Raw genomic sequence first — 115,343 nt, 5'->3', positions numbered from 1 at the left:
GCATCCTTTTGGATCAACCAGAAGAAATTACCTTCCGAAGTCTTGCCGTATGAAGTTAATCGGAACAGGCAGTATCATTTTTGTTTGGCCGCATCGATGTTGGCCGAAGAAGAAATGAAGAAGCTCAATAAGAAATAGGGAGGGGGTGAAAGATATGGCTACGGCCAGTAGAATAACCGTACCTATTGAAGCAAGGGATCTCGTATCTGGTACGCTGCGTCGTATGCAGAGCGGGCTTAGAAATACGCAAGACGATGTTGGTGGTCTTCGCCGTGCTGCAGATCGTATGGGCAGTGAGTTTTCATCGTCCATACATCGTGCAGGGGAGTCAGCGCGTGATCTTGGAGCCCAGGTCGGACGAGCTGCAGACGAAACAAGGCAGCTCGGTCGTGCTGTTGTCGGGGACTTATTCCGACGGGCACGTTCCAGCGCCGAGAACTTCCGTCGTTCCGTATCTCGTGCAGATGCTGAGGTGAGGGGTGTATCTGATGCCCACGTAAGACTACATGCCGACGATCAAATCAGTCCGCTGGTCGATAACATTTTTGCCAAAATATCCGGGCTTGCTGCTCTCGGTGGCGGTTTGGTGTTAGGTGGCGGGAGGTCGGATGCAGTGTTTGGTGGTGTAGGAGATTATTATAAGGAATCTTCACGGCTTGCCCCATACTTATCATCTCAACAGCGTTCTGAAGTTTTGGCCACAAACGACCAGTTAGTTGCCCAAGGGCTTATCTCTGATAGAGCCACAGGAGCTGCTGAACTTACTACCCTTACACCTATGGTTCAGGACAAATCGAAGGTGAGCGAAGCTTTCGCGGCTACAACGAAATTACAAGCAGTCATCCCCGATTCCGGATCTGAGGAAATGCAGAGAGCAGTCACCCAAACAGCTAAAAACTTTAAAGAATCCTATTCGCAAGTTGCTGACAGCATAGTGCATGCTTACATGTCAGTAGGCGATCCCCAAAAAGACCTAGCGGACACGTTTTGGGAATATAGCCCCTACTTCGCAAGTAGCGGCACAAGCTCAGCTCAAATGAGTATTTTTCTAAGTCAAACGGTCAAAGAAGGGGCCTTCAATTTCGACAAGCCGGGCGATTTTTTCAAAGAGGTTTTTGGGGTTAAGGCTCTTAATGCTGACGACATGGCTGATTACTTTGGTGCTCGGGGATCAGGGAAGAAAGATGCTGCACGACAAGCTGAAGCTTTCACTGCAGACATCAATTCCGGGGATAAACAGAGAGCCCAAGGTGCTATAGCCGCCTTGCTCGCTGATATGGCCAGCCAAGACAGTAATGAATTGAAACAGTCATTGACCAAGCTGGGGTCAGCAACGGGTGAAGATAATGCAGACTCAATCTTGAAGACGTATGGCGTTGCCTTTGAGAAAGCTCCCGATATGACGGGTACAACGGATCGAATGGTTGCCCAACAACAAGCGGCAAACCCTATGACAGAGTTCATTCAAACACAAAATCAGATGAAGACTCAACTACAGGATATTGGCGGCACAATCATGCAAGCTTCATTGCCTGCAATGCAAGAGTTCAACTCTCTTTTAGTGGAAAACAAGGCTCAAATCGAAGCTTTAGGGTCTGGTATCGCATCAAGTATCGGAAAGGCAATAAATCTTTATAAAGAGTACGATACTTTTTTTAATAACTTAATGGCTGGCTTGGCCGGGGTCTTGGCTATCAAAGGCACTGCGAGTATGGTGAAGGGAACTAAGAATCTTTATGGCGATGTAACTAGCGCCGGAAAATGGGCATGGAACAAAATTCCCGGTACTCGTAAGTTTGGCGGTGGTGGATCTACCCCGATCGGCGGCGCTGATCTCGTATCCAGCATGAACGTGAATGCGACTCGTGTTTACGTTAATGGCAGCATGGGTGGCAACGGCGGGGGAAACAGCAAAAACAGACGTAAGAATAGAAGAAATGGCGGTTCAGGTGGGACAAAATCGAAATCCAACAGTTCGAGCAAAAATACAACCAGAACGGATATTGTGAGTGATAAGAAGTCAAAGCCGCAAACGTCAACCAAGTCGAAAGTTAAAGACGTTTCTGTTAAGACGCCCAAAATGCCTAAAATTAATCTAAAGCTTGGGCCGGATGGCTTGTTGTCAACGGGTGTAAAAGGTGTCGGTGGCGCAGCTAAAGGTGTCATGAAAGGCCTTGGTGTGCTTGGCACAATTGCTAATGTTGGTTTCTCGGCTTTTGACATGTATGACACAGCAAAAGAACAAGGTTGGAAAGAAGCGATTTCCACCAAGGGTGGTTCGACGGTTGGTAGCTTAGCCGGTGGCACCATCGGTGGTCTAGTTGGCTCGTTGGTAGGTCCTCTTGGTACAGCTGCAGGTGCTGCAGTTGGTAGTTGGGCAGGTGAGAAGCTTGGTTCATGGGCAGATTCAAGTGGGATTACTCGTGATATTGTGGATGGTGTTTCAAACCTTACTGATTCAATAAAAGGGTGGATGGGGTTTGGTCCTAAAGAAGAACCGAAATCCGTTCCTGTAACGCCTCAGTTGCCAAAAGAATCATTTATAAGCACCACAGCTTCAACGACCAAGGAAGGCGAACAGAAGATCAAGGAAACGATGGAAAGCGTCATATCCAATGTGCAGAAAAGTGGCCTTAAGCAAGGCCTTACAGATGCAATGAACGAGAGCGGCGTCACTCAAGCCGCAGATCATATTAAGGATAAGCTTGTTGGCATGTTCAAAGGATCGGAGTCCAAGGAAGCTGAGAGTAACGTAAAAGCCGTTGGGTCAGCAGCCAAGGAAACCGAACAGAAAGCCAAGGATCTTGGAGTTACAACGAAAAACAGCACAAGGGACATTATCAGCGGCAACGGCCAAGCTGCATTAAGCTTTAGCGGTGTGAGCTCATCTGCCAAAAGCGCGATCGATCTGACCCGTCAGCATCTTATGTCATTCTCTACTGTATCCAGTCAAGGAAGCAGTTGGGGAAGTAACCTGATTAGCATGATGGCTGCGGGTATGCAAAGTAAATTCCCGACCCTGACCAGCATTGTGTCAAAGGCTGCAGGTGTTATTAAGGATTACCTTGGTTTTAGCTCTCCGACCAAGGAAGGACCTGCCAGTAAGTCGGACCGATGGGCGGGGAATTTCGTTTCCATGTTCTCGGATGGATTACGGCCGGACTCTATTAAAGATCGAATGATTGTGATTGCTGGGACGATGCAGGACGGTGTGAATGGCATTGAAGGTCCGAACCTGTCAGGAAGTAACATTCCTGTCCGGACGACGGCATTGGCGGCACAAACCGCCACAGGAAATAAGTCGGTAACGATCGGCAATGTCACAATTGATCTCGGAGGGATTGCAGCAGGCATTACGGATTTCCAATCCTTTGCCAAAGCCCTGACAAGTCCTGCAGGCCGCGCATTGATCCGAGATGTGGCTGGTGAAGAAATATACAAAGCATTGGAGACAGGAGGGTAAAGCATGTTGGCAATGTCTCAGGGGGCCATTCGGCTGACCTTCCCGATCACTCCGGCCGAGGTACAAATTACAACCGGAAATGATGTGGATACATTTAACAACATCATAGGTCAAGAGCGAACAGGGAAACCCACTGCCAAGCTGCAGCGGGTTTCTTTTTCGACCATTTTGCCGCGCGAATGGCGTGAGTTGTGGGAGACGGACAAGAAACAGACTGTCACCTACAAACGGCCAGAAACGACGTGGCAGCTACTTGAGAAGTGGAAGCCCAAGCCGGTAGTGTTGAATTTTGAGGAATTGTTTTCCCAGACTATGTTGATCGAGAACATGGAGATTGTTTATAAAGACGGCCAAGGTAATATTCATATCACTATGTCACTGGTTGAACATAAGCCTGTGAAAATCATTTCTTACAGCAATACCAAGCAACTCCTGAAGCCTGGCGTAATAATAACGAAGTCGTCCAAGAGCCGGCCCAATACAACGGCCAAGTCCAGTAAAAAGGACAAGAAGAAGACGACCAAAAAGAAGAAAAAGGCCAAGGATAAAAAGAAGAGTACAGCAGCGGCAAAGGATGTTGCAAATAATGCGACGGGTGCATTTGATTACACAGGTCGCAAAAGCAAGATTGCGGCAGCCAACAACAAAGTGAAGTAAGGAGGGGGACCATGGATAAATTTGCAGTCATATACGGTAAACAGGATGCCAGGTCTGCCATGGCTCCTGCTATAACGGACATTTCTTGGTCATCGCAACGGGATGAAATCGCGCGAAGTTTGACGGTTCGGCTGCGTGACATTCCCACGGTTAGTGTGGCCGGTATGCTGATGTGCTTTTCCCACAGTATCGGCAAGGCACTCCTGCATCACAAGAACCAATTCTTTCATGGTCCGATCATAGACTATGAAAAAGATGAATTTACAGGTGCATGGGAGATTAAAGCCCGCGAAATTGGTTGGTACCTTGCCAAGAACAAAGGGACTCGGCCGTATTTGAAAGGTGAAGCAGGGGCTGAGTTGCAGAAGTACATTCAGACGACAGGTGTTGACTTCCGTTGCCCAAAACTTGGCTTTACCCTGGATGAACGATATGGGACGATGGCGCATTCAGAGGTCATTTTGGATGTGTTGCAAAAGGCATATGAGCGTAGCGGCTACAGGTACCATGTGGATGCTATCCGGACGGAGAAACATTTTTACCTGCAGGTTGTGAGGGAAGGCACCAATGAAAAGGTGCCTATTTTTGTGCCTGAACAAATGGAGGCCAGCAGCGCAGGCTACAACATCGAGGACACATACACGGTGGTTACCGCGCAGAAATACAAGGATGACAAGCTGTCAGCGTCAGTTACTAAAACGGACGCCAGCGCCTTGAAGACGTTTGGCCGCATGGAAGAGATCATTGAAGTAGAGGAAGATGAAAACCCTACGACGGTTGCAACGCAGAGGGTGAAGGCGATGGCCAAACCCAAACAGATCAAAAAGATCACCGTCCGTCATGAAGACCATACATTGGCTGGTTTACGGGCTGGCTGGCTAGTACTGATCAAGACGACTGTCGTTACCAAATGGATTGTGGAAAGCGTAGATACAAGCTGGAGCAAAGGCATATTTACAGTCAAGATGGTTTTGGAGCGGAGGGAAGCGTAATGATGGGTGATGCAATGAATCTTTTAAAACAGAAGGTAGCGGGTCACATCGATGCTCGGGATACCGAACGCGCTACCCTGCTGAGCTGGCCAAATGCCAAAATCGAGGTGGATGGCGATCCGTATCCATATGAATCGGGAAGGATTGTTATCGCAGATTACCTGCAGGAGCGTGAAATTGACGTAACGTTTGATGTGACAGAACCGGACCCCATGACGATGAAAGGTAAATTAATCATCCCCAGCCCTCTGCAGGTTGGTGATCGACTCCTGGTATCACGTATGACAGGCCAACGCTATTACGTTTTGGGGAAGGAGCGGTAACGTATGGATGAGGACGAAACGTTATTTCCTGAAATGGAACTAGAAGAAGTGGACGTTACCGATCTGGTGGACAACATTCCTTCTGCAACCAAATGGACATACAAGATGGATTACCGCAACCGCAGGGCTGTCCTGGATGAATCAGGGCGTGCAGTCCGGACAACCAGTTATGAGGAATTTCTTGTTGAAACCGCCATGAAGATCCTTTGCACCGAGCGATTCCAATATGTTGTATATGGTGCTGACATCGGCGTTGAAAAATCGGAGTGGCCAGGATGGGAAGACACTGAAATTATCCGCGACATCGAAGAAGCGTTGACGGCTCACCCGGAGATTGAGCAAGCCGAGGTAACGTCAATGACGCGTGTTGATCGGGGGATGGATCTCACTATCCAGATTTCTGGTCTTGTAGGTGTGGCTGAATTGAATGAGGTGATCGATACATGAGCTTAACGATTAATGATTTGCCTAAGTTCCCTGTTGTACCTGTGCTTGAGGAAACCCCGGACATGATTTATCAACGATGGGTTAACCGGGCAATTACGATGGCCAACGAAAGAGGGCTGCCACCGCCTCCTGTGGGCGAGGGTGAATACTTTTATGATCTTTGGTACCCCATTGCCCAGGAGCTGGCCGAACAACAAGAATTGTGGGGATATGGCGTGCTGCAGTCAACACCGATTTGGGCCGATGACGAATTTTTGGATGCACATGGTTGGGCAGATGGTATGGTCCGGAAAGATGGTGAATCCAACGATGATTACCGCCTGCGGATTCTTGATCGAGCTTTTGTTGAAGAAGGCAACGGCCGTCGTAAAGATTATGAAATTTGGGCCAAAGAGATCCAGGGCGTAGGCGGCGCGGTGGCCGTGGAAAAGGAGCGTCATGACAATTCTATTGATCTGTATCTGACTGACATGGCCGGACAACCGATTACGGCAGAGTTTGCCGAGAAAGTCAAAGCATTGATGTGGGAGGATTACCGTATAGCTGGTCACGATCTGGCCGTGTATCCTGCTCCGATCTTCTTGGTCTCCGTTAAAGCCAAGTTGGAAACATCGGAAGACCTGCAGCAATTGGCCGAACTGATACGTCAGCGGGTAATCGCATATGCTAACGGCCGCAGCAAGCTGTTGTACAACTATATTGCCGCTCTCTTGCTCGTGCCAGGCGTGGAGAACTACAGTGACTTTGCGCTTAATGATGATGTTCAGGACATTGATGTTCCACCTGTATCGTTCCTGCAGGTTGAGGTGATGCTGCTATGATTCCCGTTCGGTACCGGGAAGTGTTACCACCATACTGGTATGAAAATGAGGTAGCAGGCTGGCACTTTGGCGTAATGGAAGAAGAGATTGATCTGCGGGCAAAGAAGATGGACGAATTAGTGGAACAGTTTTTACTTCAGCGGGCAACTTGGGGGTTGGATCTGTGGGAATGGATCTACTTCAGGACAGTACAGGTAGGTTCATTGTCAAACCGTCGAGAAGCGATCCGCAGAAAACGGTTAGCGAAGAAGCCATTCAAATTGCCTATTCTTCGACAGATCGGATTGCAATACGGTAAGCTCCTGCAGGTGAGAGAGGAATTTATAGCAAAGGAGATCCACTTTGAATATGACGGCAGCTCCCCCATTAATGTGGCGGGGCTATTTGATGATTTTGAGTACATCCGGCCTGTTCATATTAACCGAGCTGTCCCTGTGGCCAAAACAACTACACCCGCCATCATACTGAGTGGCAAGGGTTATTCGCACTCCGTTGATTTCCCTATCTGCGGATTTGAGATGCCCCAAGAACTGGGGACAAGCGGCGTCTTGGCTACTCAGAATATTACAATGGCTGCCACTACAGCATACTCCAGGATCGACAGTCCGATAACAGGATTCGAAATACCCATGCAAGGAGGGACGCCATAATGGCAGATGTTATTCAACCGCTTATGTTGGACTATGCAGTAACTGATGCGGACTCGCATTTTGATCATGCACTGGTAAACGTCAGTGGAGAATTGGTGAAATACCCAATCCATAATACCGTTATATCGGGTCGGACGATCCGAAAGTACGTGTTTTTAAGCGATACAGCCGTAATTGGAAAGCAGATCCTTGGGGCTTCCTTGATGGATAACCAGGGAAGAACACTCGCTAACCAGGCGTTGAATGTTGTTAAGAACGATCTGGGCTTTCTGATCGGATTCGAATTCACGATTAAGCTGGAGGTGAAGGCAATTGTATAACAAACAAACGTGGTTGGACGAGATCCCCGATATGACAAAGCCCATTTATGATGCTTCGGGAAAGCAGAAGACAGATCCCCAAACAGGCCGACCTCTTTTTGAACTGGTTCAAGCCGGAACTCGAATCACTTCAAGCCGCCTTAACACTATGGAAGGTGGTATTGAAGCAGCCCATACATTGGTCGAACAATTAGCCAAGGAATTGGGTGGTAACTTTGCTGTGCCTGTTGATGGAACAATGGGGCTTCTTTGTAGCGCCCAAGGTCTTAAAGCGACATGGACAGCTGGGATAGCTTACGTAAATGGCGGCCGTTATCAGGTAGCTGCAGGTGAAATGCTGCTGAATCCAACTCAAGGTCAATACTTGTACGTGGACATCGATGGAGCTGTCAAAAAGACGACTTCTCAAGCAACAGCCAAAAAGGGATTAACGATTTTCTATGTGGCAACTGATACGAGCGGGGTCATTTCAACTACGGATCACCGCGTAAACATTAGCCTGGAAGAGATCTTGAAGCGATTGGAGAACGTTCAGATTCCCGACGCGTCTTTGACTGAAAAAGGAAAGGTGCAACTATCTGATTCAATTAACGATACTTCAAAAGACAAAGCAGCCACACCAAGTGCGATTAAGCAAGCATATGATTTGGCTAACGAGAAACAAAGCACTATTAAGCTCGCTAATAACTTTGCAGCACCTGATGCTGCCATTACGTTATATCCAGAAGGGATTTCCGTTTTCTACGTTGGTGGAGGTACGGGAGGTCAGGGGGGGGCGTGGCAAATTGCGACAGGAGCAACAGAGGCATTTGGTTACGTTGAAACAGTAAGAATTGGCACGGGCGGCTACCAGATGTATACAGAGATGTACTCTGGCACAGATACGAAAAACCGTACTAGCAACAAACAATACAAACGCAACAAGCGTGATTCTAACTCAGGCTGGCAACCCTTTGAACGTGTGCTTGACGCTGACGATTTGGCAAGCGTTCAGTCATATGTTGATGATCTATCATGGCAAAAGTTCAAACTAACGGAAGACTTGGGATATACGAAATGGCTGAATACACCCGACATGAATACACTTTTGGATGCTGGACAATTTTATTCGTATGATACTACTAACGGCCCCGTGACAGGCAATGTGGGGAATTATATCGAAATATTCAGGAGCGCTACAAACATGGCTATGCAAAGGGTAACAACCGTTAACACGGGCCAAATATTTTTCAGGTATAAAACATCAACCACGGTGTGGTCGGCTTGGGCGCAAATATATCCCGCAAAAAAAAGTGCATGGGGGGCGTTGTAGGTGGCGACAACTTTCAAGAGGTTGTTCGGTGGTAGTGTTCCAACCGCGAATTCTACAGTGAATTTGTACACCGTTCCCACGAACTATAAAACTATAATTAAATCGTTCATCATTTCAAATGGCTCCGCTTCTGGCATCAATGTTATCGTTCGTGTCGCAAACACTGAAATCCTGTTTAACTACATCCTGAAGGCGAAAGACACAATAGTTATCCCTGTGATGGATCAGTGTCTAATTGCTGGCAATGCAATAACGATATATGTTTCCGGCGCATCGAACACAAACGTAATAAGTTGTTACATTTCCGGCATCGAAGCACTGACAACTGACCCTGAATACTCAGGTGTAACAAGGATGGGGCTTGGAATCATTCCGTCTTCATCGTCCACTATTGTTAGTTCATGGTCAAAAGAAAGAATTGTTAAAGGGATTATCCTGTGCAATACGAATAGTTCGGACACGGAGGTTACAATGGAAGTTGGAGGGGTGAGGATATTACAAGGATTTTCGATAAAAGGTTACGACACCATCCTTATACCTACAACTGATTTGTTAATCCCGGCCTCGGAGGTTATAACCGCTGCTGGTTACGGGATCAATTATTACATCACGGGCAAGGAGTTGGGATGACATGCCTAGTATTGATAATTTCTCGTTGAGTAGATTCTCAATTGGAGGCGGCTCCCCCGAGTCGGTGCTTATAAACGGGGAGGGAATGACCAGCGGTAACACAACCGTTCAAACGAATTTCACAGGTTTTAAGGGCACCATGATGACGATTGAAGCCAATAAGAAATTATTATCTATGAGTAATAAAAGTGTAGCAGATTCGTCATCCACTTATGTTGGCGGACTTTACGGAATGGGAGTAGCTTTTGCGTTACAGGACATCGCCGGGAACGTATGGCAATTGACGTCATCCACCACACAATATCTACATTTAATGAGTTTGTCACTGGACTTGATAACAGGGTCTGGGTATTACTTGTATAAGGTAAGCACATTGTCCAATAACCCAACCTCATCCAATGTAAGCGCGGGTGCAATCAACAATAAACCACCCGGGTTTAACGCCAGCAATTCATATCTTTTGTTTGGGGTCATGGTCGTTATACCGCCCACGTCAACAACAACGATAAACTATTCCGGTGTCTTCATGACGATGAAACAACTGTGATGAACATACAGAAAAATAGAGAACTGAGTCTTGGAGGAGGGAATGCCAACAATTGAATATGTAGACGTAGCACGTCCGAAAGCGGAGCGTGTTTTTTGTGCCAACATATAGAGATAGGGAAGGGGGTGACAACACAATGCAAACAGGTATGAGGATTATATATGATCAAGACGGGGAGATTGTACTTTATTTCATGCCAAGTGACGGTTGGCCACGGAAAGAAATCACGAAATTAGAGCACATTGATTTAGAATATGATGAGATCGATCTTAACATCTATTATATTGAGAAGGTCGATCCAGAAACCAAAAAGCCAATCATTAAAAGGATTCGTCCCGAATTAACTCCAGAAGAGAAAATGAGGGAATTGGAAGATCAAATTTTATTATTAGCCAATGAAAATACAGGAGGGATTTTGTAATGGTAAACGAAGTAGTGGTGCGTATTGCGGCGGAAAGAATTTTGACTAAGGGACTCAATCCAAAGACTAGTCAAGTGTACTTGCTTGATGACATCACCAATACCGATTATCGCCAAGCTGTGGAAGATTACATTTTAAAACAAACTGAAGGGATTTAACAAGCGTACCCAAGTGGTGCGCTATTTTTATGCCCTCTGGAGTGGTCAGGGGGCTTTTTCATATTAAATAAATGGGGGATAGGAAGTTGGAGAACGTGGGGAAATGGGCTTTGGCCGTGGGTAGCTGGTTAGTGTCTTATTTATTTGGGGGTTGGTCTGGAGTGTTGGGCGTATTGCTGGTGTTTGTAGTTATGGATTATTTAACAGGGGTCGCTGCTGGTTGGATGTCCGGGGAACTTAGAAGCAAAATCGGAATGTTCGGAATTGCCCGTAAGGTCTTTATTTTTGCCATGGTTGCGGTCGGCCACTTGGTGGATGGCATCCTTGGTGATGGCCACTTATTCAGGGATACGGTGGCGTTTTTCTATATTGCTAATGAATTGCTGTCCATTACTGAAAATGGCGGGGAAATGGGTGCGCCTATCCCGTCTGTGATCAAGCAAGCAATTGAGGTATTGAAGGGCAAGGGCGGCAACGACAACGATAAAGGAGCTGGTACAGGTGCAAGCACGTAAGCAAGGAAACGTTCAAGGCATCGACGTTTCCCGATACCAGGGTAATATCGACTGGCAGAAGGTTAAAGCCGATAAGCGGGAATTTGTGTTCATTAAGGCAACTGAAGGCCAAACGTACACCGATCCTAATTTTGTATCTAATGTTAAATGTGCGTTGTCGGCTGGTTTGCTGGTTGGAACGTACCATTTCCTGCGGGCTATATCGGCAGCTGCAGCAAAGTCGGAAGCCGCGCATTATGCAAAATCCCTCGAGGCGGTTGGCGGGGCAAAAGCCCTGCAGCTCCCGCCTGTGATGGACTACGAGAACAATCCGAACGGGATCAGCAAGGCACAGATCAACATTGTGGCCAAAGCATTTCTGACGGAGCTGGAACGGCTGACAGGTGTCAAACCGATCATTTACACGGGCAATTCATTTGCTGGCAATTTTGATACAAGCTTGTCGGGATCTTTGGATCGCACGTTACAGTAATACGAAGGTTCCAGATGATCAGCCTGCATGGAAGAACTGGACAATTTGGCAGTATAGCGATGCAGGCAAGGTTCCAGGCATTACGGGCAACGTGGATCTGAATGAATTCAACGGCAACCTGACTGAATTAAAGAAGCGCTATGGAAAGGAGCAAGACATGAGTAATCCTTTTGACGGGTACCGGATCACAAGCCCGTTTGGTATGCGCACGCACCCGGTCAGTGGGCTGCAGTAGTTTCACCGGGGAATCGACCTGGTTGTTAACCCGAGTGATGGCCCGATCTATGCGTTTGTGGATGGTGAGGTCATGCATGCAAAAATGGGCGTGTCCGGATCCGGCTTCGGAAATTATGGAATCGTCGTGACTATTAAAGATGATAAAGGTTATTTGCACATTTACGCCCATCTTTCAGCTACAGGCGTAAAAGTTGGCCAACAAGTAAAGCGTGGCCAGTTGATCGGCAAGCAAGGCAACACAGGTATTAGCAGCGGCTCGCATTTGCATTATGAGGTGCGTAAAGCAGCCAGCCCGCAATATGGTTATACGGCCACGGAAGCGGGAGTTGTCGAGCCAACTCAATACTTAATAAGTTATTACGGGCAGACGCCTGTTAAGGAGGATAAGCCAGTGACACAAGAACGTGACATTAATGTTGTGAGCCCATGGGCAGCAGAGACATGGGCAGAGGTTACGGCTAATGGTTACTACGATGGCACACGTCCAGGAGCAGTTATTACACGGGAGGAATCCGCAATCGTGACAAATAGGCTCAGGAAAAATATCCTGAAGCTGATTGCAGGGATTAACGGTAATGTTTCTGATCTGTATGATCGATTGAAGATGATTGAAGCGGAAGGATGAATATGGTAATGTATTCGTAAATCCTATAGAATCGGTAAAAAGGACTCCACTGCATACCACTGGTGGTATTATCCCCACTTGGTAGACAGTGAAAAAAGAGGACATGTTACAATGAACTCAAACACTGGATACCGGAGGGGATTTTTGTTATGTCAGCAAAGAAAGGCCAAACCTTTAATCGATATAGCGAAGAAACGAAGAAAGAGGCCGTTCGTCTGCGAGTGGAAGAAGATTGGGCGTACAGTCAGATTATGGAGAAGTTTGGGATTAAGAGCGAGAGCCAGATTATTACATGGGTTCGTAAAAACCTAAACGGAGAGAGTTTTGAGGATTACCGGGGACGTTGGACGAAGAAGCATTTTAGTAGTGCAGAAGAAGAAAATGCTTATTTGAAAGCGCAGGTAGAATATCTAAAAAAGCTCAATCCGAATTTGCAAGGAGAGGGAAGCTGGATTTCGAAGCCCGGTGCCAGTCCGTTCGAGAAATAAGCAAGTCGGTACCCGTGGTTTGGCTGTGTAAAATGGCTGAAATTTCACGTGCAGGTTACTACAAATGGAAGAAAAACGCTGCCTTCAGAGAGAAACGAGCAGATCGGGACGCGGATCTAAAAGCACATATTTTAGGCATTCACCGGCTTCGTCCTTATTTTGGCTATAAACGTATGCGAACCGCGTTAGGAAAGGAAGGCCTCGTGGTGAATCATAAAAAGGTACGCCGCTTAATGAGAGAACTTCAGATTCGTTCCGTGATTCGCAAGGAACGTCCATTTGCTGGCCGGAAACCGTCAGTTCTGTTCCGTAATGTCTTAAATCGAGAATTCTCGGCGGCAGCTCCTCTGCAGAAGCTCGTGACGGATATTACGTATGTCCGGATTGGACATGATTTTGCTTATCTCTCAGTCGTGATGGATCTGTACAACAACGAAATTTTAGCCTGGGAACTCTCCGAGCGAAATGACTTAAAACTCGTTACGGACACGGTGAAGAAACTGAAGTGTGGACCTTCCTTGCTCCATTCAGACCAAGGGTTTCAGTATACAACACAGAGTTATGCCAAGTTGCTTGAAGAGAAGAAGCTCACAGGAAGCCACTCTCGGCGTGGGAACTGCTATGACAATGCTTGTATTGAATCGTTCTTCTCCCACTTAAAGACGGAGAAGTTGTACCTGGAAAAACCTCAAAATCTGGAGCAAGCAAGGAGCCAAATTACGGAGTATATTTCGTTTTACAACAAGGAACGTTTCCAAAACAAACTTGGCGACCTCTCCCCGATTGAATTCCGGGAAAAAGTCGCCGCTTAATAAAATTTCTCTTTTTTATTGTCTACTTGACGGGGCTATGACCACTGGTGGGGTTCTTTTTTGATTTTACCCACCAAAATCGTCTCAAAAACACACCATTCCCCGGTGTCATTGTTCTATATTTTGCTTTATTATTAGTTTGCCTATAAAAAAGTAAAAAAATTCATTAAGGAAAGGTAAGGGTAATTAGTTATCAGATGTAAGTTGTTTTCAAGTTCATCTTTAGAAAGGATCTGGTCTATATGTAGATTGTATATATATGAATAATCTATATGTTGTATTCCATTTTTTGAGTTCACGAAATAGTCAATTAAATCGCCTATTTCAGTTTACTTTTGATGTACAAAAGATATAATGAAGGTACAAATAGTATACAAATGCAGTACAAATGCAGTACAAATAGGATACAAATGCGATACAAATGATGTATATATAGGATATAAATGTGGCACATAAAGCAAAGGAATTTACATATAATATCAAAGGCAGAAAGGAGGTCAACAACATGGCGACGAGTAGTATTATGAAAAGTATTACAATCGACAGTAAGAAAAACAGCCAAAAGTTGATTTCTGCACTTGAAAATGCAGATAAAAAGGGAAGTGTGGAGGTCTCTTTTTCGAAGCAACATAGAGAAATTAGAGGTAAAATGATTAGGGAGATATTTAAAGACCTTTGATCAAAGGTTACATTGAAATTCCTTTGCTAGATTTGATCAAAGAACTTGGCGATAGCTCAGCAAACAAAATTATATCTGGTTTTTCATGTCCAATGAACAAGGATGTCGAGTATTTCCTTAAGTCTCGTGCGGTGGAATTTGCTAAACAAGGGATAACTCAAACTCATTTAGTTTTCATGCAATATAAAGGTGAACTAAGATTGATTGGTTATTATTCACTTGCAAACAAGTTTATATCAGTAAAAGACAGTAATTTATCTAACAGTCTAAGGAAAAGAATTGCAAAGTTCGGTACGCGTGATTCGTCTAACAAGGGTTACGTTATGCCGGCTCCTTTGATTGCACAGTTAGGAAAAAATTTTACTGATGGTCTGGACAAACAGATATCTGGTGATGAGTTACTGAAGATGGCACTCGATAATATTGCCAAGCTTCAACAAATTGCCGGAGGTAGAATTGTTTATCTCGAATGCGAAGACATTGAAGATTTGAAAAATTTTTATTCTCGAAACGGATTTATTGAATTCTCCAAACGGGAAAAGGATTCAGAAGATGCGGATAGAATTAAAGGACAATATTTGTTGCAATTATTAAAAGTGGTAAAATAATAGGTAAAAGCCTTCCATCAGGAAGGCTTTTTTTGTTTGTATAGCTTAATGACGCAACGCGTTCGTTTGTATATTCGCGCAGAATGAGGATGAAACTTTGGCCCCAATAAACGTCTGACAATCCGGACCGCTTGATAGTATTTATCTGCCCCAGGCACATAAATGTATGTGATATCTCCCGCGCTGTTGTATCTCCAAGGTAATTGCATTCCCCAATCCAACCCTTCTGTTACTTTCTAAAGTTTTTGATCGACAGTATTAAAGCAACGACTGAGATGATTAGACCACTTATTGCGATGGACCAAATTACAATACTCATCCTAAGCCCTCCTAGTGGAAATTTAATTGCTGTTTATGTTAAGATTGGGGTGAGCAGGCGCTGTGTTAGCCGCCTACTCGGGAACTTTTAACGTTTGCGTGGTCCGCGGCGTTTGGTTCCTTTTTTCTTTTTCTTGCTCTTAGCGGCGGTATTTAGCATATTGCCGATGGCCGTCGTCATATTTGCGATCGCTGTTAGGAGCAAGACCCAATCTAATGTTTTCATTGCTGTTGTTCACCTCCTTACATATATAATTATACAACGAATATCGTTGAATATCAACGAATATAGTTGAATTATTCATCGCAATATTATATATTTAAATTGAGGTGAGACTATAAATGTTGAAGTTGAAGCTGGCTGAACTCATTGACGAACGTGGATTGAATACACGGCAACTGAGTAAAATGACGGGAATTCGCTGGAATACGATTGCTGATATGGCCGAAAATAAATCTAAAGCTTGGTCACCTGAAAACCTCGATAAAATCATGGTGGCATTGGAACTTGATGATATATCCGAATTGATTGAATATAAAAAGGAACAGCGGGAGTAATTCGCTGTTCCTTTTTGATTAGTGTTTAAAAATCAAAAAAAGAAGAAATATTTTGAATTTTATCAACGTATATCTATATTTTAACAAATAGTGGTTGATAGATTGTTATAATTGATATATTATACAATTTGTAACATAAATATGATTTGGGAGGAATAAAATTGAACAAAAAGGTAAAAATGTTGTCTGCTGCTCTATGTACTGCGTTGGCTATTACGTCCTTGGCTCCGGTTGCATTTGCATCCTCAGCTACCCCGTCTCCGTCCATTGAACTGCCTAAAGGTGAATTTAACCTTAACAAAAAGACAATTGTTTTAGGAGAAGATGAATTTTCTAAGAAAGTCTTAAACTCTATTGAATCAATGACGCCATACATAAACAAAGGATCAGATAATTTATATCATATTGATCCTGCTGCACAAGGAATTGTTGAGCAAGATGTGTATAATCATTTTGCTACCGGAGTTCAAAACTTAAATGCTGCAGTCAACAGTGAAGTGTCCACCAGTAATGGTCAGGTTGTAACTCCTTTTACATTTGCTAATTCTTACTGGTGGGGAGTTGCAATCACTTTTAATAATCAAGAAACAAATGACATGATTTATGCACTACAGCAAACTGCGCAAGTAGCAGTGCTTCTCGCGGCTATAGCAGGGTTTATTCCGGGAGGTCAGATAGGGGCCGTGGTAGCTTTAATTGAGGGTGCTGGTTTTAGCATGATAGCTAATTCCATGTCACATAATAATGCTGGCAAAGGAGTAACTTTGAATTTGCATTGGTTGCCTATAACGTACTATGAGGTGACAACAAATAAAGGATAAAGTAGAATATTAAAAGAGAGGAGGGATATCTTGGGGACTTCTTATGCAATTATACTACTCTTTCTTTTAATTCCTGCTGTTCTACTGGTCACTATCGTGAGTTTGATATTTAGAAGAAACAGAATCAGAAAAGGTTATGTTCTAACAGGAATTTCGGCCGCAGCTATTATCATGTTAGCTATTAATTCACTTGTGACTGGTTCCGTAAATCAAAACAGTATTACTGTTATGCTTTTGTTAACTTTAGCGGTAGTACTATCATACCAAATCAACAATAAACGAAGAAGAAATCATTAAAGTAGAGTCCCATCGGTTTATAACGATGGGGCTTTTTTCTTGTTGAATATCGAACGTACATTCGCATATAATATTAAAAAAAGCAAACGGACGTTCTGTTTATTGGAGGGAAGAGCATGCCAGTAAAATATTTGGGTTGGTTGGTGGAAATCATTTATTCGGACCAAAGCGGAAAGATCACTAAGCGTCGTATACAAGTTAAGAGCATTCGGTCTGGGCTTATTAAAGCAGATGATTTGTTATCTGGCCAACCGCGAACATTTAAGGAGTCCGGTTTACTGGCATGCTATCTGATCAGGACGACAGCACAGGGGGCTTAAACATGTTGACGGATTATGAACGGAAGGTACTGAGGATCTTGTACAACTACAGTAGTGGGCGACGACGGCTGCCTACAATCCATGAATTGACTGTTAAAACGGGTAAGGGGGATAAAGTAGTTATGGCCGCCTTAGAGACCCTTATTACAACTGAATACATACACTGGGAGGATAAGTCTAACACGGCTAATATTGTGATCCTGGAAGGCTGGGAACGAGAGTCGGAAAAGCTTAAGCTTCCCAAGGCACCGATAACGGCGCTGCCAAACGATTTAAGCTATTGGACCCAATACTGAGGAGGGCGTAAACTATTGCTAGCAAATTGACGGCGAACGGCGTATACGAGGGATCTCGGATTATCCTTCCGGAAAATCGTGAAGCGTTTTTAAAGGATCAGAAGGAACAAGAGAGACGGGGGAAGCCGGTTCTGGACGAACAGGAAATACTGTTGATCGAGGCAGCGATTTTTGAATCGTACCAGGAATGGAAATCTATCACAGTGACTGTATTTAACCCGTTTGATGACGAGGAGCTGCGGGGCGTTGTGACATCGATCGATAAGCCAAACAGGAGAATCAAACTTGTACGGGGAGAAGAGGACTACAGTTGGCCAAGAATAGAAGAGATTATTAAAGCAAGCATATAAAAACAAGTAAGGCCTTGGTCATGCCTTTTTTCACAAATTAAAGACAATAAAGGAGCCTACTACTCCATTTTTTTGGTACTGAGGTTCCTTTATTTTGTTTATGGAGTTATTGTTATGAATAGCACAAATAATACAAGGGGCGTGATTTTATTAACTGGACAGTATTTGTAGGCTTAGGTTTATATATTTACATTGTTATATTAGTGAGTTTCCGGTTGATAAAAAAAGAGACAACAAAACACCATATACAGAACATAGCATTCTTAATACTCTCTATTATTTGCATAAACGCGATAGATTCAGTAAATATATTTAGACCGATAATTATGCTGGTTACGTTTGTGATTTTAATTATATATGTATCTATTTTAATTATAAAAAATATTAAGAATAGACCGGATTAATGGATCGGCCTCTTTTGTTATTTGAAAAAATCTTCCCCAGTAGTCACAAATGTTGGTTTTCTTCTTTGGCACGTGAGATCCGAGAGTATTGTTGCTGTCGGATGAAAAATTAAGTACTAAATGGGACACGATGCCCCTCGCCTCCATTAGAGTCAAGAAACCATCAACCAGTTGTTCTGGTTGGGGTTTTTCAGTTTATGATATAGTTATAAAGATGGAAGCACTCAAGATGCTTAAAAATCGCGAACAGCTCCAGGAAATTTTTAAAAAGAAAATCAACATGCACGGAAACGCGAATACAACTTACCATCGAGTATAACTTATACATATGTTAGTATAATCAAAAGTGAAAAAGGGGTGTGAAATGGTATACATTTCAGGACTGAACCTTATTCTACTGTCTTTTGGAGCTCTAGTATTATTTATAGGAATTAGTTATTTGATACTTAAAAGAATGCCTAGTACAAAATGGATTTTGTTATTTGTCATGATCCTTTACTGTGTAATTAATTTTTGGTATTACTTACGGGGTAGTGCAAATTTGGTTACATTATTAAGCACCATTGCATTAGGCTGTACTCTTACATTTCGAACGTTTAATAAGGCAAGAAAGGTATGATTAAAAAGAACTTGTCGTCTTAACGAATGACGGGTTCTATTTTTGTTTCCATAAGTAGACAAGAGAATCAGCAACCATCAAATTAAGCACCGAATGGGGGATGCCACCTCGCCTCCATCCGAGACAGCAAAGAAGACCCGTTGGGGTCTCTTTTGCTTTGTCTATGAAGTTAAGAAGCACCCGCTCCAGTGAAAGAAGCCCCCGAGCACGGCATTGCAATCTACGCAAAGATTTCATCGTCAATGGCAGTGAATCTACTAAATTAACTTTAATTATTGAACAGGGGCTCCGTACGAAGCAAATAGTTACCCCTTACCTCCGCCGTCCAATTGGCAAAGACCTCTCTCCATTGAACACTGTTAAAGAAATCGTCTACGGATTGGTTGTCGGAATCCCAGTCAACAAATATGTTGAGAGGTGTGATTCCTCCAGCCCAAATGCCATTACTGACGTCCGTGCCCTTCTCCCTCACTAATAAGATTGGAATGCCGAATTGAAAGGCCATGGCAGGCTCAATTTGAGAAAAGGTAGATCCTTCCCAGAACGGAGTGGTCGTTGGAGGCTCCCCCACATTGGATTCAAGAATTTGAACAAAAAATCTTCGGAAGTTGATTGCGAGTAATCCATAGCTTGAAAAAACCAGGCGTCGTATATTCGTCAGAATGTTTTCCGGGTATTGTTCACTAACGGGCAATGTGCGGGGAAAGAGTAGTGCATCTTCAATTTCCCTAATCAGACGGTTCAAAAATTGCTCTTGCAAGTCATTTACCGTGTTGGTTGTACTCAGAAATATAGGAATACGAAAAGCGCGATCCACACAGGCATCGATAGCCGATGATGTGCCCTTTTCATTATTATGGATGGGCTTATTCGGATTTGAGGCGGAGGTTCTTAAATGGCCACGGACGGGTGGAAGCTCCGTTACCATGCTTACGGGAGAAAGTTTTTTCATGGGGAATTGCTGAGTCTTAGTCTTATTTTTTGGATTACTCAATGTTCACATCTCCAATGCAAGAATCTGGGTTATATTTAGCCCCAGTCTATGCACATTAGCCCATTTGTGTGACGTGATACTCATGAAGGGGGAGGATCTACACTTTACCCATCAGCTGCTTGCTGTAATATTTTGAAATTTTACTTCGTACTAGGATGTAATTTATAATAATAAGTTAATATAAACTGCGTCAGGAGGATACAATGGACTTTATCAAAAATCAACTAGACGGAACGGGCATGAGTGAACAAACCATTGGATATCTTTCGAATATGATCATGGTGGTATTTATAGCTGTGGTCTCCATACTGGCCAATTTTATAGCCAAAAAAATCGTATTGAAGATTATTATTCAAATCGTCAACAACAACCGGTACACGTGGGATAAAATCATTGTGGAGAAAAAAGTGTTTCACAAGCTTTCGCATCTCGTTCCGGCGATTATCATCTATTATTCAGCGTATATCTTCCCGTCCTATCAAGCTTTAATTGAAAAAGCAGCTCTCACTTATATGATCGTCATAACCATTACGGTATTAAATGCACTGCTCAACGTCTTTGATACCATATATCGTTCCTATGAAGTCTCCAAGATTAGACCGATTAAGGGATACATTCAGGTGGCCAAGATCGTGCTTTTCATCATTGGGGGCATTATCGTCATCTCAAGTCTCATTGGTCAGAATCCGTTGATTATTCTCAGTGGACTTGGCGCTTTATCAGCTGTTCTGATGCTCGTCTTCAAGGATTCCATATTGGGACTGGTTGCAGGCGTGCAATTATCATCGAATGACATGGTACGTGTTGGTGATTGGATTGAAATGCCCAAGTATAATGCCGACGGCGACGTCATCGATATTACGTTAAACACGGTAAAGGTTATGAATTTTGATAAAACGATCACGATGATTCCAAGCTACGCGCTCATCTCGGATTCGTTCAAAAACTGGAGAGGCATGCAAGTCTCCGGTGGCAGAAGGATTAAGCGAAGCGTCTATATTGATACGAGCAGCATAAGCTTCTGCACTAAGGAAATGATTGGGGAATTTCAGAAGATCCACTATCTTACGGATTATCTTGAGACCAAATTAAATGAAATTAACGAATACAACATGGAACATAACATTAATACGGAAAGCATTGTGAATGGTAGACAGCTTACGAATGTGGGTGTATTCAGGGAATATATCCATCAATATCTGAGGAATCATCCGAAAATTCATAAGGATATGACGTTGATCGTAAGACAATTAGCGCCGGGAGATAACGGACTACCACTTGAAATTTATGCATTCAGCAATGATATCGCCTGGGGTGTGTATGAATCGGTCCAAGCGGATATCTTTGACCACATCTTCGCCGTTGCGCCGACATTTGGCCTTCGTGCCTTCCAGAATCCAACGGGACACGATATCGTGCAATTAAAAGAAAGCCCGCAATATTCGAGAGGATATTGAGATAGGTATTTACCTGATTTAATATGAAATGAGCAGAGGAAGCACCGTAAAGGTGCTTTTTTTGTTTAAAAAGTGACATATATACTATTTACAAATCTGGAAATAATTAATAGTATATTTATATGGGCATGATTTCCAGATTTTGTTTTACCCTATCATTTTGAAGCTATATAAATTGAACTAAACATTTACACGAGAACGGAGAGGACAGAAATAACATGAAGAAGCGGAGCGTTCGCCTTTATCCCCGGATTTTACCCTTTGAAAAAGGGAATCCACAAAAATCTGGGGATAACAGCGATCGGAAGGTTATTCTGTCATCGGAGTGGCAAGTGTAAATTATTTTTTAGTTCAATTTATATAGAAATACAATGTCCCGCTTGGAAGATTGGAAAATTTAATGGAGGTGAATCTCATGGCACGTGTATTAGTTGTAATGATGCCTGCAGAAGGGCATATCAATCCGACGCTCGGAATAATCAAGGAACTGGTGGAGAACGGCGATGAAGTTGTCTACTGTTGTACGGAACAATACCGGACGAAGATTGAAGCGTTAGGCGCACAATTTAAAGCATACTCCTTCAACGAGGCAACCCTGCTCAACAACCCGGATATGAAGCCATTTGAAATCAAGCACCCTTACCAATTTTTATATATGGTTTTGAAAAAAATTGTTCAACGATTTATTCCGGATGTCCTGAATCTGATCGAAAATGAAACCTATGATTATTTAATTTTTGACTCCTTAATAGGCTGGGGAGGACAAATTTTAGGCGAAAAGCTGGGTATACCAGTGGTATGCTCAACCACGACCTTTGTTTTTGTGGAGCCTCTCGGATTCGGTAATCAACTGAAGGATGACGATGAGGAGGTTAAGGAGCTATATAACGGCATCATCGAGATGTCCCAGCAATTAGCGTCCCAGTTCAATGTGGCTGTGCCTTCTCTGGCGGATCTTTCAGGTCATCCCGGACAACTAAAGCTGGTCTATACCAGCCGATATTTTCAACCGATGGGGGACAAGCTGGATGACAGCTATGTGTTTACCGGCCCATCTATTTTACCCCGTAAGGATGCACCAGCCTTTGCAAAGGAATCTCTGCATGCCCTCTATAAACAGGCGGTATATATTTCGATGGGGACCATTTTAAACAAGGATCTTGAATTCTATAAGCTGTGCTTTACGGCTTTTCGGGATTTGCCTGTGCAGTTTATATTGTCTTCGGGAAAGGATACGGATTTGGAGCCCATTGCGGATCTCATTCCTGATAATTTCATGATCAGACCCTATCTCCCACAATTGGAGGTTTTGCAGGACGTAGATGCTTTTCTGACACATGCAGGCATGAACAGTACAAGCGAAGCTTTGTATTACAATGTACCGTTGGTTATGCTCCCGTTAACCTCGGATCAGCCGCGTGTAGCAGGCCGGGTGCAGGAGCTCGGAGCAGGAGTCATTGTGGATAAAAACAACCTTACACCCGACGTGCTGAGAACCGCGGTATTAGAGGTGCTCGGCAATGCCTCCTACAAGGAACATGCTGAGGTTATTGGGAAAACGTTACGCGATGCTGGCGGGTACAAGCAGGCTGCTATGGCCATTCAGAACTTTATGGGCAAGCGGTCGTTATCGGCCACGACCATCTCTTCGCTTGAATAAAGAGGCAACTTGCCTCTATTAAAATTAGACGAGAAAGCCACTCCCCCGTTTAACGGGTTGGTGGCTTTCATTTGATTCATCCGCGTATGGAGGGGTAGAATAAACGAGAGGGCATTCACTTTATCCATATCGTTTAGTATACCTTTCGCAAAGGAGAGTTTTGAGATGAATCATACAATCCCGGAATATACGTTGAATGATGGCTTGAAAGTTCCTGCCATTGGGTTTGGTACCTATAGCTTAAAAGGAGAAGAAGGTGTCAAATCTATAGCATCCGCGATGGATGCAGGTTACCGACTTATTGACACAGCATATAACTATGAGAACGAGGCACTGTCGGAAAAGCCATTAAGCAGAGCTCCGTTTCCAGAGAAGACCTGCTGATCTCATCCAAACTGCCAGGGCGTTACCATGCCTTTGAAAAAGCGATTGTAGCTATCCAAGAATCTCTATACAGAGCAGATCTGGATTATTATGATCTATATCTGATTCACTGGCCGAATCCGAAGAAGGATATGTATGTGGAAGCGTGGCAGGCACTCATTGAGGCGAAGAAACGCGGATATATCCGTTCCATCGGAGTAAGCAATTTCCTTCCGGAACATAATGACCGCCTGATTAAGGAGACGGGAGTAGCGCCAAGTTTGAATCAGATTGAGCTGCATCCATTCTTTGACCAAGCGGATCAGCGGAAGAAGGATTCACAGCATGGTATTGTGAACGAATCATGGAGTCCCATTGGGCGTGGCAATGATGCCGTACAAGATATCGTAAAAGATGAAAAGATCCTTCGGATTGCCGAAGCTCATGGCAAAACGGCTACTCAGGTTATTTTGCGCTGGCATACCCAGCTTGGTTCAATTCCGATCCCTAAAGCGGGTTCTCTTCAACATCAGCAAGAAAATATCAATATTTTCGATTTCGAGCTGAACGAGAAGGAGATGGAAGTCATCTCTTCTTATCATCGTAAGGATGGACGGTTGTGGAATCAGGACCCGAGTGAATACGAAGAATTTTAAAAGGCTTATCATAAAAAAGTTCGATTCACCTTACGGTGAGTTGAATGGGTATAAAATAAATATGGCCTCCTATTCTACAAAGATGTAGATAGGGGGCTTTTTGTTGTATTCAAAGAGGTGAATGCACTTGAGCAGGAGTTTATGGGCGATGTTATTGAAATAGCTAGTAGTACTTTGAATTTTCATATTTGCAGAATAAGTACTAAACTACTCCACCAATTTCTCAGACCTCTGCGCCATATCCTGTAGAACTCGAGCCACCCGACTTTTTCTGCCTTTTGCTTTTCTCTGTATTCTTGCGAGAGATTTTTTATACGCTTCCACATCTGTTTGAAGCGCGAAGTGTTTGGCAGCAATCCGTAATGTTTTCTTTAACAATCGTGCGGAAGAACGTGTTGTTCTGGACCGGAAGCCTCTGCGCAAGATTCGCAGCGTGTTTTTGTAGGTTTCGAGGTCAGCTGATGGTGGTACAACGCAGAATAAATTGAGTGCGGAATCATTGAATCCATAGGTTTCGAGCATGATTTTCAGATTCTCTGTATTGAGCACTTCCCCTCGGAAATAAGTGGGATGTTCCTGGTGATAACCCACGACCTCTTTCATACAGTAGAAGGGCACTTTCAAACGATGCAGCCTGTAGCCCAGATCCCAGTCTTCAAGCCCATAGAGTACGAACCGTTCATTGAAACCTCCAACTCGATTCAGAAGACTTCGGCGGATGGATACACACCGAGTGACAAGCAGCATCCATGGAGCCACATCGGTGCTGGCAAATTGCTTGATGACAGCAGGCGGTATTTTGGTTGGGAAAGTCACTTTGGACAATGTATCTGTCTGATGAATGATATCTTCCGGTGTGACCAGTGGGACGATTTCATTCGCTGCATCAAATTCAGGACGCCATAAGTTTGAAGGGGTAAGGATCGAACGGCAATGATCTTTTTCCGATGGCGAGAAGTCTGGATAGTAGTGGGTATAGGCATCGGCAAAGGAATGTGGAAAACCCGAAACGACGGCTCTGGGATTTTTGCGATGATATTGACGCACTGTTCGGATAAATTCGGGTAACGCCAGAAAGTCAGCATCACAGAAGATAACATACAGACCTTTGGCATGCTGAAGCCCCAAATTCCGAATCGCTGACCTGCCACGTTGCTCCGTTTGGGATACGTAGGTTAAAGGATATGAAGTCTGGAATGTCTGGATCTGTCCTTTCGTTCCATCAGTGGAACCGTCATCAGCTACGATGACTTCAAATAGATGCTTAGGATAGGTTTGTGTCTCGAGGGCTGCCAGTGTAAGCAATAACTGATGGGCCCGATTATAGGTTGGGATAATGACGCTGTAGCGGATCGCCATTCCTGTTTCCTCCTTCACGTTGTTGGACACTCCTTATGAAAAAATCGAACACGTTCAAGTAAGAAGTGATATTAGTTTATTCCATATATGTGGCAGCGACTGGTCAAACACCTTATGATTTTGGAAACGGGCTTGATCGATCTCCTTTATTGCTTACCATTCAATCTGGAAATATGATCTTGATCTCTTGCATTCATGTGCAAATCCTGCGCTGCACAAGGAAATATCAAATTTTGGATATGTCGGCAAGAATGGAGGATAGCCATTATTAGCGGGCAAGCGGTAACTTTATGGGGAGCAATAACAGGGCTGCCTATCAACGATACGAATTCAATGGGGGGACGTGAAGCAATGAAACGGTCATGGAGAAAAAGACTGGCAATTGGAATCTGCCTGATGATGAGTATTACTGCTCTTGCAGGCTGCTCGGGAGGCAACGGAAGTGCAGGTGAAGCAGAAGGAGATGGACCTACACCCATTTCAATCTGGATGTCGATGAATACGAATGCGTCCATCACACTCAAGAGCATGAATGAAATCACGGCAATCAAGGAATGGGAAAAGAAAACCAATACCAAAATCGAATTCCAGCATCCCGCGGTGGGTGCCGAGACCGAACAGTTCAACGTCATGATTGCCTCGAATCAGCTGCCTGATGCCATGTTTGTCAATGGAGATTACGCCAAACTGTTCAATGATGGTATCATCATTCGACTTAACGAACTCATTGATGAATACGCTCCCAATTTGAAAAAGATCCTGGAGGAGAATCCCGAGGTAGCCAAACAGTTAAAAGCCGACAACGGAGATATCTATGCGATACCGCATCTGCGTCTGGGGGAATACAAAACCTTCGGCGGTACGTTCATACGTCAGGATTGGCTGGATGATCTGAAGCTGGAGAAACCGGAAACGATTGAGGAGTGGGAGACAGTACTCAAGGCCTTCAAGGAGAAAAAAGGCGTAGCAGCGCCCCTGTTGTTTGGTGCACCACCCAAAATGACCACGATGGGACCAGCCGCACCGACGTATCTGGAGGCTTACGGCATCACTAATAATACGTTCATGAAAGATGGCAAGGTGGTCTATGGACCAATCGAGCCGGAATATAAGGAATTTCTAACGATGTTCCATCGCTGGTATCAGGAGGGATTGATTGATCCCGATTTTGCTACCAATGACCAGAAAACATATGACGCCAAAATTTTGAGCAGTCAAGCGGGTGCGTTTTTCACCTATATCGGTGGAGGTGTAGGCCGCTACCTGCCCGCTCTGCAGGAAACGGATCCGAACGCCAATCTGACAGCCGTGCAGTATCCGGTGCTGCACAAAGGAGATGAGCCGATGTTTACCGGACGTTCCTGGGAGTGGAGCAGTAGCGGCGTTGTGATCACCAATAGCAACAAACACCCGGAAGAAACGGTCAAAGCACTTGATTATTTCTTCAGTGAAGAAGGACATATGCTGAAAAATTTCGGTGTGGAGGGCCTCACCTATACGATGAAGGACGGTTACCCGACGTATACCGATGAGATTTTGAAAAATCCGGACGGTCTGTCGGTTGCTCAGGCCATGGCCAAACATTTTATTGCGAACTATCCCTTCGTAGGGGAGGATGATGATCGGTACAATGAGCAGTATTATCAGCTCCAGCAGCAGAAGGATGCGGCGGTTCTGTTCTCCAAATACAGTGAGAATACGCTGAAGGTAGGCCTTCCTCCTACCAGTCTGACGACTGAAGAATCTACGGAGTACAGCAAAATCATGAGTGATATTGGAACTTATCGGGATGAGATGTTCGTCAAATTCGTCATTGGGGTTGAGCCGATTGAGAACTTTGACAAGTTTGTCGATCAGATCAACAAGTTTAACGTGAAACGGGCTATTGAAATTCAGCAAGCGGCCCTGGACCGGTATAACGCCAGATAAGGAAGAGATGTCCACGGGTGGTAAAGCTTTTTTACGGCTTTACCCCCGTGGACGCCCTCTTTGGAATGAAAAAGGAAGGGGATGAAGGAGTTGTCGCACAAGCTTTCCTTGTTATGGCTCAATTACAAAAAGAATAAAGCCATCTATTGGATGGCTCTTCCCGTCGTTTTATATTTTCTGGTCTTCAAATACCTGCCGATGTACGGGGCCATCATTGCGTTCAAGGACTACTCGGTGGGCAAAGGTATATGGGGCAGTGATTGGGTCGGATTTCAGCATTTTCGGGATTTCTTCCAGAGCTATTATTTCTGGCGAATTCTGAAGAATACCCTTTTGCTAAGTTTTTATCAGCTGTTGTTCGGTTTCCCGGCTCCCATTCTTCTTGCTCTTCTGCTTAATGAGCTCAGGCATGAGATCTTCAAACGCACGGTGCAAACGATCTCGTACATTCCCCATTTTATTTCCATTGTCGTCATCTGCGGTATGATTGTTGATTTTTCGTCCCGAGATGGACTGTTTAATACCATTATTGGTTATTTTGGCGGTCAGAGCAGCGCACTTCTTAGCGATCCGGCCAATTTTCGTACCATATATACCGCCTCATCGATCTGGCAGGAGCTTGGTTTTTCCAGCATCATTTATTTGGCTGCACTTAGCGGCATTAACCCCGAGCTCTATGATGCTGCCAACGTGGACGGAGCGAGTCGGCTTCGCCAGGTGTGGCATATCACGCTGCCCGGCATCATTCCGATGATTATGATTCTCCTTATACTCCGCATTGGTGGACTGATGGAGATTGGGTTCGAGAAAATTATTCTGCTCTATAATCCGAACGTGTATGATACGGCAGATGTAATCTCGACGTTTGTTTATCGCAAAGGGATAAGTGAAAGTGCCGAATTCAGCTATACGACCGCGGTGGGTCTCTTCCAGTCGGTCATTAACTTTACGCTGCTAATCGGTGCCAATCGCCTGTCCAAGGTGATATCCAATACCAAGCTGTTCTAGCCAAGAACGAGGTGAAGGGAGGGATTTCTTTGCGAATGAAAAGATCCATTGGAGAGCGGCTGTTTGGTGGTGCGAACGCAATGTTGATGACAGGTCTGATTATCATAACCTTGTATCCACTGCTGCATGTGTTAAATGCGTCGCTTAGCGACTCAAGTCAGCTCATGGCCCATAGAGGTCTGCTGCTTTTTCCCAAAGGCATTACGATGGACAGCTACAAGCTGGTACTGAGCAACCCTAACATTCTGTCCGGATACCGGAACACGATATTTATTGTGGTGGTGGGCACGGCGCTGAATCTGCTGTTTACCATTCTGGGGGCGTATACGTTGTCCCGCAAAAGCTTCATGCTCCGCAATCCGATCATGCTGGCGATTGTATTTACGATGTTTTTTAACGGCGGAATCATCCCGTCCTATCTGTTGATCAATAACACGCTCCATATGGGGAACAGCCTGTGGGCTCTAATTATACCGGGTTTGATCAGCAGCTATAATCTGATTATTATGCGGACTTCCTTTGCGGAAATCTCGGAAAGTCTGCTAGAGTCGGCCCGTATAGACGGGGCAGGGGAGATGCTTATTCTCTGGCGGATTGTCGTACCATTGTCGATGCCCGTCATTGCGGTGATGATTCTCTTTTACGGCGTTGGTCACTGGAATTCATGGTTTAGCGCGATCCTGTACATTCGGGACCGGAACCTGTTCCCACTTCAACTGGTGTTAAGGGAGATTCTGATTCAGAACAGTACGGACTCGATGACGACAGGAGCGACCGCTATGGACAAAGAGGCCATCGGGGAAAGTGTGAAATACGCAACGGTCATGGTAGCCACCCTGCCTATATTGTTCATCTATCCATTTCTGCAGAAATACTTTGTTAAAGGTGTTATGATCGGAGCAATCAAAGAATAGAGTTGCTTTAGGCCATGCCATACCCAATAACACAGTGTGAGGAGGAGACGCATGAAGAGGAAAAGCATCCTGTTGTCCTGGGGCATTTCTTACATGGTCATTCTGCTCATTCCCATTGTGATCGGTGCTGCTGTTTTTGCCGAGTCTCGCATGCTGCTTGAGGAAGAAGTTAATCGTTCCAACATGGTGCTGTTATCTCAGGTGCAGGAAACCATTGATAACCAGATTGGCGATATTGGCAGCATCAGCAATCAATTAATGGCTGACTCCCAACTCATGAGCTTCATTAATCACGCGTCTGAACAGGATGCCCGCTGGAGGTTCATGGGGATTGATCTGATCAAAAACCTGAAATCCACACGCGTCGGAAACGGCTTGATTAGTGAACTGTATATTTATATCAAACAGTCCGATATCGCGTTATCCTCTTCTTCACTTATTCAAAAAAAGTATCTATATGACATATTCTATCAGGGCACGAATGTTTCCGAGGAAGCGTGGACCCGGCTTATGCATGATTCCAGCAAGAGCATGTACCGAAAGATGGAGGTTCGGAGTGAGGACCGACGAATTGAGGACACGCTGGTCTATATTCAGCCGTTTCCGATTCAGAATGGCGCTGGCAGCCCTGCGACCTTCGTCGTTAACCTGGACCCCAATCGGTTCCAGCAAGCCATTGATAATGTAAGTTTGGAAAAAGAGAGCACCGTGTTCATTCTGGATCACGACGGTCAAACGTTATTTTCTACCGGATCACTTGAAACCCCTTACATAAAGGGGGAGGATCTTAACCTTTTTGAGGATGCTGAGAAAAGAACGGAAACCATCGATTGGAACGGAGAATCCGTGACCATATCGCAGATTTCTTCCAAGATTCAGGACTGGAAGTATGTATCCATCATACCTACCCGAATCTATGCCAAGAAGCTGACGGTCATCCGCGATATTACGCTTGGAGGCGTTATCGCAGGACTTATCCTTGGCGGTGTGGCAGCCTGGTGGTTCACCAGACGGAATTACCGTCCGCTGGGACGGATCATGAACATTATCTCGGATAAGGTCAAATGGAAACTGGAGCAGCCGGACAATGAATATGGTATTTTGCAATCTGTTCTGATCCAAGCCTGGGAAGAACAGGATCAATTTGCGAACAGGCTTAAGGATCAGCAAAGCGTTATACGAAGCAGTCTGCTCTCCAAGTTGATGAAGGGAAGGGTACAAGTAGGTGTGGAGTTTGCTTCTACCTTGGAACGCTCTGGCATTCGGTTCGAGACAAATTCATTTGCCGTATTGCTCCTGCACATTGAGGATGTTGAAGGACTGTTCCGTTCCAGAGTTCGTGAGCAGGACCGGGAGGAGAAGCATCAATTTGTGCACCTGATCCTGACCAATGTGCTGGAGGAGATGATTGGCTCAATCGGTCATGTATACTCTGTCGACATTGATGGAAGAATCGCGTTCCTGATTAATATTCGGGAGTGTGAGGAGGATACGGAGGATACCAGTCATCGGTTAATTCATGCAGTCGAAGAAGCCCAGCGTTTCATTGGCTCCCGATTCTGTGTGTACTTTTCTGTTGGCGTCAGCCATGTTCATCACCGTATGGCGGAGATCGCGGATTGTTTCCGGGAATCGGAAGAAGCGCTGGAATACAGGCTGATTCTGGGGATCGGTCAGATTATTGATCCGAGCCGGATTCGTCGGCCCAAGGAGGAGCTGTATTACCCTCTTGATCTGGAGAGACAGCTCATCAATTATATCGCTACAGGGAATTATGCCCGTTCCACGGAAGTGATGAACGAAATTCGCATGACCAATTTTGCCGGAGAGCCCTTGTCGGTTGAACTGGCTCGCTGTCTGATGTTTGAGTTGATTGGTACCTTTCTGAAAGCTACCGAACAGATCAAGACGGACGACCAGAACGAGATGACGCAGCGCAACGATCTGATCCGGCAATTGTATGCATGTGAGACCTTTGAGGAGATTGAGGTCGAATTGCTTCGGATACTGGAGACGGTATGCCAGACAGTGCACGAGCGCAAGCGGTCCCGCAGTGAGGAATTGAAGGATCAACTATTGGAATTTATCCATGAGAGTTATGCGGATGTCAATTTGGGTTTGACCCATTTATCCGAGCGGTTTCGTTTCCATCCGACCTATGTCTCCAAGTACTTCAAGGAACAGACCGGAGTCAACGTGATTGATTACATCAACCATTATCGAATTGAGCAATCCAAGAAAATTTTACAGGCAGAGGAACTGACGATCCAGGACGTATCCGAGCGGGTGGGTTTCCTGAACAGCAATTCGTTCATTCGTGTATTTAAGAAATATGAGGGAATTACACCCGGCCAGTATAAGCAAAATAGCAGACTTGTCCAGCAAGAGAATTGAAGAATATGACTTGCCTAGAGGAGGAACGGTTCCATGTGGAAAAAAGCTATTGAAGATGCATTGAATGTCACCCAGCGCAACATAGATCGATTCGAGGGGCGCTTTCCCCATGTTAGTAACGGGGATGAGCATTATGTGCTTAACGATAATACGGAGTGGACGGCAGGATTTTGGTCAGGCATTCTGTGGTTATGCACGGAGTATACCCAGGACCCGAGGTTCCGTGAGGCAGCCGTAAATAGCGTCGATAACTTCCGTCGGCGAATGGATCAGAAAATCATATTTGATCATCATGATATTGGCTTTCTCTATTCGTTGTCTTCCAAGGCACAATGGATTGTGGAGCATGACGCCGCAGCAAAAAAACTCACGCTGGAAGCTGCGGATATGCTGATGAAACGTTGGCGGGAGGAAGCTGGACTGATCCAGGCTTGGGGACGCAAAGGCGATGTGAATAACGGAGGGCGAATTATTATCGATTGCCTGCTCAATCTTCCGCTGCTGTTCTGGGCGTATGAGCAGACGAATAATGAGGAGTATCGCCGCGTTGCCGAGCTGCATGCGCTGAAAAGCCGCCGTTTCCTCGTTCGAGGGGATGACTCAAGCTATCATACCTTTTATTTTGATCAGGCTACCGGAGAGGCTATTCGAGGCGGTACGCATCAGGGTTACCATGACGGCTCTACCTGGACACGCGGACAGGCATGGGGGATTTATGGTTTTGCACTCTGCAGCCGCTATCTGCAAAGTGCCGAGATGCTGGAGACAGCGAAGCGTCTCGCCCGTTATTTTATTGCCCATCTTCCGGAGGATGAAGTAGCGTACTGGGATTTTGATGCCCCGCAGACACCTAATACGAAAAGGGACAGCTCTGCATCCGCTATTGTTGCCTGCGGTCTGTTGGAAATTGCCGGGCAGCTTGATGAAGCTGATCCTGAGAGGGAGGCTTTTCGGAATGCAGCGGAATCGTCCATGAAATCCTTAATGAATCATTATTCCACGCAGGGCTCGGATACAGCGGAGGGTTTGCTGAAGCATGGCTCATACTCCGTAAGAGGTGGAGATTCACCTGACGATTACACGATCTGGGGCGATTACTTTTATCTTGAGGCGCTGATGCGTCTGGAACGAGGCATCCCTGGCTATTGGTACGATAGATAGGGTGAAGACTGTTGTTTTGGTATACCCCTATATCGTAGGTTGATGAGGATACAGACGTTTGCCGCTGTTCCTCCAGAAGTTGCATCATCCAGTGCTGAATGGTCGTCGTCTGCGAAGTGGCATAGGCGTTTAATTTCACTTACCACGACACGACTTATACACAAAACGAAAAACGACCGTTCCCCCGATAGAAGCAGGGGAAACGGTCGTAACTCTAACATAGCTCTTTTTGTTTCTTTAAACTTGCGTTTTTGGTGCAAGCTCAATGGCGGAACGGATGGCGGCCAGCATACTTTTATCATCAGCGATGTTTTTGCCTGCGATGTCAAAAGCTGTTCCATGGTCTACAGAAGTACGGATAATGCCGCCTTTGAGACCCACCGTAATGTTCACACCTTCTTCAATGCCCATGACCTTAATTGGGGCATGTCCCTGATCGTGATAACAAGCAACAACGATATCGAAATCACCACGGCCAGCGCGGAAGAATAACGTGTCCGCCGGAAGTGGACCAACCACGTTAATGCCTTCCTTCTGTGCACGTTCGATGCCGGGCTGCAGCTTTTCTTCCTCTTCACCATTACCGAACAATCCGTTTTCGCCCGCATGCGGGTTAATACCGCATACTGCAACGCGTGGATTCTCAAAGCCGGCTTTTTTCAATGTATCATGAGCCAGTTTAACCACAGTGTATGTTCTTTCCGGGTTGATGCTCGCAATGGCATCAATCAGACCCATATGCGTCGTAAGGTGAATCACTCGCAGATTGGGTGTAGTCAGCATCATGGAGAAATCCTCGGTATCGGTCAGATCAGCCAAAATTTCGGTGTGACCTGGATACAAGTGCCCACCCAGATGCAGGGCTTCTTTGTTCAGAGGCGCCGTGCAGATGGAGTGAATCTGCTGTTTTTTGGCCAGATCAATGGCTTTCGCCAGAAACTGAAATGCTGCATCTCCCGCAACGGCAGATACTTTTCCATATTCCAGATCTGCAGAAATGAGATTCAGATCAATGACGTCCACAGTACCGAATGCATACTTGGCTTCGGATGGCTCATGAATGGCATTGACCTTCAGGCTCGATCCGATGACAGGCAGGACACGCTCCAATATTTTCGCATCGCCAATGACGAGTGGATTGCAGTTGTTGTAGACCTCCTGATGGCCCAATGCTTTCATAATGATCTCGGGTCCAATGCCTGCTGCATCGCCCATTGTAATTCCAACGGTTGGTTTCATACGGTAACTCCTCCTTTTAATTTTTCAATCGCATGGATGAAGACGTCGGGCTTGCCGAATCCGCCTGCTTTGGTAATTACGTGCAGATCCTCAATTCCAATAAATTTTGATATCGGTACACCAATTTCAAGCTCATCGAGTAGTTCGAAGCCGCTGATATTCCACTTCATACAGATTTGTTTAGCCGTATCTCCGCCGGTCATGGATACACCTTTGAAATACCCATTCTCCAACAGCTTGGCACAGATCTCACCTATGGCCCGTACAATTTCATTGCTGACCTCGGTGTGATTAAGCCCTCTGACTTCACCCGTTGCACGTGCTAATTCAATATCGACCTGTTCCGCGGTTGAATAGAGGACAACGTCATTGCCTTCCACGGCTTTGGCCTTCACTTCCTCATACACACGATCGATTTCTTGCTCACGATCTGCTGAACCGGATACGGCTTTGAAGGAGTGAAAAGCGATTGCTGATATGTTGGTTTTTTGTAGCAATTGCTTGAGCTGCTCACGGGAGTTTTTGTTCACGCTCCCTACAACGGTGAGTATGGGGCCCGGATTCGCCGGAATGGTCAATTCCATGGACTGGGCTCCCAAGCCGTAATGAGTGGGAAGGTAGTTGGCAATTCCCGCTGATCCTGCCCAGGCAAATGAATAATTCAACTCATTGGTGATACTCAGAACCTGCTCCAAATGCTGCTCGTCTGTCGAGTCGACGAGGATATAGGGAATGTCGTTTGCCTTAAAGTTTTCCAACTGCGTCTTCACATGATCTTTACCCGCTTCAAGATCACTCACCTTAATCTCGCCCACTTGATACTTAGTCTGGAGTTTGAGCAGATCCGGAAGATACGATAAGGTCACAGGTGTCTTTGGATCATTCGCAATCTCTGTATCAGCCAGTGGAACGCCGTTCAGATAATGCGTGCCGTTAAGAATGGTGCGATTGTTCTTGGGATAGCCCGGGGCGATCATCATAAAATCGGGCTTGACCACATCGTACAAAGCGTCAATCTCGATCCCGATGTTTCCGCGCATGGTCGAATCCATTTTTTTGAAAATGGTGCCAAATCCGTTCCTCAACAGCAGTTCGGCTGCTTGGCGTACCCGCTGATACGCATCCTCCGGTGTGATGGAACGGCTATCAGTATCGAAGACGACCGCATCGTAATGACGAATGTTATCTTCATCCATGTTGAAAAGTACGCTTGTCTTTAATCCATGACGGGCAAGCTGCACCCCGCTGTCATTGGCGCCGGTCAAATCATCTGCAATAATGGCTAATTTCATGCAGTCATCCCTCCTTGGAAAGCAAAATTAAATATAAGTCCGGTCAGCTAAGTTTAATGTATTTATGTGGACGGTCTTTGATTGTATTTCTCGACGCCGCCTGATTTCTCCAGCCTTTTGGAGAGGAACCCGATGAATATCGGAAGCAGGATGGCAGTCGTCACAACACTTGCAGCAATCTGTACCGTAGCGATCTCGGCAATCGGGGCAAAAGAAGCGTTTGCAGCTACGATGGCAGCAGGCGTACCTACAGCGTTACCGGCTGTGGAACCTTCAGAAGCACCAACGATCGGGTTCCAACCAATAGCTCTGAACAGAAGGAAACCAACGCCACCAGTGATCAATACAGTCAGTACACCCAACAAGATACCGCTGAGTCCGCCTTGAATGATCGACGAGAAGTTAATTCCCATACCCAGTGAAAAGGCGAAGAAAGGAACGAGCTTGTCACTGCCTTTATGCAGCCATTCAGCCAAGTTTCGATCCAGATTACCGATAATAACGCCGACGATAAGCGGAAGCAGTACAGCTACAAAGGACATCGGGGAGAACATGCCGTTGGCAAAGCCCATCGCACCGAAAATGGAAAGAGCAACCATGGTGAGGAACGGCCCGTCGCTGAGCGCGAGGAACGGATAAGCCGCTTTGTCATCTTCTTTGCCGTATTGTCCGGCCAATGCGATGTACAATCCACCATTGGAATTCGTCATGGCGGCGATAATTGCAAGCGGTGCCAAACCAAGGAATAATCCATTGGAGTCCGCAAAGAATATGGCGATCAAACCTAATATTGCACCAACTGCCCACTTGAACACAAGCAATGTAACGCCTTTACCAACCGAAGAACCTGCTGTCTTGAACGTGATTTGCGTACCGGCAATTAACAGGAACAGGGCGATCAACGTACTTGAACTGTTTACGAACAGGGCTTCCGTGAAACCTCCGATTCGCAAAGCATTCGGAAAGAATGTGTTAATGGTTGCACCGAGCAACAGGGGAACAACCATCATACCGCCAGGAATACGATCTAATGTTGCTTTAATGTTCATAGTAGTGGCTCCTTATGAAGTAATCGTTTTTATAAAGCGTTTGCAGGGATTATGTTATCCCATATTGTTTATTTTAGCAACACTTAATTATTGTAAATTTAACTTAATTATTAAAGTGTTTAATAATGCAACACACATAGTCGTAAAAAAAGCGTAAACCTAAAGTTATTCTTTAAGTTTACGCCATAACGTGGCACGGTTAATCCCCAAGCGGTCGGCCGCCTTGGATTGATTATTGTTTTCTTCATGCAGAACGAATTGAATAATCTCTTTTTCGATCTCTTTCAGCGTACCACTTAGCTTCATCGTATTCGATGAGGGTTGTTCACCAAGCAGATGTGACAAGGTCTCGGCTGAGATCACGTAATCCTGTTCATTCAGTGCAGCCTGTTTGATTAGATGCCTCAACTGGTTCACTGTCATATGCGGGACTTGATCTCTGATTAGTTGCAGCGCGTCCTCTTTCATTTTGACCGCAACCGTTCCATACTTCTGATAATAATCGCTGAGGAAATGCTGGATCAGTGGAGCAAGATCCTCTTGCCTGTCCACAAGGCTTGGCATAATGATTGTATTCAGCTCGATATCCAGTGTTGGATTTGGATGAAGTCCCTGTTCGCCCAGGATGAATACCCCAATCTGCCTCTGTAGACAAGCCTGAATGAATGAGGTCAGTTCCTCTTCCGATGGGCCTTTTTCCAAGTGATTTATTTCCACGTTGCGGACCTTGGAAAGTGGGATTTTGTGCAAATGGCCTGGAGGAACCTGGGCAAGATCGATTTGGAGCATCAGCCCACCGCTGGAATACATCTGATGAATATGTTTTACCAGAAAAGATTTACCCGAATCCGCTTCACCTAGCAGATAGATAGGTTCATGGTTCTCGTAAAGAGCGCGGATGTTCTTCAATACCGCCTGCATCGCAGGGGATTCGGCAACAATCGGTTCCATGGATATATCGGTATACGCCGTTATGCCAAATTGTGCAAATGCATAAGGCTGTCCTTTTTCAAGGGAGTAGACTTTATAGCTTTTGTTACTTAACGTCGTTTCATAGGCCGTCACCGTAAGTTGGTAATCATCCACGATGAATACATTTTGAACTTGGGACTGGTGGAAATCCAGGTTGGTATTAGTAAGATAAATATGATTATCACTGAGCGGATTCTGCTCAAAATCAGTCAAATTCTCGAATACAACCTCGTTCTGGTCGTCTAAAATTATAAGATTTGGATGTTCCTTGGTAACCAGGTTATTCAAGATGATCGATACCGCATGATTTTTGCTCAAATAACGATATATTAACTGTGCATCTTCAAGGGCTCTAAGGATCGATTCCTTACCGGATTGGATCAATAGACCTTCCATTCCATAGGTTTTGGCCGTATTCACGGTGATGACATCGCCAACAATCTGACGGTATCCTGACGCCTTCAGCTCCAGCAGCAGCCTTGCCACTTCCTCCGAGCTGTGTATGGTATATACCTTTAAAGGCAGTTCCATTAGATCGATAATGGACTGTGCTCCTGAAGTAATATTGGCAAAGCCGACAATAGCGGTTTGGCCGTTGAACTGGCTTGCCAGCGTCAACGAACGAATCATGTCATATCCGGACAGCTGCACATCAATGACGGGAATGGTCACGGCTTCCTTGATTAGCTGAGCCGTTCCCCCGCGGCTAATCATAATCTCAGCCCCGTTTCGTTCAGCCTGGGCCGCCAGCTCCGCGCCTTTCATCAGGTCGCCCACCTCATATTGTATGGCTAACTGGGGAAATAGTGGAATGCATTCTTCTATAATAGTAGTCATCGATTCGTAAGGAGCGATAATATGAACTCGTGTACGCATAATTTTCCTGCCTTTTATAAAAATCATTCATGTTCCTTCTGGTACATCAGACCAGAGGACTTTCCTTATTATAGCCAACTTGCAGAGGAATGGCATCCCTGGTTCGTGGAAGGGCAGTAAGTATACAACTATGAACACATGCTATAATAATTGGAAATGGAACAGAATGTTGGGGGAATGTAATGAAAATTATACTTAAACGAATGGGTTATGGTGCCTCGGTTTTATTGGGTATCCTACTTTTGTTCATAGCGATTAGTTTCACGAATCATACAATTAAAACAAAGAAAGAATCGGCTATACTATCACCTCCAGGTGTAATGGTTGATGTTAACAATCACCAAATGCATGTCTATACGGAAGGTTCCGGAGAACGTACATTGGTCTTTATGTCAGGTGGGGGGACCTCTTCGCCTGTGTTGGATTTCAAGGCGCTCTATTCCAGATTGTCGGATCAATACAAGATTGCTGTTGTTGAGAAGGCAGGCTACGGATTCAGTGAAACGGCAAAGGTCTCACGTGATATCGATACGATGTTGGAAGAAACCAGAACAGCTCTCACGTTAGCGGGAGAGATACCGCCCTATGTGTTATTTCCGCATTCTATGTCGGGCATAGAAGCACTATATTGGGCACAAATGTATCCAAATGAAATTGAGGCTATCATTGGTCTTGATCCTGCTATTCCAGAAGTTTATGAAGAGTATCCTCTACCTTCAGCAGGTATGATGAGCCTTACAGGTCTGGGGGCTCGTGTCGGAATAACTCGTTTTTTCCCAGCCATCGTTAATTCGTCCGCCGCAATTGAAGAGAAGCGGTTGTCCTCCCAAGAGGAGGCAGTCTATAAAGCATTATTTTATAAGAAAACACAAACACTGAACATGAATGAAGAAGTTAAAATGATTAAAAATAATGCAGCCCAAGTTTTAGAACGAGGTATTCCGGATGTACCTATGTATTTTTTTATATCTAATGGAGAGGAATTACCTGTCGAGAACTGGAAAAATTACTTAGTGAATTATGTTGAGACTGTGAAGAATGGGCGCTATCTGTTATTACATAACGGTCACTACGTTCATGATGCTGATCCTGATCTAATTGCCGAAGAAAGTATCAAATTTATAGAAGAACTGTGAATGGACGAAAAGGAATACAATGATTTCAGAAGAGGTTTTAGTTAATGAGGCGGCGCCATAAGTGCTCGCCTTTTCTTTTATTGCTCTACTTTTAATGATAATGACTTAAACTGACAATCGTTAAAAGTGAAACGTACCTTACAAATTTCATGTATTATAGGGTAAATGTAAACTATTCGAAGGAGGAACTTGTTGTGGGAATCTTATCGAGGTTTAGGGACGTGATGAAAGCGAATGTCAACCATGTGCTGGCTCGTGCGGAAGATCCGGAGAAGACCGTGAATGAATATATACGGAGCTTGAGCAGTGATCTGGGTCAGGTGAAGGCAGAGACGGCTGCGGTTCTCTCGGATGAGAGCAGGGCGAAGAGGGCTTTGGACGAATGCACCGCAGAGATTAAGAAACTACAGCGATACGCAGAGAAATCCGCGGAGTCTGGTGATGAAGACAAGGCACGTGGTTTTCTCGAAAAGAAGGCAGAGCAGGCTGAGAAACGGAATGAATTACAAGCTGCCTATGACCGGGCTTCTGCCAAAGCCAAAATGATGAAGCATATGCATGAGAAGCTGGTTGCAGATATGGGGCAATTGGAATCACGGCATGCGGAGCTGAAGGGCAGGATGGCGGCTGCCCAAGCGCAACAACAGGCCAATGAACGGAACGCCTCGGCTTCCAATGCGAACGCTGCTTTGAAGGCTATGGAAGACAAAGCGAATCAGGCGCTTAACGAAGCTGAGGCTTTGGCTGAACTGCGTGCTGGGGCAAACGAAGATGATCTGGATGTGTTAATTGCACAGTTAGAGCAACAAATGAATGCCAAAGCGGGTAATAATGCACAGGTGACGCCGAGTCCAGAGGAAGAGTTTGCAGCAATACAGAAGAAATTGGAAGATAAATAAAGACATATATATAGTGTCATACATTTCGTTAAACATTGAGGTGAGCAAATGCCGGTAATCGAATACAAATGTCCCAACTGCGGCAGTGGAATGCTTTTTGATAGTGCAACTGGAGCATTATCCTGCCCCAGCTGCGGACGACAGGATAATATCGAACAGCTCCCCGATCCGCTGAAGAAACAAGTGTTCACGGAGAATGAGGTCAAGGAGTATCACTGTAACAGCTGCGGCGCGGATATTGTGACTGAGCCGGAGACAAGTGCTACGACATGCAGCTTCTGTGGAGCTGCCGTGGTTCTGAGTGATCGACTGACGGGAGATCTGGCACCGGCCATGGTCATACCCTTTTCAATCAGTAAGGATGAAGCTAAGCAGGCGTTCAAAAAGTGGTGCAGAAACGGCTTGCTAACACCTAGCGGATTCATGACGGCTGACCGGGTCAAGAGCATTACCGGGATATACGTGCCTTTCTGGTTATATGAGTTACATAACAAAATCGAAGTTCATGGCCGTGGCACAAAAATCAGGACTTACACGCAGGGTGACTACCATTACACGGAAACGCAGCATTTCGATATTTACCGGAGAATCCGGCTTAATTATGTGAATCTGCCCATTGATGCTTCGGAAAAAATGAAAGATGAACTGATGGATAAGCTGGAACCTTTTCCGTATAACCAGTTAAAGCTTTTCAAAACCCCGTATCTCGCCGGGTATATTGCTGAAAAATATAGTTATACCGATGAGGAACTATACCCGCGTGCCAAGGAAAAAACGAGCTCTTATATCGATTCGTATATTGCTTCAACGGTTTCGGGCTATAGCAGTGTGAGCTACACGGACAAACAGATTGATACCACGTTAAAGAATGCAGACTATGTGCTGCTCCCGGTATGGATGGTTTATTATGACTACAACCGTTCGCAGTATACTTTCGCCATGAATGGTCAGACAGGTAAAGTGGTGGGAAAACCGCCCATTAGTAAAGCTAAAGTTGCCGGATGGTTCGCAGGAATTTCAGCCGTTTCTTTGTTGTCATTGAAACTGGTCTCCTGGATGATGGGAGGTGGATTCCTGTGAGAAAAAGAAAACATCTGGCATGGATGGCGACGCTCATTTTATTGGTGATTACTCTCGTTTCTCCATTGATTCCAATGTCAGTGGCATCGGCAGCAGACAGCAAAAACCTGATTTACGATGAAGCTAGTCTGTTGAATGAGCAAGAGAAAAGTGAACTGAATGCACTAGCGAATGAGTATGGAGCCGAAAGGCAGACGGACTTCGTTATTCTGACAACGAATAATACGGAGAATCAGGATGTACAGCTGCTTACCGAGGATTTCTATGATGAGCATGCTCTTGGTTACGATAAAACACACGGGAACGCGGTCATTCTGACGATGGACATGAATAATCGGGAAGTATATTTAGCTGGATTCTATAAAGCCGAAGATTATTTGGACAATGGTCGGCTGCAATCAATACGAAGCAAGATTACCCCAGAATTGTCGAATGGAGATTACAAACTCGCTTTCGAGAAGTATATTAAACTTTCCTACGAATATATGGGGTATGAACCTGGTGTGAATCCGAACAATATTTTATTTAACGGCTGGTTTCAACTAGGAGTATCTGTAGTTATCGGAGGCGTTGTTGTTGGGATTATGACTTACCGTTCTGGCGGACGTGTGACAGTGAACCGGGCGACCTACGAGGATTCAAGTACTTCAAGCGTAATCGATCGTCAGGATCGGTATATTCGTACTACCGTAACCAAACGCAAAATTGAGAAGAACAACAATAATGGTGGCGGCGGAGGCGGCGGAGGTACTAGCCGAGGCGGTCATTCGCACAGTGGTAGTAGAGGATCTTTCTAGCGGAAAAACAACAATTTAGATTATATCACGATGCTGCAAAATGCTTACTATAGAAGGGATGGGAACAAGTATGGGATTTTTCAAAAATCAATTTTCGAATGTGGTGGAATGGGAAGAGTTCAGAGATGATATGATTTTCTGGAAGTGGAGTAACCGTGAGATCAAGAAAGGAAGTAAACTGATTATCCGTTCGGGACAGGATGCGATCTTTCTGAATAACGGTAAGGTGGAAGGGATTTTCGAGGACGAAGGATCGTTTAATATCGATTCCGAAATTATTCCGTTCCTGTCTACTTTAAAAGGATTCAAGTTCGGATTTAACAGTGGCATGCGGGTCGAAGTGCTGTTTGTGAATACGAAGGAGTTTACGGTTCGGTGGGGTACGCAAAGTCCGGTATTGATTCCGACTCCTCAACTTCCAGGCGGGATGCCGATTCGTGCGAATGGTACGTTTAATTTTAAAGTGAGCGACTATGTCACACTGATCGATAAAATCGCGGGTATTAAGCAAAGTTATCTGGTCGAGGATGTCAAAATTCGAATTACGTCTGTATTGGATCAGCTGTTGATGAAGTGGATTAGTCGTGAGGGCAAGGACATGTTCAACCTGCAGGCGAATGCTTCAGATATTGCGAAAGGCATTCAGGAAGATCTGGATATGCAAATGATGGATATCGGAATCGGAATCACAGGCTTCCAAGTGATGAGCTTCAATTATCCGCAGGAAATCCAGGATATGATTACGAAGACGGCTTCACATGAAATGATCGGTAATTTGCAAAAGTATCAGCAGGTTAGCATGACTGACGGCATCTCATCCGGTAAAGTTAAGGGCGGCGGCGCTGCTTCGGATATGGCGGGCATGATGATGGGCATGAACATGGCGAATGAAATGATGAAGAACATGAATCAGAATCAAAACAATAATGCTAACCCATCTCAGAATCAGAATTCGGATCAAAAGTCTACGGCAAATCAAAACAGCGATGCAGGTGCACCATCTTCGTCCGGGGATAACAAAAAGCCGAACTTCTGTCCGAACTGTGGCGCAAAGAATGAAGGAGCCAATTTCTGTCCAAACTGTGGTCAGAAGTTGGGTTAATACATCTAAATAAGGGTTTACTCAAAGATGCAGGGTGCATACTGTAGAGTAGGCCCTTTTTTGCATTCTATTTTAAACGGGATAAAATGGTTGACAATTCATCGCAAATCATTTATCTTTAAATTAAGATATTTAATTTGAATATAAATTACATCCAAGACTAACCGATTGCAAATATCTTAAATTCACTTTAGGAGGAGAGATCCAGATGATGATCCCAACATTGACCAGAATTAATGAACTTTCAAGAAAAGCCAAAGGTGCAGGATTAACGGAGATGGAGAAAGTGGAACAAACTCGTCTGCGTCAGGAATATCTGCAAACCTTTCGTGGTTCGATCAATGATATTCTGCTGAATGCAACCATCTATGATCCGAACGGCGACGACGTTACTCCGGATAAACTGAAACAGAAACAAACCCAACAAAATAATAACTGACTCAGTTTGATCTAATATCTTAATTTAAAGATAATATAATTGACTAAATATAAATAAGCGCCTATCAGACTATCATCAAATAACCATTCCCATTCAAAAATGTTCGTTAAACCAAGGAGGAAATGATAATGACAATTCAAACAGCAGGTATTCACCATATTACAGCTTTCGCGGGCGACCCGCAGACCAATGTCGACTTTTATGCTGGAGTTCTGGGACTTCGTCTTGTGAAAAAAACGATCAACTTCGATGCACCAGACGTGTACCATCTGTACTTTGGAGATGAGAACGGCAGTCCGGGCACCATCATTACATTCTTTCCATCAGCGGGATCACCGCGAGGCAAAATTGGTGGCGGTCAGGTCGGTATTACATCATATGTGATTCCGCCTGGGACTATTGGCTTCTGGCAGGATCGGCTGGAGCAGTATAACATTGAGGTAACCAAAACAAATCGGTTTAACGAAGAGCTGCTGCAATTCGAAGACAGCGAAGGCTTGCGTCTTGAGCTTGTTGAACGTGAGGAGGGTGCAGCCAGCACCTGGGTGCATGAAGGCATTCCAGCGGATAAAGCCATCAAAGGATTTGGAGGTGCAGTACTGTTCAGCGTCAATCCGCAGAGAACGATGGATGCGCTGGCTAAAATACTGGGATTCACCAAAGTGGATGAGGACGAGGAATATGTACGTTTCCGGTCCAACGGTGATATCGGCAATGTCGTTGATGTTCCTGTCACTCGGACGGCTCTGGGTATGGGTGGAGCAGGTACGGTCCATCATATCGCGTGGCGTGCCAAAGATTTTGCAGAGCATGAACAATGGAGAGAAGCTGTGCAACAGTATGGCTATCAACCAACCCCGGTTCGGGACCGTCAATATTTTAACGCAATCTATTTCAGAGAAGCAGGCGGAATCCTGTTCGAAATTGCTACCGATCCTCCTGGATTCGCGAAAGATGAACCTGCGGAGTCGCTTGGACAGAAACTCATGCTGCCCGAATGGTTTGAGCCATACCGTGCCCAAATCGAAGGCAATTTGCAGCCCATTCAAGTAAGAAACCTGGAACCTGTGACATCTGTAGTGGAGCATTGATCACATTCATATAAGTTCAACTAAAGGAGCATTGAAGGATGATGGAGAAAAAGGTTACCTGGCTCGAGCTGTTCTATGATTTGCTCTTTGTAGCAGCGGTCTCCAAAGCGGGTCATGTCCTGCTGCATGCCGAACACGGCGTGATTTCGTTTGAATATTTGATGAAATTTGTATTGATTTTCATTCCTGTCTGGTGGGCATGGGTCGGTCAGACTCTATTTATTAACCGTTATGGTCAGGATATCTTCATCCATCGCGTATTTCTCATCCTTCAGCTCCTTTCCGTTCTGGTGATGACGGCGAGCCTTTCGGTTGATTTTGACCAGTATTATCTCCCCTTCTTTGCGGGTTATATTGGTTCGAGGGCACTGACAGCCATTCAATATTTGTTGATTCATAATTCCAAAAGCGAACATCAGCAAAAGGCTGCCCGTTATCTAGGCTTATGCTTCATCATCGGCATACTGATCTCAACAGGTTCCCTGTTCTTCGATTCATGGCTGCGATATGCGATTTTGTACGTGGGAATTGCTGTGGATATTATCCTTCCACTGATTGGACGCAAAAATCTGGTGAAGGTGCCGATACACACCCATCATTTATTGGAACGTTTCGCTCTGTTTACACTCATCCTGCTCGGTGAATCGGTCGTCAGTATCATTGCCGTGCTGCAAATGGATCACTGGGATGTACAATCTGTTTTGTTTGCCGCGTTTACATCCATATTCGTGATTGCGATGTGGTGGCAGTATTTTGATAACGTTGAGAAGAAAGTCAGTAAGGAGATTCAGACCGCCGGGCAAGCCATTATCTATGGTCATCTGTTCATCTATATATCCATGAGCATGATCGCCGCTTCCATTCAACTTTTGTATCTGGATAAACTCAATTACGGTTTCATGTTGGCTTTTGTATTCGGGTCGGTTCTGTTGTATTTTATGTCCACTTCCCTGGTGTTCCACCGATACAGACATGCTCATCTGCGGCTCCGTCCGCGTCACTTGGTGCTTATGCTGGGAATAATGGCCGCGTTTATCGCTGTGGATCTGGTCTATCGGGTACCTAACTATGCAATTGTGGGAGAGAACATGGTGTTCTTCCTTGTCTATGCCAAATTAACGACCTGATGCGCGGGCCGAGCCAGAAAGAAAAGTCACGAACGGTTACGTTCGTGGCTTTTTAAGTTGGATAATTACAAAATCAGGCCTACTGTGAGAAAAAACGTTTAACCTGATTTATTTTCTACTATAGAATCTGTTAATATGAGACTAGATACAAGTGAATCTACCAGATTAACGATATCTTTATTTTTATAAAATGAACCAAAGAAGAGTTACACGATAACGGAGAGGACGGAAATAACCTGGAGAAGCGAAGCGTTCACCTTTATCACCGGATTTCAACCTTTAAAAAAAGGTATTAAGGAAATCTGGGGGTAACATTGATCGGAAGGTTGTTCTGTCATCGGAGTGGCCCAAGTGTGAGTTTCATAAATTCATTTTATATACATAGCGATTCGTGGGGATGGAGATGACAAACAGGAGGGAAATCATTGAGCACACATCAAATCGGAGTTCCATTGGAAGGGTTTGCAGAGTTTAGCCGCACGGTTGCCGCTGAAGGCGCAGTGCTTTTGAAAAACGAAGGACAAGCTCTTCCGATTCAAAAAGACGAAAACGTTTCAGTATTTGGACGGATTCAAGTCAACTATTATCGCAGTGGAACAGGTTCGGGCGGCAGCGTTCATGTGGCGTATACAACCAATTTGCTCGACGGTCTGCGTAGCAAAAAAGGTCTTACGGTCAATGAAGAATTGGCAGCTGTCTATGAAAAATGGATTGAGGAAAACCCGTTCGATGATGGTGGGAAAGTATGGGCGGCAGAGCCTTGGAATCAGCAAGAAATGCCTTTGACCGATGAATTGGTATCCCAAGCCAGAAGTAAATCCAGCAAAGCAATTGTGGTCATTGGACGTACAGCAGGCGAAGATCAGGATAACGTGGATGCACCAGGCAGCTATCGGTTGACGGAAGATGAGAAAGCGATGCTGAAGCAGGTCACGAACCATTTTGAACAAACGATTGTGGTACTGAATGTATCGAACATCATGGACATGAGCTGGTTGAATGATGAAAGCTACGTTCATCCGATCCAAAGTGTCATTTACTCGTGGCATGGCGGTATGGAAGGTGGTAATGCGATAGCTGATGTACTTGCAGGGGACGTTACACCAAGCGGGAAATTAACGGATACGATCGCATATTCTATCGAAGATTATCCATCAACAAGCAATTACGGCAACGAGTTCAAGAACCTATATCAGGAAGATATCTACGTAGGCTACCGTTATTTCGAAACGTTTCGACCTGAAAAAGTACAATTTGAATTCGGATATGGCTTGTCCTATACCACGTTCACAACCAAGGCTGAAGACGCAAAATGGATCTCCCAAGATGGAGAAAACAGCATTAAGGTGAATGTAACCGTAACCAATACGGGCACAACCTATGCCGGTAAAGAAGTGGTGCAGATCTATTATGAAGCCCCACAAGGTCAATTGGGGAAACCTGCGAAAGCCCTGGTAGCATTCGGCAAAACCAATCTGCTTCAGCCGGGTGAGTCTCAGCGCCTGACTGTGAGCTTCCCTGTAGATTCCATGGCTTCCTATGATGATGCTGGTGTAACAGGACATGCATCGGCATATGTACTTGAGGCAGGAACATATCGTTTGTACGTGGGAACCAGTGTCAAAAATGTGGAACACGTCAGCATTGATGGGCAAGATGGGTACGTCGTAGAAACGATTCAACTCGTAGAACAGCTTCAGGAGGCCATGGCACCGACTGAAAGTTTTACGAGAATGAAGCCGGGTATTCGCAAAGAAGATGGGTCTTACGAGCTGATCTTTGCAGATGTACCAACGCGCCAGATATCCATGGCTGAACGGATTGAACAAAGCCTGCCGCAAACGCTGGAGCAAACCGGCAATCAGGGCTACAAGCTGAGAGATGTGAAGGATGGCAAAGTCAGCCTGGAAGCTTTTATTGCCCAACTGAGTGATCAGGATCTGGCAGCTATCGTGCGAGGCGAAGGTATGAGCAGCCCACTCGTTACATCGGGCACAGCTTCCGCATTTGGCGGCGTGAGTGACAGTCTGTTTAATTACGGAATCCCTGTTGCATGTACTGCAGATGGCCCATCCGGTATTCGTATGGATAGCGGGGAGAAGGCTACACAGGTTTCTATTGGAACTTTGCTGGCAGCAACATGGAATGCAGAACTCGTTGAAGACCTGTATGTGATGGAAGGCCAGGAATTGCTGAGAAATCAGGTGGATGCACTGCTCGGGCCTGGATTGAATATTCGTCGGAGTCCGATGAATGGACGTAACTTTGAGTATTTTTCAGAAGATCCGCTAATTTCTGGTGTATTTGCTGCTGCTTGCACGAAAGGAATCATGAAGGGTGGCTCTAATGCTACGCTGAAACATTTCGCATGCAACAATCAGGAGAAGCATCGCAGTAAAGTGGATGCCATAGTATCCGAACGCGCCTTGCGTGAGATCTATCTGAAAGGGTTCGAAATTGCCGTCAAAGAAGGCGGTGCGAATTCAATCATGACTTCCTACAATCCGATTAATGGACATTGGGCGGCCTCCAACTACGATCTGAACACGACCATTCTTCGTGGAGAGTGGGGCTTCCAAGGTATCGTGATGACTGACTGGTGGGCTATTATGAACGACGGTGTTGATGGTGGACCAGCAGATCGGAAAAACACCAATTGGATGGTTCGCGCGCAAAACGATCTGTACATGGTTGTACCTAACTATGGTGCGGAAATTAATGGCTGGGATGACAACACAATCGAATCTCTGGAAAATGGGACGTTGACACGCGGAGAGCTTCAGCGCTCAGCCATGAATATTTGTGAATTTATCATGAATGCACCTGTCTTCTCCAGAAAACATGAGATTGTAGAGAATGTCGCTTCATTCCAAGCGAATGCATCACTTTCCACAGAACAGGCACAAGTACTGGCTGACAATGCACAGGTCAAACCAGCTGTGGGCGAATCTGTCTACATGAAAGTGGATGAAGCAGGTCAATACCGGATTATTGTACAGATCATGTCTCCTGAGCCGGAACTGGCTCAAAGCGCATGTAATGTCATTCTCAATGATCAATTGATGACGACCATTCAAACCAACGGTACTGAGGGTAAATGGATCAGACAGAAACTTGTCAAAGTGGAGTTGGAAGCAGGCGTATACGAATTGAAGCTGGACTTCACTAAACCGGGTCTGCAGATCGACTGGATCGAATTCAAACAAGTGTAACGCAGGATCGTCTGATCTGTTGTAACTGAACATGACGACTGTTATGATTGTGTTATGAGATCCGGAATTTCTGAACAATCTGGTCAGGAGTGTTGCGAAGGATGAGAAGGTATAATTTTTGGAGCCCCATTCTGCTGATTGCGGTTGCGCTAATTGTCAGAGGCCTGGTTACCAACCTTGGCGTTCTGTTCGGCATGTCGCATGATGCAGCAAGTAATATCGCAATTGTTGCCATGTTGATTGCTGCACTGATTATGTTTAACCGAATGACAAAGGCAAAGCGAAAATGAACATATAATATTCGATATGGATCAAGAGAGAGGCACCCGTAGGGTGTCTTTTTTGTGTATTGACGTTTCATTCATAACGTCTTAGACTGTTTATGAATAAAACAATAACATTATTATGATAACAAAAATAACAAGTGACCCATTCCAATGGCTCACCCATCATTTTCCGAAAGGAGACCCATTCATGATGATTATGGCGGCATGGTTTGCAGGCAAGCATGAAAAGGCAATGGATGTGGCGAGCAGGGTGTTGGGACGGCGGCAAGGGTCGTGGACCGTTCCGCTGAGATGGGCAGAGTATTCATGGAATAGGGATCGAATTGCATTCAGGAAGCTGACTTTCAACGACAGATGAACATATTAAGGACCGCTGGAGATGCTTTGCTCTGCCGGTCCTTTATGGCATTTGTCGGAGAGCGGGCAGAGAACCGGCATGAGAGGAGAAAAAAATCCAGTGAATACCACCGATTGGGTGAAGGCGGCAGCGCAGGTCGTGCCATCAGAACGCCAGCTGAAATGGCAGGAGATGGAGTTCTATGCATTTATTCATTTTACTGTGAATACGTTTACAGATCAGGAGTGGGGAACGGGGAATGAAGATCCCGCTATCTTTAACCCTTCTCATCTGAGTGCCCGGCAATGGGTTCAGGCGTGCAAGTCCGCCGGTATGACAGGATTAATTCTCACATGCAAGCACCACGATGGGTTTTGTTTATGGCCAAGCCAATATACGGATCATACGGTAGCCGCCAGCCCTTGGCGAAATGGTGCGGGTGATCTAGTGAAAGAGGTTGCCGATGCCTGCCGGGAAGATGGGTTGAAGTTCGGCATCTATCTGTCTCCCTGGGATCGTCACGAAGCATCCTACGGAGATTCGGAGCGATACAACGAGTTTTTCAAAAATCAGTTGCGTGAGCTGTTAACCCAATATGGTGAAATTTTCTGTGTGTGGTTCGACGGCGCATGCGGAGAGGGGCCGAATGGGAAAAGGCAGGTCTACGATTGGGATTCCTATTATGCACTGATTCGGGAGCTGCAGCCAGAGGCTGTAATCTCGGTATGTGGGCCGGATGTTCGCTGGTGCGGTAATGAGGCTGGTCATACCCGGGCTTCGGAATGGAGCGTTGTACCTGCCTACTTGCAGGATAACGAGAAGATTCAGGAGCAATCCCAGCAGGTGGATGATGGCGAGTTTGCCAGCAGAATTAATACACAGGATGCAGATTTGGGGAGTCGGAATGTGATCCGGCAGCATGAGGGCAAGCTCATCTGGTATCCAGCAGAAGTGAATACGTCCATCCGTCCGGGTTGGTTCTATCATGCCAGGGAGGATGATCAGGTCAAATCGCTGGAGGAACTGCTTGGCATCTATGATGGAGCGGTTGGCGGCAACGCCAATTTTCTACTTAATCTTCCTCCAGATCGACGCGGCCTGATTCACGATCAGGATGCTAAGCGGCTGCAGCAGCTCGGAGACACTTTACGAGGCACTTATCGGCAAAGTCTGGCTGTAGGCGCACAAATGCGGGCATCGGAGACAATGGATGAAGAACATGCGGCTTCTCAGGTATTGTGTGAGGAACCGGATACGTTCTGGTGTCCACCTGAAGGGACAGAGCAGGCTTGGCTGGAAGTGGAGCTGCCGGAAGAAAGATTGTTCAACCGTGTCGTTCTCATGGAACATAACCGTTCGGGCCAGCGAATTGAGCGTTTTACGCTGGAGGCAAAGGGAGAGCGTGGTGATTGGCAGGTGCTTTATTCCGGCACGGTTGTTGGTCACAAACGAATCTGTCATTTCGATTCCTTCACCGCCAAAACCATTCGTCTGACCATACATGAATCCAGATGGTACCCAACGTTGTCCTCACTGGGTGTATTTCTGAACAAACAGGAGGTTGGGCTCAAAGGCAGTTCTGACATATGAAGAATTCCCCTTTTTCTAAGATGCCAAGCCGTAACATTTGTAGATTAGCCGATTTTGGATTCATCCCATGGAAAATAGAGTAGCAAACGATTATTGGGAATTGTATGATCTTATGGAAAAAGGTATAGGTAAGGTAGAGCCACACACCAGCAGGAGAGGATGAGAAGATATGAAAGTAGGACTCAGCACATACAGTCTGCAACAAGCACTCGATGCCAAAGAACTGACTGTCCCCGACGCCATCCGTTACATCGCTGATCAGGGCGGAGAACATGTGGAGATTGTTCCGATAGGGTACAGCCTGATCGACCAGCCGGAATTAATTGACCAGATTCGAGAGACTGCACGAGAAGTGGGAATCGATATTTCCAATTACGCAATAGGTGCCAATTTCGTTACAGGAGAGGGCCCGGATGCGCTTGAAAATGAGATCGCTGCTGTCCTGAAGCATGTGGATGTCGCTGCCGCACTTGGCGTTACGAGAATGCGTCATGATGTTGCATTTCGTCCTGCACAGGAAGGAACGGTCGCCCAGTTTGAGGCGGACTTGCCTGTTCTGGTAAAGGCATGTCAGCGAATTGCCGACTACGCAGCGAGTCACGGTATTACGACAAGTGTGGAGAATCACGGTTACTATGTGCAGTCCAGTGAGCGAGTCCGGCGGCTGGTGCATGAGACGGCGCGAGAAAACTTTAAGACAACGCTTGATATCGGAAACTTCCTGTGTGTGGATGAAGACCCGGTTAGCGCTGTAAAAAACAACATTCCTTATGCATCCATGGTGCACGCCAAAGATTTCTATCGGAGACCCTCTTACCGTAATCCCGGAGAGGGTTGGTTCCAGACCGCACACGGCAATTACCTGCGCGGAGCGATTGTGGGCCACGGGGACATCGACATGCCGGAAGTATTCCGTGTGTTGAAGCAATCCGGTTATGACGGATACATCTCTGTTGAATTTGAAGGCATGGAAAATTGCAAAACAGCATCCCGCATTGCAATGGATAACGTCCGCCGCTTCTGGGAGGAAGCATAAGCAGCGACTGCACTACTATATTAGTGGAATCAATTTTTATATGTAGGGGGCTGAAAGAACATAGGGGAAGTTTGGAACTGTAGGAGCGGTAGCGCCCGCCTTTGTCTGCGGATTTCAACCGCTGAGAGCGGTGGATACAAGAAATCTGAAGACAACAGCGGCCGAAAGTCCAAACATTCACCGTAGTTACGTTAAGCCGATTATCATATGTTTTGAATCAACTGATATGACCATCATTCAACAGATTATGGAGGGAAAAATTCATGTCCAAACTTAAAATTGCCGTTATCGGTGCAGGATCAATATCCGATTTTCATTTGCAAGCGTATGACAGTAATCCCGAAGTTGAAATATACGCCATATGCGACCTGAATGAAGCGCGTGCCCAGGAAGCCGCGAAAAAATATAACGCTACTCATGTATTCACAGATTATAAGGAACTCCTGGCATTGCCCGAAATTCATTCGGTAAGCATCTGTACCTGGAATGATACACATGCCGAGATCAGCATTGCTGCTCTGGATGCGGGTAAAAATGTACTCTGCGAAAAGCCGCTCTGTCAGACGGTAGAAGATGCGTTAGAGGTGGAGAAGGCCGTTCACCGCAGTGGAAAACTGCTTCAAGTTGGCTTTGTACGCCGTTATAGCGACAATGCGCAGATCCTGAAGAAGTTCATTGATGAAGGCGAGCTGGGAGAGATCTATTATGCCAAGGCATCCTGTCTGCGGCGTCTGAGCAATCCAGGAGGCTGGTTTGCAGATGTTGATCGTTCTGGCGGCGGCCCGTTGATCGATATTGGTGTGCATATTATTGATATCTCCTGGTACTTGATGGGTAAACCGAAGGTCAAAACCGTCTCCGCCAATGTCTCCAATCGATTGGGTAATCGTGCCAATATCCGTAATCTGTCGTTCTACCAGGCGGCAGACTATGATGCGAACAAAAACACTGTAGAGGATATGGCCAATGCGTTGATTCGTTTCGAGAACGGGGCAAGCCTGCTGGTAGATGTAAGCTTCACATTGCACGCGAAACAGGATGAAACTTTGGTCAGACTCTATGGCGATAAAGGTGGGGCTGAACTGGAACCGGAAATTTCACTGATTGGCGAGAAATTCGATACCATTTTGAATATGACGCCACAGGTAGATTTCAAATCCCTTGATTTCGCAGGTTCTTTCCGTAACGAAGTGAATCATTTTATCGACAGTACGCAAGGGCGCAAAGAGACGCTTAGCCCCGTTGAGGATGGCGTTGAAATTATGAAAATTCTCTGTGCCATCTACGAGTCAGCACGTGAAGGACGCGAAATTTCACTGTAGACAGGGTGTTGTAATACGAAAGTCGCAACGCCATTCGAAGTAGTGATGTCTAACAAGTCTTTACTTGTTGAACTAACCATTGTTCCAAAACGAAGTTCAGAATCTATCTGAAGAATGCACTGCAATCGAAGTGATAGGGCTTATATTTCTCTACATGTTGAACTGAGCGTTTAAGCCAAAACGGAGAGTGCAGAACCAATCTGAAGATTGCACTGCAATCGAAACGACTGGGCTTAATACGTCCTTCTTAGTTGAACAAAACATTTACACGATAACGGAGAGGGCAGAACAAATCTGGAGAAGCGGAGCGCTCGCCTTTATCCCCGGATTTCCACCATTTAAAAGTGAAATCAAAGAAATCCGGGGATAACAGCGATCGGAAGATTGTTTTGACCGCGCAGTGACCTGTGTAAAGCTACTTTTTCAACGTGTGATATCCAATCCGAAGGAGATGAACGGGATGAGCGAAACCAAAGATACGGTGCTGGAACAGGAAGAACAGATCGTCGAAGCCGGGGTGCACAACTTTAGCAAGGAAGAGGAATGGGTGAAGCCGGAAGACCCATTGCTGAATGAACGGCTGGAGTGGTTCAAGGATCAGAAGCTGGGGTTGATGATGCACTGGGGTCCATATTCCCAGCTTGGACTTGTGGAGTCCTGGGCGCTCAGTGACGAAGATGGCGATTGGTCGCGCAATGACATCGACTGGACTGACGACATGGAGCATTTCAAGCAGGAATACTTTGATCTCAACAAAACCTTCAATCCAATTCGCTTTCAGCCTGAGGAATGGGCACAGATGGCTGCTGATAACGGGTTCAAATATTTCCTCTTCACCACCAAGCATCACGATGGTTTTTGCATGTGGGATACACATACAACCGATTATCGCATCACGGGCAAGGATACCCCTTTTCACACCCATAAGTATGCGGATATTTGCCGAGCGCTTTTTGATGCTTTTCGTGCCAAGGGACTCGGCATCTCGGCTTATTTCTCCAAAGCGGACTGGCATACGCCATATTACTGGACACCTGGCATGGAGCGGGGAAGCCATATGTGGCGTGGGCCATCCTATGATCCGAAAGCGTATCCATGGCTCTGGGAAAAGTTCGTGGAGTTCACACATGAGCAAATTATGGAGCTGCTGACCAACTACGGACGAATCGAATGTCTGTGGCTGGATGCGGGCTGGGTGCGCGAAGGACGCCACGGTCAGGATATCCGTCTGGGCGAGGTGGTGGAGCGGGCACGTCGGACAACCCAGCCGTGGCTCTTGGCAGCAGATCGCACGGTAGGTGGACCATATGAGAATATTGTAACTCCGGAACAGACCATTCCAGAGCACCCAATGAATATTCCTTGGGAGAGCTGTATCACGGTGGGCAATTCCTTTGCGTTTGGATATGATGATCAGTATAAATCAGCAAGACAACTGGCGCATATTCTGCTTGAGGTAGTATCCAAGGGTGGTAACCTAGCACTGAATGTGGGACCGCAACCGGACGGACGTCTCCCGAAAGGCGCAGTCCGAAGCATTAAAGCCCTCGGAGAGTGGATCGGTACGCATGGGGAGGGCATCTATGGCACGCGGATTTGCGGACCATACTTCACAGGAGAGTGGGCCTTCACACGTAAGGAAGATCTGAACGTATCGTATGCCTTCCGTCTGTACAGAAACGAAAACGAGGCAGTAGAATCACAAGTGACCATTCCATATGTGGAAAAGGTGGAGCGAATTGAACTCGTTGGCACAGATGATGTGCTGTCATTCCAACGGACAGAAGATGGACTTGTTGTAGAGTTGCCGCAGGCAGCAGTTACGGAAGCAGCACCTATCACACTGACGTTCAGATTGTTCACAAAAGAATAAATCTACAACTCCAAGCCCGAGGGACTTTTACAGTCCTTCGGGCTTTTTTTGTTTAGGGATTTTTGCAATATACATATGATAAAGGGCGATTTCCCTTGTACGACAAGGGTTTTGGGAATAAGGAGAGGTGGGGGAAAATTGCAAATTGATAAAAGAACGCCGCTCAAGGTACTATCAATTCAAGAAAGCGTTACCTGACATTATTCTTCACACGGTTGGCGCCAATACAGAAAAAAGAACCAAACAAAAGGATGTTTAAGGGATGTAAATGTAATGTATTATTACACTTAAGGTGTAGAAGGAGTGACGCGAATGAGTCGAGCTACGGAAAGCATACCTGCACCGGTGGAGCTCCAGCAAGGAAGGAATTACGCAGAACCCAAGCGACAGCATCCATTTATCAGGAGCCTCAAAAAGCATTGGGAGCTCTATCTCCTGGTGCTGCCTCCCGTATTGTATCTGTTGATCTTCAAGTACATTCCGATGGTTGGTGTACAGATCGCCTTCAAAGACTTCAGTGTTGTCAAAGGAATCTGGGGCAGCCCATGGGTTGGGCTAAAACACTTTGAAGCCTTTTTCGAATCCCCGAATTTCTGGCTGCTGATCAAAAATACAATTGGCATCAGCTTCTACTCGTTACTCGCCGGGTTTCCCATTCCGATCCTGCTTGCGCTGGCACTGAATGAAATCCGTACGGGTTACTTTAAAAAGACCGTCCAGATGGTCACGTACGCTCCGCATTTTATCTCCACAGTTGTCATGGTATCCATTATCATTCTGATGCTGTCACCTCATGTGGGTGTTGTAGACAAGCTATTTACTTTCCTGGGCTTCCCGATGACCAACTTTATGGGTATTCCCGAATACTTCAAATCTATCTATGTCTGGTCGGGCGTGTGGCAGGGCATGGGCTATTCATCGATTATTTATATCGCGGCACTCGCTGGCGTTGATCCATCCCTCTATGAGGCAGCAAAGATGGACGGTGCTTCAAGGCTTCGGAAAATTTGGCATATCGATCTTCCAACGCTCGTACCGGTCACCGTCATCATGCTGATTCTGAGTTTGGGCAGCATTATGGGCGTGGGCTTTGAAAAAATATATCTGATGCAGAATCCGCTCAACACGAGCGCTTCGGAAGTCATCTCCACGTATGTGTACAAGGTCGGTCTGATCGGGGCCAACTTCAGCTTCTCCTCGGCGGTAGGATTGTTCAACTCCGTTATCAACCTAATCCTGCTCGTTATCGTCAACGGCATTTCCCGCAAAGTATCCCAGAACAGCTTGTGGTAAAGGAGGAGATCATCTATGTTCAACCTGATGAATCGTAACCGGATCAAGGACCCGCTTGGTGACCGCATCTTCATGACATTCAACTATATCTTTCTGTTCGCCATACTGCTAACGGTGTTTTACCCACTCTTGTATATCATCAGTTCTTCGTTCAGCTCCTCCCGTGCCGTTACATCCGGTCAGGTGTGGCTGTTCCCGGTAGACTTTAACATCAAGGCCTATATCTCCATTTTCAAAAGCCAGCAGCTCATGCTCGGGTTCTACAATACGATTATCTATACCGTTGTAGGTACGTTTATCAACGTGGCGCTGACCGTCATGCTCGCTTATCCGTTATCGCGCAAGTCGTTTTATGGACGGGGGGCCATCATTATTTTCATGATGATCACGATGTTCTTTGACGGCGGTCTGATTCCAACCTATCTCTTGATGAAGGACCTCCATCTGCTGGATACACGCTGGGCGATGTGGCTGCCAGGGGCGCTCGCAGTGTTCCAGGTCATCGTAGCGAGAACCTTCTTCCAGTCTTCCATCCCGGAAGAGCTGGGGGAGGCGGCAGAAATGGACGGATGCCGAGATATCCGGTATTTGATCAGTGTGGTTCTTCCGTTATCTAAGCCGATTCTGGCGGTCATGACCCTGATGTATGCGGTGGGCCACTGGAATGCGTACTTTGATGCCTTGATCTATCTGCGTTCCGAAAAGTTGTTCCCACTGCAATATGTGCTCCGCAATCTGCTGATTCTGAACGCCGCCGACCCGGCGATGTTGGCCAATACGAGCCAGCAGCTGCGGGATCAGGGGTTCGAGCAGGTACTGAAATACGCACTAATCGTAGTCGCCAGTATTCCGATTCTCATCATGTATCCATTTGTGCAGAAGCATTTTGTCAAAGGGGTCATGGTGGGCTCGCTCAAAGGATGATTTCTACAATTTACTCCCGCTAAGCCGTTTGAAAGGAGGTGGGGGAACACTCCGGCTTCCGGGATCGGGTTTAACACGAGTGCGTAAACAGATGGTTATGCCGTTTTCAACAAAAAGGAGGAGTCAGATTGAAAAAATCTTGGATTTCGATGTTGTTTCTGGTCTTTGCTTCGATGGCTTTGTTGTCCGCATGCGGTTCATCCGCAGAGACGGGTACAGGGAGCGACGGTAGCGGGGAGAGCGGTGGCCCGGTAACGATGACCTTCTTTGCCCCACAAGGTAAAGCATCCATGGAAGAAAATGAGTTCACCCAATTTATCGAAGACAAATTCGATGTAACTCTGAAATGGGATTTGGCCCCGACGGACGCCTTGCAAGACCGCAGACAGTTACTGCTGGCGAGTGGAGATTATCCCGAAGTGTTCCTCCATGGCAAGTTCACCACCTCAGACCTGCAAACCTACGGAAAACAGGGCGTGTTCCTCCCGCTGCAGGATCTGATCAAGGAGTACGGTCCGAATCTCACCAAGATTATGGAGGAGAAGCCGTACTTTAAAGAAGCGATTACTGCACCTGACGGGAACATCTACGCTCTGCCAATTTTCAATGAATGTTATCACTGTACGTATGCTCAGAAATATTGGATTAACACCGAATGGCTCGACAATCTGGGTCTGAAAATGCCGACCACGACCGATGAACTCTACACGGTACTGAAGGCATTCAAAGAGCAGGACCCGAATGGCAATGGCAAAGCCGATGAGATTCCGCTCACGGGTGCACCGAACAAATATGTATGGAATGGCAATATCGATGCCTATCTCATGAACAGTTTTATCTATAATGACAACGATAAATATCTGATCGTGAAGGATGGGAAGGTTGATTTTGCAGCGAACAAGGAAGAGTGGAAAAAAGGGCTGGAGTACATGCACAAGCTGTACGCAGAAGGCCTGATTGATCCGGCTTCCTTCACGCAGAACGATCAGGCGATCGGGCAGCTGGGTAACAAGGAAGGCGATGAAGTGGTCGGCTCTATAACGACAGCGCTGGTCAGCTATCTCGTGAACACGTATGACAAGGATATTACCCGCCACCAGCACTGGGACATCGTACCTCCGCTGAAAGGGCCGGATGGCGTGCAGACGACAGGCGCTACACAGAGCGTAGGTGAGTTTGAGTTTGCCATCACGAACAAAGCGACCGAAGCGCAGCAGATTGCTGCCATCAAGATTGTAGATTACATGTTCAGTGAAGAAGGTGCCCTGTACGCAGAGTACGGTCCAACGGAGGGGAAAGGCTGGAAGAAGGCGGATGCAGATGAGAAAAACATCAATGGCGAGCCGGCCAAATACAGCTACTATAACCTGCCTGAGCGTGACCCGAACGTTGTAGTCAACGAGAGTTGGTCACAGATCGGAGCACATGACTTGTCCAATACGTTCCGCAATCTGTTTGCAGAAGGTCAGAACCCGTTGGAAGCCGAGGGTTACGGTACACGCCTGGCACAAGCAACCAATGTATATGAACCTTATGCACCCAAAGAAGTCTATCCTGCGAATGTATTTATCCGTCCTGAAGATACAGAAACTGCTGCGCAGCTCACGACGGCCGTCAAGGATTACGTGATGACCAATATGGCTCAATTTATTATCGGCAGCAAGAGCATTGATAAGGAATGGGACGCGTACGTGAAAGGCTTTGATGGTCTGGGACTCAGCAATTACCTTGAGATTTACCAGCGTGCGATTGAGAAGAATCAATAAAGGTTGATGGATTCATGAATGAGGCTGTCCCGATGTCACCACAGGAATCGGGGCGGTCTTCTCCTTTTGACAACCCCACTTCATCCGATATAATTTACTGAATATTTATGGAAAATTAGCGACCAGATTGGCGTGGTTGTCATCATGCACATAAACAGTGTGGGGGGCCTCGGAGATGAACAACAGTTGGTTTAGACGTTTGCTGCTATCGTATTTGCCTGTTTTTTTTATCGTAACCACAATTCTGTTTATTATCTTCTTCCAGGTATTTAATGAGCAGAACCGGAGAGAAGCACTCAAGGCCAATGAATTTCTGGCATCACAGGTAACGCAATATCTGGACAATTCACTGCGCTCCATCGACTTCAAAGTGCTGCGTGATATTTTGACCAACCCCAACCTGAAAAATTATTATTCGGTAACCGGAAGCGAGGATGTGTATGCCGGAATTCAAGCGGTTCAGGTTATTGATGAATTGAAAATAGAGTATCCGCTGATTGATTCCATATATTTGGTGAGATACAACGACGATACGGTGTTCAGCAACGGCAAGGCGGTACCCATTGAGGAATTCCCAGACGCGCCATTTATTAAGGACAGCCGTGCTGCGGCGACGCAAAAGTGGGTGGGGGCGAGATCTTTTAAGGCATTCCCGACCGAGGAAGGCAAACAGGTCATTACACTCATTCGCGGCGTCGGAAACGGCACGGGTCTTGTAGTTGTTAACGTCAATCTGCCAGCCTTGCAGAAGTCCATTATGCAGATGTACGACCCTGAGTTCACCTTCGTGAATATCTTCAATCGCTCGGGCGGCAATCTGTGGGATGGTGGAAAGCAGGATGGCGCTAGGGCAGAATCTCCCCAAATGGCGTCAGGTGAAGTCTTCTCCGAATTTACTTCCAGCTACAGCGGCTGGAAGGTACAGACCGGACTGAATAATGGCAAGATCGTCAAATTCGCCCTGAAATTTTACAATATTTGGTTTGTTTTTGCCGTTGCTGTTGTTCTGTTTGGTGTGGTGTGGGTGATCTATGTGACACGGAGAAATTACAAGCCCATCCAGCAAATCGTCACGTTAATTGAGACGGTGGCTTCACAGAAACAGCCGGGGATGAGTCAACCAAAAGATAACGAGTTCCGTTTTATCCAGACCACGCTGGAGCAAATGATTGATCAAACCAAGCAATATCAGGAGGAGCATGAAGAAAACCTGATTTTGCAGAAGAAATATTTCTTTCAGGAGCTGCTGGAGGGTACACGAGACTTCACTGGCAATGAGCTTACAGCGGAGATGAACAGGTTCAAGCTCCCGCAGTTGGAGGATCGATGGGCTGTAATTGTGGTGGAGATCGATCAGTATTCCCGATTTAAGGAGGAGTATCACAATCAGGATCAATCCCTCCTGAAATTCGTGTTATCCAGCATTCTGCAGGAGAGTGCAAGGCACGAAGGGACCGAAGTATGGGCAGAGTGGATATCGGATCAGCGGCTGTATGCAGTACTCTGGTTGCCCGAGATGGAAAAGGGTGAGGAAACCGAGCAGAGACTGCTCTCCGGTTATCTGGACAGGGTTGGGCAGTATTTGAACTTCACCGTAACTATCGGGATTGGTAGAGTGGCAGTCGATGTTCGTGGCCTGAGAGCTTCGTTGAAGGAGGCTGTGCATGCCCTGGAGTACAAGGCTGTGCTCGGCATGAACCGAATCATATCATGCGGGGAGGTACCGAACTCGACTAATGATGTTTATGAGTTCCTGAAGACGATCTCCTTGCTGGTGCAGGCGATGCGATTGTCGGACAATGTCTGGGAGAAGCACTTTGACCGCTTGTTCGAACAAATCCGTGAATCCGTGCTCTCCCGCCAGGAGATTATGAATACGGTCCAGCTGCTGTTTCAGCATTATAATCGGGAGTTCGCGGAACTTCCGCGGGAATATCAGGAGCAATGGGCAGCCGTATTTACACCGCTCCTCCCCAGATTGGAAGGATGGGAGACGTTAGATGATTTGCGAACGCTGTGCTGGGAAGGCTTCCGGGATCTGTCGGAGCAGATGCAGACACTTCATTGTTCCAGAAAACACCGATCTCATATTCTTGAAATTCGCAAGTATATTGAACAGAACTATAACAATCCCGAGCTGTCGCTGAATTATCTAAGTGATTTATTTGATATCAATCCGAAATATTTAAGCAAGCTGTTCAAGGACGAAATTGGTGAGAAGTTCGTGGATCTTCTGATTAGTCACCGCATAGAGAAGGCCAAACAGCTTATGCTGGAGACCGACAAGGCCATCCAGGAGATCAGTGAGGAAGTCGGATACACGAACTATAACTCCTTCAATCGGGCGTTCAAGAATGTGGTGGGTGTAGCACCTAGCGACTACCGAAAAGCCATGTGAGCCCATGTTCCAAACCAAGCCGAACTCATAAGGAGAATGTGCATATGAACTATAAAGATGCTTCGCTTCCCGTTCAGGAACGAGTACAAGATCTTCTCGGTCGGATGACAACGGAGGAGAAGATAGGACAGCTGATTCAGCCCATGGGGTGGAAGACTTATGTTAAGGAAGCAGATGGTACGGTTCGGGTTACGGATGAGTTTAAAAAGGACATCGCAGAGGGCGGGATTGGGTCGTTGTATGGCGCCCTTCGTGCTGATCCCTGGACGGAAGTGACGCTGGAGACAGGCCTGACCCCTAGGCAGGGGGCTGTTGCCACCAATGAAATTCAGCGGTATGCCTTGGGGAACTCCCGGCTGGGGATCCCCATTTTGTTCGGGGAGGAGTGTTCTCACGGTCATATGGCGATTGGAGCGACCGTATTCCCGGTGCCGCTTGCTGTAGGAAGTACCTGGAACGTGGAATTGTACCGCAAGATGTGCGAAGCGATTGCTCTGGAGACTCGAAGCCAGGGGGGAGCGGCAACGTATTCTCCTGTGCTGGATGTGGTGCGGGACCCGAGATGGGGGCGGACAGAGGAATGTTTTGCCGAAGATCCATACCTGATCGGTGAAATGGCGGTAGAAGCGATGAAAGGCCTGCAGGGTGAACGACTGGATACCGACCGGACAATTGTGGCGACACTCAAACATTTTGCAGCTTATGGCAGTTCAGAGGGTGGACGCAATGCGGCCCCTGTTCATATGGGATTACGTGAGTTGCATGAAGTGGACCTATTGCCCTTCAAGAAAGCCGTGGAAGCAGGTGCATGCTCCGTCATGACGGCATACAACGAAATTGACGGTGTACCCTGTACATCGAGCTCGTATCTGTTAAATGATCTCCTGCGCGAGCAATGGGGATTTGACGGATTCGTCATCACCGATTTTGGTGCGATTCAGATGCTGGTCAGTGGACACAACACGGCGGAGAACGGGGAGCAGGCCGTTGCGCAGTCGCTTATGGCAGGTGTGGACATGGAGATGTCCGGATACATGTACCGGAAGCATCTGGCGCAGGCGCTGGAGCAAGGAATAATTGAAGAGCAGGATCTGGATACAGCAGTAAGGCGAGTGCTGGAGATGAAGTTCAGACTGGGTTTATTTGAACAGCCCTTCGTTGATCCTGACTTTGCAGAGCAGGTGATTGGATGTGAGGACCATATTCAGCTGGCGAGGAAAGTCGCGCAAGAGGGAATTATTTTACTTAAAAATGATGCGAACATCCTTCCACTCAGTAATACAGGTACGAAGCTGGCCGTTATTGGACCGAATGCAAACCATGTCTACAACCAGCTTGGTGATTACACCTCGCCACAGCCGAGAGAACAGATTGTTACGGTGTTGGACGGGATTCGCCGTAAGCTTGGGACGGATACGGAGCAAGTGTTATACGCGCCCGGATGCCGCATCAAAGGCGATTCCAGAGAGGGCTTTGCACAAGCGCTTGCCTCTGCTGAACAAGCTGACATCATCGTTATGGTGATGGGTGGGTCAAGTAGTCGTGATTTTGGCGAAGGCACCATTGATCTGCGGACGGGTGCATCCGTTGTCACGGATGATCCCTGGAACGATATGGAGTGCGGTGAGGGCATAGACCGATCGTCTCTGAGCTTAATGGGTGTTCAACTGGAGCTGGTGCAGGAAGTACATAAGCTGGGGAAACCGATTATTGTCGTATATATTAACGGCCGACCCATTGCTGAACCTTGGATTGATGAGCATGCCCATGCCATTCTGGAAGCGTGGTACCCAGGGCAGGAGGGGGGAAACGCCATAGCAGATATTTTGTTCGGTGATGTGAATCCATCCGGTCGTCTTACCGTCTCTATTCCCAAACATGTGGGGCAGCTTCCGATCTATTACAATGCCAAACGCACCCGAGGCAAGCGATATCTGGAGACCGATCTTGTGCCGCAGTATCCGTTCGGTTTTGGGCTGAGCTATACGGAATTTAAGTACGAGAATGTACGGGTTGTGCCGGAAGTGATCGGGCCAGAAGATGAAGCAGAGGTACAGGTGGAGGTTACGAATACGGGACCGGTTGCGGGTAATGAGGTAGTTCAGCTGTATGTTACGGATGTATCGGCTTCGGTCACCCGAGCTGAAATTTCGCTGAAGGGGTTTCGCAAAATCCGTCTGGAGCCGGGACAGACTCGAACGGTTACTTTTCCTGTACAAAAAGAACATCTGGCGCTGATCGACTCCCGTCTTCAGCCTGTTGTGGAGCCGGGTGAATTCAGACTGATGGTGGGCAGCAGCTCCAGAGACTGGACTGCTTGCAGTTTACACATCCAGAAGGTGGGGGTGGAGGTATGATTCGAATTCAGAGATTCATTCAGGATCTGGCTCAGCAGCAATGGATGGATACCATAGAGCTTCCGCAGTGGCAGATGCAGAAGGCCAGGTATATACAGCCCGGAGAATACGAGTATGAACAGGAGAATGCGGCTGTCCAAAGTCTGAATCCGCTCGATAGCAACCATGGAACGACATATTTTCTAAGCAAAACCATAGAGATTCCAGGCAATTGGGAGGATCATGCGATTGGATTGATTTTTGAAGCTGGGGGTGAGGGGCTGCTGATGGTGAATGGCATGCCCTATCACGGACTGGACCGAAATCATTGGTATGTGCCGTTACCCAGGAGCCGGGTGGGAACTACGCCTTTATTGGAGATTGAGCTGTATGATCCTATACCGGAACCGCATGACCCGCTAAACCGACAAGCGGTGATTCAGCCGCCGATCCGTGGTATCCGAACTGCTTTGGTATATGTGAATCAACCGCTCCAGAGCTTGATGTACAGCATTACTGTACTTGCGGAGTCGCTGAAGGCATTGCCTGAGAAAGACTTGAAGCGGACCCATCTTGTCCGGGACATTCATCAGGTGATGGATGAGATGTACAACGAGCCGAATCGCTGGGTGGAGGCGGCATGGGTGCAGAATTTCGAAAATTCGCTGGCACATTCTGTGCAGAAGGAGGACCCGGAAGAATACCGGAATGGGTTCATGCATCTGGTTGGGCAGTCACATATCGATATTGCCTGGCTGTGGCCTGTACGTGAGACAGTCCGCAAATCCAGCCGTACCTTCTCCACGATGTGTACCTTGATGGATGAGTACCCGGAGTTTGTATATTCGCAGAGCCAGCCGCAGCTGTATGCGTTTGTGAAAGAGCATTACCCGGAATTGTATGAGCAGGTCAAAGCCCGGGTTGCCGAAGGTCGCTGGGAGCTGGTTGGCGGCATGTGGGTGGAGCCGGATCTGAACATTCCGAGCGGTGAGTCCTTGGTAAGACAGATGTTGTACGGGCAGAACTTCTATCAGGAGGAGTTTGGCAAGCGTTCAAGCATTGAGTGGCTCCCCGATACCTTCGGGTACTGTGCTTCGTTGCCGCAGTTGCTGAAGTTGGCGGGTATTCCCTATTTTATGACCACCAAGCTTAATTGGAATGATACCAATGCTTTTCCATATGATCTATTTGATTGGGTAGGCATTGATGGCACCTCGGTGCTTGCGTATCTGAATCATGGAGTGAACGAACATACCCGGCCCAAAGATATGGATGAGCATTGGCAATCGTATAAGCAGAAGCATGTTCACCCCGAACAAATGCTGCTTTACGGTCATGGTGATGGTGGGGGCGGGGTCACGAATGAAATGGTGGAGTTCGGAGCGCGATCCCATCTCATGGTTGGGCAGCCCATCAGCAAGTTCAGTACAGCGGGAGCATTTTTCGAAGAAATATCCAACCATAATCCCCCTTTGCCGAAATGGCATGGAGACCTGTATCTGGAACTTCACCGGGGAACGTATACTACCCATGCGCGGAATAAACGGAGCAATCGGAAGGCCGAAGTACTGTACCGTGAAGCGGAGATCTGGGAGCAGTTTGCCGGATCTTCTGAAGCAGCACAGGTGAAGAATAAGCTCGATGAAGGCTGGAAGCTGATCATGCTCAATCAGTTCCATGATATTATCCCGGGTACATCTATCCCCGAAGCTTATGTCACCTCCGCGGAGGAGTATACGAAGGTATTTGCCCTGGGAACATCGGCGATGGAAAGCGCCCTCAGTACCCTTGTGGAGCGTATTGCGACAGATAGCTTGGATGGCCTGGCTTACGTTATTTTTAATAGTCTGGGCTGGGAGCGCGGAGAAGTCGTGACCATTACAGGCGACGTGAGTCTGACTGGTCTCGCTGCTTTTGATCATCAGGGTAATCATCTAGCAGGTGACCTAGAGCAAAATGGAGATGTGCTGACCCTGTCAGTTTATGTTCCATCCATTCCTGCCTTTGGGTATACCACGATATGGCTGCGCCAGGCATCGGATGCCGATCTTTCTGTATGGAAACAGGAGGAATCTTTCCCTTCCGTCTGGGAAACAGATTTCTACACGCTTGAATTTAACGGTGTGGGAGAAATCACGAGATGGTATGACAAGTCCATCCAGCGGGAGTGGCTGAAGCCGGGAGATAAAGCGAATGAGCTGCAGTTCTTCCATGACAAACCTACGTATTGGGATGCGTGGGATATTGACCCGAGGTTCGAATCTCAACGGGCAGGGGCGGTACAGCTGATCTCCGGACAGGTCGTGCAGCGTGGGGCAACGCAGGATGTCCTTCGTTTCCACTGGAAGCTGAACAACTCGGAAATTCATCAGGATATGATCCTGTATCGTCATCAGCGACGTGTGGATTTCAAGACAAAGGTAAACTGGGTTGAGAACCATAAGTTGCTCAAAGTCGCATTTCCGGTGGATTTGGTGTCAGCCAAAGCAACCTACGAAATCCCGTTTGGTGCGCTGGAGCGGCCAACCCATAACAACACCAGCTGGGAGCAGGCACAGTTTGAAGTGTGCGGGCACCGTTGGGCAGACGTCTCCGAAGGCAATAGCGGTGTAAGCCTGCTGAACGATTGCAAGTATGGGTACGACATCAAGGATCAGACGATTCGTCTGTCCCTGCTCCGTGCTCCGAAATGGCCGGATGAACATGCCGATCAGGGGGAGCATGAATTCACCTACTCGCTCCTGCCCCATCAAGGCGATTGGCGGGAAGCGGGTGTGGTACGCCGTGCAATGGAGCTGAACCATCCGGCCCAGGCTGTGGCAGCAGGTAGACATACAGGCACATTAACGGCAGAGCATTCCTGGGTTCACTTTCGCAGCGAGCACGTCATTCTGGATACAGTCAAAGCTTCAGAAGACGGCACGGGGACGATATTGCGTTTCTATGAATCATCCGGCGGCAGAGAGACAATTGAGCTTCAGTGGTCTGACGCGCGGATACAAACGTCAGTGGTCAATCTGCTGGAGGACGAAATCCGGCCATTGGCTTGTCGTGAAGGGAAGTTCGAACTGACGTTCAAGCCTTATGAGATTCAATCCGTAAAAATCGGTTCACCGGAAAAAACGTAAGGTGCCAGATAAGAATCTTTTACAAGAAGAGGAGTGGACCGTGAATAGGGCGAAAGTGTAGTAGAGCATTCCATCATGAATTCACATCAGGACGATAAAATACCAATTCAGCAGGAGGGTATAATATGAAATTAACGAACAAGATCGGCGTCATCGTGGACAGCTTTAACGTAGGCGTAAGAGAAGGGCTGAACAAAGCGAAAGACGTTGGAGCGGAGGGTGTACAGATCTATGCGGTCAAGGGAGAGATGGACCCCGAAAATCTGTCGCCTGCCTCTCGCAAGGAGTTAAGAAGTTATATCGATTCTCTTGGGCTTGAAATTTCTGCGCTGGTTGGCGATTTGGGTGGACACGGGTTTCAGGTCAAGGAAGATAATCCGTGGAAAGTAGAGAAGTCCAAGCGCATCGTGGATCTTGCTCTTGATCTGGGTACGAATATCGTCACAACACATATCGGTATTGTTCCGCATGATCCTTCATCCGAAGTGTATGCCACGCTGCATGCGGCTTGTGAAGAGCTGGGTCAATATGCGAAAAGTGCAGGTGCGTACTTTGCTATTGAGACAGGGCCGGAAACAGCCGCAGATTTAAAAGGATTCCTGGATACATTGTCGACCAATGGGGTATCGGTGAATTTTGACCCAGCAAATATGGTTATGGTTACGGGGGATGACCCGGCTCGCGGTGTCCATCTGTTGAAGGATTATATTGTCCACACCCATGTGAAAGATGGGGTGCGTCTCAAGGAAGTCGATCCGAGAGATGTGTATGGTGCAGTAGGTTACGCGCCCATGGATCATGAGAAGATTGCCGAAATGGTTTCTTCCGGGACGTTCTTCCGTGAAGTGCCGCTGGGCGAGGGCAGTGTGGATTTTGATGGATACTTTGCGGCCCTTCAGGAGATTGGTTACACAGGGTATCTGACGATTGAACGTGAAGTAGGCGATCAGCCGGAGCTGGACATTCGCAAAGCAGTTGAATTCATCAAACAATACCGGTAGGGAGCTGAGCAGATGAAAGTGGGCCTGAGTACGTATAGCTTGTTGAATGATTTGAATTCGGGTGAAATGACGGTTCTGGATATGATCGACTGGATTGCAGCAAATGGTGGTGAGCATATGGAGATGGTTCCGTATGGCTACACCGTGGAAGATAATTATGAGCTGGCTGATGCCATCCGGGAGCGAGCTGCTTCTGCAGGTATTGAGTTGTCCAACTATTCGATGCCTGCAAATTTTGTGCAGGAGACGGAAGAAGCTTTTGAGGAAGAAATGGCTCGGGTCAAAAGACATGTCGATGTTGTACACCGGATGGGTGTGAAGCATATGCGTCATGACGTCACGGCGTTTACGTTGCCAAAGGAGAAAATGACCATTGCCTGGTTCGAAGAAAATCTCCCGCTGATGGTGAAGGGAAGCCAGATCATTGCGGATTATGCTGCGCAGTTTGGCATTACGACAACTATCGAAAATCACGGCTTCAGCGTGCAGGCGAGCGATCGTGTGCAGCGTGTGCTGCATGCCGTGGATCGTCCGAACTTCAAAACAACACTCGACATTGGCAATTTCATGTGTGTGGATGAAAACCCGATTATTGGGGTCATGAAAAATCTGCCGTACGCTTCTCTGGTCCATTTCAAAGACTTCTATTTCCGTTCTTATGATGAGCATCCGGGCGAAGGGGAGTGGTTTACCACTGCCAATGGTAATTTCCTGCGTGGAGCCATCGTTGGGCATGGGGACATCCCCATTCGCAAAATTGTGAAGCTGATCAAAGACTCCGGCTATGACGGCAACATCACGGTTGAGTTCGAAGGCATGGAGGAGTGCAAGTCAGCATCCAAAATCGCCATGAACAACCTGCGCCGATTCTGGAAAGAGGCTTAGCAGATTTTACAAAAAAAGGGTTCCGAAGGGGTCCAAGAAAGGAATTCTGCACTAACATAAATTGGTTCTCCATAAGGATTCAGTTACGATCATCACAAGTATGGTATAATGGATCTATTCAGCCTGGAGAACGACTGGCTATGGATAGGAGAGATCACTGATCTATGCAGGTATTCGAGGACTGGAACCAGAAAGTGAAGAGAACGTTTAATGCTACGAATCCCGAGGTTGTATTGACGGTATCTGAAGCAGGGAGTTTGTTGGGTCTGACCAAAGATCAGATGAAACTTTATGTAGACAAGAATAAACTAACTAAGGTCCCGATCATGAGAAGTGTTCACCGATACCTCTTGTTGAAAAGTGAAATAGATAGCATCGTAAAAACGCGCTAACCTCATAGGATCGACCACAGCCATTTGACCGACAGGAATCGGGAGAGTGGTCTTTTTTTTGGATAAAATAAGGCTTTCGGATAATCCTACCTATGAGCTAGTTACCCGTACTCTTGTCAACGGACAGCCTGTTCGTATATACTCATGTCGCAAGCGGCATTAGTGGTTTAATTATATGATATCGAGGAGATGAAGAACGCATGGCGATCAGCTTGAATGTGTATCTTGTAACGGATGGCAATGGACGTGAAGCAGTAGATTTTTATAAAAAAGCATTTGGAGCCGAAGTGTTAGCTCTCCAGACATTTGGCGATGGTCCATCCGATCCGGATCACCCCGTACCACCAGAAGCCAAAGACCGTATCATGCATGCTTCTTTGCAAATTGGCAGCTCTGTGCTGATGCTGTCTGATACATTTCCTGGCATGCCGTATGTAGTGGGTAACCATGTTAATGTCACAGTGAATACGGATACCGCGGAGGAAGCCAAAGAAATCTTTAATCAGCTGCAAGATGGCGGCGAAGTGAAAATGCCGATACAGGAAACATTTTGGAGTCCAGCCTACGGTATGGTAACCGACAAATTCGGAGTCCATTTCCAGATTAGCTGTGTTGCAGCCAACCATCAGTAAATTGTGATTTAGCGTTTCTCTGATATAGAACAAAAAATTCCAGGACATGAGTTACATGGTCTGGAATTTTTGTTTTTTGACTCCTGCAAGGAGTGTATTTACCGTGTTCCACTTGAAAACTAGACCTCTTTCTGAAGCTTGGAGGGGTTGTTGATTTTATAAGGAACAGGGTTCCTGGTCAGCTTTTTCTTGATAATTTTGGCTTCAAACGTAAGCACATCACCAACCTCAAGCTCCTGTTTCTTCATGGTAGCACTGTGGCTGGACCAGGCTTCGCCAATGTCAACGACTTCAGGCTCCGTGATTGTTACGGCTTCATAGATGATGATTTCGTCATCATTGTCGGAGAAGTGGTTCGGCACGGTCGTAAATTCTTTCACAACGGCGGACATTTTCACTTTACCCTCCGGCAGCTCAATCTTGACTGATTTGGCTTTGCCTGCGGTTTTGGCCTTAGGTTTGGCTGCACTGCTAGTTGCATTTGCAGGTCCAACGTACTCTTCCACCAGACCCTCAGGGTCGCCTTTTAGAGCAGAAGAGTTATCATCGTCATCCGTGTCCACATCCGATTCGAAATCCATTGCATTCATACCAGATGGAATCTCATCCAAATTAGACGGATCATCTGGCTCTTGAACGGTATCAGAGCTGGAGATATGATCTGGTTGGGTTGCAGCGACCGGTTCCCCGGGCTTAACTGTTCCCGCTCCAATTGAACTTTTCACATTATAGCTGGACGCCTGCATTTCTTTCAGGTACGACGGATGAATGCAGTGTTTCTGCTCATTGTCCAGTTGGATGACGGCTGCCATATGATCGACAAAACCAACGATGGTACAAGGCATATTCAGTCCATTTCCTTTATAATAGAACGTTTTGACCTTGGTTGCTTTCTCCGAAAGCAAACCCCACTCCTGGCACTTCTCAATCAGCTCGTCCTCGTTCTCCAAAGCGTTATAATACTGCGGTTCGATCATAAAAGCATATGCCATAACGAATTTCCGCCTTTCCAATCATTTCTTCATTCATCGTTGCCAAATTACAATCAGTGTATCACAAAAGCGTACCCTTAGATGAAGAATATAAAAGCGCCTGAATGGGCGCCTATGATATAATTTCCGGTAGACAACTGGTGGGAATGCTCTAAAGAAAGGGATAAACAAAAAACCACCGTTAAACAGGTTGACTCCTGCGGTGGGATTGGTTTTACATCGTAACAGACGTGCGCAGTAAGAGGGGTTTTATCTTACCTCGCCTTGTTGTCTATTCTTAGGTTACCATAGCCATTTTATACAGGCAAATGAGTGATTGCTTCTGTATTAAAATTAATATTTTTTATGAATATCTTTAGGGAGGATGATCTCCATGGATAAAAAAGTGAATTCTCAAACGCTTTGGCTTGGGGTGGGTATTGCCATTGGTACGAGTATTGGTGTGGCTGCAAATCAGGTCGCCCTGGGTATTACCTTTGGTGTGGCATTGGGCGTCGTGGTTGGATCTGTCGTTAGCAAACGTGCTGGCTCGGGACTGGATGATATGCTGAGTGAATATGTCAAGGAGTTGCATAAGCAAGAGGAATGGGAAGAATTGCTTGTGCGGTCGCAGGATCATCCGGTGCTGCTGCTGAAACACAGTACAACCTGTCCAATCAGTGCAAGAGCATACAGGGAGTTTATGGCGTTTGTGGGTTCGAATGCATCCAATCCTGCACAAAAAATGGAATACTGGATCGTCAAAGTTATTGAAAGCCGCACGCTTTCCCGCCGCATCGCTGAAGATACCGAGGTTCACCATGAATCGCCTCAAGTTTTGCTGCTGGACAGCGGCAAGGTGATCCAACATACATCACACGGGAAAATCACCCGAAAAAGATTGCTGCAATGGGCCCAGAATCCGTTTGGATGAAGGGCGCTCCAATATACATGTTAGCATCCATAGACCTGTTCCCTTCAGCTATTAGCTGAGGTGAGCGGGTCTTTTTTACGCTTTTTTTACACCCTGGCGGGTATTTCTTTACCCCCTTTTTACAGCGTTTCGTATTACGATTTCATATGTAGAAGGTTGCAAGAACGGTAGAGAGAGGGAGGAGAACACATGGTGAATGATGCCATGATAATCGGGCTGGTTGTGCTGTTGTTTGTGGTGTTCTGGGGATTTGTGAAGTTTTGTGAGAAAGCTTAGGGCAAGAGAGGGGAGGAGCCATATGATTGTCATCGGGATGATTGTGCTCGCGCTGGTGATCTATCTCGGTTACGTGCTGGTGAGGCCGGAGAAATTCTGATGGTCGCCTTATGCACGAATCCAGAAGCACTCGGATCGTCGATTTTTAGGGAGGAAATGCGGATATGAGTAGTGGTTTATTACAAGTAGCGGTGACGCTGCTGATCATCATACTGCTGGTGAAGCCAGTGGGGAGTTATCTGGTGAAGGTGTTTGACGGCAAGCGAACAGGGCTGGATCGGATATTTGGCGGACCTGAGCGATTGTTGTATCGATTGATGGGGGTGAAGGAGAACGAGTCGATGGGTTGGAAAAAGTACCTTTCGGCCGTGCTCCTCTCCAACTTCGTCATGCTGTTGTTGATGTTTCTGGTGCTGCGGCTGCAACAATATTTGCCACTCAACCCGGATGGCATCGCCAATATGCCTGCGGCGCAGGCATTCAACACGGCTGCTTCGTTCATGACCAACACGAACTGGCAGTCGTACACCGGCGAGAATGCCCTGTCGTATCTGTCACAGATGCTGGCAGTGACGTTTCCGATGTTCACCTCGGCGGCGACCGGCTTCGCGGTGGCAATTGCATTCATTCGCGGGCTGGTCGGCCGCCGGGATGGACTGGGTAATTTTTACGTCGACATGGTACGGTCAATCACGAGAATCTTTTTGCCGCTGAGCTTCATTGTGGCGTTGTTCCTGGTATTCCAGGGTGTGCCGCAGACACTGGCGGGAGCGGTGAACGCAACCACGCTGGAGGGGGCTCAGCAAACGATTAGTCGCGGGCTGGTCGCTTCGCTGGAGTCGATCAAGCACCTAGGTACCAATGGTGGAGGCTGGTTCGGAACGAATGCAGCGCATCCATTTGAGAATCCAACGGCGTTGTCGAACCTGGTGCATATCGTCTGCATGATGCTGCTGCCAACCTCGCTGGTGTATGCCTTCGGCATCATGGTGAACAACCGGAAGCAGGGCTGGGCTCTGTTTGCGGCCATGAGTTTTCTTTTCCTCATCATGCTGACTACGGTATTCGTTTCGGAATATCGCGGTGTGCCTGCGCTGGAGGCGGTGGGCATTCAAGGCAATATGGAAGGTAAAGAGGTCAGGTTCGGGATATCCGAATCGGCGCTCTTCACGGCAGTCACAACAGCAGCTACAACCGGGTCAGTGAACAATATGCATGAGTCGCTCACTCCGCTCGGCGGGATGGTGGCATTGGCTGAAATGATGCTCAACAACGTATTCGGCGGCAAAGGAGTAGGTTTGCTCAACGGATTGCTCTATGTCATTCTGGCTGTATTTATCTGCGGGCTGATGGTTGGGCGAACCCCTGAATTTCTGGGCAAAAAAATCGAGGGCAAAGAAGTGAAACTCGCGTCCATTGCGCTGCTCATTCACCCTTTGATTATTCTCGGTCCAACTGCGCTGGCGCTCATGCGCCCGGAAGCTGTAGCTTCGATTTCGAACTCAGGCATGCATGGCCTGACCGAGGTGCTTTATGCTTTTGCATCCGGGGCTGCCAATAATGGATCGGCGTTTGCCGGACTGAATGCCAACACAGACTTTTACAACATCGCCATTGGTGTGGTGATGCTGCTCGGAAGATACATTTCCATGATCGCAATGCTTGCTATTGCCGGATCACTGGCCACCAAACGAGTGGTTCCCGTAACAACGGGTACACTACGCACACATACGCCTCTTTTTGCAGGCATTCTGGTGATGATGATTGTGGTGGTCGGTGCGTTGACGTTCTTCCCATCGCTGGCACTTGGACCGATTGCAGAGCATTTGGCGATGATCCGTTGATGGAGAGTACGGCAATCCGTTATGGGGATATGAGTGAGGACGTAGAGTGTGGAGGTGGATTAACGCAATGAATGCTATAGAACGAAAGAAGGAGCAGTCGGTGGAAGGAACAGGCATGGGCATGATTAGCCCTCAGGGTAAGGGAACGCGAGGTACAGGTACAGATCAAGGTACTCCCAAAAGAACTAAAACTTTAAGTCGTGAGATACTGCTTCAGGCGTCCCTGGATGCTTTCAAAAAGCTAAACCCGGTCGTCATGATCAAAAATCCGGTGATGTTTATCGTTGAAGTAGGTACACTCATCACGTTGTTGTTGTGTATTAATCCGGACCTGTTTGTTGCATCCGAGGCAGGGCGAGGGTACAACATCGCTGTGTTTCTCATCCTGTTATTCACGTTGCTGTTTGCCAACTTTGCTGAAGCACTGGCAGAGGGGCGGGGCAAAGCTCAGGCAGACACACTGCGCAAGACGAAATCGGACACAACGGCGAATCTGGTACAGAAAGACGGAACCCTCAAGCAAGTGTCTTCGACCCAGTTGAAAAAAGGAGATCTCGTCCGTGTAGAAGCGGGAGAGCTGATTCCCACGGACGGCGAGATCATTGAAGGGCTGGCCTCCATCGACGAGTCCGCCATTACCGGGGAATCTGCCCCTGTGATCAAGGAGGCAGGTGGTGACTTCTCCTCCGTTACAGGTGGTACACGAGTCACTTCCGACTATATTGTCATGCGTGTACAGACCGATCCGGGGGAGTCGTTCCTCGACCGGATGATCTCACTTGTTGAAGGTGCACAGCGCCAGAAAACACCGAATGAAATTGCGCTGACTACACTGCTTGCCGTATTGACCCTGATTTTCCTGATTGTCATATTGACGATGGTTCCGATGGCAAGCTACCTGGGCATCCGGCTTGATCTGGCGACACTAATCGCGTTGCTTGTCTGTCTGATTCCGACAACGATCGGCGGGCTGTTATCCGCTATTGGGATCGCAGGCATGGACCGCGTAACACAGTTCAACGTCCTCGCCATGTCGGGGAAAGCGGTGGAAGCGGCTGGCGATATTGATACGCTGATTCTGGACAAAACCGGAACGATCACGTACGGAAACCGCATGGCGGCTGAGTTTATCCCTGTTCAGGGGGTGTCAGCACAGGAGATGACCCGGGCTGCGCTGCAAGCTTCCGTAGTGGATGAGACACCAGAGGGGCGCTCGGTCGTTGAGTTGGCTGGCAAGCAGGGCGAGAACTGGGCGGAGACGGAATATGCAGATGCAGAGCATGTGAGCTTCACCGCAGAGACCCGTATGTCGGGTCTGAATCTAAGCGGTGGGAAGCAGATTCGCAAAGGTGCGGTGGATGCGATCAAACGCCATATTTCCTCCCGTGGAGGACGGATACCTGGCGATTTGGATGATATAGCCAACCGAATTGCAAAGGCTGGGGGTACACCGCTTGCTGTTGCAATGGACGACCAGATTTATGGTGTAATCTATCTGAAAGATACGGTGAAGCCAGGTCTGAAGGAGAAGTTCGCCGAGATGCGAGCTATGGGTATCAAGACGATTATGTGTACGGGCGATAACCCACTGACGGCGGCAACTATTGCGTTGGAAGCGGGTGTGGATGATTTTATTGCCGAAGCGAAACCGGAAGACAAGATTACTGCGATCAAAAAAGAGCAGCAGGAAGGCAAGCTCGTCGCCATGACGGGCGACGGGACCAATGATGCTCCTGCTCTGGCACAGGCCGATGTTGGCCTGGCGATGAATTCAGGCACCATGGCAGCCAAGGAAGCGGCCAACATGATTGATCTGGATTCCGACCCGACCAAGCTGCTGTCGGTCGTCTCCATTGGCAAGCAGCTGCTTATTACCCGCGGCGCGCTGACAACTTTTTCGATATCGAATGATATTGCCAAGTATTTCGCCATCATTCCGGCCATGTTTATTTTGGCTATGCCGCAGCTCCAGGCATTGAATATTATGAATCTCGCTTCACCACAGTCCGCAATTCTGTCTGCATTGATCTTCAACGCCATCATTATCCCGCTGCTCATTCCTATCGCTATGCGGGGTGTGAAATATCGAGCCATGTCCGCGGAGCGGCTGCTTGGACGGAACGTGTTCATCTATGGCGTAGGCGGCGTGATCGTGCCGTTCATCGGAATCAAGCTGATCGATCTGGTGCTGTCGGGACTTCATCTGGTGTAAATGGTACAACTAATAATGAAATCAGGATGTGATTCATATGAAACAGGTACTGCCCGCCATCCGGTTGTCTGTCGTGCTTATGCTGATTTGCGGTATCATTTACCCGTTGGTTACAACCGGAGTGGCACAACTGCTTTTCCCCAATCATGCCAACGGCAGTCTGATCACAGCGCACGGAAAAACCATCGGTTCGTCGCTGCTGGCGCAGGAAGTAAAATCGCCGGGGCTGTTCCAGCCCCGGGCTTCGAGCGCCAGTTATGATGGAGCAGCTTCAGCAGGCTCCAATCGCGCCGTAGCGTCTGAGGTGTATATCCTTGAGATGAAGGAAAAGGTGGCTCTGGTCCAACAGGAGAACCCGGGCTTGCGGCACATCCCTGCGGATCTCGTGACGGGTTCGGGTTCGGGTCTGGACCCGGATCTGTCACCTGAAGCGGCAAAAGCACAGATTCCTCGTATTAGTCAGGCAACAGGCCTTAGCGAGCAGCAGCTTGCCAAGATCGTGGAGGAACATACACAAGGGCGACAGCTGGGCATCTTTGGTGAGCCGCGTGTGAATGTGACCGCACTGAATCTGGTATTGAAGGCAGAGCTGAAGTAACGAAGCGGCGTATTTGAAAGAAATTTATTTTACGGTCCGTCAGCAGAAGGGATACGTTGTTCGGGCTCCATTTGCTTGGAAATGTGTTAATCACATATAAGATATAGTCTGCGATGTATGTTGTATGAAAAACCATATCTGGCCTTCTTCCGAGTTTCGGAAGGGGCTTTCTCCATGTTGTGTAACAGTTATGGATAGGGGGAGTGGGCGGGATGGAGGACAGCTTCAAGCGCAAGTCTCCGGAAGACATTTTGAAGATGATTACGAAGCTGCAGCAGGGAACCTTGAAAATTTACATTGGTCCAGTAAGTGGCTCAGGCAAAACATATCATATGCTGAGGGAAGGAAACACATTGCGCCAGCAGGGTATTGATGTCGTCATCTGCGCCGTGTCGACTATGCGCAGACCGGAGACGGTGGAGCAGCTGGGTGAGTTGGAACGGATTCCAAGCATTCACTGGTCCCGTGGGAAAGACGGCATGGAGATGAAGGACCTGAATCTGGATGCCCTGCTGGCGCGTAATCCGGAGGTGGTGCTCGTTGACGGGTTGGCCCATCGAAACCGGAGAGGGGCACGTCACGCAACCCGGCTGGAGGATATACAGTATTTGCTGCGGCATAACATCAGCGTCATTACAACGGTGAACGTGTATGAGCTGGAGGGATATACGGAGCTTGCACGTCAGCTTACGGGTATCGCCGCGGAACATACCGTGCCTGCGGATACCCTTGAACTGGCCGATGAGGTGAAGCTGATCGACGTGACGCCGGAAACGGTATTGAGCCGACTTGCTGAGGGGCATCTTAGGGGACATGAAGGAGAAGCGGTGTTTCGACAGGGGAATTTGGGTATTTTACGTGAGCTGGCTCTCCGGCTTGTCGCGGAAGGGGTTAACGAATCGCTGCGTGAGCACCGGGAAGAGATGGGCATTACTGTTACGACTGGCATCATGGAACGTATTCTGGTATCCACTCAATATCACTGGAACGGGTCGATCTACATTCGGCGCGGACAACAGATTGCGAAGAGGCTGAACGGGGATTTGCAAGCCGTGACCTTCCGCAATATGAAGCAGCCGTTAACCAAGGAGGCTATTGTTTTCCGTCGCAGCATGATCAAACTGGTGGAGAAGTTTGGTGGTCGATTCGAGGAATTACCTGTCGTACATCGCCGGAAAATACCATCAACGTTGGCACAATATGCGGTGCAGCATCAGATTACCCGAATCGTAATGGGACATTCACGCCACACCCGCTGGCAGGAGCTGTGGCAAGGATCATTCGTTAACTCCCTGCTGCGCAGGATGCGGGGCGTCGATCTTTTCCTGTTGGCCGATAGAGCACAGCAGGAGGGAGAGCGTGTGCTCCCTGCCCGTTTGTCCGAAATGGAGACACCGACCTATCGCAGGTTAAGCGAGCAGGAAATGAAAGAACAGATCGGCCAGATTCGGCGTGGTAAGTTCAAAGTATATATCGGTGCTGCCCCAGGCGTAGGGAAAACCTATATGATGCTCCGGGAAGGCAATGATCTGCTTCGTAAAGGCATCGACGTGCAGATTGGTCTGTTGGAGACGCATAATCGGGCGGAGACGGTGGAGCAGATTGGTCAGTTGTCTGTAATTCCACGGGAGCAGCGGACGTATCAGGAGGTCCAATTGGAGGAGATGGATACAGAGGCGATTCTCCGTCTGTGTCCCGAAGTGGTGCTGGTGGATGAACTTGCACATACCAATATTCCAGGTAGCATGCGGCAAAAACGGTACGAAGATGTGCTTCTTCTGTTGGAGGCGGGTATTTCCGTCATCACTACCGTTAATGTGCAGCATCTGGAAAGTTTGAACGATGCAGTGGAACATATTACGGGGATTCGGGTCCGAGAGACGGTGCCGGATCAGATTTTGCAAATGGCGGATGAGGTTCAGCTCATTGATGTAGCCCCGCAGGCCTTGCGGCAGCGCATGCGGGAGGGTAAAATCTATGCAGCAGCCAAGGTGAATCAAGCACTGGAGCATTTCTTTCGCATTGGCAATCTGATTGCCTTGCGGGAACTTGCCCTGCGGGAACTGGCGGATGATGTGGATGAACGTCTGGAATCTCAGGAGCCCAAAAGCGCGCTGCGCGGTCCCTGGCGCAGACAGGAAGCAGTCTTTGTCTGCGTAAGCTGTGATGAACATGCCGATCGGCTGATCCGGCGTGGATTTCGTACCGCCTATCGACTGAAGGCGGTCTGGCATGTGCACCATGTTTATGTAGGCAAGGTTATGAGTGACGAGGTAAGGTGTCAATTGGAGGAGCTGGAACAGCTCACGGTCCGATTGGGCGGGAAATTTTACATTCATCACTGTCTGAGACTGAGAGATGTGCCTGGTATTTTGGCAGGTAAAGCTTCTGAAGAAAAAGCAACGCAGCTTGTAGTGGGTCAGGCAAAACGTGTCTGGTGGTTGAATGGCTACCGTGGAAAAGGATCGGTTGTCAGCAGGCTGGTGCGGCTATCGAGGCGTATAGATGTATTGATTGTTGCAGATTACGATTATGATCAGAGCGGGATGTGAAATGTACTGTGTCTGAACGAACCAAAGGGGAAGCGGTTTGGTTGAAGCTGAAGCGTGTCCCCAAATATATATGGGTAACCCTCGGCATCGCCTTGTTAACTATGTTGCTTCATACGATCGGTATGAGGGAGGATCTGGTTAACGTGGGGCTGATTTATCTTTTCCCCGTATTGGTCAGTGCCGTTTACTGGGGATTGGGACCGGCCATATACGCAGCGAGTCTTAGCGTTGTTGCCTTTGACTTCTTTTTTGTACCCCCGTATCTGAGCTTTACAGTTGAAGATTTACGATATATTTTCTCTTTTATCGTGTATTTGGCGGTTGCGGTATTAACCGCAAGTTTGGCAGGGCGACTGCGGCAGCAACTGGAGATGGTGAAGCAGCGTGAGAATACGACAAATTCGCTGTATGCTTTGAGCCGTCAGATGACGGCTGTTACAGATTTGGATACACTGCTGAACAATATTGCGAGGCAAGTCTCTCTAACACTTGGGGCTCCGGCGGCACTATATCTTCCTAATTCTGACGGGGAGCTCGCGGTTACCTCATCTTCGGGCGAACCGGATTTCGCAGGCTGGGGCAAAAGTGAGTCTGAGGCTGCCATTGCCAAGTGGGTATACATCCATGGAGAAGTAGCTGGACGCGGATCTTCCAGTCTGCGAGAATCTTCCGGGCTGTATGTGCCGCTGCGTACAGAAGACCAGATTCACGGGGTGCTTGCCGTGAATCTGGAATCCAGTGATCTTTATGAGCAGCGGGAGGAACTGCGTTTGCTGGAAGCCTGTGGCGGGCTGGCGGCGAGCGCCATCGCTCGTGTTAAGCTGGCGGAGGAAGCGAGGCTGGCGCAAATGACCGCTGAATCGGAGCGAATTCGTACCGCTCTGCTGGATTCAGTATCCCATGAACTGCGAACACCGCTTACCGCCATCATTGGTTCAGCCACAGGCCTGTTGGAGAATGATTCCCTTTTTACCGCGGAGGACCGAAAGGAACTTACAGCCAATATTCGGGATGGAGCGCTGCGGATGAACAGGCTGGTGACCAACTTGCTTGGCATGGTGAAGCTGGAAAGTGGTATGCTGCAGCTGCGCAGGAAATGGTGTGATGTGGGTGACATGATCGGTATTGTACTGGGGCAGGTTCAGCAATTTATTCAGCACCGCCGCATCCGTGTAGATTTGCCGGATCAACCGCCATTTATATCTGGAGACGAGGTATTGCTGGAGCAGGTCCTGGTTAACGTCATCAGCAATGCCATTAAATATTCTCCGGTCGACAGTGAAATCGTCATTACGGTAAAGGCAGATGAGTCGCTTGGACGAATGACCATTGTGGTGGCTGATGCGGGCGTCGGGATCCCGGAAGCAGATCGAGAGCGGGTGTTTGAGAAGTTTTATCGTTCCGAATCGTCACGGCATGTGACAGGTACAGGACTGGGACTCGCCATCTGCAGAGGAATTGTCGAGGTTCATGGAGGTACGATTACCGCAGAGCCGAATCCGGGAGGCGGGACACGGGTGTGCATTTGTTTGCCTACCGAAGAACCCGAGGCATCATTCCCGTATATGGGACAAGGAGAGGAAGAATGACATGACGGCACCACAAGGCGCACGCATATTGATTGTGGATGATGAACCACAGATCCGCAAACTGCTGAAGGTTACGCTTCAGGCGCACAACTTTGAGATTCATGAATGTGCAGACGGAGAAGAGGCGGTCGTCCAGGCGAGCATTGTGCATCCCGATCTGATCGTGCTTGATCTGGGCTTGCCCGGCATGTCCGGAATGGACGTACTTCAGCGTATTCGGGAGTGGTCTCAGGTACCGGTCATTGTGCTGACAGCAAAAGAACGCGAAGAGGATAAAATCGCTGCACTGGACGGCGGGGCAGATGATTATGTTACCAAACCGTTCGGCATGGGCGAGCTGGTTGCCCGGATTCGGGTTGCTCTTCGCCATGTGGCGAAAACAACGGATGAGCCTGTACTGCGCTTTGGTCCGCTCACGATTGATTTGGCCCAGAGGCAGGTGGATCTGGAGGGATCACTCGTCAAGTTAACTCCAACCGAGTATGAAATGCTGAAAGTACTCGCTTCCAACGCAGGCAAAATTATTACCCAACGGCAGCTGCTGCAACAAGTGTGGGGTGGGCATCACCATGAGTCAGACAGCCATTACTTACGGGTGTACGTCGGTCATCTGCGTAAAAAATTGCAGGAAGATCCCACGCGGCCTCGATTTATCCAGACTGAGCCGGGAATCGGCTATCGTTTCCTGCTTCAGGATGAGGTTGGAAAATAAAATGAAAACTCCTGAAAGCGCCGACTCCCTCTCTAATGAGAGGAAATCGGCGCTTTTCAAGTGCGAAACCATGAATTTCTTATGATGTGTACTTCGGCAGCCAGTCTCCGTGAGCTTCGATCAGTTCATCGCACAGCGCGACGATATCATCCATAGACAGTTCGGCAGCAGTATGCGGATCGAGCATGGCAGCATGATAAATATGTTCCTTTTTACCCGTGATGGCAGCTTCAATCGTCAGCAATTGGGTATTGATATTGGTCCGGTTCAGTGCAGCCAGTTGTGGAGGCAGGTCACCGATATACGTTGGGCTGATACCGGAGCCGTCAACCAGACAAGGCACCTCAACACATGCTTCACGAGGCAGGTTGGTGATTAACCCGTTATTCATGACATTACCGCCGATTTTGTAAGGACGATCTGTCTCCATGGCTTCCATAATATGCGAAGCGTACTCCCGGCTGCGCGTATGTTCAATATTTTCGCTGGATAACAGCTTTTCACGCATTTCCTTCCAGCCTTCAATCTGATTCACGCAGCGGCGCGGATATTCATCCAGCGGAATGTTGAAGCGTTCGATCAGCTCGGGGTAGTTCCGTTTGATAAAATAAGGATGGTACTCGGCATTGTGCTCGGAAGACTCGGTAACATAGTATCCAAAGCGCTGCATCAGCTCAAAACGTACCATGTCATCATGCTGCTCTTTCTGCTTTTCCTTCGCCAGACGTTTAATCTCTGGATACAGATCCTGACCATCCCGAGTGACTTCCAGCAGCCAGGCCATATGGTTGATACCCGCAACTTTTGCGACTACACCCGTCTGATCGATCCCCAGTGCATCAAACAGATGCGGTACACACACCTGTACACTGTGACACAGACCTACGGTTTTGATTCCGCCGTGCACATTCATGACATTGGTCAGTACCGCCATTGGGTTGGTATAGTTCAGGAACCACGCATCAGGGCACACCTCCTGCATATCCCGGGCAAAATCGAGCATTACCGGAATCGTCCGCAGATTCCGGAAAATGCCGCCAATCCCCAGCGTGTCGGCAATGGTCTGACGCAATCCATACTTCTTCGGAATTTCAAAGTCCGTAATTGTACATGGATCATATCCACCCACCTGAATAGCATTGATTACATATTTGGCTCCGCGCAGCGCTTCCTTGCGGTCGGTATAGGCTTTGATGGCACAGCCGCTTCCGAGCGAACGGGCCATACTTGTAAGCAAACGCTCTGAATCGCTAAGACGCTCGGCATCAATATCAAACAACGCCAGCTCAAAATCCTGCAGTGCTTCAGTCATCATGACGTCACCCAATACATTTTTGACAAAAACGGTGCTTCCCGCACCGAGAAACGTAATTTTGTTCATCTCAAGTTCAGCCTCCCTGAATAAATGGTGTACCTCCAATATAGGAGAATCAGGCCTGTATAACTATGGCTCAACCTCTCTGAAACATGGCATAATCCCATTTTTGGGTTCGTTTACAGCTGATAATTTACACATTTACCTGTTATAATTTTAGTTGAGGGATTGTTGCGGTAATGAACATAAGGGGTGAGAAATGTGAGACTGGTCGAAACGAACGTGGTTCCTATGGATTTTACGCAGATGGAATTGGTATTGTTATTTTTCGGTTGGCAGGCATGTGATCCGTCGCATTATTGGGGGCCTGGCGTCCGGGATTCCTACATTGTTCATTACATTCACGAAGGCAAAGGCACTGTGTTTATGGCGGATCGGCAATACGAGTTGACACAGGGTCAGGGTTTCATCATTTTTCCGGATACCCTTATCCATTATGAGGCGGATGAGAAGCAACCTTGGACATATTCCTGGTTTGGCTTCAGAGGGGTGCATGCCAAGACATTCATGCAGCGGGCACAGTTAAGTTCCGAACATCCTATATTTGATGCCAGGGATTTAGACATATTTGATCGGTTGTATGCGGAGATGGTTCAGGCATCCACACGTACCGGGGGAGATGTGTTCAACCAAAGCTTGTTATACCGCTTGATTGCAGAGCTGATTGCATCTTCTCCGGCAGGGGAGCAGGTGCAGCGGCCTCTGTCTACCAAGGAGGAATACATCAGACAGGCCGTTCAGTTTATGGAGATCAGGTATAGTCAGAGAACTTCAATCCTTGATATTGCCAGAGCTGTAGGTCTGGACCGTACATATCTGTCAGGACTTTTCAAGGAGAGGTATGGCAAGTCATTACAGGCTTTCTTTCTCGAATACCGGATGAACCGTGCAGCTGAACTGCTGCAGCACTCGTCGTTGTCGGTTAGCGAAGTGGCTCACTCGGTGGGTTATACAGATCCATTGCTGTTTTCCAAGATGTTCAAGCGAGTGAACGGTGTGTCTCCGAAAGAATCGAGAAGCATGGAGCAGGGAGAATAGCTTCATTCTGTTGTAGGTTTGGAAAGAGTGGGGAGTTAAATTCAAAAGGATTGCTGCAAAGTCATGTTCATGACTTATGAAGCAATCCTTTTGTTGATGATTAATGTGGCACTTGGGATTGGAAGTCGTTCCGGCTGGACTGATCTGCATGGTAAAAGACCACGAATCCGAAGATTTATAGCATTATGCTTTAAGGTGAAAAGACAGAATCGCATTATCATGAAAAAATCAGGCAATCGGCGTGCCGTTGGGTAATGTCTGGTCTGGCGTTAACAAAACAACGTCACCTTCACCAGGCACGCCGCCAAGCACCAGCACTTCCGATACAAAACCAGCAATTCGGCGCGGCGGAAAATTGACTACGGCAATAACCTGCTTGCCGATCATCATATCGGGGGTATAATGTTTTGTAATTTGGGCGCTTGAACGTTTGAGGCCGAGTGGGCCAAAGTCGATAGTCATTTTGATGGCAGGGATTCGAGCCTTAGGAAAAGGTTCGGCTTCCACCACTGTACCAACGCGGATATCATGCTGTATAAACTCTTCAAAAGTAGCCATGTGGTGATGTCTCCTTTCAGCTATAGAGTCCATTATAAAATAGAAATACCCAAAAAATCCAGATTGCGCAAAATCGCAATCTGGATTTCAGTGGTCATGCTGTAGGATCTCTCTGTCATTCACTCAAACGTGATGAATGCAGGGCAAGTAATGCATCAGCATGTTTAATTAAGCGCCATTCCACTGTTCACCAGTCAGATATTTCTCAGTCAGAATGGATAACATTTGAATACCGACCTCATTATGTCCACCTTCGGGAATGATGATGTCTGCATACTTTTTGGAAGGCTCGATAAAAGCATCGTGCATCGGTTTGACGGTTTCGAGATATTGTTTATATACGGATTGAATCGTACGGCCACGTTCTTCCATATCCCGCAGAACTCTGCGCAGAATACGCACATCAGAATCCGTATCGACAAATACCTTAATATCCAGAAGAGCGCGGAGATGCTCATCGATCAGAACATGCAGTCCTTCCACAATAATGATATGGTTTGGTGCCAGTTCAACCGTTTCATCCGCGGCACGATTATCTATGGTGAAGTCATATACGGGAGCATATGCCGTTTGGCCTTGTTTTAACAGGGTGAGATGCTCAATCAACAGATCATTATCGAATGCAAACGGATGATCGTAATTGGTGAGTCGACGTTGCTCAGGGGTGAGCTGCGACTGGTCTTTGTAATAGTTGTCCTGGGATATAAAAGTTACTTTGCCCGATCCAAGACGGTCAATGACGGAACGAGCTACCGTCGTTTTACCGGAGCCGGTTCCTCCGGCGATACCAATAATGAGCATGGTTGTTCCATAAACCTCCCTAGAGTGGCAGCATGATCATGGATAAAGCGTACCAGAAATCATTCATTCATGGGCTTTATCCACATGTCTGTCTGTGAATACACAATTCCTTCATTGTATCATAGCAGACTGCTTTTTTCATCATAATGAATTGACCATGTTTTGCCTACCAGGGGAGGTGTGCGCTTGATGCAATCAATTAATGCTTATATTTGTGTAGTGGGTCGTGTTTTAACCTCCATGAGGTCATTAGGAGTTGTCCGGCGGCCCATTTTGTGAACAAATTCAAGGTGACATACCCAAGTACACTTCCTGCAGTATTGGCAATTAGATCATTGATATCAGTGCTGCGGCCGTTGCCCAGGGTAACTCGGATCAGGAGCTGCAGCATTTCGATGAGAAGACTTAGAGTTAATCCTGCTATTGCAGCGGTTCGTACGGAATGAGCCCAAGGTTTTAATAAAGGAAGCATGAACCCCAGTGGAATAAACAGCAGGATGTTTAATGCGAAACTCGGTGCATCCGCAGTCAGAAGAGGAATCCACTGAAGGGTCTTATACCATGGAGTCTGATTGGCATATATTCCGATGTTAATGTCGATGGGGAAGAATACAAAATGCATAACTCCAAAAAGGTAAACGATAAAAGCGATGACTAAAATATATTGTCTGGCTGTGTACCTGATTTTGTATACCCTGGTGTAGAACACCAGGGCAATCAGGACCAGAAAGAATAATGGACCGAGTATGCTTAGAGATGTAATCGTATATTGAACGGACATGTAATGACTCCTTCAAAAGGATATGATTTATTACTGATTCAAGTTGACCCTAATGTCCATTCCCTTGATGAATTGATGGTCTTTGATCACTTCCGTGAAATCATCCTTAATCTCAAAAGGCTTCACGATTAAGTACTTCAGATGCTTGGATGTTGTGGCATAAATTCGCTCGGATCTCAACTGGTTTCCCTCATACAAGCCCTCACCGCTAAGGGCTGTCAATTGCCGGCCCTGATCATCGAAAATGGCAAATCCGATATGGCGCAACTGCTCTTCATCTTGCGCGGTAAGTGTGCTTTTGTTGTTTAAGGAAATGATTGTAGATATGCGTGTTGTAATAGGTGTAACTTTGGCTTCCGTAACGGCAGCAGTATACAGACTGTTCGAGATTGTAGTGTCAGGCTGAACATACTGGATATCGTCCGTTGATTTGGTAAAAGGAATATTTAGCTTGAACTCATGATCAATTCCTTGCAGTGTTAACTTAATTTCGGCGTCAAATTGATCCGGGAAGGCCGAATTTTGCTCGGAGGGGATGACTTGTTCGAAGAGCAGCGTGTTTGGCTGCGTTTCTCCTATGGAACTGTAGAACAGACCCGTATCCTGACGTGCCCCGTTTACATTGAAAAAGACGTTATCAATCCCATTGCTTAGCTTCACAATATCTTTGCCGTTGTCATATTCGCCTTGATTCAGATTGGGCGCAGTGAATTGAACCAAAAACGCTGCTCGTGTACCGTCATATACCGTTTCCAGCACTTCAAGCTTCACATCCTGGTAGGCGACCTTGCTATTTACCATAGTGGTCAGACCTTCGTTTCCTGCGGTTTTCAGTCCCATATCGGCTTCAATCGAACTGAAGAGGCTGCCCACCAGTGGAATATTGCGTAAGGAGTCCGCCATGGCTGGTGATACAAAGCCGGATGCGAATACAGTCACGCCTAATACCCCGGCTGCGATGGTAGCAGCTGCGGTACGACGCAATCCCTTTTGAAGTCGACTGGGGTGCTTAGCATGTTCAGTTTTCAAGGTGTGAGATGACTCAGACAGTGACTCCAGTGTAGCATCGATTCGATTACGTACGAGTTCAGACATGACGGGACGCTCCTTCGCTTGTTCCTTTAATTTCTGATCCATATTAAACGGGTTTGACATACAATTTTACCTCCCGAAAGTTTTTGAATTTATGGTACAGTTCCTGCCTTGCCCGGGTGAGTCTCATTTTCACGGCACTTTCGGATATGCCCAGTGCATCTGCAACTTGACGCAGGGACAAGTCCTCAAAATAGTGCAGTACAATGACGATTCGTTTCGATTCTTCTAGCCGGTCAACTGCTTCTCTCATATCCACTTCATCGTAGGGACTGGAATGTTCCTTCTGCTGTGAGGGCACCTCCGCATAGGAGGTGGAGAGCGAACGGCGGGATAACATGGTATTACATTCATTAATAAGGATGCGGAACATCCAGGTTCTGAAAAACTGGGGTTCACGAAGGGTGTGCATTGATTTATAAGCTTTCAGGATAGTCTCCTGAATGGCATCAGCCACATCCTCCTCTTTTCGCAGCATGGATTTTGCGGTATTGTATAGGGAATTTTCAATCTCTCTTATGAGCCTGATAAAGGCATCGCGATCTCCCTGTATGGCTTGGTTTATGAGATCGGTTGGATCCATGGAAAACAGCTCCTTTCATTAGGGGACTATCAAGACAGCCCTTGGTTGGTTTTACATAGATTAGACTTTCGAATGCTGTATATGGTCACAATTACTTTTCATCTTGAAAAAAGCTTCAGTATATATGACGAGTAGAATTGAACTCTTCCCTTCAGGTCGTAAGAAGGGCGGATTCTCCTTATATTGGTCAATTGACTTTTTGGAAGATAGGCATATAATGATAGATATATTCATAACACGGACTGTTACTGGGCGAACCAGGCATGACCGAATTCGATTATTTAACTGTAATCGCTTTCGGTCTTTTTTTATTTTGTCGGGGGGTGAGAACAATGAAGGTTATTAAGAAAGTGAATAATAATGTGGCTATTGCCATGAATGATAACAATGAAGAAGTATTCGTGGTGGGCAAAGGGGTAGGGTTTCTAAAAACGCCATATGAGCTGACGGAGACGGATTTGGTGGAGAAAATCTTTGTGGCTCCCAAAAATATTCGTATGTATGACTTGTTAAATAGCATTCCGATCGAGGATATTTATTTGGCTGAGGAAGTGATTAAGCTCGGCAGTCAGATTTTGAATAAAACATTTAACCCGAATCTGCTTCTCACCCTGTCCGACCACATCAGCTTTGCATTGACCCGAACGCGGGAAGGCATTAGCATCAAAAATCCACTGGAGTGGGAAGTAAGGACATTGTATCCCGATGAGACCCGGGTGGGAGAGGCAGCGCTCAAGCTGATTCATGAACAAACGGGTGTAACCTTGCCAGCCGCAGAAACGACACTATTGGCACTTCACTTTGTCAACGCACAGGTCGGTTCGGGAGAGATGACGGACACGACTAAAGTTACTACCGTAACGGGTGAGATTCTATCTGTGATCAAGTATGCGCTTAAAATTGATTTTCAGGAAGATTCCATTCATTTTATGAGGTTTGCGACACATATACGGTACTTCATTATGCGGCAAATGAGCGGCAAGTCGCTCAAGGACGAGAATGAATCCCTGTTCCTGATGGTGAAGGAGAAGTTTCCGAAGGAATTGGCGTGTGTTGAGAAAATTGCGGATTTCCTGAAAAACAATTATGGCTGGACCTGTTCCGATGATGAAAAATTATATCTGATTCTTCATATACAACGACTCATATCCAACTAAACAATCGAATATTACACAATGGACTGTTACTGATTCGATCAGGCATGACCAAGCGTAGGGAATGACGATTCCCCGGCTTGGTCATTTTTTATATATAAATTAAATCATCTTATCTTTCTGTACAAAGGAGAAGGGTCATGAACAACAAAGACTTGGCTAAAAACATACTTGAACTTGTTGGTGGCGAGCAAAATATTTCGGGTCTGACACACTGTGCAACCCGGTTGAGATTTGTATTAAAAGATGATGCCAAAGCGGATTTGAAGACGCTCGATCAGCTTGAGGGAGTGCTGAGGGCACAGAATTCCGGCGGACAGGTACAGGTCGTTATTGGCGCAAAGGTAGACGCAGTCTATAACGAAGTGAAAGGACTAACTTCAGACCGGCTTGGCGGATCGGAAGAATCTCCAAACAATAACGGATCGATGAAGAAACGTAACCCGGTCAATGTGGTGCTGGAGACCATCGCAGGCATATTCACTCCTGTACTCCCGGCTCTCGTTGGCTGTGGGATGATCAAATGTGTGGCTACAGTAATCGCTGCATTGGGATGGCTTGAAGGCTCGGGATTCTTGGTGATCGTCAACATGATTGGCGATCTGATCTTCTATTTCCTGCCTTTCTTCTTGGCAGTCAGCGCGGCTCATAAGTTCAAAACCAATCCTTATCTCGCGGTGGCGCTTGCAGCCGGACTGATGCATCCAACCATTCTGAATGCAGCAGCCCAGATCGCCGATACAGGCGTAGACACCATTGATTTCCTTGGAATGCCAATCCTGCTGATGAAGTATTCATCCTCGGTCATTCCAATTATACTGGCCGTTTGGATCATGAGCTATGTGTACCGATTTGTTGATCAGTTCATACCTAAGTTTTTACGGGTTTTACTTACCCCGATGGTGGTTCTATTTATCATGATTCCGCTCGAACTCATTATACTTGGACCCATCGGTTCCTATATCGGTGATTGGCTTACCCAGGGAATTAACTATCTGTTCTCCACAGCAGGCATCCTTGCCGGTCTGATTCTCGGCTTTTTCAAACCGATTATGGTTATGCTCGGTATGCATTATGCGCTCATGCCTATTCAGGTACAACAAGTGGCAAGCTTGGGTTCAACTGTGCTGCTGCCTGCTGCACTGGCGGCGAACTTGGCTCAAGCGGGAGCGGCATTCGGTGTGTTTGTACTGACGAAAAGTAAAACGATGAAGTCCGCCGCCGGTTCAAGCGGATTTACTGCATTGTTTGGAATTACTGAACCAGCCATCTACGGGGTCACATTGAGATATAAACGGCCATTCTTTGCGGGCTGTGCAGCAGCAGGACTAGTCGGTGGATTTTACAGTATGGTTCACGCCAGTGCTACGGCAATTTCACTGCCCGGCATCCTGGCCTTGGGGACGTACACAGCTGACCGTTACATGTATGTGGTGATTGGCTCTGTTGCCGCAATCGTACTCGGCTTTGTATTTACCCTGATGGCAGGTATTAAGGAAGATGCGGATGGAACAAAAACGAAGCAGCAGGCAACAGGTGCAATGGATAGCATTCAGACTGCTGTTGCAACGGGAACGAATGCAGAACAAGCTTCCCCTCAGACATCTGTATCTTCTTCGGACATGCTGATTGTCAGTCCAATGACTGGGGAGATCAAACCGATCTCTGAGGTTGAGGATCAGGCTTTCGCCCAGGAGCTAATGGGTAAAGGCATTGCCATTGTTCCAACGGAAGGCAAAGTATACGCTCCTTTTGACGGGATAGTTGAAGCATTATACCGTACCAAACACGCCATTGGGCTCAAGGCAGCAAACGGTGTGGAAATCCTGATTCATATTGGCGTGGACACCGTTAGTCTGAAAGGGAAATATTTTAATGCCCATATTGAACAGGGACAGGCCATCCAGGCAGGGGATTTATTGGTGGAGTTTGATCCGGAAGGCATCACTTCAGCTGGTTATAACACGATCACATCCATTGTGGTAACGAATATGCAGCAGTTTGGAGACGTTTTGACAACTGCAACCAGTGGCTCAATTCGAGAAAGTGAAGCATTGATCAAGCTGATTCCGTGATGGGCGAGTACTACAGCATTTCTTATCCAACATAAATAAAGGCAGGTCCAATAACAGGAGGAAACTAAAATGACGAATTCCAATTTTCCGAAAGATTTTTTATGGGGTGGGGCGCTTTCTGCCTGTCAGGCTGAAGGAGCTTACAACGTAGATGGTAAGAGCCTGACCATCCCGGAAGTGATGAAGTTTAACGAGAAGAACGATCGCAAGGTGACCAAGCAGATCCGAATCAATCGGGAGATGATCGAGGAGGCGAAGAATGATCCTGATACCGTAAAATATCCGAAGCGCCGGGGTATCGACTTTTACCATACGTTTAGAGAGGACATTGCGCTATTCGCTGAAATGGGCTTCAAGGTATTTCGCTATTCCATCTCATGGGCCAGAGTATTTCCGAACGGGGATGACGCGGCTCCAAACGAGAAGGCACTTCAGTTCTATGACCAAGTGATTGATGAGTGTCTGAAGCATGGCATGGAGCCCCTGATCACGATCAGTCACTTTGATATGCCAATCGTGCTGATTGACAAGTTTGGTGGATGGTACAACCGCAAGCTGATTGATTTGTATGTTAATTACTGTGACGTATTGTTTAATCGGTACAAAGGGAAAGTGAAGTATTGGGTCACATTTAACGAGATCAATATGAGCGTAAAAGCAGGAGCCAAGACGCTGGGCATTATCGAATATGACAAGCCGAATTTTGAGGAAATGCTGTTCCAAGGTCTTCATCACCAATTTGTGGCTGCATCCAGAGCAACCAAGATGGCCCACGAGATCGATCCGGATAATAAAATCGGAAGTATGGTGGCCTATTTCACAACGTATCCATATACGTGCAAACCGGAGGATGCGCTCCAAATGCAGCAGGATGATCAGATGAAAAACCAGTTCTTCCTGGATGTATTGAATCAGGGCGAGTATCCGTATTACGGCAAGACCTATTTCAAAAATAAAGGCATTACCATCAACATCGAAGACGGTGATCTCGATAGCATTCGGGCGTACACCGCTGATTTCGTTGGTATGTCCTATTACAATTCCATGATCTCCAGCAGTGATACGGAGCAGCTTGAATTAACAGCCGGGAACGTACACAGCGTCTACAAAAACCCGCATTTACCTGCAAACGAATGGGGATGGCAGATCGATCCGGTTGGACTGCGGTATACGCTTAATCTGGTCTATGACCGCTACAAAAAGCCTGTATTTATTCTTGAAAACAGTTCGGGCTTCTACGACAACCTGAATGAGGACGGAACTGTCAACGACCCTTATCGGATTGACTTTCTGAGCAAGCACATTGAACAGATGGGGCTGGCGATTGCCGATGGCGTAGAAGTTCTGGGATACACGATGTGGGGACCGATCGACATGATCAGTTCGGGTACATCTGAGATGAGCAAACGTTACGGGTTCATCTATGTCGATCAGGATGATTACGGCAATGGTTCAATGAAAAGATATCGTAAAGACTCGTTTTACTGGTATCAGAATGTGATCAAAACTAACGGAGAGCAGCTGTAAGCCAAGATGAATATTCTGGGGCGTGTCAAAAGAATTCCCGGCGGCTTGCTCATTGTCCCCATGCTGCTCGCCGCTGTCATCAACACTCTGTTTCCGTCTTTCTTTCAGATTGGAGATCCAACGACGGCGCTGTTCACTTCAAAAGGAACGATGGTGCTCATTGGCATGATCCTGCTGGTTTCCGGAACACAACTGAACCTGTCCCAGCTCCTGACGACCCTGAAGAGAGCAGGTGTGCTCTGCATTTCCCGTATAATCATCAGCTGCGTATTCGGCTCGGCGTTTGTACACTTTTTTGGCATAGATGGGATTGGTGGTGTCTCTGCGGTTGCGTTCATTGCCGTTCTGACCAGTTGCAATCCGGGACTATATCTTGCTTTAATGAACTCCTATGGGGATGATGTGGATCGTGCTGCATTTGGCATTTTGAATCTGATTGCCGTTCCGGTCATTCCGATCATGATATTGAATTCAGCAAGTGGTGTCGGCATTGATTATCTCAGTGTTCTTGCTACGCTGGTGCCTTTTCTAATTGGTATTCTGTTGGGTAATCTGGACAGCAATATTCAGAAGATGTTCGCTCCGGGAACATTGATCCTGCTTCCCTTTCTTGGTACAAGCTTCGGTTCCAACATTAATTTGCGCATTGCATTTCAGTCGAGCTTATCCGGTCTGCTGGTAACTGCACTCTTCCTGGTCATTTGTTTGCTGCCTCTCATCGGAATTGATCGAGTGCTGCTCAAACGTCCGGGTTATGCGGCAGCCGCGACTTGTTCGGTTGCAGGTCTGTCGATGGTAGTGCCCTCGATGGCCGCCGGATTTAACCCGGCATATGAACCTTATGTGGAGGCGGCGATTGCCCAGATTGCCTTTGCGGTTATTCTGACTTCCATTTTGATTCCGTATATGGTTAAAAGGCTGGCTCAACCGGATTCTGCAACGGAGTCTGGAAAATAAAAAAAACGACCAGCACGTTTGCCATTCTGAATGGACAGCGTGCTGGTTTCATTATGTTGCATTTATTCTCCTTGGTGTTCGTATTTCCCTAGAATGCGACGAACGTAGTCTTGAAATCCATTGCGAACTTCAATCGGTTCTATCACTTCACATTTATCTCCAAATGCAAGTAACTTGTCGTATCCGAATGTATTTTTAATAATGGGATATGTCGCGAGGCAGGTTTCTTCCCCCATATGAAGGATATGTGCTTCCCCGAAACGCTCAATGACTTTATCAATGACGGAACGATGAACACGAATTGTTACTTCTACCCAATCCTGATTCATCCATCCGGCTCCATCCATCGGTAACGGCGTGAAGTCTCTTGGCACAAATGCGTCCTCCGACACCTGAAGACGGTTCATACGCGCCAATTTGAATATGCGAAAATCCTCTCGATCGACACAGTAGCTTTGCAAATACCAGCTGCTCTCCTTGAAGACGATCTGATAGGGCTCCACCGTTCGGGAACTGATTTTCCCGTCCCGATCCCCATATTCAAAAACGAGATATCGCTGTTCATTCATCGCGGTCTCAATATAACTAAGCAAATTTCGGAGTGATTCATTCCCCTGATTTAACGATAAATCGACGGCGAACCTTCCTGCCTTAATGTCTGCACTTCCGCGATGAATCGCATTCAATTTCTCCAACACGAAAACTATTTCATTATGGTCAAATAGCTGCTTATAGCTTTTCAAACTGGTTAACAAGGTCTGAATATCATGTGGTGTGAATAACAGCTTGTCCATTTTATAGGCTTTCATCAGACCTACGCCGCCCATCGCTCCCTGATGCGTAAAAATAGGCAACCCGGCAAAGGTTAACGTATCAATATCTCGATAGATGGTTCGTCTGCTCACTTCAAGACGTTCGGCCAATTCCCTTGCACTAACCACCTCTCGCTCCAATAAAATCATAATTAAAGCAAGCAAGCGATCGATTTTCATACTCCACCTCCTATTTAAGTATGCCATACAGATGTCACAGTTGATAGATTATGCTTGGTACGTAAACCAAATTCATGTACAACTAGGAGGCATTAACTATGAACAATTACAAGATTGAACGGAAGCAGGCCTTTCGTCTCATTAGTTTTAAAACGACACTAAACGAGGGAACGACCATCCACGCTCCAGAGTATACCAGCGATAAGACAACTTTTTTCAAAAGTATGTTGGAGAATGGACAAATGGCAAGCCTTCGCCCTTACGCAGAAAGTCCATACGGGTATGCCGCAGTTGCCATAGTGGATGGCAAAGTGAATTATTATGCTGGTGTTCAATCCTCCAAGCCTCTGCCTGAACATGCGGACGAAGTCCTTTTTCCTTCAGGCGAGTATTTAATTTTGTCAGGAAGCGGTGGCTTATCCCGTTTGGCATTTGATAAGTTGGAAAATCAAGCGTTTGGCTCCCTTTTAACTGATGAGTATGACTATGACTTTGAATATTCGGGGGGGCCGATTGCGGAAGTGTTGCTTAATGGAAATCCAATGGACGCCGAAGTGGAAGTGTGGGTGCCTGTTCAAAAACGGAGAGCCGCTTAAGCAAGAAACAGCGTATTCAATTGTAGGGAGAAGGCTCGGGACTTGATGTGTATCAATTTAGTCTCATCTTCGCGAATTTGGGTTGTAGGATCTAGGACCTTGGATATATGATGTCGAAAGATGCCAGTTAATGGATGGTATCTGTAAACATTATAAGGAGGTGTACGTTATGAAAAAATCAGGCAAATTGATTTCTTCCACGGTTGTTGCTGCCATCGCAGCTGTATCAGTTGTAACTTCTGCTTCTGCAGCAAGTGCACCTGTGGCAAGCCCGGTGCTGTCTTCCATTGCAAGCATTGATCTGACCAGTATGGACATCGAAACAGCTTTGATGATGGTTCAGCAAGAACGCGCCAAATTGCTGGATAGCCAATTGCAGTCGCAAATTCAAGAAGTTCAAAATCGCAATCAAGCGATCGCAGAGCTGAACGCACAATTGCAAGCGGCCATTCAGAGTGGGGATGCTTCCCAAGTGCAAGCCTTGAAGAGCAAAATCGATGCGTTGAGCAGTTCTCAACAAATGGATATGCTGCGTCTGCAGTCTTTGTCCAACAAACGCAATGAAGCTTTTAATGTGATGACTAACTTCATCAAAAAAATGCAAGATTCAAGATCATCCATCATCGGAAATATGCGCTAGAATGGAATTATCTTACTTAAACGACCCTAACCATTGAAGGTTGCAAGTGAAAGGTCAAGGGTTAAGGTACAAAAAGAGCGAAGGCGGAATTCATTTCCGACACTTCGCTCTTTTTGTATTTTACGATTTACAGGGTTACGAATGTTGCATCAATCTAATCTGGAGTTAACTCGACCAGTCGCGGCGCCGGGTGAACAGATTCTGCAGCTCATCCGTCGATAGCTCCGTAATCCAATTTTCAGAGCTGGTGATAATATTATCGCTGAGCTGCTGCTTACTCTCCAGCATCTCGTCAATGCGTTCTTCGAGTGTGCCCAGCGAGATGAATTTGTGCACCTGCACATCCTTCGTCTGTCCCATTCGATAGGCGCGGTCCGTAGCCTGATTTTCCACGGCAGGGTTCCACCAGCGGTCAAAATGGAATACATGATTCGCTGCGGTCAGGTTCAAGCCCACGCCGCCTGCTTTGATGGACAGAATAAAGACCGATGGCTGCTCTGCCGCAGGCAACGTCCGCGATTGGAACTCGTCAATCATGCGATCCCTTGCTGTCTTGGACGTACCCCCATGCAGATACAGCACAGGCTCCTGCAACTCTTGTCTCAATACCTGCTGCAGCATCTGTCCCATGCCGATGTATTGGGTGAAAATCAGACAGCGTTCGCCCTCGTCCCGCAGTTCGCGGACCAGTTCCATCAGTCGTTCCAGCTTCGCGGACCGACTGATTAGCATGGCCATGTCCTGAGGACTGTACAGGTCATATGCTGTTACAGAGCCTTCTGAGGAAATCGTTTCGGGCAAGGCTTCTTTGGTCAGCAGCAAAGGATGATCACACAACTGCTTAAGCTGGGTTAAGGCAGAGAGAATGGCGCCTTTGCGCTTAATGCCTTCCAGCTCTTTCATTTTGTCCATCAGTTCTTGAACGGACTGGTCATACAGGGCACTTTGTTCACCCGTAAGGTGAATATAGGTTTTCATTTCGTTTTTATCCGGCAGATCGAGTTGAATATTCGGATCTTTTTTCTTGCGGCGCAGCATGAATGGTTTTACCAGCTGCTGCAAATCCTGCATGCGCTGCTCGTCCTTATCCTTCTCAATCGCACTGATAAACCGAGTCTGGAATGCCCTAGCGCTGCCCAGATAGCCTGGATTAATAAAATCATAGATGGACCACAGCTCGGATAGCCGATTTTCAATCGGTGTACCTGTCAGTGCAATACGGTGTTTTGCAGGGAAGCTGCGCACTGCCATGGATTGCTTCGTTTGAGCATTTTTAATATTTTGCGCTTCATCCAGACAGATCGATGCCCACGTATATGACTGCAACATTTCCTGATCCAGCGTAGCTGTTGCATAGGAGGTAATGATGATGTCCACCTGTTGAGTCTGTGCCTGGAATTCCTCTCCGCTCAGTCTGCGAGCTCCATAATGCAGACTGACATGAATAGAGGGAGCAAAGCGGCTAATCTCTTTTTGCCAGTTTCCGAGCACGGAAGTCGGGCAGACGAGAAGGGCTGGGGCCTGCCCAGGCAAGCGCTGCTCATGCTCTTTGAGATGAAGTAAATACGTAATGAACTGAATCGTTTTTCCGAGTCCCATGTCGTCTGCAAGACAAGCTCCGAGACCGAATCTGCGCAGGAATCCAAGCCAGGCGAAGCCTTCCTTCTGATAAGAACGCAGCTCAGCATGCAATCCTGCCGGAACAGGCAGGGAAGGAGCGCCGCCTTGCCCGCCGCCAAGCTGTGCGATGACCCGGTTCAGGTGTTCGTTCAGTTCCACCTCAAGTCGAATGTTCTCGCTGGATTGAGGCTGTTCCTCTTCCTGATCCTCCTGTCCTTCCTTGCGCTTCTGGTTACGATATTCGCGCTGCTCGTTGTGCAGCAGATGCAGGTGCAAAATATCCTGAAACGACAGGCCCTGTTCCTGATCCACACCGCCCATGGCCCGGCGAATCTGCTCAAGCAAGGCCGGATCGAGGGGGACCCATTCTCCACGGAAGCGGACCAGCCGTTCATTACGGGCCACGAGATCAGCGAATTCTTCCTCGCTAAGATCCGTATCCCCAATCGCAATCCGCCAGTCAAAATGAATGATCGAGTCCAGTCCGAAGAACGACTGTCCCCGATCGCTGCCTTCCTCCGGTTTCACTTTCGCACGCAGCTTGGGTTTCTTCTTGCGTGCAGCTTCCCACCACCCCGGAAGCAGCACTTGCCATCCGGCTTCGAGCAGTCGTCCGCTGTCTTGCGTCAGGAACAGCCAAGCATCCTGATCTCCCAATGGATCACTCAGCACATCCCGGCTTCCGCTGATGGAGCGGCGAATTCGGGGCAGATGTGCACGCAGCTGTTCCAGCCATCCTGCCGAACGATCAAGGATGAACGGCGTCCACACCTCCGGCCATTCACCTTCCAACCGACCGCGTGAATCCAGCCGCACGGGAACAAGTACGGCTGCATCCAGTTTATTCTGCAATACCAGCCGCAGCCGCCATGACGGTTCATCCTCCTCCGGCTCCAACAATTGCAGGAGCGGACGGAATGGGGCTGCGTCTGCTTTCCAGCCGATGGACACCAGCCAGGATTGTGCATCCATGCCGGCTGTTTGCGGAGTCGTTCCGCTTTGTGGAAACAACTGCGGGAATTCGCGTCGCAGATCGGTAGCGGCTTCCTCCGTGCTGTACCATCGTTGGAATACGGAGGCCGAATAAGCAGCGCTCAGCCCTTCGGCATAGCTCTCATCCGACTGTTCCAGGGCTTTGCCAAGAGCGGTTCGATCCTGCTTTTTCAAGCTGTCCGGGTCCCAGGTCCATTGCAGTTGTCCCGAACGAAATGAGGTGAAGCTGGGGATGTATTTACGATTTTCAATCGACGCTGCAAGTACTGGGGCCAACCGGATCAAATGCTCTGCCTGCTCGTCCCATTTCCATTCAATATGAAGCAGGGTGTGCATTTCGCTGAAGAAAGGAATGACTTCTTCCGCAGGCAGTACAACCAGTTCAATCTCTTCGAGCTGTCTCGTTTCCAGTTCTGTTCCGTAGAAGGAAGGGGCATGCCAAGCAAATAATCGCTGCTTAAGCGATTGTCCTGTTACAAAATGATGGGTGTTCAGCGCTCCATAGAACAGGGCATCCCCGTATCCGGTCAATGCAACATGGACCTCAATCGTTTCGGTGTAAGGGTGCATTAGGCTCATGAGATCAACTTACCTTTCCGAAGCTCTTCCTGTAGGGCGCGCAGTCGGCTATTGCGAACGGCCAATGTGGTGATAAACTGCTCCCAGTGCTCTTCCTGCTTCAATTTTTTATAAATTTTGGACAGCCGCTTCAACAGCTTCACTGCTGCTTTGTAACCGTCCCTGTTTTTGTGCCCGATATAACGATCCACTGCCTGATGGTAGAAAGGAAGCAGTAATTCGGGTGCCTCCTTCTCAATCGGCTGTAGCACAGCGACACGGAATTCAAGTGGCTCTGTCCCCGTGCTCAGTTGAAAATCCATCCATCGCCGCCACTGTCCCCGGGAATGCATCGCTTCTTCATAAGCCGGACGGGAATGAGGCAGCATGCTGACCAGTGTGTTCCACATGCGGTGCTCTACAGCAGGCAGATGATGAATGGCTGTGTCCCACAACTGCATGTAATCATTCAGAGGGGAGTTACGCCGGTTCGCTAGCAGAGGTCCAAGCTGAACTAACCACTCGCCCAGCCGTTTCCAGTCCGAGGAATCTGCAAGTACGTGAAGAAAATGCAGCAGATGCTCCGGCGGAATGCCATATGCCGAGCTTCCGCTGGTTAATCGTTGCCAAGCCTGTTCATCTTGTCCCAAATGGAAATACATCCAGCTCTGTGCCAACACCAGTGGCAAGGGCAGGGTGATCGATTTAATCGGCGCACCGCTCCCGTTTGCGGTCAGATTTGCTACGCTCAGCACGCTCTCACCAGGTTTATCCGGTTTGGAAGCAGAGGTTAGGCCGTTCTCCATTTCCTGTAGAAACTCCAACTCTGACTCCAGCGTTTTCCGGTTTTCCAGAAGATGAGGTACGATCCAGTTTAACCAAAGCTGTCGATAGATTGGCGTAAAGAACATCATGCTGGATGTCTCGGATATCATCTGCGTACGCAGGTACGCAGAGGTTTCCTCAAGCCGATTCCAATGCTGTTCAAGCTTCGTGCCTTTCAGACCGGAGAGATCCAGCGGACGGCTAAGGATCTGTTCCAACCCTTTCTGGAGCGCATCCACGGCAAGTTGGGCAGGATAGCTCAGATACACAGGTGTATGTGTGATTGAGTTGCGGCCAGGCACACAGAAACGAATCAGGTACAACTGAACATGCAGCTCAAATAACTGGTCCATGCCAGCGGACAGCTTAGGTTTGATGGAATAGAGCTCGTCCAATGCGGCCTGCACATACGATGTACTTGGCGTGCCTGTTCCTAATCGTTTGAGGCATGCCCGAAACAGTTCATGCCATTCCGCAATCTCAAGTTCGGCAAGTTCTGTTGCACGTTCCTTGATCTGGCTATACTGATTATCAGGGATGGTGAGATCCTCTTCGTGAGAAGTGTAATCGGAACGTCCCGGAGTTGCTATAGCGGCAGGCTTTGGAGCCTGTTTCAGTGCCGTACTGGAGTGTGCGTTCACAATGCCGTGTACAGGTCGCCCCAGTTGCTCCGCGTAACCCATTAGAACGGCTATCATATGTTTGCAGCGAGAACCAACCGGACAGGTACAGTGACTGGTGTTTAGCGATGGCAAGCTCAGGGTTACCTCATAGTCATTTGAGCCTTGCACTTCAGCCAAAATCCCGCCTTGTTCGGTGTAGGTTAATGGTCCGACGCGTTTCTGCTTATAATATTGGAATCCACGCATAATCGTCAGGTTGTTAAAATGCTCGGCGACCTGCCTGATCAGCTGTTGCCACTGCGCATCATCCATTTTCATGTCATTAGGTATGTTCATCATTCCATCTCCTGGGGAAATCATAGGTTCAGTCATCACCACGTCTTGACGTAATGGTGTACATTTCATATATCCATCATATCAGTTATCGTGTGCTCCGTGCATCGGTTCTGAGAACTTGGAAGAGACTTTTTGACAAGGGAAATCCAAGAGTGCTGTTCTCTACTTTCTACCAGAAACCATGCGAAAAAGCCTCGTATTGTGTATGCTTAGGGTATGTATTCCTTTCAGGAACAATGCAGGCGGGACGCCGACCAAATTTCAATCAACAGGAGAGAGCATATGAAAATACTTACGTTAAATACACATGCTTGGGTGGAAGAGGATCAATTGAACAAGATTAGTCAGCTGGCCGATTTTATCAATAAACATCAATTCGATGTGATATCTCTGCAGGAGGTCAATCAATCCATGCAGGAGGAGCTGCTGTCCGCCGAGGAACTGAAACATTACTACGCAGCGGATTCCGAAGCTGTTATTAAAAAAGATAATTATGCCTACGTTCTGCTCCGGCAGCTATCTGAGCAATATTACTGGACATGGATTCCGACACATGTCGGCTTTAGCATATACGATGAAGGCTTGGCGATCCTGAGCCGGACACCGATCTCACAGGCTTTTGGTGAATATGTATCCCACATGAGGGATTATGACAACTACCGGACACGTAAAATTGTCGGAATACAGACAGTGGTTGAAGGTGAAGCGACTTGGTTTGTGAATGGACATTATAACTGGTGGAATGATGATCAGGAACCTTTTAAAGGCCAGTGGGAACTGACCGAGAGCAAGCTTGCTCCATACATGGACCAGCCGTTGTATATTATGGGTGACTTTAATAATGTGGCAGAAGTCCGCGGGGAAGGATACGACTACATGATTGGCAAAGGCTGGAATGACCTGTACACAACAGCTTTGCAAAAGGATGATGGAGCGACCGTGGTCAAAGCCATTGCTGGCTGGGCGGATAATAAACGCGATCTGCGTATAGATTATATTTTCTCCAACCGACCTGTACAGGCCAAGTCCTCGACTGTGGTTCTCAATGGAAAGAACGGCCCTGTGGTCTCTGACCATTACGGCGTAGCTGTGGAAATTTAACACGAAGACACTCTTGTACACGATTTTTTTATCAAAATGAAACGAAAGCCTCCGCTCACTTCCTTAAAGGAAAGTGCAGTCGGAGGTTTTTTATTTTCAGCCTTTGGCAGACTGTTATACAAAAGACTCATGTTTGTTCAGAATCGGTTCAGAGCCCCTCTATATAATGTGGATTATCGTACATGTCCATATTATTTTAGTAATTTTCCATTAGATTTTGAGGGGGAGCACTCTTTTGAGAAAAAATCATTTCATCAGCTCGATTCTCGCGGCATCCTTGTTGACAACATCTTTGTGGACGACACAGGCTAACGCCGCAGTATCATTTACCGATATCGATAGATCCTACGCCAAGGATGCCATTGTAGAGTTGCAAACTGAAGGAATTATCGCCGGATTCAGTGATGGTCGATTTAATCCGTCAGGTATGATCACCAGACAGGATTTTGCCATCCTGATTGCCAAGACGTTAAAGCTGGATGTAACCAATAATGCTCCATCCAATCCGACATTTACAGACATTCCTGTGACCAGCTATGCCTATGCTTCTGTTGAAGCGGTATACCAAGCAGGCATTTTTAAAGGCATGGGAAGCGGGAAATTCGGGAGTGGCCAGACATTATCCAGACAGGATATGGTCGTAACTTTGATGAGGGCGATGGGAACGGATGTATCGGGCAAAGGTGTTTTGTTAACATTCAAGGACAGCGCAAGTATCTCGGAGTATGCGAAAGATGCAGTTGGAGCGGCGCTCGAAGCTGGATTCATTATCGGTGATCAAAACAACATGTTCAAACCGGCTTTGCAAGCGGATCGTCAAGCTGCAGCATTGACGGCTTCCCGATTACTGCAAACGATAAAGGAAACACCTGCTCCACAACCTGCTCCACAACCTGCACCACAACCTGAACCAGTACCGACACCAACACCAGAGGTAACACCAACGCCTGTGCCTACTCCATCCCCATCTATCAGTTGGAATAATAACGGGTCATCATCGAGTGGAAGTGGTGGCGAAAGTACGAGTCCATCTGTGCCTGCGGATATAACAGCACCGATGGTCGATGTAAGTAAATTTAGCATTATCGATAATTACAGCACAACCTGGGATCAAGTTCAGGGCGATCCTGGAGCAGTCAGCGAAGAAGGAGCCGTTGTAACTTTCTATAGATGGACTGATGCGAATACGAACGGTGTCGTGGATGAAGGAGAGTTGGACGAAGGAATTCCCCTTGCCAAAAGCAAAGCGGATGGTTCTCTTGCGCTTACCAAGTTGGAAAATTTGATTCCGGGAGACTACAAGTATGTGGTTACCGCCAAGGATTCAGCAGGTAATGAGTCGCCTAAGGATGCATCACATGTGCTGGCATTTACGCTGGTGAAAGGAGAGATGCCAGTAGACGTGCCGACTATAGGGTCCAATAATTTTGGTTTCGACTCAAGCAACGCAAAAACCAAGTATCTTCAGGTTCAATATGAGAATGCTCCATTTTCTTTAAACTACGAAGTAGGGGAAGATTTTGTGGACGGCATAATTGAGTACTCTACGGATGCTTTCCAGTTTAGCGTAAATGATTCTTATGTACTTGATGGTGAGTCTTATACGATTGATAGCAGTCAGATCAGCAATGATGGTCATACGCTTAAGATTAAAGTAAGTGTACAATCCGGCACACGTATTACTTTGCAATTGGGCAAAAAGATGAATGAGACAAAAGGTCTATATGATTTGAACATTCGCGTTGATGCTGACGGCGAAGGATTAACGAAATCCGTATATGAAGAAACCGGGAAGCTATTCGTTAACTTTGATATTTTCGGATAAGTGCAATTTAAATGAGACGGACTACAACGATGTAGTCCGTTGTATTGTTTTACCGTCAGACTGAAAACACAATTATTTATTTGTAAGCGTAATCAAAAATCTGTAGCCACTATAGAGCATGTCAGTTATACTTGGATTATTATTCGTCTGTTCTGAAGGTTAACAAGCCATCGTGACCCCTTCAACAAGGGAAATTCTCACGAAGGTTAAGCGCTATACCTTGTATGATAACAGAGAGGGATGTGGGCATTCAATGACAACGTATTTTAGTGAACCGCAGAGCATGTATTATCGATTCGGGGAAGATCAGGATCAAGTACTGAAGGTGCTGGCTGAGAGGTATATTGGGGCCAATGCGCAGGCTGATTTTGTATATCGGGTATTCCAGAAGTCTGGTATTTTACAAAACGAAAAAGGTCTGTATGATCTGAATTTGAACAATCGCTTCCCTGATGCCCCAAAAGGTCAGGTTTCCTACGCCGCAGCGCTGGTTTGGGGGGATGAAGATCGAAATCTGGATGTGCTGGTCCGCTGTTATGGACCGGTTCGCTTCTATTTTAACGAGCAATTGGTATATCGCTCCACAGTAATGGATGAGATCAGCCTGGACGCGACCGTGAAGCTGGGAATCGACATTAAGCCGGGCTGGAATACGTTGTTGCTGGAGATGAAGTCTACACCTGCGGGCTTTGGATGTCAGTTTGGCTCGGACGAGGGGAAAGTGCGCATTCTGAATGTGCTCGCTCCTTTCCAGGAGAGACAGGGACAGGCCGGATGGGTGTATTCCAAACCTGTAAATTCGGAAGAAACGTTCTCGTTTAACCTGGACCATACATGCGAAATAGCGGAGGACAGTCAATCAGAATGGAACTTGCTCGGAAAAGAAGAGAATCACAGACTGGAGTGGCTGCCAGAACCGCAATGGTCAGCGGAAAAGCAGACGCAACCGACACTTGAGCGAATGTACGGACATCTTCCTGGTCAGCGAATTTATGCGTGGACACGGTTAATCAACAAGGATTCAAGCGATTGCGCCATCCGTTTGACTGGTCAATCTTCCGGGCCACTGAATGTATGGCTGAACGGCGAATTGGCGTTTCAATTAAAGGGAGCGGGTCCATTCGACGTGGAGATACCCGCATCTTTTGGACGGAACGACCTGTTGGTTCGCAGTGAATGTAGTGATACGGCTGGGCTATGGGATTTTGTTATAAACGCAACGGTGAATGGAGAGCAACTGGAGCTGGAGCTTCCTCAGCGTGTGCACGGAGCTTCCGGAGAGTTGTGGTTATATCTCGGCCCTTTTAAATCGGAGGAGATCGAACCTGATTTGCAGGATCTGATGCGTACAGATCGGGTGTATAAAGGAAGTATAATGCAGGATAACCGAGAAGAAACCGGTAGCTATCGGGCACAAAATGGACGCGTGTATTGGCAGCTGGACAGGCCGGATGCGTGGATACGACCTTATTATGAAAATGCAATGCTCAGTAACAAATGGACAGTAGGCAGTGTGACCAACTATGGTCGCTGGGACTACCCATTGGGTGTCACCGTGTATGGTCTGTTGCAGACCGGACGTTATTTGCAGCGACCTGATATTACGCGTTATGCCGCAGATCATGTGCAGGCGTGCACTCGAATGGATGAGTACTCATTATGGGATAGGGATCAGTATGGTTTCCCGGCGGTTAACCAGCAGTTGGTTATGCTGAAAATGCTGGATAACTGTGGCTCGTTTGGCTCTGCGATGCTGGAGGCTTATTCAGAATGTCAGGAGCCGACGTTCTTGCCTATTGCGGATCGGATTGCGGATTTTATGCTGACACGGTTGGAACGACAGCCAGACGGTGCATTTTACCGCGAGTGTATCGGAGAATTTGCCGAGAACACCATGTGGGCAGACGACCTTTATATGAGCACACCGTTTCTCGTGCGGTATGCCCAACTGACAGGGGATATGTCGCCATTGGATGAAGCGGCCAGACAATTTTTACTGTATCGGAAGTATTTGTTCATGCCGGATTTCAAGATCATGTCTCACGTATACGATTTCAAATATGGACAGGCGACACAGATTCCGTGGGGACGGGGAAACGGATGGACACTCTTTTCGTTGTCTGAGGTATTGGATGCTTTGCCGGCAGAGCACCCAGAGCGTCCGGCTTTAATTGCCTTCTTCAATGAATTATGTGAAGGATATGCAGCTCTGCAAGGAGAGGGTGGATTATGGCGTCAGGTATTGAATGATTCGGAAACATACCAGGAGGCCTCCTGTACCGCGATGTTTGCCTATGGTTTTGCACGGGGAGTGCGTTTTGGCTGGTTAGATCAACCTGCGCGTTACATTGAAGCTGCTGAGCGGGCTTGGAACGGATTGACCTGTAAAGCGATTGACCGTCATGGAAATGTACATGGTGTGTGCAGTGGATCAAGATATGCCTTTACCGCAGATTACTACAATAAAGACCTGCTCACGGTGACGAATGACAATCACGGAATTGGCATTATGATGCTGGCAGGAACCGAGGTAGCGAAGATGAAGAAACATCTGGCTCAGCATAAGGTGTCATCAACTCCTGTGACGCAATCCTGAATGGGTCAGTAAAATCAGTAAAGGACCATCGTTGAGATGTAGCAAGGCACGGCCCGCTGTATAAAGATTGCAGTATATATGATAACCACCGGGGCATCATTCCTGGTGGTTATTTAATCACTATGAATATCCATCTATATCTTGCCGAATGAAAGGCGATCTTTGGATTTATGCAAATGCTCGATTGAATGGACCTTTGTCCCAACCCCTTACTTTTTTGACAGGAAAGCTTACTTTTGTTTATGTCATGAGCAGCCATAGGCCGTTACAATAGTTTTGTAAGCGATTCCACAATAGCAAAAGGGGAGGAAATTCATTCATGTTGAATACCAAAAAGTGGGTAACCCTGTTCTGCCTATCCCTGTTAATGTTCGCTACAGCCTGTTCCGGAGGATCTTCAGGACCATCTGCTTCCTCCAATGAAGGAGGGGATGATGGTGAGGCTTCCGGCAAAATTGAACTTCGTATGACCTGGTGGGGGTCGCAGACTCGCCACGATCTCACGACCAAAGTGATCAAGCTGTTTGAGGAGAAACACCCTGGCATTACCATCAAACCGGAATATTCCGGTTGGGACGGATACTTTGACAAACTGACCACACAGGTAGCCGGTTCCAATGCGCCGGATATCATACAGATGGATTATGCTTTTCTTACCGATTTTGCCCGGCGTGGTGCTTTACTTGACCTGACCCCATATGCAGAGAGCAAAGAGCTGCGTACAGACGATCATGACAAGAGCATGCTCAAAGCCGGATCAATTGACGATAAATTATACGCAATTACATTAGGTGTAAATGCACCAGGTGTCATCTACGACGCGACCGTATTCAAGGAGCTCGGGATCGAGGAGCCGCAGGAAAGCTGGACATGGAAGGATTTTAGCGATATCGCTGCCAAGATTGCAGCAGAGAAGGGTGACGGTTTCTACGGTTCGGCAGATGTTTCGGGAACCACCAACATGTTTGAAGTTTTTATCCGGCAAACAGGCAAGGGCCTATTTGATGGCGGGACGCTGACAGCTACCAGTGAAGAGCTTCAGCAATGGTTTGACATGTGGGGGGCACTTCGTGAGAACGGGGGTGCGACCTCTGCAGAAGTGACGGCATCCACAACGAATGCACTCGAAACGCGCCCGATTTCGCTTGGTACAGCAGCTATGGATTTTGCCTGGTCTAACCAATTGCTGACGTTCCAGCAGGTAAACAAAAATCAGGATCATAAGCTCGGGATACAAGTGCTTCCGCATGGTGTGGATGAAAAGCAAATCGGTGAATACCTGAAAGCGGGCCAGTTCCTGTCCGGTTATGGCAAAACGAAGCATACGAAGGAAGTGGCGATGTTTATCGACTTCATGGTGAATGATCCCGAAGCTACTGCTATTCTCGGTTCGGAGCGCGGAGTACCCGTCAATTCCAGCATCCGTGAGAAGATGCAGCCTGCGCTGCCCGAAGCGGAGCAAGCGATCTTCCAATTTATCGATGTCGTTTCGAAAAACTCCAGTGAGATTGATCCACCCTACCCGCAAGGTTTTTCCGAAGTGGATACCAGCTTCAAAAGTGCAAGCGAGCAGATCGCCTTTGGTCAAAGCAACACACCGGATGTAATTGCGCAGTTTATTGAAGGTGCCAAAGCGACACTTGCGTCGAGTCAATGACACTTGAACGGTTCCATACTTCATATTCCGCGGGGAGGTTGCGAAGATGAGTACAACACAGGTCACTCAAGCCCGAACCGAGCGTGTGGCAGCCCGGCGGGTGAAACGGAGATATGCCCATAATGGAGCAGCGCTTCTGTTCCTGGCCCCATGGCTGGTTGGTTTATTGTTTCTGACACTTGGCCCGATGCTCGTTTCCTTATATATTTCGTTCACCGACTACAGTATCCTGGCTGCCCCTTCCTGGGTCGGTCTGGATAACTACACTACGATGTTTACATCGGATAAGCTATTCATTCAATCGCTCAAAGTCACATTTACGTATGTCGCCGTATCCGTTCCGATCAAGCTAATCTTTGCCCTGCTGGTGGCAATGCTGTTGAACAAGGGCATTCGCGGGCTTGGCATCTACCGTACGGTGTATTACATCCCAACCCTGCTTGGGGGCAGTGTAGCCATTGCGATGCTGTGGCGCAAAATGCTGGGCGGGGACGGACTTCTTAATGGTTTGCTCGCCATGATCGGCATTAAAGCACCTGATTGGGTAGCCAACCCGAAGTATGCCCTGTATTCCATCGTGCTGCTGTCGGTATGGCAGTTCGGATCGTCGATGATTATTTTCCTGGCAGGTTTGAAGCAGATTCCACCTGAATATGACGAAGCTTCTGCGGTTGACGGTGCCGGACCGCTCCGGCGATTCTTTTATATCACACTGCCAATTCTGTCACCGGTGATCTTTTTCAATCTCGTGATGCAGCTGATCACGTCCTTTCAGTCCTTTACTCAGGCTTTTGTCATCAGTAATGGCAGCGGGGGGCCTGTCAATTCAACATTAATGTACTCTCTATATCTGTACAAAAAAGGCTTTTCGTTCTTCCAGATGGGTTATGCATCGGCGATGGCCTGGGTGCTGGTAATCTTGATCGGTGTCTTTACATTGCTGGTATTCCGCAGCAGCAAGCTGTGGGTGCACTATGAGGATGGTGGAAAATCATGATTGGACAACGAAACTCTGGTGCATGGGTAGTCGCCAAACATGTACTGATCTCGGGCATTGCCTTTGTCATGCTTTATCCGGTGCTCTGGATGTTGGGCAGTTCTTTCAAACCGGGACATATGATCTTCACCGAAACCTGGTTCTGGCCGCAAGAATGGAATTGGCAAAATTACATCAATGGCTGGACGGGCATTCAGGGCAATCCTTTTTCTCGTTTTCTAACCAACTCGGTTGTCCTGTCGCTGGGCGCTGTACTTGGCAATGTCATCTCTTGCTCGATGGCTGCATACGCCTTTGCCCGATTGAATTTTCGGTTCAAAGCGATTTGCTTTGGCTTGATGCTTATGACGATCATGTTGCCACATCATGTGACGTTAATCCCCCAATATATCCTGTTTAACCATCTGGAATGGGTGAATACGTATCTGCCTTTGGTCGTGCCGAAATGGTTGGCGACTGATGCATTCTTCATTTTCCTAATGGTCCAGTTCTTCCGGGGATTGCCCAAAGAGCTGGATGAAGCGGCTACGATTGATGGATGTGGTCCTGTACGAATCTACACCAAAATTATCATTCCACTGGCCTTTCCGGCGCTGGTAACGACCATGATCTTTACCTTTTTGTGGACATGGGACGATTTCTTCAGTCAGTTGATCTATCTGAGTGATGTCAGCAAATACACGGTGCCGCTGGGCCTTCGCCTGTTCCTCGATTCAAGCTCCCAATCCGATTGGGGTCCAATGTTTGCAATGTCAGTGCTGTCGCTGGTGCCTTGCTTTATCGTATTTATCGTGTGTCAAAAATACTTCGTGGAAGGAATCGCGACCTCCGGGCTCAAAGGGTAATTCCAAGACGAAACGAGTTGATTCCACATGCGGAAACGAAGATTGTCGCTATTCCTAAATCGAAAGCTGCAACAAAGCAAGCTCTCCACGTTGATGGTGACTTGCTTTATTGCGTTTAACCTGCTGCTCGTCTCTGTTATTGTCTGGTTGGCATATCAGTCATTCTCTGCCGTCACGTTTACCGAGATTAGCAAAGCGCGGCTGGCTCTCCTGAACGAAAGTACACGCCGGGGATTTGATTTTATTACAGGTGTGACAGGGACGGCCTATGCTCTGGCGAGCAACCGTGAGCTGTCCAATCTGCTGGAAACAAAGGGAACGGGAAGGCTGACACAGATTCACCAACGGCGCGAGGTATCCAAAATACTGGAGCACACGTTGGTAGTCAGTGAGGGCATTACATCAATAGAGTTGTATACGGATGCCTTCAACGGTGTCACCGTCACAATGGCTGAACGCATCTATCCAGTGGATACGATTGCCGATGATTCATGGTTTGCAGCACTGCAGCAGGCGGACGCGGCCTGGGTACCTCTGCGGGAAAATGAGTCTGGCCAATCGCTAATCGGATACGCCCAGCGAATCTTTGATAGCCGGGGCGGGACGGTGGCCTACGTGCTCATCCGCCTAAGTCGCGAGGATATTGTACGCAGATTTGCGGATCTGCCCATGGTGCTGGATGGACAGGTACTGTTGGTGGATACCGCAGGGAACGTCGTCATGCAGATGGGCGATAACAATTTAGAGGTAGCGTCTGGTAGGGAGTTGAGCTCAACCAATGAAGCCTCCAAACTTTTTTCTTCTATTAATGCATCTGCTGCTAGGGAAAGTGAACCGGTTGTAGATCGTGCATGGATTCAGGAGCATGTTGAACATGGAGAGGACGGATTTGAAGTGGTTTCCGGCAAGCCCGGTGGGGCGCAGCTTGTTCTATATTCAAGACCTGCCATGCTTCAGTGGCGTCTGCTACAGACTATCCCTGTGCACACACTGTTATCTCCTGTGAGGCAGGCAGGATGGCAGGTCCTTGGAATAGCCGTACTGGGGTTATTATGCTCGGCGATACTCGCGTATTTGTTCGTGCGGCGGATTGTCCGCCCCTTGCGTCAGCTGATCAAACGGATGAGGCAACTGGAGAAAGGGGACTTCAATACCCGGGTTCAGCTTTCGTTCACCGAGGAATATGCCCATTTGGCGTATGGTTTTAACCATATGGCTTCACAGCTGACAGAGCTGATGGACCAGGTCAAGGAAGAGAGCCGCGCGAAGCGTGAAGCTCAGACCGGTTTGCTGGAGGCGCAAATCAAACCGCATTTTCTCTACAACACACTCGACATGATTCACTGGCGTGCTCTCGATTATGAAGCCAAGGATATCAGCCGTATGATTGTGCAACTAAGCAAACTTTTACGTATTGGATTGAGCGGAGGCAAACTATTTATCCGGGTGCGTGATGAGCTGGAGCATGCCCGTTGTTACGTCAGCATTCAGTCCGAGCGGCTGCCGTTTTCCATTGATTATCAGGAACATATCGATCCGCTAGTGCGCGGGTGCTACATTCCCAAAATCATTTTGCAGCCCTTTATCGAGAATGCGGTCATGCATGGGCACCCGAAGGAAGGAAAACTTCGCATACAGGTGGATATGCGGGAATCGGAGAGCAGCCATTTACCTGAGGTGAAGGATTCGCCAACCAGCCTTATCATCGAGTCACCAGAGTCATCGGAACAAGGCATCCAATCTATGGGCTATCGTTCGCCCAGAAAGTCTGCGCACGCATCCAAAATCATCATTCGCATTATGGATAACGGACAGGGCCTGCCTGAAGATTGGAAGCTGGAAGAGACGTCTGGGATTGGTATACGAAATGTACATCAGCGTATTCAGCTGTATTGTGGGGCCGGGTATGGTGTTGATATACGTGCAGGTGAATCAGGCGGGGTAGAAGTGACCATTACACTGCCGCGCATTGAGACGGAGGAGCAATTAAACTTTTGGCTGGGCGGTGAAAATGAATGAAAACCATTATGCTTGTAGACGATGATCCACATATTGTAAAAGCATTAACGGACCATATTAATTGGCCCTCTCTTGGCCTTAGCATCGCAGGAACGGCTTCCAATGGCATGGATGCATTGGAGCTGTTCCATCGGCTGCGTCCGGATCTGGTGATGACGGATGTCTATATGCCAGGCATGACGGGACTTGAGGTCACGCAAACATTGAGGCGGGACCATCCATATCTGCCGATCATCATCCTTAGCGGATATGATGAATTCGAGAATGCCCGGGCGGCTATGCGCTGGGGTGTAAATCATTTTTTGCTGAAACCCGCGGAAGTGGAGGAGATTGAGTCTGTTTTGCGTGAGGTATTACTGGAACAGGATGTGCGTGAGCGGCATGAGCAGCTGGAGCGGACGTACAAACAGGAGATTGGGCGGGTGGTTCCCTATCTGCGCAAATTGTTTCTCCATGAACTGTTAACTACTCGCTATAAGGAAGAGGAATTGCCTGCGGAGCGTATGGATTATGTGGGTATTCGTATGCCTGCTCAGGTACGCGCCATCAGTTTGCAGCTGTATCGGCCTGCATTTCTGACACGGATGAAAGAGCGGGACTGGCAGCTATTAAGGTATGGGGCAGCGGATATTATTCAGGAGACCGTCAGGGAGCAGACTTCGCAACTAAATGAATGCCAGGTGGAGATCGTGGACTATTCGGATCAGGTGTTTGTACTGCTTCTATTTGGTGAGAAGGATCTGCTAGAACATATGGAGTCGATTGTTGAACGGATGATTGATCAGATTTTTACGTACCTCAAGATCGAAATGAGTGCAGGGATTGGGACGTCCAAAGTTCACTTATGTGAAGTGATGGACTCCTATCTGGAGAGCAGGGATGCGCTGGAAAAAGCAGAGTTTCAGGGTGGGAGCCGCGTATATCGTTATGATTCAACAGATTCCTCTACGTCGAGTGTGACGGATTATTCGCTATTGCTACGACATTGGAATGAGTTCTGGGCGGATATGAGGACCGATCTGGCAGAGGAATTATGGATTCAGATTCGCAATCTGCTGAATGAAGGGAGTGGTACCAGTATTCAGGATGTGCAGGTTGTGGCGGTGAGCCTGTTCAACACGCTGATTCATAGCTGGAACCGACATTATCCTACACTGGCACCGCCGGTAGCGATGAGTAATTTTTTGCGGGAAATTCAATCGAAATATGGGCTGCAGGATCTGATATGCTGGATGGACGGCATTATTCAAAACTGGATGGAACAGACACGGAAAGAGATGGGCGAGAAAAAAAGCAATAAACTGGTGGAGCAGGTGAAACAGTACGTTGAAATGAATTATGCTGAAGAGATCAGTTTTGAAGGCATTGCCAAGGGCCTGTTTGTACACCCCAAATATTTGAGCCAGCTATTCAAAAGAGTAACTGGAGAGAACTTTGTAAGTTATGTGAACGGGTACCGGATTCAACGAGCGATGGAACTGTTACAGTCAGGGCATTACATGGTCTACGAGGTTAGTGAGATGACCGGGTTTCGCAACGCGACGTATTTCAGTCAGGTGTTCAAGATGCTTACGGGCAAGAGTCCGTCTGAAATCGGGTAGAGCTATGAATAGGATTAGGCAAAAAATAAAGTGGATTGGGTGGATAATATCGTATGATCATCGATCAACAGGAGTTTAACGTAAAAGGATTGACCTATTCAATTAGGTCCGCAGAGGAACAGGATGCTAAGGCATTGTCTTCACTACGTGTACAGATGGATGGAGAAACCGAGAACATGGATCGCGAACAAGGTGAAGGGTTCATTGACCCGACAGGATTTGAAGAAATAATCCGGTTGGACACGGAAAGAAAGAGAAACCTGTTTCTCGTCGCACTCGTAAAGGATCAAATTGTAGGATACTCCCGATGTGAAGGTGTGGATCTAAAGCGATTTTCTCATAAGGTTGAATTTGGTGTTTGCGTATCGAAAAAGTTCTGGGGTTACGGGATCGGCAAGAAACTGCTTGCACTTTCGATAGAGTGGGCAGATACAAATGGAATTGAGAAGATGAGCTTGAACGTGGTAGGAACGAACGATAAAGCGATGGAGCTTTATAAGGGAATGGGCTTCGAAATAGAGGGGACATTGAAAAAGGATAGACGACATGCGGACGGTCGGTATTACGATACAGTTATGATGGGAAGATTCAGGGGCTGAGGTGGAGAAACTGGTGAGGGGGGAGTTGGCTAGCGATATCTGCAATCCTGTCTATTGTTTCAAAAACGATTCTATTATATGAAAGAACAAATATTAGAGTCATTACCCATCTCTCACGGAGAGAGAGTTATTATCTATTAGATGTAGATTTCCTGAAACATGATTTCTTATCTCTGTATATAGAGGTTATTGAGTATGTGCGATACAAAAGTAATGATCCCTTAAGCTGCTTGATCGTGTTTGTTAAAACGAATAGACACTCAGTTTACTATGAACAATAACTATTATCACTTCATTTTAAGATAGGGATTCTTAACAGGGTTATAGTTTTAAATAAATTAATATTAATTATTAATTAAGGGTTGCAATTAGTTTTTCTACATGGTATATTCTAAGTCCGGCCAAGAAAACACGAGAAACACGGTGCGGCAAGCGAAACAATTAAGCTTCGAAAGAAACTTAAAAAAAAGAGCTTGCAAAGTTGGTTCGGATGTGATAAGATATAAAAGTTGCTGAGATGAACGAAACTTAGTAACGAAACAAGTTTGATCTTTGAAAACTGAACAACGAGTGAGTAACGATCTTGCTTGCAAGATCGACGCTGAGAAATCAGTACACGTCTTCGGACCGTATGATTTCGAAGCAAAAATAAATGAGATTTTTAATCTCGTCAGTTTCAAAATGAGCATATCGCTCTTTTCAATACTTTATTGGAGAGTTTGATC

The 115,343-nt window shown here is 47.1% G+C and carries 96 protein-coding genes and 2 pseudogenes (1 of these 98 running past the window's edge); 81 read left to right on the top strand and 17 right to left on the bottom strand.

Features of this window, described 5'->3' with window-relative positions; translation table 11 throughout:
- From QP794_RS28180 to QP794_RS28080, 20 genes and pseudogenes are all read left to right on the top strand, one after another.
- Positions 1 to 118: the end of a hypothetical protein gene (locus tag QP794_RS28180; RefSeq protein ID WP_285080041.1), read on the top strand. The gene continues 401 nt to the left of window position 1, outside the view; only the last 118 of its 519 coding nucleotides appear in the window; its start codon lies beyond the left edge, outside the window; it ends in the stop codon at positions 116 to 118.
- Positions 119 to 154: 36 nt separating this feature from the next.
- Positions 155 to 3,463: a tail tape measure protein gene (locus QP794_RS28175; RefSeq protein ID WP_285080040.1), complete on the top strand. Its 3,309-nt coding sequence runs from the start codon at positions 155 to 157 to the stop codon at positions 3,461 to 3,463.
- A gap of 3 nt (positions 3,464 to 3,466) precedes the next feature.
- Positions 3,467 to 4,120 carry a hypothetical protein gene (locus QP794_RS28170; RefSeq protein WP_285080039.1) on the top strand — a complete coding sequence of 218 codons (654 nt, stop codon included), beginning with the start codon at positions 3,467 to 3,469 and terminating at the stop codon, positions 4,118 to 4,120.
- Positions 4,121 to 4,131: 11 nt separating this feature from the next.
- Complete coding sequence (locus QP794_RS28165; RefSeq protein WP_285080038.1) at positions 4,132 to 5,112, top strand: XkdQ/YqbQ family protein; 981 nt, start codon at positions 4,132 to 4,134, stop codon at positions 5,110 to 5,112.
- Complete coding sequence (locus QP794_RS28160) at positions 5,112 to 5,435, top strand: DUF2577 family protein (RefSeq protein ID WP_285080037.1); 324 nt, start codon at positions 5,112 to 5,114, stop codon at positions 5,433 to 5,435. The genes QP794_RS28165 and QP794_RS28160 overlap by 1 nt, the downstream gene beginning before the upstream one ends.
- Positions 5,436 to 5,438: 3 nt before the next feature.
- A complete protein-coding gene (locus QP794_RS28155) occupies positions 5,439 to 5,882 on the top strand; it encodes a DUF2634 domain-containing protein (protein WP_285080036.1) in 444 nt (147 codons plus the stop codon).
- The gene (locus QP794_RS28150; protein WP_285080034.1) at positions 5,879 to 6,703 is read left to right on the top strand and encodes a baseplate J/gp47 family protein; all 825 of its coding nucleotides are present in this window, start codon (positions 5,879 to 5,881) and stop codon (positions 6,701 to 6,703) included. The genes QP794_RS28155 and QP794_RS28150 overlap by 4 nt, the downstream gene beginning before the upstream one ends.
- Positions 6,700 to 7,353, top strand: a complete 654-nt coding sequence (locus QP794_RS28145; protein ID WP_285080033.1) for a hypothetical protein — start codon at positions 6,700 to 6,702, stop codon at positions 7,351 to 7,353. The genes QP794_RS28150 and QP794_RS28145 overlap by 4 nt, the downstream gene beginning before the upstream one ends.
- Positions 7,353 to 7,673 carry a hypothetical protein gene (locus tag QP794_RS28140; RefSeq protein WP_285080032.1) on the top strand — a complete coding sequence of 107 codons (321 nt, stop codon included), beginning with the start codon at positions 7,353 to 7,355 and terminating at the stop codon, positions 7,671 to 7,673. The genes QP794_RS28145 and QP794_RS28140 overlap by 1 nt, the downstream gene beginning before the upstream one ends.
- Positions 7,666 to 8,985, top strand: a complete 1,320-nt coding sequence (locus QP794_RS28135) for a pyocin knob domain-containing protein (RefSeq protein WP_285080031.1) — start codon at positions 7,666 to 7,668, stop codon at positions 8,983 to 8,985. The genes QP794_RS28140 and QP794_RS28135 overlap by 8 nt, the downstream gene beginning before the upstream one ends.
- Positions 8,986 to 9,615 carry a hypothetical protein gene (locus QP794_RS28130; RefSeq protein ID WP_285080030.1) on the top strand — a complete coding sequence of 210 codons (630 nt, stop codon included), beginning with the start codon at positions 8,986 to 8,988 and terminating at the stop codon, positions 9,613 to 9,615.
- A gap of 1 nt (position 9,616) precedes the next feature.
- Complete coding sequence (locus QP794_RS28125) at positions 9,617 to 10,162, top strand: hypothetical protein (protein WP_285080029.1); 546 nt, start codon at positions 9,617 to 9,619, stop codon at positions 10,160 to 10,162.
- A gap of 136 nt (positions 10,163 to 10,298) precedes the next feature.
- Positions 10,299 to 10,583: a hypothetical protein gene (locus QP794_RS28120; RefSeq protein WP_285080028.1), complete on the top strand. Its 285-nt coding sequence runs from the start codon at positions 10,299 to 10,301 to the stop codon at positions 10,581 to 10,583.
- Positions 10,583 to 10,741 carry a hypothetical protein gene (locus QP794_RS28115; protein WP_094937551.1) on the top strand — a complete coding sequence of 53 codons (159 nt, stop codon included), beginning with the start codon at positions 10,583 to 10,585 and terminating at the stop codon, positions 10,739 to 10,741. Before QP794_RS28120 ends, QP794_RS28115 begins: the two co-directional genes overlap by 1 nt.
- 71 nt (positions 10,742 to 10,812) lie before the next feature.
- Entirely contained in the window at positions 10,813 to 11,256 is a 444-nt protein-coding gene (locus QP794_RS28110; protein WP_285080027.1) for a phage holin family protein, read from the top strand.
- Positions 11,243 to 11,963: pseudogene (locus tag QP794_RS28105) on the top strand (glycoside hydrolase family 25 protein). Before QP794_RS28110 ends, QP794_RS28105 begins: the two are co-directional and overlap by 14 nt.
- 12 nt (positions 11,964 to 11,975) lie before the next feature.
- The gene (locus QP794_RS28095) at positions 11,976 to 12,590 is read left to right on the top strand and encodes a M23 family metallopeptidase (RefSeq protein ID WP_285080088.1); all 615 of its coding nucleotides are present in this window, start codon (positions 11,976 to 11,978) and stop codon (positions 12,588 to 12,590) included.
- Positions 12,591 to 12,739: 149 nt separating this feature from the next.
- A protein-coding gene (locus QP794_RS28090) for an IS3 family transposase (RefSeq protein ID WP_483311964.1) occupies positions 12,740 to 13,890 on the top strand; the annotation gives its coding sequence in 2 pieces (ribosomal slippage) (positions 12,740 to 13,001 and positions 13,001 to 13,890; 1,152 coding nt in all).
- A 505-nt stretch (positions 13,891 to 14,395) separates the two neighbouring features.
- Positions 14,396 to 14,569, top strand: coding sequence for a hypothetical protein (locus QP794_RS28085; RefSeq protein WP_211085468.1), 174 nt, complete (start codon positions 14,396 to 14,398; stop codon positions 14,567 to 14,569).
- On the top strand, positions 14,566 to 15,177 hold the full coding sequence (locus tag QP794_RS28080; protein WP_285080024.1) for a hypothetical protein: 612 nt from the start codon (positions 14,566 to 14,568) through the stop codon (positions 15,175 to 15,177). Before QP794_RS28085 ends, QP794_RS28080 begins: the two co-directional genes overlap by 4 nt.
- A 406-nt stretch (positions 15,178 to 15,583) precedes the next feature.
- Here the strand turns inward: QP794_RS28080 and QP794_RS28075 are convergent, their stop codons facing one another.
- Positions 15,584 to 15,721, bottom strand: coding sequence for a hypothetical protein (locus QP794_RS28075; RefSeq protein WP_285080023.1), 138 nt, complete (start codon positions 15,719 to 15,721; stop codon positions 15,584 to 15,586).
- A 116-nt stretch (positions 15,722 to 15,837) separates the two neighbouring features.
- On the opposite strand from QP794_RS28075, the gene QP794_RS28070 reads away from it, so the two are divergent.
- The 4 genes from QP794_RS28070 to QP794_RS28055 all read left to right on the top strand — a co-directional run bounded on the left by QP794_RS28070 (position 15,838) and on the right by QP794_RS28055 (position 18,137).
- A complete protein-coding gene (locus QP794_RS28070; RefSeq protein ID WP_285080022.1) occupies positions 15,838 to 16,053 on the top strand; it encodes a helix-turn-helix domain-containing protein in 216 nt (71 codons plus the stop codon).
- A 161-nt stretch (positions 16,054 to 16,214) separates the two neighbouring features.
- Positions 16,215 to 16,874 carry a hypothetical protein gene (locus QP794_RS28065; RefSeq protein WP_285080020.1) on the top strand — a complete coding sequence of 220 codons (660 nt, stop codon included), beginning with the start codon at positions 16,215 to 16,217 and terminating at the stop codon, positions 16,872 to 16,874.
- A gap of 619 nt (positions 16,875 to 17,493) precedes the next feature.
- Complete coding sequence (locus QP794_RS28060; protein ID WP_285080019.1) at positions 17,494 to 17,787, top strand: hypothetical protein; 294 nt, start codon at positions 17,494 to 17,496, stop codon at positions 17,785 to 17,787.
- A gap of 26 nt (positions 17,788 to 17,813) precedes the next feature.
- Positions 17,814 to 18,137, top strand: coding sequence for a YolD-like family protein (locus tag QP794_RS28055; protein ID WP_483311963.1), 324 nt, complete (start codon positions 17,814 to 17,816; stop codon positions 18,135 to 18,137).
- Positions 18,138 to 19,428: 1,291 nt separating this feature from the next.
- On the opposite strand, the gene QP794_RS28050 is transcribed toward QP794_RS28055, so the two are convergent.
- Positions 19,429 to 20,088, bottom strand: coding sequence for a hypothetical protein (locus QP794_RS28050; RefSeq protein ID WP_483311966.1), 660 nt, complete (start codon positions 20,086 to 20,088; stop codon positions 19,429 to 19,431).
- 269 nt (positions 20,089 to 20,357) lie between these two features.
- On the opposite strand from QP794_RS28050, the gene QP794_RS28045 reads away from it, so the two are divergent.
- The 3 genes and pseudogenes from QP794_RS28045 (at position 20,358) to QP794_RS28035 (ending at position 24,290) form a co-directional block, all read left to right on the top strand.
- Positions 20,358 to 21,611 carry a mechanosensitive ion channel family protein gene (locus tag QP794_RS28045; RefSeq protein WP_285080017.1) on the top strand — a complete coding sequence of 418 codons (1,254 nt, stop codon included), beginning with the start codon at positions 20,358 to 20,360 and terminating at the stop codon, positions 21,609 to 21,611.
- Positions 21,612 to 22,026: 415 nt separating this feature from the next.
- Positions 22,027 to 23,271 (top strand): macrolide family glycosyltransferase, encoded by a 1,245-nt coding sequence (locus tag QP794_RS28040; protein WP_285080016.1) that lies wholly within the window; start codon positions 22,027 to 22,029, stop codon positions 23,269 to 23,271.
- Between the two features lie 165 nt (positions 23,272 to 23,436).
- Positions 23,437 to 24,290, top strand: a pseudogene (locus QP794_RS28035) (aldo/keto reductase).
- Between the two features lie 207 nt (positions 24,291 to 24,497).
- Here the strand turns inward: QP794_RS28035 and QP794_RS28030 are convergent.
- Entirely contained in the window at positions 24,498 to 25,649 is a 1,152-nt protein-coding gene (locus tag QP794_RS28030) for a glycosyltransferase family 2 protein (RefSeq protein WP_285080086.1), read from the bottom strand.
- Between the two features lie 351 nt (positions 25,650 to 26,000).
- On the opposite strand from QP794_RS28030, the gene QP794_RS28025 reads away from it, so the two are divergent.
- From QP794_RS28025 to QP794_RS28005, 5 genes are all read left to right on the top strand, one after another.
- A complete protein-coding gene (locus QP794_RS28025) occupies positions 26,001 to 27,578 on the top strand; it encodes an extracellular solute-binding protein (RefSeq protein ID WP_285080015.1) in 1,578 nt (525 codons plus the stop codon).
- 81 nt (positions 27,579 to 27,659) lie between these two features.
- Entirely contained in the window at positions 27,660 to 28,586 is a 927-nt protein-coding gene (locus QP794_RS28020) for an ABC transporter permease (RefSeq protein WP_285080014.1), read from the top strand.
- Positions 28,587 to 28,615: 29 nt separating this feature from the next.
- Complete coding sequence (locus QP794_RS28015; protein WP_094939366.1) at positions 28,616 to 29,500, top strand: carbohydrate ABC transporter permease; 885 nt, start codon at positions 28,616 to 28,618, stop codon at positions 29,498 to 29,500.
- A 51-nt stretch (positions 29,501 to 29,551) separates the two neighbouring features.
- Positions 29,552 to 31,894, top strand: coding sequence for an AraC family transcriptional regulator (locus QP794_RS28010; RefSeq protein ID WP_285080013.1), 2,343 nt, complete (start codon positions 29,552 to 29,554; stop codon positions 31,892 to 31,894).
- 33 nt (positions 31,895 to 31,927) lie between these two features.
- Positions 31,928 to 33,055 (top strand): glycoside hydrolase family 88 protein, encoded by a 1,128-nt coding sequence (locus tag QP794_RS28005; RefSeq protein ID WP_285080012.1) that lies wholly within the window; start codon positions 31,928 to 31,930, stop codon positions 33,053 to 33,055.
- A gap of 237 nt (positions 33,056 to 33,292) precedes the next feature.
- On the opposite strand, the gene pdxA is transcribed toward QP794_RS28005, so the two are convergent.
- The 4 genes from pdxA to QP794_RS27985 form a co-directional block, all read right to left on the bottom strand.
- Positions 33,293 to 34,294, bottom strand: a complete 1,002-nt coding sequence (pdxA, locus tag QP794_RS28000) for a 4-hydroxythreonine-4-phosphate dehydrogenase PdxA (protein ID WP_285080011.1) — start codon at positions 34,292 to 34,294, stop codon at positions 33,293 to 33,295.
- The gene (locus QP794_RS27995; RefSeq protein WP_285080010.1) at positions 34,291 to 35,586 is read right to left on the bottom strand and encodes a four-carbon acid sugar kinase family protein; all 1,296 of its coding nucleotides are present in this window, start codon (positions 35,584 to 35,586) and stop codon (positions 34,291 to 34,293) included. Before QP794_RS27995 ends, pdxA begins: the two co-directional genes overlap by 4 nt.
- A 62-nt stretch (positions 35,587 to 35,648) precedes the next feature.
- Positions 35,649 to 36,635 (bottom strand): 2-keto-3-deoxygluconate permease, encoded by a 987-nt coding sequence (locus tag QP794_RS27990; RefSeq protein WP_024629477.1) that lies wholly within the window; start codon positions 36,633 to 36,635, stop codon positions 35,649 to 35,651.
- A 165-nt stretch (positions 36,636 to 36,800) separates the two neighbouring features.
- Entirely contained in the window at positions 36,801 to 38,510 is a 1,710-nt protein-coding gene (locus QP794_RS27985) for a sigma-54-dependent transcriptional regulator (RefSeq protein ID WP_285080009.1), read from the bottom strand.
- Positions 38,511 to 38,665: 155 nt separating this feature from the next.
- On the opposite strand from QP794_RS27985, the gene QP794_RS27980 reads away from it, so the two are divergent.
- From QP794_RS27980 to QP794_RS27860, 25 genes are all read left to right on the top strand, one after another.
- Entirely contained in the window at positions 38,666 to 39,619 is a 954-nt protein-coding gene (locus tag QP794_RS27980; protein WP_285080008.1) for an alpha/beta fold hydrolase, read from the top strand.
- Between the two features lie 194 nt (positions 39,620 to 39,813).
- Positions 39,814 to 40,518: a PspA/IM30 family protein gene (locus QP794_RS27975; RefSeq protein ID WP_285080007.1), complete on the top strand. Its 705-nt coding sequence runs from the start codon at positions 39,814 to 39,816 to the stop codon at positions 40,516 to 40,518.
- 48 nt (positions 40,519 to 40,566) lie between these two features.
- Positions 40,567 to 41,598 (top strand): TFIIB-type zinc ribbon-containing protein, encoded by a 1,032-nt coding sequence (locus QP794_RS27970; protein ID WP_079344906.1) that lies wholly within the window; start codon positions 40,567 to 40,569, stop codon positions 41,596 to 41,598.
- A 23-nt stretch (positions 41,599 to 41,621) separates the two neighbouring features.
- Positions 41,622 to 42,395, top strand: a complete 774-nt coding sequence (locus QP794_RS27965; RefSeq protein WP_285080085.1) for a TPM domain-containing protein — start codon at positions 41,622 to 41,624, stop codon at positions 42,393 to 42,395.
- A 70-nt stretch (positions 42,396 to 42,465) separates the two neighbouring features.
- Positions 42,466 to 43,497 carry an SPFH domain-containing protein gene (locus tag QP794_RS27960; protein WP_024629472.1) on the top strand — a complete coding sequence of 344 codons (1,032 nt, stop codon included), beginning with the start codon at positions 42,466 to 42,468 and terminating at the stop codon, positions 43,495 to 43,497.
- 211 nt (positions 43,498 to 43,708) lie between these two features.
- Complete coding sequence (locus QP794_RS27955) at positions 43,709 to 43,936, top strand: DUF896 domain-containing protein (RefSeq protein ID WP_285080083.1); 228 nt, start codon at positions 43,709 to 43,711, stop codon at positions 43,934 to 43,936.
- 128 nt (positions 43,937 to 44,064) lie between these two features.
- Positions 44,065 to 45,027 (top strand): ring-cleaving dioxygenase, encoded by a 963-nt coding sequence (locus QP794_RS27950; protein ID WP_285080005.1) that lies wholly within the window; start codon positions 44,065 to 44,067, stop codon positions 45,025 to 45,027.
- 38 nt (positions 45,028 to 45,065) lie between these two features.
- A complete protein-coding gene (locus tag QP794_RS27945) occupies positions 45,066 to 46,154 on the top strand; it encodes a low temperature requirement protein A (protein ID WP_285080003.1) in 1,089 nt (362 codons plus the stop codon).
- Between the two features lie 425 nt (positions 46,155 to 46,579).
- Positions 46,580 to 49,366, top strand: coding sequence for a glycoside hydrolase family 3 C-terminal domain-containing protein (locus QP794_RS27940; RefSeq protein WP_285080002.1), 2,787 nt, complete (start codon positions 46,580 to 46,582; stop codon positions 49,364 to 49,366).
- 101 nt (positions 49,367 to 49,467) lie between these two features.
- A complete protein-coding gene (locus tag QP794_RS27935) occupies positions 49,468 to 49,656 on the top strand; it encodes a hypothetical protein (RefSeq protein WP_024629467.1) in 189 nt (62 codons plus the stop codon).
- A 184-nt stretch (positions 49,657 to 49,840) separates the two neighbouring features.
- Entirely contained in the window at positions 49,841 to 50,011 is a 171-nt protein-coding gene (locus QP794_RS27930) for a hypothetical protein (protein ID WP_285080001.1), read from the top strand.
- A 171-nt stretch (positions 50,012 to 50,182) separates the two neighbouring features.
- A complete protein-coding gene (locus QP794_RS27925; RefSeq protein WP_483311965.1) occupies positions 50,183 to 51,580 on the top strand; it encodes an alpha-L-fucosidase in 1,398 nt (465 codons plus the stop codon).
- Between the two features lie 169 nt (positions 51,581 to 51,749).
- The gene (locus tag QP794_RS27920; RefSeq protein ID WP_079344894.1) at positions 51,750 to 52,616 is read left to right on the top strand and encodes a sugar phosphate isomerase/epimerase family protein; all 867 of its coding nucleotides are present in this window, start codon (positions 51,750 to 51,752) and stop codon (positions 52,614 to 52,616) included.
- Positions 52,617 to 52,879: 263 nt separating this feature from the next.
- Positions 52,880 to 53,938 (top strand): Gfo/Idh/MocA family protein, encoded by a 1,059-nt coding sequence (locus tag QP794_RS27915; protein ID WP_285079999.1) that lies wholly within the window; start codon positions 52,880 to 52,882, stop codon positions 53,936 to 53,938.
- 460 nt (positions 53,939 to 54,398) lie between these two features.
- Complete coding sequence (locus tag QP794_RS27910; RefSeq protein WP_285079998.1) at positions 54,399 to 55,811, top strand: alpha-L-fucosidase; 1,413 nt, start codon at positions 54,399 to 54,401, stop codon at positions 55,809 to 55,811.
- A gap of 312 nt (positions 55,812 to 56,123) precedes the next feature.
- Positions 56,124 to 57,104: an ABC transporter permease gene (locus tag QP794_RS27905; protein WP_024629462.1), complete on the top strand. Its 981-nt coding sequence runs from the start codon at positions 56,124 to 56,126 to the stop codon at positions 57,102 to 57,104.
- A 15-nt stretch (positions 57,105 to 57,119) separates the two neighbouring features.
- Positions 57,120 to 58,028 carry a carbohydrate ABC transporter permease gene (locus QP794_RS27900; RefSeq protein ID WP_231952803.1) on the top strand — a complete coding sequence of 303 codons (909 nt, stop codon included), beginning with the start codon at positions 57,120 to 57,122 and terminating at the stop codon, positions 58,026 to 58,028.
- Between the two features lie 128 nt (positions 58,029 to 58,156).
- Complete coding sequence (locus tag QP794_RS27895) at positions 58,157 to 59,794, top strand: type 2 periplasmic-binding domain-containing protein (RefSeq protein WP_079344890.1); 1,638 nt, start codon at positions 58,157 to 58,159, stop codon at positions 59,792 to 59,794.
- Between the two features lie 175 nt (positions 59,795 to 59,969).
- Positions 59,970 to 62,192 (top strand): helix-turn-helix domain-containing protein, encoded by a 2,223-nt coding sequence (locus QP794_RS27890; protein ID WP_285079997.1) that lies wholly within the window; start codon positions 59,970 to 59,972, stop codon positions 62,190 to 62,192.
- Positions 62,193 to 62,236: 44 nt separating this feature from the next.
- The gene (locus QP794_RS27885; protein WP_285079996.1) at positions 62,237 to 64,549 is read left to right on the top strand and encodes a glycoside hydrolase family 3 N-terminal domain-containing protein; all 2,313 of its coding nucleotides are present in this window, start codon (positions 62,237 to 62,239) and stop codon (positions 64,547 to 64,549) included.
- Positions 64,546 to 67,656, top strand: coding sequence for an alpha-mannosidase (locus QP794_RS27880; protein WP_285079995.1), 3,111 nt, complete (start codon positions 64,546 to 64,548; stop codon positions 67,654 to 67,656). The genes QP794_RS27885 and QP794_RS27880 overlap by 4 nt, the downstream gene beginning before the upstream one ends.
- 125 nt (positions 67,657 to 67,781) lie before the next feature.
- Positions 67,782 to 68,657 carry a sugar phosphate isomerase/epimerase family protein gene (locus QP794_RS27875; protein ID WP_285079994.1) on the top strand — a complete coding sequence of 292 codons (876 nt, stop codon included), beginning with the start codon at positions 67,782 to 67,784 and terminating at the stop codon, positions 68,655 to 68,657.
- 12 nt (positions 68,658 to 68,669) lie between these two features.
- Positions 68,670 to 69,542, top strand: a complete 873-nt coding sequence (locus QP794_RS27870; protein ID WP_285079993.1) for a sugar phosphate isomerase/epimerase family protein — start codon at positions 68,670 to 68,672, stop codon at positions 69,540 to 69,542.
- A gap of 164 nt (positions 69,543 to 69,706) precedes the next feature.
- On the top strand, positions 69,707 to 69,934 hold the full coding sequence (locus QP794_RS27865) for a hypothetical protein (protein WP_024629454.1): 228 nt from the start codon (positions 69,707 to 69,709) through the stop codon (positions 69,932 to 69,934).
- Positions 69,935 to 70,134: 200 nt separating this feature from the next.
- Positions 70,135 to 70,566 carry a VOC family protein gene (locus tag QP794_RS27860; RefSeq protein ID WP_285079992.1) on the top strand — a complete coding sequence of 144 codons (432 nt, stop codon included), beginning with the start codon at positions 70,135 to 70,137 and terminating at the stop codon, positions 70,564 to 70,566.
- Positions 70,567 to 70,685: 119 nt separating this feature from the next.
- Here QP794_RS27860 and QP794_RS27855 read toward each other — a convergent pair whose 3' ends face one another.
- Positions 70,686 to 71,558 (bottom strand): hypothetical protein, encoded by an 873-nt coding sequence (locus QP794_RS27855; protein ID WP_285079991.1) that lies wholly within the window; start codon positions 71,556 to 71,558, stop codon positions 70,686 to 70,688.
- 373 nt (positions 71,559 to 71,931) lie between these two features.
- On the opposite strand from QP794_RS27855, the gene ytxJ reads away from it, so the two are divergent.
- The 8 genes from ytxJ to QP794_RS27820 all read left to right on the top strand — a co-directional run bounded on the left by ytxJ (position 71,932) and on the right by QP794_RS27820 (position 82,254).
- A complete protein-coding gene (gene ytxJ, locus QP794_RS27850) occupies positions 71,932 to 72,471 on the top strand; it encodes a bacillithiol system redox-active protein YtxJ (protein ID WP_285079989.1) in 540 nt (179 codons plus the stop codon).
- Positions 72,472 to 72,769: 298 nt separating this feature from the next.
- On the top strand, positions 72,770 to 72,847 hold the full coding sequence (locus QP794_RS33255; RefSeq protein ID WP_082350862.1) for a potassium-transporting ATPase subunit F: 78 nt from the start codon (positions 72,770 to 72,772) through the stop codon (positions 72,845 to 72,847).
- A 64-nt stretch (positions 72,848 to 72,911) separates the two neighbouring features.
- Positions 72,912 to 74,591, top strand: coding sequence for a potassium-transporting ATPase subunit KdpA (kdpA, locus tag QP794_RS27845; protein ID WP_285079988.1), 1,680 nt, complete (start codon positions 72,912 to 72,914; stop codon positions 74,589 to 74,591).
- Positions 74,592 to 74,658: 67 nt separating this feature from the next.
- On the top strand, positions 74,659 to 76,803 hold the full coding sequence (kdpB, locus tag QP794_RS27840; RefSeq protein ID WP_483311962.1) for a potassium-transporting ATPase subunit KdpB: 2,145 nt from the start codon (positions 74,659 to 74,661) through the stop codon (positions 76,801 to 76,803).
- 37 nt (positions 76,804 to 76,840) lie between these two features.
- Positions 76,841 to 77,401: a potassium-transporting ATPase subunit KdpC gene (gene kdpC, locus QP794_RS27835; protein ID WP_285079987.1), complete on the top strand. Its 561-nt coding sequence runs from the start codon at positions 76,841 to 76,843 to the stop codon at positions 77,399 to 77,401.
- A gap of 212 nt (positions 77,402 to 77,613) precedes the next feature.
- Complete coding sequence (locus tag QP794_RS27830) at positions 77,614 to 79,953, top strand: histidine kinase (protein ID WP_285079986.1); 2,340 nt, start codon at positions 77,614 to 77,616, stop codon at positions 79,951 to 79,953.
- 8 nt (positions 79,954 to 79,961) lie between these two features.
- A complete protein-coding gene (locus QP794_RS27825; protein WP_285079985.1) occupies positions 79,962 to 81,542 on the top strand; it encodes an ATP-binding protein in 1,581 nt (526 codons plus the stop codon).
- A 1-nt stretch (position 81,543) separates the two neighbouring features.
- Positions 81,544 to 82,254: a response regulator gene (locus tag QP794_RS27820; RefSeq protein WP_094938520.1), complete on the top strand. Its 711-nt coding sequence runs from the start codon at positions 81,544 to 81,546 to the stop codon at positions 82,252 to 82,254.
- A 79-nt stretch (positions 82,255 to 82,333) separates the two neighbouring features.
- Here QP794_RS27820 and melA read toward each other — a convergent pair whose 3' ends face one another.
- Positions 82,334 to 83,635, bottom strand: coding sequence for an alpha-glucosidase/alpha-galactosidase (gene melA / locus QP794_RS27815; RefSeq protein ID WP_285079984.1), 1,302 nt, complete (start codon positions 83,633 to 83,635; stop codon positions 82,334 to 82,336).
- Positions 83,636 to 83,830: 195 nt separating this feature from the next.
- Here melA and QP794_RS27810 point away from each other — a divergent pair, with 195 nt between their 5' ends.
- Positions 83,831 to 84,667, top strand: coding sequence for an AraC family ligand binding domain-containing protein (locus tag QP794_RS27810; protein ID WP_285079983.1), 837 nt, complete (start codon positions 83,831 to 83,833; stop codon positions 84,665 to 84,667).
- Positions 84,668 to 84,895: 228 nt separating this feature from the next.
- On the opposite strand, the gene csaA is transcribed toward QP794_RS27810, so the two are convergent.
- The 5 genes from csaA to QP794_RS27785 all read right to left on the bottom strand — a co-directional run bounded on the left by csaA (position 84,896) and on the right by QP794_RS27785 (position 88,482).
- Positions 84,896 to 85,225, bottom strand: a complete 330-nt coding sequence (gene csaA, locus QP794_RS27805) for a chaperone CsaA (RefSeq protein WP_024629442.1) — start codon at positions 85,223 to 85,225, stop codon at positions 84,896 to 84,898.
- Positions 85,226 to 85,393: 168 nt separating this feature from the next.
- The gene (gene udk, locus QP794_RS27800) at positions 85,394 to 86,026 is read right to left on the bottom strand and encodes a uridine kinase (protein WP_285079982.1); all 633 of its coding nucleotides are present in this window, start codon (positions 86,024 to 86,026) and stop codon (positions 85,394 to 85,396) included.
- 199 nt (positions 86,027 to 86,225) lie between these two features.
- Positions 86,226 to 86,807 carry a VanZ family protein gene (locus QP794_RS27795; protein WP_285079981.1) on the bottom strand — a complete coding sequence of 194 codons (582 nt, stop codon included), beginning with the start codon at positions 86,805 to 86,807 and terminating at the stop codon, positions 86,226 to 86,228.
- A 30-nt stretch (positions 86,808 to 86,837) separates the two neighbouring features.
- Entirely contained in the window at positions 86,838 to 87,962 is a 1,125-nt protein-coding gene (locus tag QP794_RS27790; protein WP_285079980.1) for a DUF4179 domain-containing protein, read from the bottom strand.
- Entirely contained in the window at positions 87,946 to 88,482 is a 537-nt protein-coding gene (locus QP794_RS27785) for an RNA polymerase sigma factor (protein WP_285079979.1), read from the bottom strand. Before QP794_RS27785 ends, QP794_RS27790 begins: the two co-directional genes overlap by 17 nt.
- Before the next feature lie 332 nt (positions 88,483 to 88,814).
- Between QP794_RS27785 and QP794_RS27780 the strand changes: the two genes are divergently transcribed.
- From QP794_RS27780 to QP794_RS27765, 4 genes are all read left to right on the top strand, one after another.
- Positions 88,815 to 89,639 carry a PRD domain-containing protein gene (locus tag QP794_RS27780; protein ID WP_285079978.1) on the top strand — a complete coding sequence of 275 codons (825 nt, stop codon included), beginning with the start codon at positions 88,815 to 88,817 and terminating at the stop codon, positions 89,637 to 89,639.
- A 137-nt stretch (positions 89,640 to 89,776) separates the two neighbouring features.
- Positions 89,777 to 91,711, top strand: a complete 1,935-nt coding sequence (locus QP794_RS27775; RefSeq protein ID WP_285079977.1) for a beta-glucoside-specific PTS transporter subunit IIABC — start codon at positions 89,777 to 89,779, stop codon at positions 91,709 to 91,711.
- Between the two features lie 69 nt (positions 91,712 to 91,780).
- Positions 91,781 to 93,238: a glycoside hydrolase family 1 protein gene (locus QP794_RS27770; protein WP_285079976.1), complete on the top strand. Its 1,458-nt coding sequence runs from the start codon at positions 91,781 to 91,783 to the stop codon at positions 93,236 to 93,238.
- Positions 93,239 to 93,244: 6 nt separating this feature from the next.
- Positions 93,245 to 94,195, top strand: coding sequence for a 2-keto-3-deoxygluconate permease (locus tag QP794_RS27765; protein ID WP_285079975.1), 951 nt, complete (start codon positions 93,245 to 93,247; stop codon positions 94,193 to 94,195).
- A 62-nt stretch (positions 94,196 to 94,257) separates the two neighbouring features.
- On the opposite strand, the gene QP794_RS27760 is transcribed toward QP794_RS27765, so the two are convergent.
- Positions 94,258 to 95,187, bottom strand: coding sequence for a helix-turn-helix transcriptional regulator (locus QP794_RS27760; protein WP_285079974.1), 930 nt, complete (start codon positions 95,185 to 95,187; stop codon positions 94,258 to 94,260).
- 98 nt (positions 95,188 to 95,285) lie between these two features.
- Here QP794_RS27760 and QP794_RS27755 point away from each other — a divergent pair, with 98 nt between their 5' ends.
- Positions 95,286 to 95,783, top strand: coding sequence for a GyrI-like domain-containing protein (locus tag QP794_RS27755; RefSeq protein ID WP_285079973.1), 498 nt, complete (start codon positions 95,286 to 95,288; stop codon positions 95,781 to 95,783).
- A gap of 169 nt (positions 95,784 to 95,952) precedes the next feature.
- Positions 95,953 to 96,423, top strand: coding sequence for a hypothetical protein (locus QP794_RS27750; protein ID WP_285079972.1), 471 nt, complete (start codon positions 95,953 to 95,955; stop codon positions 96,421 to 96,423).
- A gap of 165 nt (positions 96,424 to 96,588) precedes the next feature.
- Here the strand turns inward: QP794_RS27750 and QP794_RS27745 are convergent, their stop codons facing one another.
- Positions 96,589 to 99,606 (bottom strand): DEAD/DEAH box helicase, encoded by a 3,018-nt coding sequence (locus QP794_RS27745; protein ID WP_285080081.1) that lies wholly within the window; start codon positions 99,604 to 99,606, stop codon positions 96,589 to 96,591.
- Positions 99,607 to 99,611: 5 nt separating this feature from the next.
- Entirely contained in the window at positions 99,612 to 101,381 is a 1,770-nt protein-coding gene (locus QP794_RS27740) for an SWIM zinc finger family protein (protein WP_285079971.1), read from the bottom strand.
- Positions 101,382 to 101,660: 279 nt separating this feature from the next.
- Here QP794_RS27740 and QP794_RS27735 point away from each other — a divergent pair, with 279 nt between their 5' ends.
- The 9 genes from QP794_RS27735 to QP794_RS27695 all read left to right on the top strand — a co-directional run bounded on the left by QP794_RS27735 (position 101,661) and on the right by QP794_RS27695 (position 114,618).
- Complete coding sequence (locus tag QP794_RS27735; RefSeq protein WP_285079970.1) at positions 101,661 to 102,479, top strand: endonuclease/exonuclease/phosphatase family protein; 819 nt, start codon at positions 101,661 to 101,663, stop codon at positions 102,477 to 102,479.
- 235 nt (positions 102,480 to 102,714) lie between these two features.
- Positions 102,715 to 104,304 carry an S-layer homology domain-containing protein gene (locus QP794_RS27730; protein ID WP_285079968.1) on the top strand — a complete coding sequence of 530 codons (1,590 nt, stop codon included), beginning with the start codon at positions 102,715 to 102,717 and terminating at the stop codon, positions 104,302 to 104,304.
- A gap of 253 nt (positions 104,305 to 104,557) precedes the next feature.
- Entirely contained in the window at positions 104,558 to 106,900 is a 2,343-nt protein-coding gene (locus QP794_RS27725; RefSeq protein WP_285079967.1) for a glycoside hydrolase family 88/105 protein, read from the top strand.
- Positions 106,901 to 107,219: 319 nt separating this feature from the next.
- Positions 107,220 to 108,557 carry an ABC transporter substrate-binding protein gene (locus tag QP794_RS27720; protein ID WP_285079966.1) on the top strand — a complete coding sequence of 446 codons (1,338 nt, stop codon included), beginning with the start codon at positions 107,220 to 107,222 and terminating at the stop codon, positions 108,555 to 108,557.
- Positions 108,558 to 108,603: 46 nt separating this feature from the next.
- Complete coding sequence (locus QP794_RS27715; RefSeq protein WP_285079965.1) at positions 108,604 to 109,554, top strand: carbohydrate ABC transporter permease; 951 nt, start codon at positions 108,604 to 108,606, stop codon at positions 109,552 to 109,554.
- Positions 109,551 to 110,399: a carbohydrate ABC transporter permease gene (locus QP794_RS27710; RefSeq protein ID WP_285079964.1), complete on the top strand. Its 849-nt coding sequence runs from the start codon at positions 109,551 to 109,553 to the stop codon at positions 110,397 to 110,399. Before QP794_RS27715 ends, QP794_RS27710 begins: the two co-directional genes overlap by 4 nt.
- A gap of 27 nt (positions 110,400 to 110,426) precedes the next feature.
- On the top strand, positions 110,427 to 112,418 hold the full coding sequence (locus QP794_RS27705) for a cache domain-containing sensor histidine kinase (protein WP_285079963.1): 1,992 nt from the start codon (positions 110,427 to 110,429) through the stop codon (positions 112,416 to 112,418).
- Positions 112,415 to 114,019: a response regulator gene (locus QP794_RS27700; RefSeq protein ID WP_285079962.1), complete on the top strand. Its 1,605-nt coding sequence runs from the start codon at positions 112,415 to 112,417 to the stop codon at positions 114,017 to 114,019. The genes QP794_RS27705 and QP794_RS27700 overlap by 4 nt, the downstream gene beginning before the upstream one ends.
- Positions 114,020 to 114,072: 53 nt before the next feature.
- On the top strand, positions 114,073 to 114,618 hold the full coding sequence (locus QP794_RS27695) for a GNAT family N-acetyltransferase (RefSeq protein WP_285079961.1): 546 nt from the start codon (positions 114,073 to 114,075) through the stop codon (positions 114,616 to 114,618).
- Positions 114,619 to 115,343: the final 725 nt, after the last annotated feature.

The organism is Paenibacillus sp. UMB7766-LJ446 (assembly GCF_030226665.1).
In the GTDB taxonomy this organism is placed as follows: domain Bacteria; phylum Bacillota; class Bacilli; order Paenibacillales; family Paenibacillaceae; genus Paenibacillus; species Paenibacillus vandeheii.
This window is presented reverse-complemented; position numbering and strand designations above follow the sequence as displayed.

Excerpts from the sequence above, each read along its gene's own strand:
- QP794_RS28140 (WP_285080032.1), top strand. The coding sequence starts at position 7,353 with ATGGCAGATGTTATTCAACCGCTTATGTTGGACTATGCAGTAACTGAT.
- QP794_RS27740 (WP_285079971.1), bottom strand. The coding sequence starts at position 101,381 with ATGATGAACATACCTAATGACATGAAAATGGATGATGCGCAGTGGCAA.
- QP794_RS27890 (WP_285079997.1), top strand. The coding sequence starts at position 59,970 with ATGAACAACAGTTGGTTTAGACGTTTGCTGCTATCGTATTTGCCTGTT.
- QP794_RS27720 (WP_285079966.1), top strand. The coding sequence starts at position 107,220 with ATGTTGAATACCAAAAAGTGGGTAACCCTGTTCTGCCTATCCCTGTTA.
- QP794_RS27765 (WP_285079975.1), top strand. The coding sequence starts at position 93,245 with ATGAATATTCTGGGGCGTGTCAAAAGAATTCCCGGCGGCTTGCTCATT.
- QP794_RS28165 (WP_285080038.1), top strand. The coding sequence starts at position 4,132 with ATGGATAAATTTGCAGTCATATACGGTAAACAGGATGCCAGGTCTGCC.
- QP794_RS28110 (WP_285080027.1), top strand. The coding sequence starts at position 10,813 with ATGGGGGATAGGAAGTTGGAGAACGTGGGGAAATGGGCTTTGGCCGTG.
- QP794_RS27820 (WP_094938520.1), top strand. The coding sequence starts at position 81,544 with ATGACGGCACCACAAGGCGCACGCATATTGATTGTGGATGATGAACCA.
- QP794_RS28155 (WP_285080036.1), top strand. The coding sequence starts at position 5,439 with ATGGATGAGGACGAAACGTTATTTCCTGAAATGGAACTAGAAGAAGTG.
- QP794_RS28020 (WP_285080014.1), top strand. The coding sequence starts at position 27,660 with ATGAAGGAGTTGTCGCACAAGCTTTCCTTGTTATGGCTCAATTACAAA.
- QP794_RS27885 (WP_285079996.1), top strand. The coding sequence starts at position 62,237 with ATGAACTATAAAGATGCTTCGCTTCCCGTTCAGGAACGAGTACAAGAT.
- QP794_RS27905 (WP_024629462.1), top strand. The coding sequence starts at position 56,124 with ATGAGTCGAGCTACGGAAAGCATACCTGCACCGGTGGAGCTCCAGCAA.
- QP794_RS28120 (WP_285080028.1), top strand. The coding sequence starts at position 10,299 with ATGCAAACAGGTATGAGGATTATATATGATCAAGACGGGGAGATTGTA.
- QP794_RS27705 (WP_285079963.1), top strand. The coding sequence starts at position 110,427 with ATGCGGAAACGAAGATTGTCGCTATTCCTAAATCGAAAGCTGCAACAA.
- csaA (WP_024629442.1), bottom strand. The coding sequence starts at position 85,225 with ATGGCTACTTTTGAAGAGTTTATACAGCATGATATCCGCGTTGGTACA.
- QP794_RS27915 (WP_285079999.1), top strand. The coding sequence starts at position 52,880 with ATGTCCAAACTTAAAATTGCCGTTATCGGTGCAGGATCAATATCCGAT.
- QP794_RS28005 (WP_285080012.1), top strand. The coding sequence starts at position 31,928 with ATGTGGAAAAAAGCTATTGAAGATGCATTGAATGTCACCCAGCGCAAC.
- QP794_RS28050 (WP_483311966.1), bottom strand. The coding sequence starts at position 20,088 with ATGGTAACGGAGCTTCCACCCGTCCGTGGCCATTTAAGAACCTCCGCC.
- QP794_RS27955 (WP_285080083.1), top strand. The coding sequence starts at position 43,709 with ATGATCCCAACATTGACCAGAATTAATGAACTTTCAAGAAAAGCCAAA.
- QP794_RS28175 (WP_285080040.1), top strand. The coding sequence starts at position 155 with ATGGCTACGGCCAGTAGAATAACCGTACCTATTGAAGCAAGGGATCTC.
- QP794_RS28040 (WP_285080016.1), top strand. The coding sequence starts at position 22,027 with ATGGCACGTGTATTAGTTGTAATGATGCCTGCAGAAGGGCATATCAAT.
- QP794_RS27735 (WP_285079970.1), top strand. The coding sequence starts at position 101,661 with ATGAAAATACTTACGTTAAATACACATGCTTGGGTGGAAGAGGATCAA.
- kdpC (WP_285079987.1), top strand. The coding sequence starts at position 76,841 with ATGAAACAGGTACTGCCCGCCATCCGGTTGTCTGTCGTGCTTATGCTG.
- QP794_RS27930 (WP_285080001.1), top strand. The coding sequence starts at position 49,841 with ATGATGATTATGGCGGCATGGTTTGCAGGCAAGCATGAAAAGGCAATG.
- QP794_RS28160 (WP_285080037.1), top strand. The coding sequence starts at position 5,112 with ATGATGGGTGATGCAATGAATCTTTTAAAACAGAAGGTAGCGGGTCAC.
- QP794_RS27865 (WP_024629454.1), top strand. The coding sequence starts at position 69,707 with ATGCAGGTATTCGAGGACTGGAACCAGAAAGTGAAGAGAACGTTTAAT.
- QP794_RS28045 (WP_285080017.1), top strand. The coding sequence starts at position 20,358 with ATGGACTTTATCAAAAATCAACTAGACGGAACGGGCATGAGTGAACAA.
- QP794_RS27900 (WP_231952803.1), top strand. The coding sequence starts at position 57,120 with ATGTTCAACCTGATGAATCGTAACCGGATCAAGGACCCGCTTGGTGAC.
- QP794_RS27710 (WP_285079964.1), top strand. The coding sequence starts at position 109,551 with ATGATTGGACAACGAAACTCTGGTGCATGGGTAGTCGCCAAACATGTA.
- QP794_RS27910 (WP_285079998.1), top strand. The coding sequence starts at position 54,399 with ATGAGCGAAACCAAAGATACGGTGCTGGAACAGGAAGAACAGATCGTC.
- QP794_RS27725 (WP_285079967.1), top strand. The coding sequence starts at position 104,558 with ATGACAACGTATTTTAGTGAACCGCAGAGCATGTATTATCGATTCGGG.
- QP794_RS28010 (WP_285080013.1), top strand. The coding sequence starts at position 29,552 with ATGAAGAGGAAAAGCATCCTGTTGTCCTGGGGCATTTCTTACATGGTC.
- QP794_RS27750 (WP_285079972.1), top strand. The coding sequence starts at position 95,953 with ATGAAAAAATCAGGCAAATTGATTTCTTCCACGGTTGTTGCTGCCATC.
- QP794_RS28170 (WP_285080039.1), top strand. The coding sequence starts at position 3,467 with ATGTTGGCAATGTCTCAGGGGGCCATTCGGCTGACCTTCCCGATCACT.
- QP794_RS27695 (WP_285079961.1), top strand. The coding sequence starts at position 114,073 with ATGATCATCGATCAACAGGAGTTTAACGTAAAAGGATTGACCTATTCA.
- QP794_RS27880 (WP_285079995.1), top strand. The coding sequence starts at position 64,546 with ATGATTCGAATTCAGAGATTCATTCAGGATCTGGCTCAGCAGCAATGG.
- QP794_RS27755 (WP_285079973.1), top strand. The coding sequence starts at position 95,286 with ATGAACAATTACAAGATTGAACGGAAGCAGGCCTTTCGTCTCATTAGT.
- QP794_RS28085 (WP_211085468.1), top strand. The coding sequence starts at position 14,396 with ATGGCGACGAGTAGTATTATGAAAAGTATTACAATCGACAGTAAGAAA.
- QP794_RS33255 (WP_082350862.1), top strand. The coding sequence starts at position 72,770 with ATGATTGTCATCGGGATGATTGTGCTCGCGCTGGTGATCTATCTCGGT.
- QP794_RS27960 (WP_024629472.1), top strand. The coding sequence starts at position 42,466 with ATGGGATTTTTCAAAAATCAATTTTCGAATGTGGTGGAATGGGAAGAG.
- QP794_RS27870 (WP_285079993.1), top strand. The coding sequence starts at position 68,670 with ATGAAAGTGGGCCTGAGTACGTATAGCTTGTTGAATGATTTGAATTCG.
- ytxJ (WP_285079989.1), top strand. The coding sequence starts at position 71,932 with ATGGATAAAAAAGTGAATTCTCAAACGCTTTGGCTTGGGGTGGGTATT.
- QP794_RS27830 (WP_285079986.1), top strand. The coding sequence starts at position 77,614 with ATGGAGGACAGCTTCAAGCGCAAGTCTCCGGAAGACATTTTGAAGATG.
- udk (WP_285079982.1), bottom strand. The coding sequence starts at position 86,026 with ATGCTCATTATTGGTATCGCCGGAGGAACCGGCTCCGGTAAAACGACG.
- QP794_RS28075 (WP_285080023.1), bottom strand. The coding sequence starts at position 15,721 with ATGAAAACATTAGATTGGGTCTTGCTCCTAACAGCGATCGCAAATATG.
- QP794_RS28125 (WP_285080029.1), top strand. The coding sequence starts at position 9,617 with ATGCCTAGTATTGATAATTTCTCGTTGAGTAGATTCTCAATTGGAGGC.
- QP794_RS27700 (WP_285079962.1), top strand. The coding sequence starts at position 112,415 with ATGAAAACCATTATGCTTGTAGACGATGATCCACATATTGTAAAAGCA.
- QP794_RS28150 (WP_285080034.1), top strand. The coding sequence starts at position 5,879 with ATGAGCTTAACGATTAATGATTTGCCTAAGTTCCCTGTTGTACCTGTG.
- melA (WP_285079984.1), bottom strand. The coding sequence starts at position 83,635 with ATGAACAAAATTACGTTTCTCGGTGCGGGAAGCACCGTTTTTGTCAAA.
- QP794_RS27935 (WP_024629467.1), top strand. The coding sequence starts at position 49,468 with ATGAGAAGGTATAATTTTTGGAGCCCCATTCTGCTGATTGCGGTTGCG.
- QP794_RS27860 (WP_285079992.1), top strand. The coding sequence starts at position 70,135 with ATGGCGATCAGCTTGAATGTGTATCTTGTAACGGATGGCAATGGACGT.
- QP794_RS27855 (WP_285079991.1), bottom strand. The coding sequence starts at position 71,558 with ATGGCATATGCTTTTATGATCGAACCGCAGTATTATAACGCTTTGGAG.
- QP794_RS27790 (WP_285079980.1), bottom strand. The coding sequence starts at position 87,962 with ATGTCAAACCCGTTTAATATGGATCAGAAATTAAAGGAACAAGCGAAG.
- QP794_RS27950 (WP_285080005.1), top strand. The coding sequence starts at position 44,065 with ATGACAATTCAAACAGCAGGTATTCACCATATTACAGCTTTCGCGGGC.
- QP794_RS27985 (WP_285080009.1), bottom strand. The coding sequence starts at position 38,510 with ATGATTTTTATAAAAGGCAGGAAAATTATGCGTACACGAGTTCATATT.
- QP794_RS27920 (WP_079344894.1), top strand. The coding sequence starts at position 51,750 with ATGAAAGTAGGACTCAGCACATACAGTCTGCAACAAGCACTCGATGCC.
- QP794_RS28070 (WP_285080022.1), top strand. The coding sequence starts at position 15,838 with ATGTTGAAGTTGAAGCTGGCTGAACTCATTGACGAACGTGGATTGAAT.
- pdxA (WP_285080011.1), bottom strand. The coding sequence starts at position 34,294 with ATGAAACCAACCGTTGGAATTACAATGGGCGATGCAGCAGGCATTGGA.
- QP794_RS27995 (WP_285080010.1), bottom strand. The coding sequence starts at position 35,586 with ATGAAATTAGCCATTATTGCAGATGATTTGACCGGCGCCAATGACAGC.
- QP794_RS27780 (WP_285079978.1), top strand. The coding sequence starts at position 88,815 with ATGAAGGTTATTAAGAAAGTGAATAATAATGTGGCTATTGCCATGAAT.
- QP794_RS28145 (WP_285080033.1), top strand. The coding sequence starts at position 6,700 with ATGATTCCCGTTCGGTACCGGGAAGTGTTACCACCATACTGGTATGAA.
- QP794_RS27945 (WP_285080003.1), top strand. The coding sequence starts at position 45,066 with ATGATGGAGAAAAAGGTTACCTGGCTCGAGCTGTTCTATGATTTGCTC.
- QP794_RS27990 (WP_024629477.1), bottom strand. The coding sequence starts at position 36,635 with ATGAACATTAAAGCAACATTAGATCGTATTCCTGGCGGTATGATGGTT.
- QP794_RS27785 (WP_285079979.1), bottom strand. The coding sequence starts at position 88,482 with ATGGATCCAACCGATCTCATAAACCAAGCCATACAGGGAGATCGCGAT.
- QP794_RS28025 (WP_285080015.1), top strand. The coding sequence starts at position 26,001 with ATGAAACGGTCATGGAGAAAAAGACTGGCAATTGGAATCTGCCTGATG.
- QP794_RS27965 (WP_285080085.1), top strand. The coding sequence starts at position 41,622 with ATGGCGACGCTCATTTTATTGGTGATTACTCTCGTTTCTCCATTGATT.
- QP794_RS27715 (WP_285079965.1), top strand. The coding sequence starts at position 108,604 with ATGAGTACAACACAGGTCACTCAAGCCCGAACCGAGCGTGTGGCAGCC.
- QP794_RS28060 (WP_285080019.1), top strand. The coding sequence starts at position 17,494 with ATGTTGACGGATTATGAACGGAAGGTACTGAGGATCTTGTACAACTAC.
- QP794_RS27770 (WP_285079976.1), top strand. The coding sequence starts at position 91,781 with ATGACGAATTCCAATTTTCCGAAAGATTTTTTATGGGGTGGGGCGCTT.
- QP794_RS28115 (WP_094937551.1), top strand. The coding sequence starts at position 10,583 with ATGGTAAACGAAGTAGTGGTGCGTATTGCGGCGGAAAGAATTTTGACT.
- QP794_RS27760 (WP_285079974.1), bottom strand. The coding sequence starts at position 95,187 with ATGAAAATCGATCGCTTGCTTGCTTTAATTATGATTTTATTGGAGCGA.
- QP794_RS28030 (WP_285080086.1), bottom strand. The coding sequence starts at position 25,649 with ATGGCGATCCGCTACAGCGTCATTATCCCAACCTATAATCGGGCCCAT.
- QP794_RS27795 (WP_285079981.1), bottom strand. The coding sequence starts at position 86,807 with ATGTCCGTTCAATATACGATTACATCTCTAAGCATACTCGGTCCATTA.
- kdpB (WP_483311962.1), top strand. The coding sequence starts at position 74,659 with ATGAATGCTATAGAACGAAAGAAGGAGCAGTCGGTGGAAGGAACAGGC.
- QP794_RS27970 (WP_079344906.1), top strand. The coding sequence starts at position 40,567 with ATGCCGGTAATCGAATACAAATGTCCCAACTGCGGCAGTGGAATGCTT.
- QP794_RS27875 (WP_285079994.1), top strand. The coding sequence starts at position 67,782 with ATGAAATTAACGAACAAGATCGGCGTCATCGTGGACAGCTTTAACGTA.
- QP794_RS27775 (WP_285079977.1), top strand. The coding sequence starts at position 89,777 with ATGAACAACAAAGACTTGGCTAAAAACATACTTGAACTTGTTGGTGGC.
- QP794_RS27980 (WP_285080008.1), top strand. The coding sequence starts at position 38,666 with ATGAAAATTATACTTAAACGAATGGGTTATGGTGCCTCGGTTTTATTG.
- QP794_RS27925 (WP_483311965.1), top strand. The coding sequence starts at position 50,183 with ATGGAGTTCTATGCATTTATTCATTTTACTGTGAATACGTTTACAGAT.
- kdpA (WP_285079988.1), top strand. The coding sequence starts at position 72,912 with ATGAGTAGTGGTTTATTACAAGTAGCGGTGACGCTGCTGATCATCATA.
- QP794_RS27745 (WP_285080081.1), bottom strand. The coding sequence starts at position 99,606 with ATGCACCCTTACACCGAAACGATTGAGGTCCATGTTGCATTGACCGGA.